We start from the raw sequence: 115,343 nt of genomic DNA, 5'->3' as shown, positions 1-115,343 counted from the left end.
CTCCAGCGCGGGTGGTGCGCTGAAGCTCAAGGCCTCGAAAACCACCCTCGCCTTCGGTGAAATGACCGTGGAAACGCCGGTGTTCGACACCTCGGACAAACGCCTGCAACCGGAGTACGCCACAGGGTTTCTGCTCGACAGCCATGAGTTCGATAATGCGCGCGTTGTGGCCGGGCGTTTCACGGCGTTCAAGAATCAGGACAGCTCTTCCGGCAGAGGCGATTTTCAGGGCTATGGCGCCAGCACCCGGGGCGAAAGCATCAGTTTTGTCGGCACCGACCTGTTCAGCGACAGCCCGGTGGGCGGCGCGCTGTATGCGTCCGACCTGAGCGACACCTGGCGCCAGTACTACGCCAACCTGCATTTCAAACGGTCCGGTGTGCTGCTCGACGCCAACGTCTACCACACCCGCGACACCGGACAGGCACTGGTGGGAGAAATCGACAACACCGCGTTCAGCCTCTCGGGCAAATACACCTTCGGTGCCCACGCGGTCATGCTCGGCTGGCAACGCATCAATGGTGACACGCCGTTCGATTTCGTCGGCGGCGACTCGATCTACCTGGCCAACTCGATCAAATACGCCGACTTCAACGGCGCCAACGAACGTTCCTGGCAAGCACGTTACGACCTGGATCTCGGCGCCTTCGGCATTCCCGGGCTGAATTTCATGACCCGCTACGTCGCCGGCAGCCACATCGACGGCACCCACGCGCCCAAGGGCGGCGCCTATAACCCGTTCGACGCGGACAGCGGGCAATACCAGCCGCAGCAAGGGGACGGCGGCAAACACTGGGAACGCGACATCGATCTGCGCTACATCGTCCAGTCAGGTGCGGCCAAGGATCTGTCGGTGCAGCTGTCCCACGTTTCGCACCGGGCCAACAGCGCCCAGGCGGGCGATGACATCGACCGGATCTACGTGGTGATCCAGTACCCGTTGGGCTTTTGAGGGAAATTGGCGGAAGGCAGCCGGAGTCGAACCTGCCCGGGAACGGATGCCGTCCCCAACCGGGTTTGAAGCCCGGCCGCGCCACCGGGCGCGATTGCCTTCCTTGAACTCAGTCCGCGCCGGGGTTGGCCAGCGCACTGTCGGTGCGGATTTGCCGGCCTTCGCCGACGCGCCGGGTCAGGCCCAGCCGGTCGAAGTATTCGAGGATCTGAATACTGCGCTTGCGTCCCAAGCCTAGCGCATCGCGGAAGGCCGTGACTTCGATCTGCGGATTTTCTTCGGCCAGGCGCAGCAGCACCGCCGCCATTTGCCGCAGCGTGATGTCGGTGACAAACAGGTCGCGCACCACTTGATGCATCACGCCAAGGCGCGCCAGTTTGCGCAGCAGCAGACGCACGATCGCATCTTCCTGACCGACGACTTTCGCCACGTCGCGTACCCACGGCGGATCGAAATCGGCCTGTTCGAACAACGGTTGCAGCGCCTGCCACAGGGTTTCGTCGTCGGCGCTCAGGCGCACTTGATGGTCGGGCAAATGCAGCCACGGGCCGCTGGCGACCAGGGAGCCGGCGCCGAGCAGTTCTTCCAGCAGGCTGATAAAGGTCGCACGTTCGAGGCTCAAACCGCTGAAACGCCGCAGACGGTCGCGATCCGGGCCCATCTGATCGGGCTCCAGCTCATGAAAGCGCGCCAGTTGTTCCAGCAAGGTGAACTTGAGCATGCCCCAGCGCTGCGCATTGAACAGCACCGGGCCCTGACGGGTTTCGATCAGGCGGACGTTGTCCGGCAGCGTCCAGCCGTCACGCGGACGATTGAACTGACGTTCCAGACGCTGCGGATCGAGGCCGCTGTCGCTGTATTCCAGCAGCGTCGGCAAGGCCTGTTCCAGCTCGGAGCTGATCGCCAGCACACGCAGTTGCGCCAGCCGTTCCGGACTGCGGCGCTGACGGGCCGGGGCGAAGGGATCGAGCACACGCCCGCCGCCGAGCGTTCGCTGGGCGCTGGCATCACGCAGGATCAGCGGATCGCCGTGGACGCCATGCACCGGAGCGTTCGTCAGCAGTTGCGCAAACATGCGCTCGCCGGGCGCCAGGCTTGAACCCTCCAGCAAGGCGACCCGGGCGATCACGTCCTGCGTGCCGAGGTGCAGGTGCACTGGCTGGAAGTGCTGGAAAACCCGCTCGCCCGACAGCAGCCGGAATTCGATGTCCAGCCGCTGAGTCGGTGCGTGCAGCCATTCGGCGAGCAACCATTGGCCGCGATGGATCTGCCCGAGTTCCAAACGATCCGCGCTGATGTTCAGGGCCACGCGCTGGCCGGCGAAGGCTTGTTCGGCAGCCTGATTCTGCGCGTGCAGGCCCCTGACCCGCACGGTTTTACCCGCCGGGCCGAGGCTGAGTTTGTCACCCACGACGACCGAGCCCGAAAGCGCCGTCCCCGTTACCACGATCCCGGCGCCGGCGACACTGAACGCCCGGTCGATGGCCAGACGAAAACCGCCTTCGCGACTGCGTTCCTCTGCGTCTATCTCCAGCAATGTCTGGCGCAGCGCATCGACGCCTTCGCCCGTCACGCTGGAAACCGTCAACAGCGGCGCTCCCCCATAGGGTCCGGGCGCCAGCAGGCTTTCAATCTGTCGGCGAACCTCTTCCACCCTGCCCGCCTCGACCCGGTCGCACTTGGTGATCGCCACCAGCGCCCGTGGAATGCCCAGCAGCTCGACAATCGCCAGATGCTCGCGGGTCTGCGGCATCACGCCGTCATCCGCCGCCACCACCAGCAACACCAGATCGATGCCTTGCGCGCCTGCGAGCATGTTGTGGGTGAATTTCTCGTGGCCCGGCACGTCGATGAAACCGGTCAGCCCGGCGCCAGGCGCCAGTTCTGCGTACAGATAACCGAGGTCGATGGTCATCCCGCGTTCGCGTTCCTGCGGGCGGCGGTCGCCGGTTTGCCCGGTCAGCGCTTGCAGCAGTGACGTCTTGCCGTGGTCGATGTGCCCTGCCGTGCCGACGATCACGTTTGCAACTGCCCGAGTTGCGCCTGCCACGCCGGTTCATCGTCGAGTTGCCGCAGGTCCAGCCACAACGCGTCGTCATCAATGCGCCCGAGCACCGGGATCGGCAAGGCGCGCAATGCGGCTTCCAGATTCAACAGGCAACGTCCGCGCAGGCGTTTCGATACCTGCGGGCGCAGGCACAGCGCTGCGCTCTGTAGGCGCGCCACCGGTTGGCTGCCGCTGCCGATCATGCCAAATGCCGGCATCGCCGTGACGGTCCAGCCTTCGCCCAACAGTTCGGACAAGGCCGGTTGCAGGCGTTCGGCCTGGGCCAGAATCTCGGCTTGCGGTCGGGTCAGCAAGCGCAGGCTCGGCAAGCGTTCGGCCAGCCGATCCGGGTCGCGATAGAGTCCGAGCACTGCTTCCAGTGCGGCCAAGGTCAGTTTGTCGACCCGCAATGCGCGTTTCAGCGGGTTCTTCTTGATCTTCGCGATCAGGTCCTTGCGCCCGACAATCACTCCCGCCTGCGGCCCGCCGAGCAGTTTGTCGCCGCTGAAGGTGACGATGTCGGCGCCATCGAGCAGCGCCTGACGCACCGTCGGTTCCGCCGGCAGGCCCCAGCGGGTCAGGTCCAGCAGGCTGCCGCTGCCGAGGTCTTCGAGCAGAGGGAGGCCATGTCGGTGGGCCAACGCCGCCAGTTCGGCGGTCGGCACCCGGGCGGTGAAACCTTCGATGCTGTAGTTACTCGCGTGCACGCGCATGATCAGGCCGCTGCGCGGGCCGATCGCCGCTTCGTAGTCGCGGGCATGGGTACGATTGGTGGTGCCGACCTCGTGCAGGCGCACGCCAGCACGGCTCATGATGTCGGGGATACGGAACGCGCCGCCGATCTCGATCAGTTCGCCCCGGGAAATAATGCCTTCCTTGCGCGCGCCGAGGCTGTTGAGGGTCAGCAGCACGGCGGCGGCATTGTTGTTGACCACCGTCACGGCTTCGGCGCCGGTCAGCTCGCGGATCAGGCCTTCGATCAGGTCGTCGCGGTCACCGCGCTTGCCGCTGGCCAGGTCGAATTCCAGATTCAAGGGATAGCGCGCCGCCAGTTGCACGGCTTCGATGGCTTCTTCGGGCAGCAAGGCGCGGCCGAGGTTGGTGTGCAGCACGGTGCCGGTCAGGTTGAACACGCGGCGCACCTGGCTGCGCTGCTTCAGGGCCAGGCGTTCAGAAACCCTTCCGGTCAAGGCTTCAGGGCTGATTTCAACGGCGGTCAGTTGCCCCGCCACCACGGCTTCGCGCAAGTCATCCAGTAACTGGCGAAACCCCGTCAACAGGGCCTCGCGCCCGTAACGCTCGGCCAATGGCTGGCACGCCGGGTGGCGCAACAGGCTGTCAATCGACGGTAACCGCAGGGCAACACTTACGGACATCAGGCACTCCCGAAATCGAAATACGCCTGATGATGTTAGACCACCCTGCTTCTAGCGCAGCGCGGCCCGCTGAACCGGCACATAGGTTTGACTCAGGTCCGTCGCCCAGCCATCGAGTACGGCTTTCACGTTATCGGGCGTCATGACCTGTTTATCGTTCTCCAGCGGCACGCCCTTGCCCTTGCGCACCACCTCGGCCACGACCTCCCCGGTCGAACCGTCCTCGAAGGACACTTCGGTGGCGATCTCACTGTCCCGGTCACGAATGCCGGTGGCGCTGCTCACCCCGGCCGCGACCAGTGTCACCGGCAGCCATTCATAAAAGCGCAGGCCCTGAGTACTGGCGGCGACCTGGGTGATGGCCGGTTTGACGATCAGTGTGTTCGGGCCGGGTTTAGAAACCAGCGGCAGCACCTTGCCCAGCTCGAGCCTGAGGGCTGCGTCGTAGTAGTGGGTCACGCCCGACAAGGTACTTTGGGGAATGCGCTGCGACGGCTGGGGCCGGGGATAGAACTGGCTCGGCGCCAGGTAAACCTGGGTGTAACGCCCCCTCATCAGTGTCGGGCTGACCCAGCTCAGAATCTTGTGCCCCGAAGCGGTCTGCCCTTCCTTGAGCACGCTGTAATCCCGTAGAAACCCGGCCTGCGGCTCCGCCGGAAGCTTCTTGCTGCTGCACGCCGACAGGCTGAGGGTGGCGGCAAACAACACGGCCAGTGAGCGATGGCTAGTCATCGATGGTGTTTCCTTGTTCAAACGTGGACGTGGCTGTGCGGGGTGTTGTCGGAGCACTCGATGCGCAACTGGCCGTGAGTCATGATCCATTGAATGAATTCGGCGGTAGGAATCGTGTGCAGGTATTCGACCCAATGGGCCTCGGTCGGGCTGAACCGTTCGAAATAGCGGCGCAGGATCAACTGACTCTGATCGTTGGCCAGCCCCAGGCACGTCTCCTGGAACAGGATCGGCGTGTCGGGACCCGGTGCGGTGGTGCGCTGGGTCAGGATCAACGGGCGCACGGCGCCATGGTCCCGGGTGATGTAGCCGCTGTTCATGTCCTTCATGTTGAGCCCCCTTGGTTGGAAGGCGTGCAGAGTGCCTGCGGATGTTTGCCCGACGATGTCCGGCTGATGTCCGCGCTGAAGGAATGTTGCAGGATTGAAATATATGACCGGCGCATCGAAATGGTTTTAGATGCGCTTCTTTTGGGTTCATGGATTGCGCAAACGTGAGCAGATTGCTGATCGTCGATGACGACGGGGAAATTCTGTCCTTGCTGAAGAAGTTCTTCGTTCAGCACGGCTATCAGGTCGATGTCGCCGCCCATGGCGAGGCCATGTGGGCGGCCATTGCGCAGGCACGGCCGGACACGATCATCCTCGACCTGATGCTCCCCGGTGAGGGTGGCCTGAGCCTGTGCCAGAAAGTCCGGGCGCAGATGGGCATCCCGATCATCATGCTCACGGCCATGGCCGAGCTGAGCGACCGGATCGTCGGCCTGGAATTGGGCGCCGACGACTACCTGACCAAGCCCTTCGCCCCGCAGGAGTTGCTGGCCCGGGTGCGCGCGCTGCAACGCCGGGTCGGTGAGAACACGCCGTCCGGCGCCGAGCCTTCACGCCCGGTCATGGCCTTCGCCGGTTGGCATCTGGACATCACCTGCCGCGAACTGCGCTCGCCCGAAGGCGTGATGATTCCGATGTCCGCCGGCGAATTCGACCTGTTGCTGGTGTTGCTCGAACATCCGCAACGCATCCTGACCCGCGAACAACTGATCGACCTGACCCACGGCCAGGGCCACGACGCCTATGACCGCAGCATCGACGTGCAGATCAGTCGGCTGCGGCGCAAGATCGAACCGGACAGCAAACGCCCGGACCTGATTCGTACCGTGCGCAACGGCGGCTACATGTTCACCGCCAAGGTCAGCCGCTCATGATCGGCCGGATGCTGCGGCGCGACACCCTCAGCCGGCGGATTGCCCTGACAATCGTCGCGGCGATGCTCGCTTCGCTGCTGCTCAATGCGCTGTTCGTTCAGGTCGCCGGCATCTGGGCCCGCCCACCAATCGAGCGCACCGGGCTGCTGGAGCAGATCGCCGCCACCACCCGAGTGGTCGAGGCCGCGCCGGCAAACTTGCGCCCGCAACTGGCCAGTGCCGCCAGCAGCCCGATACTTGAGGTGTTGTGGAAACCCCGTCGAGCCGACTTCGGTCTGCCGGGGGACGGCGAACAGGTCGAAGCCGGAAAAGTGCCGGCGCTGCGGCAATTGCTTGGCGATAACCGACAGATCGATGTGTTCAACCCCGATGACTGGCCCGCCGGCAGCCCTCGCGCGCATTACATGGCGCTGGTGCGGCTGGCGGATGACAGCTGGCTGTCGTTCACGCCGCCGGAGCGCAGTTGGGGCTTGAGCCTGAACGTGCGGATTGCCGTGATCGTTGCCTTGGGGCTGGTCGCCACGCTGCTGGTCGCTTGGTTGGCCACGCGGCAACTGGCCCAGCCGTTACAGCGCTTTGCCCATGCGGCGCGGCGTTTTGGCGGGGATCTGAAAGCGCCGCCGATCCACCTCGAAGGCCCCCATGAAATCCGTCAGGCCATCGTCGCCTTCAACACGATGCAGGCGCAGATCCAGCATTTCATCGGCGAGCGCACCCACATGCTCGCCGCCATTTCCCACGATTTGCGCGCCCCGCTGACCCGGATGCGCCTGCGCAGCGAGTTCATGGAGGACCTCGATCATCAGGGCAAGCTGATCCGCGACATCGAAGAAATGCAATCGATGATCAACGCCGCCCTGGCGTTCTTCCGGGAAGACACCCACCTGGAACAATCCACCACGTTCGATCTGTCGGAGTTGCTGCAAACCATCGTCGATGACTACCGCGACCAGCACATCGACATCGACTTCAGCGGCCCGGCGCATGTGGTGTACGACGGCCGGCCGCTGGGCATCAAACGGGTCATCGTCAATCTGTTGGATAACGCGGTGAAATACGGAAAGCGCCCCAGCGTGGCGCTGAGCAGCGATGACACGTCGATCCGCATCGAGGTCATTGACGAAGGGCCGGGGATTCCCGAGGACGCGCTGGAGCGGGTTTTCGATCCTTTCTTCCGACTCGAGACCTCGCGCAACCGTGACACCGGTGGCGTCGGGCTCGGTCTCTCGGCGGCACGAGGAATCATTCGTGAACAGGGTGGCGAGCTGAGTCTGCGCAATCGCCGCAGCGGCGGCATACGCGCACGGGTTGAATTGCCGCATCGCTGAGGCTTATTCGTCGCCGGGCGCCAGCAACAAATTCGGCGCCAGCCGCTGATAACCGTCCTGAGCCAGGCGCATGTCGAGCAGCAGACTGCCCAGATCCGCCGACAGTGCCTCGCCCTCCCCGTCGTTTTCCAGATACAGCAACTTCAAATAGCTGTTGCAGCCCGGACAGACCTCGGCGCGCAACGGCGCCTGATTGGCGGCGTGGCGATCATCCTCGAGGCTCAGGTATTCAAGCCCTTTGCTCTGCTCGCAATACACGCACTTGACCCGCACCACATGCCATTCACAGGCGCACAGCGAACACACCAGATAACGCAGGCCGTTGTGCTTGCCGCGATGGCGGATCACCCCGGCCATGGCCGGCGAGCCGCAGGCCGGGCACTGGCTGAGGCTGTCGCCGGGCGTCAGTTGCAGGTTTGGCGCACTGAGCAGCCAGTGACTCCACGCCGCTTGCAGCGCCGCTCCGAGGAACGGCACCAGCGCCGCCGGCACCAGCGAATACTGGCCGCTGACCAGCGCCACGGCCCAGGCGCGCAACTGACCGGGGCTGGCGATGCGCAGTGTGGTAACGGCCTCGACCACCGCCGGTTGCTCGGGGGCGACATAGCGCTTGAGCAAGGCTTCGAGATAAAGCTGCCAGGTGTCCTCGCGAATCAGGGTGTCGGCGGCGAACGGCGGCATGCCGTGTTGCCGACAGACTTCCAGCCGCTGTTCATCGAGCGGCACGGTCGAGGGCGGGTCGTCGAAGATTTGCTGCTGGACACGGCACAAACCGGCGATCAAATGCAGGTAATCGGCCAGCGGATGACCTTCGGCCAAACGTTCCAGACGCTGAGCCCGCAACGTGAACAGGTTGTACGGCGGTAGGTGCAGAAACGGCGGCGAACTGGCCGCCGCTTCGATTTCTCCGGGTTCGAGGATGGTTGGCAACTGTCAGCCCTTTTTCGTGACCGGTCGCTCTGGCGGATCTTTGCTGTCCACCTCGCGATACCAGAGTGCATGGTGTTTCCTGGCCCAGGCGCGGCTGACCCAGCCGTGCATCATCGCGTCCACCGAACCCTTGATCCAGATCCCGGCGTAGATGTGCACGATGATGCTCAGGATCAGCACAAACCCCGCCAGAGCGTGCAGCAACATCGCCCATCGGATCGTGGTGATGCCGAAGTAATGACTGAAATACGCGCGCCAGATCACCAATCCCGTGAACAGCAATCCGAGCATGCACAGCAGTAAAGTCCAGAACAGCAGCTTTTGCCCGGCGTTGTATTTGCCCACCGCCGGCACGGTCTCCTCGTCGTTGACCAGCACCCGGTCGATGCGTCGCAGCCATTTCCAGTCGTTGTCGATAAAGAAGTTCGAGCGCCAGAAGCGAAATACCAGGCCGAGGAAGAACACGAACATCAGCACGCCCATGAACGGGTGCAGGATCCGCGTCCACGGCCCGCCGCCGAACAGATTGGTCAGCCAGAACATCGACGGATGAAACAGCGCCAGCCCCGACAGCCCGGCCATGAAGAACAGGATCGCCACCAGCCAATGGTTGGTGCGCTGGTTGGCGGTGTAGCGCAGGATCGTCTTGTTGCTCATGGCCGGCCCTCCCCGCGTGGGTCGAAGGTGTGCACCGCCGGGTCGACGACGTGCACCGAGGTGTCGGGCGGATCGGGATGTTCATCTTCCTCGACCCGGTTCGGGCCGATCCGCACGTAATGGAAGAACCCGGCCAGCACCGCCGCGCCCATGGCCAGCAGGCCCAGCGGTTTGCTGATGCCTTTCCACAAGCCCACCAGCGGGCTGATCTCGGGGTTGTCCGGCAGGCCGGCGTAGATTTTCGGGGTGTCGGCGTGGTGCAGCACGTACATGACGTGGGTGCCGCCGACGCCTTCCGGGTCATACAGGCCGGCGTTGTCGAAGCCACGGCTTTTCAGGTCGACGATGCGTTCGGCGGCATGGGTCTTCATGTCGTCCTTGGTGCCGAACACGATGGCCCCGGTCGGGCAGGTTTTTACGCAGGCCGGTTCCAGCCCCACCGCCACCCGGTCCGAACACAGCGTGCATTTGTAGGCCTTGTGATCCTTCTGCGAAATGCGCGGGATGTTGAACGGGCAGCCGGTGATGCAATAACCGCAGCCGATGCAGTGGTCCTGATCGAAATCGACGATGCCGTTGGCGTGCTTGATGATCGCCCCAGGGCTTGGGCACGCCGCCAGGCATCCGGGCTCGGCGCAGTGCATGCAGCCGTCCTTGCGGATCAGCCATTCGAGGTTGCCGGCGTCGGTTTCGTGCTCGGTGAAGCGCATCAGCGTCCATGAATCGGCGCTCAGATCCTGCGGATTGTCGTAGGTGCCGTGGTTGTGGCCGACCTCGTCGCGCAGTTCGTTCCATTCCGAGCACGCGACCTGACAGGCCTTGCAACCGATGCATTTGGTGGTGTCGATCAGCTTGGCCACCTGTTCCTGGCCGCGTATCGAAGGCGCCGGCGTGGTGGTGGCCGAGCGGGCGATGATGTCTTGGCTGGCCATCTAAAGATTCTCCATCAGAGCTTCTCCACGTTGACCAGGAATGACTTGGATTCCGGGGTCTGGGTATTGCCATCGCCGAGGAACGGCACCAGGGTGTTGGTCAGGTAACCGTGGCGCGTCAGGCCGGTGAAACCCCAGTGCAGCGGAATGCCGATCTGGTGCACCACCTGGTTGTTGACCTGCAACGGCCGGATCCTTTTCGTCACCACCGCCACCGCTTCAATGAACCCGCGTTTGCTGCTCACGCGCACCCGATCGCCGGCAGCGATGCCCTTCTCCTTGGCCAGCACTTCGCCGATTTCCACGAACTGCTCGGGTTGGGCAATCGCGTTCAACTTGCAGTGCTTGCTCCAGAAGTGGAAATGCTCGGTCAGCCGGTAGCTGGTCGCTGCATGCGGGTAATCCTTGGCTACGCCTAGGCTGTCCCACACCGAATCGAAGATCCGCGCCGCCGGGTTGCTGGTGGCTTTCTTGTTGTCCGGGTGCAGCGGGTTGATGCCGATCGGCGTTTCGAACGGCTCGTAGTGCTCGGGGAATGGCCCTTCGTTCATCTTGTCGACGGCGAAGAACCGCGCCACACCTTCGGGGTTCATGATGAACGGGTTCATCCCGGCTTCCGGCGGCACGTCGGCCTTGTAGTCCGGCACATCGGTGCCGCCCCAGGCCTTGCCGTTCCACCAGACCAGGCGTTTTTTCGGATCCCACGGCTTGCCGGCGACGTCCGCCGAAGCGCGGTTGTACAGAATCCGCCGGTTGGCCGGCCAGGCCCACGCCCAGCCCTGATGCTGGTGCATGCCGTAAGGGTCGTTGTTGTCGCGACGGGCCATCTGGTTGCCGGCTTCGGTCCAGCTGCCGCAGAAGATCCAGCAGCCGGACGCGGTGCTGCCGTCATCCTTGAGCTGGGCGAACCCGGCCAGTTGCGCATTGCCCTTGATCGCCGCGCCGGTGGCGTCGGTGAAATCGGTGGTGGCGTAGCCGTTGATCTCTTTGGCGATCTCTTCCGGTGAGGGCTCTTCGGCAATCTTGTACGGCCACGACAGCTTCAACAGCGGATCGGCGAATTTGCCGCCCTCGGCCTGATAACGCTCACGCAGGCGCAGGAACAACGCACTCATGATGTGCACGTCGGTGCGCGCCTCGCCGGGGCCATCGGCGCCTTTCCAGTGCCATTGCAGCCAGCGGCTGCTGTTGACCAGCGAACCGTCCTCTTCGGCAAAACAGGTGGTCGGCAGGCGAATGACTTCGGTCTGGATGTCGGCGCTCTTCACATCGTTGTACGGCCCGACGTTTTCCCAGAACTGCGAGGTTTCGGTGGCCAGCGGGTCCATTACCACCAGCCATTTCAGTTTGGCCAGTGCCGCCATCACCCGGTTCTTGTCCGGCAACGCGGCGATCGGGTTGAAGCCCTGGCACATGTAGCCGTTGACCTTGCCCTGCCCCATCAGGTCGAACACCTTGAGGATGTCGTAGTTGGGGATGTCGAGCTTCGGCAAGTAGCTGTAGGCCCACTGGTTTTCGGCAGTGGCATTGGCGCCGTACCAGGCTTTCATCAGGCTGACGTGGAACTTGCTGTAGTTCTGCCAGTAGGACAATTGCCCCGGCCGCAACGGAACCTGGGTGCGTTTATGGATGTAGGCCGCGTAATCCTGCTCGGCGTCGGTCGGCAGGGTCAGGTAACCCGGCAGCGCGTTGGACAGCAGGCCAAGGTCTGTCAGGCCCTGAATGTTCGAGTGCCCGCGCAAGGCGTTGACCCCGCCGCCCGGCATGCCGACGTTGCCCAGCAACAGTTGCACCATCGCTGCGCTGCGTATTATCTGCGAGCCGATCGAGTGCTGGGTCCAGCCCAGCGCGTAGAGAATGGTCATGGTCTTGCCCGGTGCCGAGCAAGTAGCGATTTCCTCCCAGATCTTTTTCATCGCATCGACCGGCATGCCGCAGATCTGGCTCGCCAGGTCGATGTTGTAGCGGCTGTAATGCTGCTTCATCAGTTGATAGACGCAGCGCGGGTCCTGCAGGCTCGGGTCGACTTTGACGAAGCCGTCCTCGCCCAGTTCGTAACCCCAGGTGGATTTGTCGGTGTAGCTGCGTTTGGCCGCGTCGTAACCGGTGAACAGCCCGTCCTCGAAGCCGAACCCGGCTTTGACGATGAACGAGACGTCGGTGTAGTTGCGCACGTATTCGTGCTGGATCTTGTCCTCGGTCAGCAGGTAATTGATCAGCCCGCCCATGAACGCGATGTCGCTGCCGGTGCGGATCGGCGCGTAGTAATCGGCCACGGACGCGGTCCGGGTAAACCTCGGATCGACCACAATCAGCCGCGCGGCGTTGTGCGCCTTGGCTTCGGTCACCCATTTGAAGCCGCAAGGGTGGGCTTCTGCTGCGTTGCCACCCATCACCAGGATCAGATTCGCGTTGGCGATATCGGTCCAGGTGTTGGTCATGGCTCCACGGCCGTACGTCGGGGCAAGACTTGCCACCGTCGGGCCGTGTCAGACACGCGCCTGGTTATCGAACCCCAGCATGCCGAGACTGCGAACCACCTTGTGGGTGATGTAGCCCGCTTCGTTGGACGCTGCCGACGCTGCGAGGAAACCGGTGGTCAGCCAGCGATTGACCGTCTGGCCCTGGGCGTTCTGTTCGACGAAATTGGCGTCGCGGTCGGCCTTCATCAGGTCGGCGACGCGGTCGAGGGCTTCGTCCCAGGTGATCCGGGTCCATTCGCTGCTGCCGGGCTTGCGCACCTGCGGGTACTGCAAGCGGCCGGGGCTGTGAATGAAGTCCAGCAGACCGGCGCCTTTCGGGCACAAAGTGCCGCGGTTGACCGGGTGGTCGGCGTCGCCCTCGATATGGATGATGTTTTGCGCAACGTTCTTCGCGGCATCGCCCTGGCTGTACATGATCAAGCCGCAACCGACCGAGCAATACGGGCAGGTGTTGCGGGTTTCATGGGTGTGGGCAAGCTTGAAGTGGCGCACCTGCTCGGCGAAGGCCTGCGTCGGGGCCATGCCCAACGCGCCCAGGCTAGAGCCTGCAAGGCCGATACCGGCGACCTTGAAGAACTGACGACGGCTGAGATCCATCGTGCACTCCTGATCAGGTGGAACCCGGTACTGGTGCCGGGTTTGTTCTGGACAATCACGGTTGCGGCAGACGAGTGCCGACTTTTTCACTGTAGACAAAGCTCCCGCCGCTTGTGTGAAAACCGACCGTCGGCCATTCATCGGTCACAAGTTCGCGCCCACAGGGGATGGGGGTTTATCATCGCCGGCACGACCCATCTCCGCCTCAGAGACCGCGCATGACTTTCGATTTTGATCAGGTATTCGACCGCCACGACACCGGCAGCACCAAGTGGAGCCGCTATCCGGCCGACGTGTTGCCGATGTGGGTCGCTGACATGGATTTCGCCGCGCCGCCGGTGGTTATCGAGGCCCTGCAACAACGCCTGCTGCACCCGTTGGTGGGCTACAGCGTGGCCCAGGACAACCTACGTGAGGCCATCGTCGCCGACCTCTGGAACAAGTTCGCCTGGCGGGTCAAAACCCAAGAACTGATTTTCCTGCCGGGCGTGGAGTCGGGTTTCAACATGGCGCTCAAGGCTCTGGTGCAACCGCAGCAGAACGTCGTGGTGCAAACCCCGAATTACCCGCCGCTGCGCCATGCACCTGGCCATTGGGGCCTGAACAAGGTCGAGCTGGAATTCAACGCCCAGGCCGACGGCACCTACGCCACCCCGCTGGACGCACTGCGTGAATCCCTGACCGGTGGCGGCGCCCTGCTGCTGAGCAACCCTCACAACCCGATCGGCAAAGTCTTCGGCCGTGAAGAACTGCAAGCGGTAGCGGACATCTGCGTGGCGCAGGACGCCTGGATCATCTCCGACGAGATCCACGCCGAGCTGTGCTACGACGGTCGCGTCCACATTCCGACTGCGTCCCTGAGCCCGGAAATATCCCGCCGCACCATCACTTTGATGTCGGCGAGCAAGGCCTACAACATCGCCGGTCTCAAGACTTCGTTCATGATCATCCAGGACGCCGCCCTGCGTGAACGCGTCAACCACGCCCGTTGCGGCATGGTCGACAGCGTCAACCCGCTGGGCATGGAAGCCACCCGCGTGGCCTACAGCGAAGCCGGTCCGTGGCTAGAGGCGCTGAAGCAGTATCTGCAAGCCAACCGTGACTGGCTGGTGGACGCCGTGCGCAGCCGTTTGCCCGGCGTGACCCTCAATGTGCCGCAAGGCACGTATCTGGCCTGGCTCGATTGCTCGGCGCTGGATCTGGACGATCCGCAGAAGTTCTTCCTGGACCACGCCCGGGTCGGCCTCAGCCCGGGCCTGGATTTTGGCGACCACAGCCAGCAGTTCGTGCGCCTGAACTTCGGTTGCCCGCGTTCGATGCTCGAAGAAGGCATTGCGCGGATGGAGCGAGCCCTCGAGTCCCGGTAATCAAGTCAGGGCAAACCCGAGCGTCAATCCGATCGAACTCACCGCAGACGGGCCGGGTCAACCGGCCTACCTGTCCTGAGACCCGGAGATTGACGATGACCGACTATCCAAAACCCCCGTTCCCGAAACAGGCGCAGCCGGTTCCCGGCTCCCAGCGCAAGATGGAGCCCTACCCCGATTGCGGCGAGCAAAGCTACACCGGCTCCGGCCGGTTGGCCGGCAAGATCGCCCTGATCACCGGTGCCGACAGTGGCATCGGCCGTGCGGTGGCCATTGCCTTCGCCCGCGAAGGTGCCGATGTGGCGGTCGCCTATTTGAATGAACATGAAGATGCCAAGGAAACCGCGCGCTGGGTCGAACAGGCCGGTCGCCAGTGCCTGTTGCTGCCCGGTGACATTGCGCAGAAAGCCCAGTGCCAAGCGTTGGTGGATCAAACCGTCGAGCGCTTCGGCCGCATCGACGTGCTGGTCAACAACGCGGCTTTCCAGATGACCCACGAAACCTTCGAGGAGATTCCCGACGACGAATGGGTGATGACCTTCGACGTCAACATCACCGCGATCTTCCGTCTGTGCCAGGCTGCCATCAAACACATGGGACCTGGCTCCTCCATCATCAACACCAGTTCGATCAACTCGGACATGCCCAAGCCCACCCTGCTCGCCTACGCCACCACCAAAGGCGCCATCGCCAATTTCACCGGTGGTCTGGCGCAAATGCTCGGCCCGAGGGAAATCCGCGTGAATTGCGTGGCACCGGGGCCGATCTGGACGCCGCTGATCGTCTCGACCATGCCGGATGAGGAAGTGCAGAACTTTGGCGGGCAAACGCCACTCGGCCGCCCCGGCCAGCCGGTGGAGGTCGCGCCGATCTATGTGCTGCTGGCGTCTGATGAAGCCAGCTACATCACGGGCCAGCGCTATGGCGTGACCGGCGGCAAACCGATGCTCTGAACCACTTGCCAGAAAAAGTGAACCGCTGGACAAGGCGACCTCTCCATACCTTCATGGCCCGTTCGGGTTGCAAGAGATCAGGAGGTCGTCATGTCTGCGCCTATTATCAAACTCTTCACCCAGCCGAACTTTGCCTGGACTGACATCCGCCGCGAAGAAGAGGCCCACCCGCGTCATTACCTTGCTCACCTGCTGTTGCTCGCCCTCGTCCCGGCGGTGTGCCTGTTCATTGGCACCACGTATGTCGGCTGGAGCCTGGCGGTGGGGGAAACCGTCAGGCTCAGCAGTGCCAGCGCCTTGCAGCTGAGTGTCCTGCTCTATATCACCATCGTGGTCGGCGTGGCGATCATTGGCGGATTCATTCGCTGGATGTCGCGCACCTTCGATGCGCGGCCGACGCTCAACCAGTGCATCGGTTTCGCGGCATACACCGTCACCCCGTTTTTCATCGCCGGGCTCGCCGGCCTGTATCCCAGCCGCTGGCTGGCGGTGCTGGTACTTGGCGCGGCGTCGATCTATTCGACGTTTCTGCTGTTCGTTGGCCTGCCGACTTTCATGCACGAGCGCAAGGAACAGGGTTTGCTGTATTCGGCCAGCGTCTGGGGTGTCGCGCTGCTGGTGCTGGTGACGTTGTTGGTGTCGATGATTCTGCTCTGGTTTAACGTGCTGACGCCGGAATACCTGCGCACGACTGCGGGTTAGGCCGGTTATGGGGCGGCATCGAACTGACCTTACGGGCCGCGCGTCATGAGCTTCATCATCTGGGTGGCGGTGCTCGGTGCCGTGCTGCTGACCCTGGCGCTGACATCGTCGTACCTGCGCTGGATGCCGGTAACGACCTCGGCTGTTTGCCTGCTGCTGGGTGTGGGCATCGGGCCGGCAGGGCTCGATCTGCTGAAACTGCCGCTGGACGAAGCCTCTTTGTGGATGGAGCACCTGACTGAAGTCGCGGTGCTGTTTTCCCTGTTCGTCTGCGGTTTGAAGTTGCGTTTGCCATTGCGCGACAGACGTTGGCGGATTGCATTCGGTCTGGCGGGTCCGGTGATGGTGCTGACGATCATCGGCGTCTGTCTGTTGCTGCATTTTGGCCTGGATCTGAATTGGGGCCCTTCGCTGTTGATCGGCGCGATTCTGGCTCCGACCGACCCGGTGCTCGCAGCGCTGGTACAGGTCAACGATGCGCGGGACGTCGACAGCGTGCGCTTCGGCCTGTCCGGCGAGGCCGGGCTCAACGACGGCGTTGCATTCCCCTTCGTGATCCTCGGGCTGTTGCTGCTGAACGGTGAAGGGTTTGCCGCCGAGTGGCCCGACTGGGTACTGCGCAGCCTTGTGTGGGCGGTTCCGGCCGGGTTGCTTTGTGGCTACTGGATGGGCCGTGGCATCGGTCGTCTGACCCTCTCGCTGCGCATCCGCAACGATGACAGCACTCTGAGCCCGAATGACTATCTGGCCCTGGCGTTGATTGCGCTGGCCTACGTGGTGGCTGAATCCATCGGTGGCTACGGTTTTCTGTCGGTATTCGCCGCCGGCCTCGGCTTGCGACAGGAGGAAGTCAAATCCACCGGCGCCCATCAACCACCCGCCGAACACATGGTGCAACCGGTTGTCGGTCATCAGAATGTCGAGCCGCAGCAGGCGGTGCACGGCGATACCGAGCGGCTGGAAGACAGCCAGGTGGCCGCCGGCATCATGATGGGCGACATGCTCGCCTTCGGCGGTCTGGTCGAGCGGGCGATGGAAGTGTTTCTGGTTACCCTGCTGGGCGTGGTGCTGGTCAGTCACTGGGACTGGCGGGCGCTGCTGGTCGGCGGCGTGCTGTTCTGTTTCATTCGCCCTGCCTGCGTGGCTTTGATGCCGTGGGGATCGTTATTGGCTGGGCGCCAACGGTTATTGATCGGCTGGTTCGGCATTCGTGGCATCGGCAGTCTGTTCTACCTCTTCTATGCGCTGAACCATGGGCTGGGCGACAGCGTGGGCACGCTGTGTACCGACCTGACCCTGTCGGTGGTGGCGCTGAGCATTCTGCTGCACGGCATCAGCACCCAGCCGATTCTTGCCCGCTACGAGCGGCGTAAAAAACCGGTCAATCCTAAACGAGATGGCCGTTGAACGCGGTGGTGTTTCAGCCTCCCGGGTTGGTCACCTGAATGTAGAAGGCATAAGTGCCGAGCAACATCCAGAATGTTGCAAAGATCCACGGCGTACGAATGGAAAACAGCAGTGACTTGCGATACCCCTTGTGGCTCGACTCCATTTCGCTGAACAGCGGCGATTCGTCATAAGCCAGACCCATCAGGGGTTCGCTGCGCAGCAATTCACTCTGCTTGAAATGCCAATGATCGATGATGTCGTAGGCGGCACGAATCCCCGGCCAGGCATTGAGCGAACTGAGCAGGCCGAGCAAGGCCAGGAACGGTGGCACCACCAGGGTGAACAACTTGCCCCACTCGGGGTTGAGGTTGGCCATGCAGGACGCGAAGGCAATCACCAGAAACGATTGCGCGGCCAGGTACGCATCGGTGCGGTTGGCCAGGATGCTGGTTTCGTACTGGATTTCCCGTCGGTAGAAATCCAGCCGTTCCTTGGGTGAACCGAACATTTTGGCGTTATGTTCGTTGAGGGTCTCTTCGGCGGTCGGTTGGGTCAATATGCGTGGCACGATGGAACGCTCCGAAACAAAGCGTTTTGAGGCGCCACGTCTCGGACAAGTTCAGCCCGATTGTGCCTCCGGTTCACTTTATCGACTGGGCAATGATCTCCACCAGATTCAGTTGATTGAACGGTTTCGACAGCCGCGGCAGCCCTGCTGCAAAACCTTCGAGGCGCTCGGCATAACCGGTCGCGAGGATGATCGGCAGATCCGGCTTGAGCAGGCGCACGGCGTGAGCCAGTTGCGCGCCGCTCATCTGCGGCATGGCCATGTCGGTGATCATCAGGTCGATGACCTCGCCCTGATCGAACAGCTCAAGCGCCTGTGCACCGGAGGCGGCGCTGACCACCCGGTGGCCGAGGTCTTCCAGCAGCAGGACCGTGCTGGTGCGCACCAGACTGTCGTCGTCCACCACCAGCACGCTGAGGCGCGGCACCGTATCGGTGGACACCATCGGACCAAGCGGTTTGGCGACAACACCGTCGACGGCCACCGGCAACCACAGTTCAGCGGTGGTGCCCTGCCCCTTTGTACTTTTCAGAATGAAGCGGCCACCCAGTTGTTCGATGAAACCCTGGACCATCGACAATCCCAGACCGGTGCCCTTGCCCAAGCCCTTGGTGGTGAAAAACGGATCGCTCGCCGACGCCAAGGTGGCGGCGTCCATGCCTTCACCGGTATCGGTGACCCTCAGGCACACGTAGCGCCCAGCTGCCAGGCTTGTGTCGTTCTGTTCGAGCACCACTTCGGGCTCGGCACTGATCGTGACGTTGCCTCCTTCGGGCATGGCATCACGGGCATTGGTCGCCAGATTGAGCACCGCCAGTTCGAGTTGGTTGCTGTCGGCCAGCACCGCTTGCAGGTCTTCGGGAAACTGCGTTTCGATGCGGATCCCCGGCCCCAGTGAACTGCGCAACAGCCCGGTGATGCCCTGCACCAGTTTCGGGATTTCGATCGGTTCGGTCTTGAGCTCCTGACGCCGGGCAAAAGCCAGCATGCGCTGGGTCAGCGACACGCCGCGCAAGGCGCCCTGGGTGGCGTTCTCCAGCAGACGGCTGACTTTCGGGTCATCGCCCAGGCGTTTGCGCACGATTTCCAGGTTGCCGAGGATCACCGTCAGCAGATTGTTGAAGTCGTGGGCGATACCGCCGCTGAGTTGGCCGATAGCCTGCACTTTCTGCGCCTGGAACAGCGCTTCACGGGTTTTTTCCAGGGCCTGTTGCGCCTGGGTAGCCTCGGTGACGTCGCGGGTAATCTTGGCAAAACCGAGCAAAGTGCCGGTGTCGCCGCGAATCGCATCGACCACCACATGGGCCAGAAACCGCGTGCCGTCCTTGCGCAGGCGCCAGCTCTTGTTCTCGAAACGGCCCTCGCGCACCGCAGTTTCCAGGGCGCGCTGGGGTTCACCGGCGTCACGGTCTTCCGGGGTGTAGAACATCGAGAAATGCTTGCCGATGACCTCATCCGGCTTGTAACCCTTGATCCGCTGCGCGCCGGGATTCCAGTTGGTCACCCGGCCTTCGGGGCTGAGCATGTAGATCGCATAGTCGGTGACGCCCTGCACCAGCAGGCGAAACTGCTGTTCGCTCTGCTTGAGGGTTTCTTCGGCCATTTTGCGGTCGGTCAGGTCGCGGGTGATCTTGGCAAACCCGAGCAGTTGCCCGCCCGGGCTGAAAATCGGATCGATCACCACGTGGCACCAGAAATGCGTGCCGTCCTTGCGTACCCGCCAGCCTTCACCCTCGAACCGGCCTTCGCGGATCGCCGTGTCGAGTGCCCGCTGCGGCAAACCGTTGGCACGGTCTTCATCGGTGTAGAACCGGGAAAAGTGTTCGCCGAGGATCTCCGCCTCTTCATATCCCTTGAAGCGCTTGGCGCCGGAGTTCCAGCTGGTAATGATCCCCTCGGGGTCGATCATGTAGATCGCATAATCGACGACCGCATCGATCAGCAAACGAAAGCGCATGTCTTCGATTGCAGCGGACTTCTTGTTCTCGCTCATCAGGCTTGGCTCAAAGCAGGTTTTCAATGACTGGAGTATGCGTCAAACCGGCGGTTTGGAAAGCCGCAAAAGCATACCGGGCCAGGCAAGGGGCAGCAGCTCATCGCTGGACATATCTGATGATCCTTGCGTAAAGCGCATTGAAGAGGAAATCCGGTACCTGCGTCGCGTATTGCGTTGCCTTGGACAAGGCCAGGTGGCACTCCCTGACCATTTCATTACGCTCGTTTTCGCCATTGACCGATTTGCTGAAAATGCGCTCATAGGCCTCGTAACTGTAAGGCGTGGATGTCGAGGTAATGGAAAGCTTGTGCTGGGTGTCCAGGGTGTATGTGCTGTGCGCGCGCAGGATCCGATCCTGCAAGGCACCCAGCCCGCGCTCGTACAGGAAAATCTGCGAGCCGCTGATTTTTCTGGCCACCGACTCCAGTGTGTACAGCACCGCATGAGCATTACCCAGGCTGGATTTCAGCGCCGACGGTTTGACGAAACGCTCAAGCTCGCCCTTTTCGAGGCTTTTGAACCCACGTTGGACACCTGAAATAAAGGCAAAGGGATAGTTGCAGGCGACCACGTGCACTTCCAGCTGATAGCCGGCGCTGGCGGCGTATTCAGGCAAGGCGGCAAATTGAATGGTGTCGAATGCGCACTCCAGAATGATGTTGAGTTTTTCCCTGAAGGCTCTTTCGAAAATCTTCTGGCACAGATCGCGGACGAAAGTCTCTGTGTGTTCGTAGGCATGCAATACGCCGATTTTGATCATTTCCTCATATTGCGGATGCCTCTCCCGATACTGGGGAAGGTAGAGGCGAACATGGTTTTGATAGCGACCGGAAGGCAGCAGGCTTTTTTCCAGCAGGTAGGTTTTGCCCGAACTTTGCACGCCGGCAGTGACCAGCATCCGGGGTGTGGTCTCGGCTGTTACTGCGGAAAACAGCGTTGGGCTGAGGGTGTCGAAAGCGGCAGTGACCTGCTCTGGCGTGTAGGTGTAGTGGTAGGCAGCGGCGACAGACATGCAGTGATTTCCTTATCTCGTCTTGAGGGATACCGGTGGCCGGTCCTTTGACTAAAGACCGGTTTTCGGACTTCATCAAAGACAAGATATTTACAACATATATCACTGTTTTGTATGGGAATTAATCCTACAGTTAACGATGGAAATCACCCTGTTCAAATTCCCGGAAACGTACGTCAACCCGACAGGTTTCCTGCGCATTCACTCCCCTCCAGCGACCACCAGCGCGGCAGCAATTGGCGGATCCGGCTTTCGGCAAAGCGGTCATCGATCAGCATCACCACGCCGCGATCCTGCTGGGTGCGGATCACCCGTCCGGCGGCCTGTACCACTTTCTGCACGCCGGGGAACAGATAGGTGTAGTCGTAACCGGCGCCGAAGATCGCGGCCATGCGCCGCTTCATCTGTTCATTGACCGGGTTGAGCTGGGCCAGCCCGAGGGTGGCGATGAATGCACCGATCAGCCGTGCGCCGGGCAGATCGATGCCTTCACCGAACGCGCCGCCGAGCACGGCAAAACCGACGCCCTGGCTGTGGGCGGTGAATTGATCGAGAAAGTCCTGCCGCGCGCCTTCGGTCATGCCCCGGGATTGCTGCCAGCGGGTGATGTGCGGGTGCCGCTCGGCCAGCAGCTGCGCGACCTGTTGCAGGTAATCGAAACTGCTGAAGAACGCCAGATAGTTGCCCGGGCGTTCGCTGAACTGGCGGGCGATCAGCTCGACAATCGGTTCCAGCGACGCTTGCCGGTGCGTGAAACGCGTGGAAATCCGGCTGACGATCTGCACCTGCAATTGTTCGGCGCTGAACGGTGACTCGACATCGATCCAGACCGTGTCGACAGGGGTGCCAAGCAAATCCGCGTAATAGTGGCGCGGGCTGAGGGTTGCGGAAAACAGCACGCTGCTGCGCGCCGCCGTCAGGCGCGGGCCGATGAACGCCGCCGGCACCACGTTGCGCAGACACAGTTGCGATAGCGGGCGTTTGCGCTCGAGGTCGCGCTTGCTGATGTCGAACAGGTAATGCGCGTCGAACAATTCTGCTACCCGGCCGAATTGCAGCATTTCGAAATAGAAATTCTGCAAGGCGCTGTCGAGCCCTTGCGGGTGATCGTTGAGGTAGTCGCCGATGCTCGCCGTGCAGGATGAGAGCGCCTGCAACAGTTTTTCCGGCGCCCTGTCGTAGGCCTGATACGGCGCCAACTGGTCATTGTGCAGGGCGTTCCATTCGCGGTTGACCCGCTGCAACGATTTTTTCAAGGCCTCGGGGGCGGTTTTGCGCACGCTGCCCAGCGTCGCCTGATCGAGAGTGGAGCTGTACATCTGCCGCCCGCGCTCGACCAGGTTATGCGACTCGTCCACCAGCACCGCAACGTTCCATTGATTGAACTGGGCCAGACCGAACAGCAGCGCGCTGAAATCGAAGTAATAGTTGTAGTCCGCCACCACCACGTCGGCCCAGCGGGCCATTTCCTGGCTCAGATAATACGGGCACACCGCGTGCTGCGCCGCGACGTCTCGCAGCGCGGCCTGATCCAGCAGACGTAGTTGGCTGGCGGCTTCGCGGGCAGCGGGCAAGCGGTCGTAAAAGCCCTGGGCCAACGGGCAGGATTCGCCGTGGCAAGCCTTGTCCGGGTGTTCGCAGGCCTTGTCCCGGGCGACCATTTCCAACACCCGCAGCGGCAAGGTTTCGCTGTGATCGAACAGCACTTGCGCCGCGTCCAGCGCCAGTTTGCGGCCGGGTGTCTTGGCGGTGAGGAAGTACACCTTGTCCAGTTGCTGCGGCGCCAACGCCTTGAGCATCGGAAACAGGGTGCCGAGGGTCTTGCCGATCCCGGTCGGGGCCTGGGCCATCAGGCAGCGGCCGGTGCTGACGGCCTTGAACACCGATTCGGCGAGGTGACGCTGGCCGGGGCGAAACGCGGCATGGGGGAAACCCAGCTGCTGCGCCGCCCGGTTGCGCGCGTCGCGGTGGGCCATTTCCTGTTCGGCCCACGCCAGGAACAGACCGCATTGTTGTTCGAAGAACTGCCGCAGCGCATCGGCGCTGAACGCTTCGACCAGACAGGTTTCCTTTTCCGTGACGATGTCGAAGTACACCAGCGCCAGATTGATCTGCTCAAGTTGCAATCGACAGCACATCAACCAGCCGTAGATTTTCGCCTGGGCCCAATGCAGCGAACGGTGATTGGCCGGTTGCTTGCTCAAATCGCCGCGGTAGGTTTTGACTTCTTCCAGGCAGTTCTGCGTCGGGTCGTAGCCGTCCGCCCGGCCCTTGACTTTCAATGGCCCGAATGCGCCCTCCAGCGCCACTTCGCTCTGGTAGGCGTCGTTGCGCCGGGACGCCACGGTGCGATGCCCGGCAATCCCCTCCAGCGCGGTCGGTGACGGGGTGAAGCGCAGGTCGAGGTCACCGGTTTTCGCGGTGAATTCGCATAACGCCCGCACCGCGATGCTGTAGCTCAAGCGCCCTGCTCCGCCCATTGCACGTAACACACGGCGACCGGCATCCGGTGCGTGTTGCAGAACTCCAGCCAGCGCAATTGGTTGTCCTGCAAGCGATCGCCCGGGCCTTTGACTTCGATCATCCGGTAGGTCTTGTGCTGTGGCCAGAACTGGATCAGATCGGGCATGCCGGCGCGATTGGCCTTGATGTCCAGCAGCAGACGGCTGAACCAGTGCTTGAGGTGTTCGGCCGGCAGACAGGCCAGCGCCTGCTCCAGCAAATCTTCATTGAGCGCGCCCCAGAACACGAACGGCGACTGCACGCCCCATTTGGCGGCGAACCGCGCGCGGATGGTGTCGGCATAGCGGCCATCGTCGAGTTGGGCCAGACAGGCCTGAAACAGCTCGGCGCGTCGGGGCTGGAAGTCTTCATTGAGGAGATCCACCGGCCCGCGCTGGAACGGGTGAAAGAACGCGCCCGGCAGCGGCGCGAAGATCGCCGGCCAGCACAGCAGGCCGAACAATGAATTGATCAGGCTGTTTTCCACGTAATGCACCGGGCCCGTTTCTTCGTGCAGGTGCGCCTGAACGTGATATTCCACCGACAATGCCGGATCGATACGCGGCAGGTGCAGATCGAGCCGCTCCACTAGGCCGGGCGCCGTGCGTTTGATCGGTGGCCCGCCGAGCTTGCGCCGCAGGCGCGGCAATATCCGTTGCAAGCCCTGCTGTTCGGTGGCGGTTTCCGGCGCCTGCTCGGCAATGACCGCCAGTTCCAGAGCCAACGCATACTCGGCGCTGCGCTCCAGCACGCGGATCATCCGCAATCGTGCGCCGGGATAGGCGCAGTCGCGATAGATCTTAAGGGCCAGGGCGAATTCGCCGAGGCGCTCGCAGTATTGGCCGATCTGGAACAACAGCTTGCCGCGCCGGCGTTGCAGCCACGGGTTGTCGAAATGCAGCGCCGCGACCTGTTCGACGATCGGCTCCAACGGCTCGCCGGCTTCGAAATACAGCTGGCAGTCGTGCAGAAACAGGCAGGCATCGACGTCGGCACGGCTGCGCAAACCCCGGGAATCGGCGCTGAACTCAACTTTTTCGTAGGTGAAGATGCCGAGGTCGGCGAGCACGAACTCCGACCAGTCCTGATAGAGGTTGCCGAAGAACATCAGGCGAAAACGGTCGCACAGGTCCATCAGCGTCAGGCTGAACAGCCGATCCGCCAGCGTTGGGCACCATTGCCGGAAAATGCGGGGCTCGGGGAATTGTTCGTGCAGCAGCGGCAGCCAGTCGACTTTCTTGCCCCGGGGCTGATCGATGGCCGGGCCAAAGGCTTGCAGGATCTCGGCCTTGAGCAGCACCTCGAACAGATCCGCCATCGACAGCGGCGCCTGTTCATCGAGCCAGCCCTGCTCCAGCAGTGGTTGCGCCGCCTCGGCGATGTCGCCGATTTCCGGATAATTCAGCTTGCCGGCGCGAAAATGCACGCCCTTGCGCATCACCATCCGCACCAGCAACCCCTGGGATCCGCGCGGCAGTGCCTTGAAGTCGCGGATGAAGCCGTGCTCCGCTTCGCTCATGACATCGGCGTAACGAAGCTCAAGCCAATCAAGCACCTGGCGGAAGTTGTTGAGGTAATAGAACGGATCTTCGAGGGGATTGGCAGTCACGGTGATTTCGGGGCCATGGCAAGCGAGTACTGGTTATGCGTACAGATACCAGCCTGCCCCGGCGGGCGCAAACGGAAAAAGATCAGTGGCACCTTCATTGCGGAATTTTTTCAGGTGGCCATCGAACTTTCTCCGGCGTAATGGCACCAACCGCGTTAGAGGCCGACAATGGTCGAAATGAACAGGAATGCTGCTTATGAAAATCAAGACTCTCGGGATCCCGTTGGCTGTTGCGGCCCTGCTGACGCTGGCCGGTTGCTCGACCCCGACGGTGGTTACCCTGCAGAACGGCACTCAGTACCTGACCGAGGACATGCCCGATACCAAAAACGAGGACGGCTTCTACGAGTTCAAGGATATTTCCGGCGCCAAGATCCGCGTGCGTGCCGACGAAGTAGCCACGGTGCGCAAGGAAGACTGACGGTTACCCCATCAAAAAAGGCTGCGTTCCTGGTGGAGCGCAGCCTTTTTTGCATTTATCAACGGGGTAATGCCATGCCCGGGAGGGAACCGTCGCAGTTCAACGCGCGCTCGCCGCGCCGGACCATTTCTTCCTGCAAGCGCTGGCAGCGCTGACGCTCCTGTTGCGCCATGCGGTCGATGCTCAGGTTGCCGGTCATCTCCGGCTCATTGTTTTCGCCGATGCGAACGGTCACGAACGGTTGTTCGGGCTGGATATGAAAGCGGCTTTTCTCTTCGACGGGTTTGACGTCATCACTGTCGGCCGGTTTAGGCAGTTGATCGGTGGTGACGCCATAGCGGCTCAGAATCGAGCTGTGAGGCAGATCGGCCCAGGCATTGGCCGACAGCAGCGCCAGTCCCGCGATACCGATAAACCTCTTGAAACCTTTCACGTGTGAATCTCCTGTACTCGTTGGCGACCCTTACATGACGAACGTTGCCGTCATGGCTTTAGGCCGCATTTCCTGTTGGTGCAGGGATTGGAGTCAGGGAGTGGCTGGTGAGTCACTTTCAATACCGCGTTATCGTTCAATCGCGAGCAGGCTCGCTCCCACAAAAGGCCAAAGGTGGGATTGAGCCAGCTCGCGACGGCGCCCTTTCGGGCGCCACTAACGTCAGGCAATCACGATCCCGTCGCCACTCAGACTGTTCAACGCAACCCCGACCAGCGTGACCGAATCCGCGCCGAACTTCAGCACCGTATCCTGCCCCACCGCCGTGGCATGGGCGCGGAAGTCGTCGCCCGGCAACACGCCCTGCACGCCGAGGAACACCAGTTTGTCGTTGGCGGTGTAACCCACCACGCGATCCTGGCCGAACGCGCCGCTGAACAGGAAGGTATCCGCCCCGCCGCCCGACTCCATCAGATCATTGCCGGCGCCGCCGACGAATACGTCGTTGCCCGTCCCGCCGATCAGATGGTCGTTGCCGTCCAGGCCGAACAGCCAGTCACCGCTGGCCTTGGCCTTGAGGGTGTCGGCGGCGCCGGTGCCCTTCACGCTTGATTCGTATTGAGTGACGTTGTTGCCGACCTTCAGTCCGGTCGCCGTGACGGTGTGGGTGACGTCGTCCTTGAACAGGCCCCAGAGGAAACCCGGCTCCTTGGTGACGATGCTGCCGATGTCGCGGGTGATGCTGATTCCGCCGTTGGCATCGCGGATGTACAGGTTGCCGGCGCCGTCGTTGGCGAAGTCGAAGGTATTGACCGACTTCTGCAACTCAAGGGTGTTGTTGCCCGAGCCGCCGAGCAGGATGTTGTAGCCCCCGCCGTCGCGGAACGTGTCGTTGCCGGCGCGGCCTTCCAGATAATCGTTGCCGCTGCCGCCCTGGATCAGGTCGTTGGCGTCGCTGCCGATGATGAAGGTGCTGCCCTTGTGGGTTTCGGCGTTGCGGTTCAGGTCCTGCACCCAGGTGTTGGCCCGCGCCGGATCCGACAGGTTGGCGACGATGATCGTCGAGTCCTTGCTGGTCAGGTCGTAGAACTTCGATTCGATCACCCGGTTCATGCCATCGCCATAAGCGGTCGGCAGGTGCGAGATCCAGGTCGGAATGTTGACGATCGAGAACGGCAGCACGTTCCACGCCGCCGAAGCGTAGTGGTCGTTGAAGCTGACGATGTTGTCGGTCGCCGACTCCTTGGGCGCGTCGTGCACGCCGAGCGAGGCGCCGGTGAAGGTCGAGCCGTCGAGCGCGCGGAACACCGGATCGTTTTCGTAGCCGACGTTGAGCACCTTGTCGTTGCTGCTCTGGGTCGGCGAGGCGTAGGCGATGTAGTTGGAGTCCTGGAAGAACCCGCCCCATTTGCTGGTGCTCAGGTCCGCCATGCTGTTGACCGCCAGCCCGCCGAGGCTGTGGCCGCTGACCAGCACGTCCTTGCCGGTCAGGCCGTTGGCCTTGGCGAACGCCACCACATCGTTCATCAGGTTGCCGAAGGCTTCGCCGACATAGTTCTTGGCGTAATCCTTGGGCCCGAATGCAGCGAGCAAGTCGTTGATCACGTCACCGATGGAATCGCCGATGAGGATTTCCCGTGGGCCGCTGGTGCCGCGAAAGGCGATGCCGATTTCCGTCAGATGGCCCTGAGCGTCGTATTTGCCGAGGATTTCCACCTGAGCGCTGGTGTAGCCGGCTTTTTCGCCGAAGAAGGTGCCGCGCGCATCGGTCTTGCCTTCGTAACCCAGTTGCGAGGCGGTGATCGGGGTCCAGCCGGCTTTTTTCACCGCGTCGAGTGCGGCTTTTTCCGAATCGGGGTTCCACGGAATGCCGGGGATCACGCCTTGGGAATCCGTGCCGCCGATCAGCGCGGTCACCAGCGTGGCCGGCAAGCCGAGGCCGAAGCCGTTGTGCTGATAACCGACGGCAAAGCCGTTATCGAGGTTGTGGTAGGAATACAGCGTAATGGCCATGGCGTCGCTGAACAGCGCCTTGGATTCCGCCGTACCGAAGTTCTTGTAGTCATACACACCCATTGCTGTTGCCTCTCTTTTTGTTGGAATTGTTCAGAGATAGCTCACAACCAGAACGCCCCTCCCGAGGCGCCCCGGAGCATTTCAGTACAACGTTCGTTTGTCAGGCGAAGACGAAACTCGAATCCGACAGGTTAGCCACACCGACCCCGACCAGCGTCACGGCAAAGTCGCCAATCTTCAGCACGGTATCGCTTCCGGACTGCGACGCGTGTTGCTTGTAGTCGTAGCCCTGCCCCGCGCCTTCGACGCCCATGAACACCAGTTTGTCGCTGCCCTGGTAGCCATTGATCGCGTCAAAACCGAAGGCGCCGCTGAACAGGAAGGTGTTGTTGCCACCCACCGCGCTCATCACGTCGTTGCCGGCGCCGCCGACGAAGGTCACGTGGGCCTTGTCGCTTTGCAGGTGATCGTTGCCGCCCAGGCCGAACAGCCAGTCGCCGTCGGCGGTGGCCTTGAGGGTGTCGCCCATGGCGCCGCCGCTGAGCGAATGGTTGTACTGGGTCAGTTCGGCACCGTTGGCCAGGCCTTTGGCGGTGACGGTCCAGGTGATTTCCTTGCTGCCCCACCACGAACCCGACTCTTTGCTTACCAGCGCGCCGATGTCACGGGTCATGCTGATGCCGCCGTAGGCGTCACGCACGTACAGGGTGCCGTCGCCGTCGTTGGCGAAGCTGAAGTTCTGCAACGGTTTTTGCAGTTCGAAAGTGTTGTGGCCCTGGCCACCAAGCAGGATGTTGAAGCCGCCGTCGTCACGGAAACGGTCATCGCCGCCCAGACCTTCGAGGAAGTCGTTGCCCGCCCCGCCCTTGAGCCAGTCACCGCTGTCGGTGCCGATGATGAAGGTGCTGCCGATGTGCGGCTCGCCGCTGCGGCCCAGATCCTCGACCCAGGTCTTGCCCCGCGACGCTTGCTCAAGGTTGGAGACGATGATCGTCGAGTCCTTGTGAGTCAGGCCGTAGAACTTCGACGCGATCACCCGATTCAGGCCGTCGGCATACCCCAGCGAGCTGTGGGCCGACCAGTTCAGCGGATTGGCGATGCTGAACGGCACCAGGTTCTGCGCGGTGGACGCGTAGTTGTCGTTGAAGTTGACGATGTTGTCGGTGGTCGAATCGTGCGGCTTGTCGTGCTTGCCCATCGACGCGGTACTGAACGTGGTGCCGTCGAGCACGCGGAACACCGGGTCGTTCTCGTAACCGATGTTCAGCACGTTGGTGCCGGTGCTGCTCTGGGTCGGCGAGGCGAACGAAATGTAGTTGGCGTCCTTGAAGAATCCGCCCCAATTGCTCGCGCTCAACTCCGCCACGCTGTTGACCCCGAGACCGCCGAGGCTGTGGCCGCTGATCAACACGTCCTTGGCCGCGATGCCGTGGGCGACCGCGAAAGCCGCCACCGATTTGAGCAGGTTGTCGAAGGCGTTTTTCGCGTACTGGGTGGCGTAATCCGTCGGGCCGATGGCGGCCAGCAGGTTGTTTTTCATGTCGCCGAAGGTGTCGCTGTAACCCAGCCCGCCGGTGCCCCGGAAGGCCACGCCGATGCCGATCAGCTTGCCTGCGGCGTCGTATTTGCCGAGCACTTCGGCTTCGGCGCTGGTGAAGCCGTCCTTCTCGCCGAAGAACGTGCCCTGCGCCCCGACTTTGCCCTGATAGCCCAGCGCCGTGGCGCCGATCGGTTTCCAGCCGGTGCCGGGCAAAGCCTGCCCGGTCGGCGTGTAGGCATACAGCGTCAGAGCGATGGCATCGCTGTACAGCGCTTTGCCGTCGGCATTTTTGTAATCGAACAATCCCATGTTGTGCTCTCTCTTCCTTTTAAAAACGGCAGTTCTCGAAAGAACTGCCGCTACCCCTTAGAACTGCCAGTCCAGCGTCAGGCCCACACCGTGGTCCTTTTCGTTGGAGCCGATCATCCCGTTATAGTCCAGGTTGACCCGGACATCGCGATTGAGCGCCAGCCCGGCGCGCACGCCGACTACCGCTGCATCTCGATCCATCGACACACTTTGCACGGTGAACGCACTGTTGCCATTGACGAAGGCCAAGTGACTGTCGGAATCCACGCTGCTCAAGTTGTGCTGCCAGCCCAGGCTTGCGCCCAGTTCCAGCTGGTGTTTCTCGGACAGGGCAAACGTGCGTTTGGCCCGCACACCGAGGGTCGACAACACCACATCGCGGTTGTCTTCACCGCCCTTCAGCGCGGCGGCATCACCCTTCTCGGTGAAGCTGTCGCTGTTGAGGTGCACGTAGGCCAGATTGGCGAACGGCTCCAGATTCATCGGTTGCAGGCCCAGGTCGTAGGCCGCTTCGGTGAACAATTGCGCGGTGGTCGCATCGCGCTTGGTTTTCTGTTTGCCGCTGACGCCAGCGAACTGCAGGTCGCGTTTGACGTCGATGCGATGCCAGCTGTAAGCCGCACCGGCGGTCAGACGCAACGCATCAATCTGATGCCCCAGGTACGCGCCCAGGTGATAGCTATCGACCGAGGCGGACGAATGCGTACCCTCGCCCATGCTCAACGAGCTGTCGCTATAACCAGTAACGAAACCGAGACGAGTATCTTCAGCGATCAAACCGTCGACACCGGCCAGCAGGCCGCCGATGGAACTGGTGGAATCGGCGTATTTCGACCCGCCATCGCTCTTGCCCCAGGCGCCCAGCACTTTGAGCCAGGCGTTGCTGCGGTCATCGGTCGGCGCACCGGCATCGAACAGATCGCGCTCACGCAAACGCTCGCCCACGGCATCGCGCAGGTAGCGACTGTCGTTGATCAGCAGCGTGCCGATGGCCGGGTGAATCTCGCCGGACAGCTGCTGGAAGGCATCCTGCGCAGCGGCCGCCGATGGCGACAGCAACAGGGTTTCGAACAACGCATTGCCGGCGCCGAGGCGCTCGGCGGCAGCACCGACTGCGCGCTGGTTCGGGGTCAGGCCGACACTGGCGAACGAGGCGCCGTTACGTCCAACCTCCAGTTGCACGCCACCTGATGAGTAATCGAGGGTGCCGCCGAGGAACGCATAGTTAGGCAGCACCTGACCAAAGCGCCCCTGAATCCCGCCTGCTGCCTGCAGGATGTTGAACTGACTGCCGAGCAGCGATTTCACGTCTTCGGTGGTCAACAGCGTCGGGCTGTTTTCCAGGGACAGACTGACGGTGGCGCCCTCAATTATGGCGGTGCCACCGGCGACGATCCGGTCGCTGCTGGTCGGCGACACTTCCACCGCATAGGTCGAACCCGGTGCGAAGGTCACGTCACCCGCCACGTTCAAGGTGCCGATGGAATTGCCCGGCGCCACGGTGCCGCCGCTGTTGGCGGTCAGCGCGGCGATCCGGCCGTTACCACCGAGGATGCCGCCGTCATTGACCGTCACCGCCGATTGCAGCGAGCCATTGATTGCCAGTCGGCCCTGATTGACCAGGGTCGGGCCGCTGTAGGTGTTGTTGCCGGTCAGCACCAGAGTGCCGATGCCTTGTTTGGTCAGACCACCATGGCCGGAGATGTTGTTGCGCCAGGTGTCGAGCCCGCAGGTGATGTCGTTGCATACGCGTTCGGTGGGTTTGCCCGCATCGATGATTGCGCCGATGCCCGGCAGATCGGCCACGAACTGGCCGGAACCGTAGGCGCCCTGGATGCGGAATTCTTCGTGGATGTCCTGCTCGGTGACGAACATCGCCGGGCCGTCGATGCCCTTGCGCAGGTTGATCATGCCCCAGCCATACAGGGCGTCGATGCCCGGTGCGCCGAGGTCGGTGGCCGTGGTGCGCAACACGCTGGCGACCTGATCGCCGGACATGTACGGGAAGCGCTCCATCAGCACCGCCATGGAGCCGGCCACGTGGGGCGCGGCCATCGAGGTGCCGTTGTAGTTCTTGTAGCCGGTGGTCAGGTTGTCGGCGTTGGTGCCTTCGATGATCGAGCTGTAGATCTGCGTGCCCGGTGCCGAGACGCAGAAACTGGCGGTGTAGCCGCAGCGCGAAGAGAACGTACTCATGATGTACGGATTGGCGCTGGCCTGATCCGGGTTCCTTTGCAATGCGGCGACGGTGATCCAGTTCGGCGCGATGTCCGGCACGAAGTAACCGAGGCCGGCGATGGCGTCCGGGTTGTTCAGGTTGTAGTCGTTGCCCGCCGCGAAGATCGTCACGATCCCGCTGCGTGCGGCGGCGATTGCACCGTCGTAGGCGCCGCCGGGTTTGGTGCCCAGCAGTGTGCGGATCTCGTTGAACTGCAGTTGCGCGTCGTTGACGGTGAAGTGCGGGTACGCCGGGTCACGGCCGCCGAGGTCGAAACGGTCGGTGATGCCGATGCCCCAGCTGTTGTTGATGATCCGCGCGCCGCTGGCGATCAGCGCATCCCAGCCGGCCTTGTACACCGCGCCGTCGTTGCCGCGCACGATGCCGTCTTCCGGGCCCGGGTCGCCGTTGTCGGCGCTGATGATCTGCGCGCCGAACGCCACGCCGTGCATCGGCCCGCCGTCACGGCTGCCGGCAGCGATACCGCCAACGTGGGTGCCGTGGGCGCCGAGTTTGCCGTCGGAACCGACCGAGGGCGAACCGTCATAGCGGAACGCGTCCCCCGCTTTGACCGGGATGTACGGGTCGGTGTATTCGCGGATCCCCGAGGTCACCAGGGTGATGACCTTGTTGCTGCCGGAAAACTCCGGGTGCGCGGCGTAGACCGGTTGGTCGAAAATTCCCAGTTTCACGCCTTTACCGGTGTAACCGGCGGCGTAGGCGTAATCCGCGCCGATGGCGCCCAGGCCCCAGTCGGCCTTGAACTCGGCACTGCGCCAACTGCCCGGATCCCCTGCCCGGCCGCTTTCCACGTAGGGCGCCGCGTGTGCGCTACCCCAGGTGGCCAGCGCGCAGAGCAAGGCGAGGTTGAGAGTTTTCAGGCGAAAGCATCCACCCGATTGCGCGGGGGTGTTGTTGTTTTTCATCCAGCGACCTTCCTTAGTGATGTTGCGAAAAATCCGTGTGTTCAGCCCCGTGATCGTTCCCACGCTCCCGCGTGGTAACGCAGCCCGTGACGCTCCGCGTCACTGGACGCGGAGCGTCCCTAGAGGCATTCCCACGCAGAGCGTGGGAACGATCATCCGTGTGTCTAGAACTGCCAGTTCAGGCTCAGGCCCACGCCATGCTGCTTCTCGCGGCTGGCCAGTTGTCCGGTGTAATCGAGGTTCACCCGCACGTCGCGGGTCAGCGCCAGGCTGGCCTGCACGCCGATCAGCGCAGCGTCGCGCACCAGTGGCGAGCTTTCGACCGTGTACGGCGCGCTGCCGCTGGCAAAACGCAAATGCTGTTCGGAGTCGATGTCGGTCAGGCTGTGCTGCCAGCCCAGATGACCGCTCACTTGCAGTTTCTGTGCGGACGGCAGGTCGAAGGTCTTGATCGCCCGCACGCCGAGGGTGCTCAGCACCGCGTCACGCTGGTCGTCGCCGCTTTTCAGCGCGGCGGCGTCGCCCTTCTCGGTGTAACCGTCGGTGTCGAGGTGCGCGTAGGCCAGATTGGCGAACGGCTCCAGGGCCAGCGGTTGCAGGTTCAGTCGATAAGCCGCTTCGCCGAATACCTGAGTGGTGGCGGCATCGACCTTGGCTTTTTGCCTGGCGCTGACGTTGCCGTACTGCAAGTCGCGTTTCACATCGGCGCGATGCCAGCTGTAGGCCGCGCCGGTGCTCAGGCGCCAGGCGCCGATGTCGTGACCGGCGTAGGCGCCGAGGTGATAGCTGTCGACTTTGGCTGAGGAATGCGTGCCCGAACCCATGCTCAGCGAGCTGTCGCTGTAACCAGTGACCAGACCGATGCGGGTCTGCTCGTCGACCGCTCCGTCGACACCGGCCAGCAGGCCGCCAATCGACGTGCTGTATCCAGCGGTGTCGTGCTGCGAATCGGTTGTACCCCAGGCGCCGAGGGCCTTGATCCAGCCGTTGTTTTGCGCGGCATTCGAGTCATGTAGGCGTTCGCCAATGGCGTCGCGCAGTTGCCGGCTGTCGTTGATCAGCACCAACCCGAGGGCCGGATAGATTTCGCCACTCAACTGTTGAAAGGCTTGTTGCGCGTCACCGGCGGTGGCCGACAACAACAGGCTTTCGTAAACCGAACTGCCCGCGCCCATGCCTTCCACGGCGGCAGCCACAGCACGTTGATTCGGTGTCTGGCCGACGCTGGCGAACGATGTTGCGTTGCGCTCGACATTCAAGCCGATGCCGTTGTCGCTGTAGGCCAGGCTGCCACCGATGAACATGTAATCCGGCAGCACCGCACCGAACCGACCCTGAATGCCACCCGCCGCTTGCAGAATGTCGTACTGCCGGCCGAGCAGGCTTCTGGCCTCGGTGGTGCTGAGCAGCGTCGGACTGTTTTCCAGCGACAGGCTCACGGTGGCGCCGTTGATGGACGCAGTACCGCCGGCAACGATGCGGTCGCTGCTGGTGGGAGACAGTTCCACCGCGTAGGTCGAGCCTGGCGCGAAGGTCACGTCACCGGCGACGTTCAACGTACCGATCGAATTGCCCGGTGCTACCCGGCCGCCGCTGTTGGCGGTCAACGCGCCGATCCGCCCGGAGCCGCCGAGGGTGCCGCCGTCGTTGACGGTCACGGCCGAAGTCAGCGAACCGTTCACCGTCAGCAAGCCGCCATTGACCGTGGTCGGCCCGCGATAAGTGTTTTCACCGGTCAGAATCAGTCGCCCGTCGCCGGACTTGATCAGACTGCCCTGATACACCCGACTGGCCGCCGCTGCATCGCGAGCCATGCCCACGGCGTAATCGGTCTGATCCAGTTGACTGGCGCCGGCCGGCACGCCGTTCTGCCAGCCTTTGTTTTGCAGGGTTTGCTGCCAGGCGCTGTGTTCGGCGAGGTCTTCGCTCTGGCGCTGGATCAGCGCTTTGTCGCTGATGTCATTGCTCCAGATATCGCTCTGCCCGGCTGCCAGGTTGGCGTCGAACGCCCCGAGCAATTGCCCCGGCCCGCGCATCGCCCGGTACAGGTTGGCCACGCCCCAGCCGACTCGCTCGGTGGGCGCGTCGGTCACTGAACCGTCGAGCTGGGTAGCGGTGGTCAGCAGCACTTCGAGAGCCTGCTGATTGTTCATGTACGGATAGCGCTCCATCACCAGCGCCAGTGCGCCGGTGGCGTGTGGCGCGGCCATCGAGGTGCCGGACTTGATCGCATAACCGCCGTCGGGAATGGTGCTGTCGATCTTCGCCCCCGGCGTGGTGATGCACCAGTACTTGGCGATTCCGCACTGGTTGTACTTTTGCTGATTGCTTTGATCGAGTCCGGAGACTGCCAGCCAGTGGCCTTCCAGATCCGGCTGAAAGTACGGCAGCGCCGAGCGCACGCTGGCATTCGGGTAGCCGCTATTGCCAGCGCTGAACACGTTGATCACGCCTCGACGGGAAACATCCGCTGCCGCATCCAGCCAGGTGCCTTTGTTCCAGTGCTGGGCGTAAGCGGCGTGCAAGTCCGCGAGGGTTCGGTAGCTGACATCCGGTGGCTGGCTGCCCCAGCTGTTGTTGATCGCCCGCACACCGGCATCGGCCAGAGCGTCGTACACCGCTTTGAAGTAGCGCGGATCAGGATTGGGGCCGAACAGGAAACTGTCGTTCTTGTTGGTGTTGCCGACGTAGATTTGCGCGTTGTACGCCACGCCATGCATGCCGCTGCCGTCACGGGATGCGCCCATGGTGCCGACCACGTGGGTGCCGTGGGAGTCGTTGTTCGGGTTGAGGGTGCCGTTGACGTTGAACAGCGAGCCGTCGATATAGCTGCCGCTGGCCAGTACCGGGTGATAGCGGTCACGGGCGAACTCGGGATGGGCGGCGTCGAAACCGGAGTCCAGCGCGCCGATTTTCACGCCCTTGCCAGTGATGCCGGTGGCGTAGGCCTGATCGGCCTGCATCCGGTCCAGGCCCCAGTCACGCAGGAACTCGGCGCTGCGCCAACTGGCCGGATCGCCAGGTTGTCCGGATTCCAGGTACTGCGCCTGAGCCTGGGTCGAAGAAATCACAAGCAGCAGGGTGCCGACCGAAACCGGCTTGATGCGTACGTCCATGTTCACCACTCACTTTTATTGTTTTATGCAGGTTGATTCTGCGGTGTTGCCCATTCCCCTCACCCCAGCCCTCTCCCCAAGGAGAGGGAGCTGATCGAGGTGTCTTGCGTCATACATCGACCTGAAAAACCGGGTCGATGCTGGATTCGGTGACGCCCGATCAGGTCGGTGTACCTCCAAAATATCCCCCGATCAGTCCCCTCTCCCTCCGGGAGAGGGTTAGGGTGAGGGCCGGTCTGAAGCCATGCACATCAACGTCGAGCCACCCTAAACGCCTCATCCACCCGCGCCAGATCCTGTTCGCTCAAGGTGCCCGCGTAGTAATGCAATTTGGTCCAGGCCATAAGGTAGTCATAGCGTGCCTGGGCCAGGTCGCGGCGGGTGGTAAATAGTTGTTGTTCGGCGTTCAGTGCGTCGAGGTTGGTTCGCTCGCCACCGAGAATGCTTTGCTTGGTCGACACGACCAGCGCTTCGGCCGAGGCCAGGGCCTTTTGATAGGCGCGCAGCTTGTTGACCCCGGACAGGCACGCACTGAACTGGCGACGCAATTCGATCAGCGTCTCACGGGTCTTGCCGTCCAGTTCGTATTCGGCCTGTTCCATGGTGCGGCTGGCCTGGCGGGTCGAGGCCGACACGCCGCCGCCGGCATACAACGGCACGCTGACTTCGAAACCGATGGTGTTGGTTTCGTAACGCTGGTTGTAGGTGTTGCCGCTTTCCGATTCGTTTTGGCGCATCGTGGCGTAAGCGCTGACTTTCGGCAGGTGCCCGGCGCGGTTGCGCTCGACTTCGTACCGCGCCACTTCCACCGCCTGACGCTGGGACGCGAGGTTCGGGTTGTTGCTGACTGCCAGTTCGTGCCAGGTGTCGTAGTTGGCCGGCATCAAGGCGAATGTCTGGAAATTCTGATCCAGCGGTGCCAGATCACTGATGTCCATCGCCGGCACGCCTACCAATGCGCCCAACTCCCGTAGCGCGGCGTCCTGCTCGTCGCGGGCCTCGATTTCCTCGGCGGTCGCCAGTTCGTAACGCGACTCGGCTTCGAGGATGTCGGTGCGAGTGCCCTCGCCCTGCTTGAACATGTGCTCGTTCTGCTGGAACTGTTGCTCGTACGCCTTCTTCTTGGCCTGCGCGATGTCGATCTGATCCTGGGCAAACAAAGCCTTGGTGTAGTTGTCCAGTACGCGAACCAGCAGTTCCTGGCTCTTGCCGCGAAAGTTTTCGTCGGCAAACAGCGACTGGGCCACGCCTTTGCGATACGCCGCGTAGGCTTCGTAGTCGAGCAGCGGTTGTTGCAGGGTCAGGCTCGAGCCGTAGCTGCTGTAGTTGCGGTCATCGGTGCGATTGCGTGCGCGTTCGTCGAGGGACGTGGCTTTCGACGAGTTGCGGCCCTTGTTGTAGTTGTAACCCAGTTTCGGCAACAGGCCGGCGCGGCCGATGGCGCGGTTTTCAAGGCCGGCGTCGCGTTCCTTGATCGCGCCGAGGAACACCGGGTCATTGCGCAACGCCTGTTCGTAGATCTCGAACGGCCCCATGGCCGCCATTGCACTGTTGCCCGCGAGCAGCGCGAACGCTGCCGCCAGCATGGAAAGCTTATTCATACAGCCGAACATCCTTATTCTTCGGTCAACGCGGAACCGGCGCGGTCGAGCAGCGGCTTGAACAGGTAGTTGAGGAGTGAACGTTCGCCAGTGCGCACGAACATTTCCGCCGGCATGCCGGGCTTGATCACCAGACCGTTGAGTTTCTCCATGGCCTGATCGCTGACGCTGCTGCGCAACACGTAGTACGGCACGCCGGTTTTCTCGTCGACCATCTGGTCGGCGGAAATCAGGCTGACTTCGCCGGGCACTCGTGGCGTCTTGCTCTGGTTGAACGCGGTGAACAGGATGTCGACCGGCAGGTGCGTGCCGACCTTGTCGATCAGGTTGATCGGCAGGTGTCCTTCGACTTCCAGGCGCGTGCCTTGCGGGACGATTTCCAGCAGGGTTTCGCCCTGACGCACCACGGCGCCTTCGGTGTGCACGCCGAGGTTGACCGCCACGCCGTCGGCGGTAGCAAGGATTTCGCTGTGTTGCAGGTCGAAACCGGCGGAAGTCAGTTGCTCCGACAGCGTGACGCTTTTCAGTTGCGCGTCGGCCAGTTGGGTGCGGACTTCCTTCTGGTATTCCTCACCGTGCTGTTGCAGCTTCAGGCGGGACTCAAGAATGCCCTGCTCGACCCGGCCACTTTCGCCGGTGTTTTCGGCCAGTTGTTGCTGGACCTGCGACAACTGGCGCTGGTATTCCATCAAGCGGTTGCGCGGGATGTAGCCGTTGTCAGCCAGCGGTTGCAGGTTGCTCAACTGTTGTTGCAGCGAGTCAGCCTGCGCGTTGAGGTCAGTACGGGCGCGGCGCATGCCGGCCAGTTGCGCGGTGGCGCCTTCGATGCTGGCGCGCAGGGCGGCTTGCTCGCGGGAGAACGCTTCGCGGCGGCTGCTGAACAATTGCCGCTGGCCTTCCAGCACCAGTGCCAGGCGCGGATCGGCGTTGTCGCTCAGCTCGGCCGGAAACGTCACTTGCTTGAGGTTGTCACGCTCGGCCTGCCAGCGCGCCAGGCTGGCCCAGGCCATGCGGTACTGCGCCTGCAGCGATTGCACGTCGGCGGCGACCTGGGTCTGGTCGAGGCGGAACAGCGGCTGGCCCTGCTTAACAATTTCGCCCTCGCGCACCAGAATCCGGCTGACCACACCGCTGCTCATCGACTGTACGGCCTTGCGCTTGCCCGACACCACCACGGTGCCTTGCACCGGAATGCCTTGATCCAGCGGCGCCAATGCCGCCCAGGTGAAGAAACTGCCGGCACCGACCAGCGCCAGAATCCAGCCCATGCGGGCGAAGAATTTTGCATCGCGCTCCGGGCGTTCGGTGATGTACGCGTGTTCCATCGTCGCTTCGTTTTGCGTGTTCATGCTCGCGCTGCTCATACACCCGAATTCCTTGTCGTCGGCTGATACTGTCGGCTCATGCTGAGCCCGGCCGGTGCTTGCGCAGGTTTTTCATTGTGTTGTGATGGGTTGCCGGGCTGATTGCCGGGCTGGTTTGCGGACAGCGCCTTGAGCACGTCGTGGCTCGGGCCGAAGGCCTGCAGGCGACCGTCGTTGAGCACCAGCAGCTTGTCGGCCTGGGCCAGCACCGAAGAACGGTGCGTCACCAGCACTACGGTGGTGCCTTGGGCCTTGAGCTGCACGATCGCGCTGGACAACGCGGCTTCGCCGACGGTGTCGAGGTTGGAATTCGGCTCGTCCAGCACCACCAGGCTCGGGTTGCCGTACAGCGCACGGGCCAGGGCTACGCGCTGTTTCTGGCCGCCGGACAGACCGCTGCCATCCTCGCCCAGTTGGGTGTCGTAGCCTTGCGGCATACGCAGGATCAGTTCGTGCACGCCGGCCTGTTGCGCGGCGGCCACAACCTTTTGCGGATCGGCTTCACTGAAGCGGGCGATGTTCTCGGCGATGCTGCCGCTGAACAGTTCAATGTCCTGCGGCAGATAGCCGATGTAAGGGCCGAGCTGATCGCGGTTCCAGCGGTGAATATCGGCGCCGTCCAGACGTACCGTGCCGCCAAGCGCCGGCCATACGCCGACCAACACCCGCGCCAGGGTCGACTTGCCGGAGCCGGAAGCACCGAGCACGCCGAGCACTTCACCGGCCGCCAGGTTGAAGTTGACCATGTGCAGGGTCGCGGCACGCTGGCCCGGAGGACCGGCGCTGACTTGTTCGAAGGTGATCTGGCCTTTCGGCGCCGGCAGCGCCATGGCGTCATCGCTCGGCGGGAAGGCCTGCAGCAACGCATCGAGGCGACGGTAGGCCAGCTTCGCCCCGCTCCACTGCTTCCACACGGCGATCAACTGGTCGATCGGGCTCAGTACCCGACCCATCAGGATCGAGCCGGCGATCATCATCCCGGCGGTCATATCACCCTTGATCACCAACAGTGCGCCAAGGCCCAGCACCAGCGATTGCAGGCACAGACGCAAGGTTTTGCTCAGCGAGCTGATGACTGCGCCAGTGTCGCTGGCCTGATTCTGCAGACCGAGAAAGCGCGAATGCACCTGGAACCAACGCTTGCGCAAGGCACCGAGCATGCCCATGGCTTGAATGGTTTCGGCGTTGTGCAGGTGGCTGGTGGCCAACTGGCTGGATTTCTGCGAGTAGCCGGCAGCTTCGCCCAGCGGCTTTTTGGTCATGTATTCGTTCAGGCACGCCAGCGCGATCAGTAGCAGTGCACCCGCCGTGGCCAGCACGCCGAGCCAGACGTTGAACAGGTAAATCACGAACAGGTAGACCGGGAACCACGGCGCATCAAAGAATGCGAACAGCGCAGGCCCGGTGACGAACTGGCGAATGTGGGTCAGGTCGCCGAGAGACTGCCCGGCATTGCCCTCGCCCTTGAACAGATTGCGTTCGAACGCCGCCTGATAGACCCGCAGATTGAAACGGCGCTCGAGCTGGCTGCCGATGCGGATCACGATAAAGCTGCGCACCACTTCCAGCAGACCGATGAAGGCGAAGAAACCGACGACCATCAGCGACAGCATCGCCAGGGTGGTTTCGTTCTGCGAAGACAGCACCCGGTCATAGACCTGGAGCATATATATGGAGGGCACCAGCATCAGCACGTTTATCAATGCGGTAAAACATCCGACGCTGATCAGAATGCTTTTATAGTCACCCAAGGCCTTGAATAAGGGAGCAGTGGCTGGGGCCTTCGCCATCTTCATTGATTCTTCCTGAAATGATTGAACCCGCCCAAAAGTGACGAGCGCTCAATTGTTATTTCGCTTACCTGCGAGAGATGACTTGCAAGTACCCGCTTACATTTTCACAACAACTTTTTCGAAGTCTTATAACAGTCGGGTACTTCTTTATATTCGCTGCGTTATTGCTCGACACGCTTGAGCGTCACGATCAGACCCGACTTCAAAGTACTGGAATAAAGTCCGTCATGTTGTCGGCCGAAAAAAAGAATTCTGGAGCCTTCCTTGCCAGTGATCGAAAGACCGTCCGGATCGGGAAACCAGCCGATGGCGTTTTCCTGTAGCCAGGCGCTCAGACAGTCGGCGCCGTGGCCCAGTGTCTGGTTCGGCTCAAGGTCGATCTGGCAGGTGTTGGAAGGTTTGTCTTGCAGTGCCTGCGCTTCGGGAGCGTCATGGGCGGCGGTCAGCGTCGCCTGCCAGTGCCCGGCGAATACCGATGGATCTTCGAGTCTGAGGCTGCTTGCCATGGTTGTTTCTCCAGAAATCATCAGCATCGGCATGAAACAGGTGACTGCCATGCGGGAAAAAGGGTTTCGAATCATAGGAAATTTCACTCCGGCGTGTAGCCTTGCGCACGTAGCGAGACGAAGCAAGCGAAGAAAGCGGCGCATCAAGCGCCGCTTTCCCTTGTTACATCACGCCACGATGTCGCTGGCGGCCGCCTGGCCAACGGTGCTGACCTGGAAATCAGCCACGCCGTGCCCGGAGAAGTCCACCGACAACAGGCTGTTGCCGCCCGAGGACGTCAGAACCGCATCACCCGCCGCGCCGGTGAAAGCGCTGACGAAGTGCAGGCCTGCGCCCTTGGTGATACCGGTCAGGTCGATTTTGTCCAGACCGCTGACGAAATCGAGGATCTGATCGATCGCACCCGGCTTGGAGTCGGAGCTGGCCGCGAACACAAAGGTGTCCGAACCCGCGCCGCCCCACAGCTTGTCGGCGCCACCGCCACCCCAGATGATGTCGTTGCCGGCACCGCCCTTGAGCTCGTTGGCCGCGCTGTTGCCGATCAGCAGGTCGTTGCCCGAGCCGCCGATCGCGTTCTCGATGGTGACGCCCTTGGCGATGGACACATTACCCACCAGGCCGCCAACGTCGGAGAACGAGGCTTCATTGAGGTTGATCTTCTGGTTCTGGGTGAAACCCGAGAAGTCGAAGGTGTCCTTGCCGCCCGCATCCCACACCGAGAACACCAGCTTGTCGGCCGACGACGAGGCGCTGAGGAAATCGCGACCGGCGTTGGAGTTGAAGCCGTAGGTGGTGTCACCGGTACGGGTGGTCAGGTTGGCGCCGTAGAGCTTCTGGATCGCTGCGATGTCATCCATCAGCGGACCGGAGGAATAAGCTTCCACGCCGCCCTTGCTGAAATTCTGGCTGGTGTTGCTTTCGCTCCAGTAGCTCATGACGCTGTAGCCGCGGGTGTCTTGCCCGTAGGTCGCGTCATTGTAGGTCGGGTTGCCGTTGCCGGCGTTGTAGTCGCCCGGGTGCGCCAGGCCAAGGGTGTGGCCGATTTCGTGGGTCAGGGTCTGACGACCGTAGTTGTTCAGATCCGGATTTTTGTTTTGCGTGTAGCCACTGTTGATCAGGTACCACGACGTGCCGTCGTAACCGGCGCCAGTGCCTGGCAGATAAGCGAACGCTGCAGCGCCATCCTGGCCACCGCTATAGTTACCGAAGGTCATGTGGCCGTCACCGCCCGAGGCTTTCTCGGTGAAGGTGACGTTGGCCACATCGGCCCAGGATTGCATGGCGAGCACGGCCTGGGCTTTCTGTTGAGCACTGAACTGACTGAACCCGGTGATCCCGTGCTTGTTCATCGTGCTGGACGATGCCGAAGTCAGGAACGTGTAGGTGAGTTCGATCTTGCCGCTGCCATCCTTGTCCTGGTAGGCAGCGCCGTCGCGCAGCAACTGGGTTGCGGCCTGGTCGACGGAAAAAGAGGGTTTGCCATTGACCGTGAGGTTGCCGCCACGATCGTACTGATGGCTGAAGCTATTGATCTGGTTATACGCCGTGCTGGTTGCCGCCAGTGGTTCCGGCGCCGCGCCCAGCTGGAAAGCCTGTTCGGCGGTATCAATAGCGTTAGCTTTTACTTTCGACATAAACACACTTCCTTGTTTAGCAATGGAACAGTTTTTGTCCGATAGCGACAACCTCTGGCGAGATTGTCCTATCACTCGCCCAATGAAGGCGTAAGAAACCTGACACAATTTGAAATCTAACGTCTAGCGTTTTTTTGAGATCAAATTGAACTGTTCCGGGAAACTCCCGTAAACAAAGCGCGTGCTGCCGAAAGAAGTTTGTAAGTGTGGTGAGCTTGCCTAATTGTCTGACGATTTCTTATTTAAATATTAAATATCGGTAAGTTGTTTTTTGTTAGCAACGTCTCACTTTGCTGCACTTTATCGGTGCAATGCCAGTGGTTTGATATCAAGTTGATCCAACAGAACATACTCAGGCGAGGGCTGTACCGCCCTCGCCTGTTTTCTTCAGCTGCCAGTACGAATCTTGTTCCACACCCGCGTGCGAATCCGGTCGATGTTCAGTGGCATCGCTTCCAGTGCGAACAGCTTGCCCATCATTTCCGGGCTCGGATAAACCTTGGTGTCGTTCTTGATCGCCGGGTCGATCAGGCTGTCGGCCTGTTCGTTGCCATTGGCGTAGTGCACGTAGTTGCTGATGCCGGCCATTACGTCGGGCTGCAGCAGGTAGTTCATGAACGCGTAGCCGGCCTTCTCGTCCGGTGCGTCGGCGGGCATGGCGACCATGTCGAACCAGATCGCGGCGCCTTCCTTGGGAATCTCGTAGCCGATTTCGATGCCGTTCTTCGCTTCCTTGGCGCGGTTTTCCGCCTGCAGGATGTCGCCGGAGAAACCGACCGCCACGCAAATATCGCCATTGGCCAGATCGCTGGTGTACTTCGAGGAATGGAAATAGCTGACATAAGGCCGCACTTTCATCAGCAGCGCTTCAGCTTTCTTGTAGTCTTCGGGGTTCTTGCTGTGATGCGGCAAACCCAGGTAGTTGAGCGCCGCCGGCAGCAGTTCCGGGCCGTTGTCGAGGATCGCCACGCCGCATTTCTGCAGTTTTTCCATGTATTCGGGTTTGAAGATCAGATCCCAGGAATCGACCGGCGCGTTGTCACCCAGCACGGCTTTGACCTTGGCGATGTTATAGCCGATGCCGGTGCTGCCCCACAGGTATGGAAAGCCGTGTTCGTTACCCGGATCGTTGGTCTGCAAGGCCTTGAGCAATACCGGGTTGAGGTTCTTCCAGTTCGGCAACTGGCTCTTGTCGAGCTTCTTCAGCGCCCCGCCTTCGATTTGCCGCGCCATGAAGTGGTTGGACGGAAACACCACGTCGTAACCGGATTTACCGGTCATCAACTTGCCGTCGAGAGTTTCGTTGCTGTCGTAGACGTCATAGGTGACGCCAATGCCGCTGGCCTTTTCGAAGTTCTTGGCGGTGTCCGGTGCTATGTAGTCGGACCAGTTGTAAACCTTGACCGTATCCGCCGCCTGAGCGAGGGAGACGGCGAGCATCAAGGGTGCGAGTGCGAGGGTCTTTCGGATCATGGATCGATTCCTGTATTGGCTATTGTTGTTGGCAGGCAATCAAAAGGATCAAAACGTCAGAAAATCAGGACATAGGTCTTGCGCACGGTTTCTTCGATGTCCCAGATCCCGAGCGTGTTGGCCGGCAACATCAGTGCGTCGCCACCTTGTATGTGCAGGGTTTCGCCGCCGTCGTCCGGGGTGAACGTGCAGCGACCGGAAATGAAATGGCAGAACTCCTGAGCGGTGATCTGACGGCGCCAGCGACCGGGGGTGCATTCCCAGACGCCGGTCTCGACGCCGTCGTCGCGCTCGACGCTGGTGGTCGAGGCAATCGCCACCGGCGTGCCGAGCGGCACGGCCACCGGGTTGGATTCTTCCAGCTGCAACGTGGCGGTGTTCTTGAATTGGGTGATGCTCATGGCGTTACCTGTCTGCTAGTAAACAACGATTAGTGCATGAAACCTTCCATGAACCCGGCCACCTGGCTGGCAAGCTTGCGCCGCCAGGGCGCAGTCGCCGGGTTGGCCAGGGTCTGGTCTTCGTGGACGAAGCTTTTGATGATCGCGTTGTAGCCGAGCCAGCGGCACGGTTCCGGCTCCCATGCCCGCAGCGCGTGGATCCCGCCGTCGGGCAGCACCCACGGCTGATGCGTCAGCTCGGTGTCGCGCTCGAGAATCAGATCCGCAAGCGTGCGCCCACCCAGATTGGAAGCGCCGACACCCTCCCCGCCATAGCCGCCGGACAGCGCGATGCCGTTGGCCCGATCACAGAGCATGTGCGGTTTGAAATGCCGGGACATGCCGAGGTTGCCGCCCCAGGCGTGGGTGATCTGGACGTTTTTCAGTTGCGGGAACAGCTCGCCGAACAGGTAGCGACGCAGGTCGACTTCATCACGGGTCAGGTCGAAGTTGTGGCGCAACTTGCCGGCGAACTGATAACCGCCACGGGCGCCGAAAATCAGCCGGTTATCGGCACTACGCTGGCCGTAAGTGACCTGACGACTGAATTCGCTGAACGCCTGGCCCCGACTGAGGCCGATTGCATCCCAGGTTGCGGCGGACAACGGCTCGGTGGCGACGATCAGGCTCTGCACCGGTAATTGATAACGGCCCAGCGGTGGCAGCGTGACGGAATAACCTTCGATGGCCGGGACGATCCAGCGGCTGCGCACGCTGGCGTTGTCGGTGCGCAGGCTGCCGGCCTGCCAATGGGTCACCGGGCTGTTTTCGTAGATCTTTACCCCCATGCCTTCGACGGCTCGCGCCAGGCCGCGCACCAGTTTCGCTGGGTGAATGGTCGCCACATGGGGCGCGAAGATGCCGCCGTAAGGTTTGGCGATGCGGATCTGCTGCGCCAATTGTTCGGGGCTTAGCCAGCGGTAATCGTCGTCGGTCAGGCCCTGAGCGTGGAGCTTTTTCAGGTAGTCGCGAAGACTGGTTTCCTGCTCGGGATAGCGCGCGGCGCAGCACAACACCCCGCCTTTGCGGTAATCGCAGTCGATGCCTTCGCGTTCGAGGACGACTTCGACTTCATCAGGGATGCTGTGCAACAGATCGAACGAAGCGCGGCGTTGTTGTGGCGAGAGGCCCGCCAGCAGGCGATCCTCACCCAGCAGATTGCCCATCAACCAGCCGCCATTGCGACCGGACGCGCCAAACCCGGCGGTTTGCGCTTCGATGATGACGATGTTCAGGTTTGGCGCCTGTTGTTTCAGGTAGTACGCCGTCCACAGCCCGGTGTAACCGGCACCGATGATCGCCACGTCGACGTCCAGATCCTGCGCAAGCGACGGGCGCGCGATCAGCGGCTCGTCGAGTTGGTCCATCCACAAACTGATAGTGCGCCACGCCGGCATGCAAGACTCCGCCAATCCAGGTTTCGATGGCGTCGATCCTAGAGGCAGAACTCAGGGATTGTCTTGCGCGCGTGTCCGCAAAGAAATTTGCTTCGCGTAGGCCTTGGGCGACTGGCCGGTGTGCTGGCGAAAGCAGCTATAGAAAGCCGACAGCGAATTGAAACCGGCGGCGAAGGCCAGTTCATCGATGCGCAGCGGCGGCGTGGCGTTGTCCAGCGACTGCAATAGATGTTGCAGACGCGCCTGATTGACGTACCGGTAGAAGCTTTGCCCCAGCACCTGATTGAGCAAATAGGAAATCTGATTGCGGCTGTACCCGCACTCCTTCGCCACCCGCTGCAGGTCGAGCTCGGGGTCGAGATACGGTTGCTGACGCTGGAAATACTGCTGCAGGTCATCGGCCATGAAGCTCAACTGACGCGGCGACAGGCCCAGTCGACTCACCGCCGGACGCTGGCTGCTTGTCGTCGGGCTATCGGCCTGTTCGCGCACCAGCGAAGCATATTCGTTGACCCGCCAGATCTGCCCGTCCTTGACCGTGATCGCTTCGCTGGAGCGAAACGACACCAGCCCGTTGCCGCCGCGCAGCGTCACTTCGTATTGAATGAAGGCGGTGTTGCCGTCGATGCGGATGCGGTCGCAATGCTCCAGCGCTTCGTCGGATTCGCGCGGCATGCTGACCCGCACGTACTCGCGCAGTTCTTCGAGGCCGAGCACGCGATTCTGGAAAAAATCGTTGTACTGGATGTCCGGGTGGTACAGCGCCATCACGCCATCCAGGTCCCGGTGTTTCCAGCACAGGTGATAGCGCATGACCGTTTCGGCCGTGGCCCGCGTCTGTTCCGGGCCGTCATCATCGGCGTACATAAGGGACTCTTGGAAAAAGAACCGAGCTTGCCCAACTTCTGGCGTTGCATCAACAACCCGACCGTAATGGCACTTTGGCGACGATTGGTTGGATCGTGACTTACATCAAAAGAATCCTCGCAATCGCTAAATGAACTGAAAATTCTCACAGGAATTTCACATTCAGATGCTACTTTTAAAGGCAGTCACCGGTTGAGCCAATGAAGGCTCTTCCCACCTAACATGAGCAAACGGAAGCGCTCGATGAAGAAGGCGGGCAACACATGAATAAAGGGTCAAGCAAAGTCACGTTTCCCAATGCCTGCCAGCTCATGCGCTGGCATTTTCATCCCATGGGTTTCGAGGCGACCATGGATGCGCCGGGCAGTCTGGTCGCGCGCCTGTTCGATCGGGCCAGCGGCGAGACCCTGATCGCGATCGCCGGCATTCCCTGTGCCACGGTCATGAACGCGGCGGATGTGGAGCGAATAATCGAAGCCGTCGAGGACGAACTGGAGGCTTTCATTCCTCCGGAATCTCTCAAGAGCTACGCGTAACTAGCTGATTTAAAATAAAAAGCCCGCTTTGTGCGGGCTTTTTCATGGGCGTTGGATTCAGGCCGTTTTCTTTTCCGGACGATGATCGACGAAGAACGGTTTGCCTTTGGCGACCCGGTCCGAAGCCCGAGGCATGTTGACTGCCTGCGTGTCTTGCGGCTCGACGTACCAGTAGCAATGGCTGACTGCGCGGGTGATGCCGACATAAGCAAGGCGCAGGATTTCGTCCTTTTGCGCACTGTCATAAGGCTCGCTGTCACCAGCCTTGCCCAGTCCGGCCATGCGATATACCTGATTCTTGTACGGCGAACTGGTCAGGTGCTGGCAATCGCCCAGCAGGAAGACCGCGTCGGCCTGCAGACCTTTGGCGCTGTGATAGGTCAGTTGTTTCAGGCGTCGGGACTCGTATGGCAAGCTCGAATCCACATTAACTACAGACTGAATATGCTGCTCTATCAACAACATATCGCTGCTTTTTCGATAGAGCATCAGGATTGAATCGCCCTTTCGATAGTGTTCTGCAAGGCGCTGGCCGAGTGCCTGATCGTCGCGCTCCAGCACGTTGACCGGATGCAACAGCTTCTCTTCGCCGCTGGCCTTGGCCTTCTTGCCGGGAATCGCCGGTGCCGCACGAACGATGTGCTCCGCCGCGTTGATAATGTGCTGATGGCTGCGATAGTTTTCGCTGAGCATCACCCTCGTCGTACTCGGCGAAAGGAATTCCTTGTTGAATTCCATGAAGTAACTCGGAGAACTGCCGCGCCAGCCGTAGATCGATTGCCAGTCATCGCCTACGCAAAGCAGCGAGGATCGCTGTGCACCTCGCCCGACGTGCATGGCCGGCCCGCGACTGCGGATTTCCGAGAGGCTGGCGCGAATCCACGAGACGATTTGCGGTGAAACGTCCTGAAACTCATCGATCATCAGGTGCGACATCGGCCGCAGTAACTCATCGCTGAGCAGTTTGAAGTTTTCCGGTGAGTGCTCGCTGAACAGCGCGAACATGCGGTTGTAGGTCATGACCGGCGGTTTTTGATCCAGCAAATGGTCTTCCAACGCTCGCCAGAACAGGCTCAAGGCTTCGAAGAAAAACCGGTCCGGATCGTCCTTGGCGAAACTCATACGGCCAACGGCGTCCGGCACATCCAGGCCCAGGTTCTCGATGAAACCTGCGGCGGCGACAAAACAGTCGAGCAACGGCGCGGAAGCGAGCTCGCCCTTGACCTTGTAATCGAAGCCGGGACCGGCGCTGACATCGCCTGCCAGCGTGGCCAATAAACGCCTTGATGACTCGTAACTATCAAGCCAGATCAATGGTTTACGACAGAAAGCTTGAAACAGGGTGCGTTTGACTGCCCACTCCGCGCGTACCGTCAGCTTGGCGATCGGACGGCAGACCTGCGGGTTTTCCCGAGGGTCGAAACCCAGAAGGACCCAGGCGTCCAGGCTTGGAATGTAGCCGTGGCAATGGAACAAAGCACCGTTGATTTCGAAAGTCTCGCGGCTTGGTTCGATACCCTTGATCGGCCAGGCGCCGGCGCGGAGCCACATGTCCTCGATCATGTCGCACAGCTCTTCATCGCGCCGGGCCGCCAGCTCTGTCACTGCCACGCGCTTTTGCACGTCCGGGTGATCGCGTTCCAGCTCCTTGAGCTGCAAGGCGTGCCGGGACAATGGCTGGATCAGTTGCGCAAAGCGCGGGTCTTCCTTGTAGAGCCGGTGGTAGCAGGCGTTGAGCTGCTGGCGCTGTGCGTCGTTGATGCGCAGATCGAACGGATTGCTGTCGACGTCTTCATCCGCACCCGGCGCGCGCTGGCTGAGGTTTTCGAATGCCTGCAAGCGCTCGAACCCCGGCAGACTGCGAACCATCGGCAAAATGCGCGAGTGAAACGTACGCACCAGATCCCGCGCGTCTTTCTGACTGAGTGCCCGGCCCCACAATGCGAACAGTTCGATCAGTTTGTTGATGAAGTCCTTGCGCGACTCGCGGGTGAAGGTCACCACGGTCATCGAATCGAGCTCAAAACCCAGGTAGTGAGTCAGCAGCAGGATCCGCAGCACCAGCGTGGTGGACTTGCCGGCTCCGGCGCCGGCAATCACCGAGGTTGACGGGGTATCGCTGAAAATCATTTTCCATTGCGCCACGCTTGGCTGGGCGTGGGCTGGCAGCAGGCGCGCGACATCGGCTTTCATGCGCTTCTTCAGTTCTGCGCTGAGCGGCAGACGCCAATCGTCGAACAAGTGATTGTCGATACCCGGCGGGCGATGCTCGGTATTGCGACTGTCGCGGATCAACAAGACCTGGCGGCCCTCTTCCAGCCCATCAGCCTTGCCTTCCTTGTACCCGTAATCCACGCCGGCGGTATGCCCGCTGCGAAAGCCGTCGGCCTGGCCGTGCAACCACGAAGCCCGGTGCTGGGCGCGCAGTTGCGTCAGACCGTGGCCAAGAAAACGCGCCGCCAGGCGTTTGAACCATGGCATCTCGGCCAAGGGACGAAGTTCGGGAGGAAGATCGGGGGTGTGTTGCGCCACGCTGACGGACTCCGGATTGAGGCTGTTGAGGGCTATGGTGTCTGCATTTGCTTCTTTGTTCTAGCGAAATGCTTACAGGTCATTGGTTTAGGCGATGAATTGAAGGTGGGATGAGACGGTTTCGAGCCTTTTTCATATCAACCGATTCGATTGGAATGCCGCAGTTTTTACGCTTTTTCTCGATGGTTGACTGATAGATGATGGCTGCCATCAATCACCGGTCTCGCTTCGTGGCTCAGGCATCGCGCCCCATGACGAACCTTTTGAGGAGACGATCATGCTTGAACTCAGACCCTTCAGCTCGCTGGGCGGCGCACATCACGGCTGGTTGGATGCCCATCACCATTTTTCGTTCGCCGAGTACTACGATCCGCAACGCATGAGCTGGGGCAACCTGCGCGTGTGGAACGACGACATCATTGCCGCCGGCACGGGCTTCCCTACTCACCCGCACCGCGACATGGAAATCATCACGTACGTGCGTGAAGGTGCGATCAGCCACCAGGACAACCTGGGCAACAAGGGCCGCACCGAGGCTGGCGACGTGCAGGTCATGAGCGCCGGCACCGGAATCGCCCACAGCGAATACAACCTGGAAGCCACGGACACCAAGATCTTCCAGATCTGGATTCTGCCGACCGAAACCGGCGCACCGCCGTCCTGGGGCGCCAAACCGTTCCCCAAAGGCGACCGTGAAGGTTTCGTAACGCTCGCCAGCGGCAAGACTGGTGACGACCAGAGCCTGCGCATCCGCGCCGACGCGCGTTTGGTGGCGGCCAATATCAAGGCCGGGGAAACCGCTGAATATCGTCTTGATGCCGGACGCCGTGCCTATCTGGTGCCGGCTACGGGTGTCATTGAAGTCAACGGTTTGCGCGCACAAGCTCGAGACGGCGTGGCGGTGGCTGATGAACAGGTGTTGACCGTCACGGCGCTGGAGGACAGCGAGATCGTGCTGGTGGATCTGGCCTGATCGGCGAATCGCGGGCACAAAAAAGGGCGACCTCAGGGTCGCCCTTTTCCGTTATCTGGATTTATTGGGTGCTGATCGCACCGTCTACCAGGGTCTGTGCTTCAGCCACCAGTTGCTTGAGGTGGCCGTCGCCGATGAAGCTTTCAGCGTAGATCTTGTAGATGTCTTCAGTGCCCGACGGACGCGCAGCGAACCAGCCGTTTTCAGTCATCACTTTCAGACCGCCAATGGCCTGATCGTTGCCTGGAGCCTTGCTCAGAATGCTCTGGATCTTCTCGCCCGCCAGCTCGGTCGAGGTGACCTGCTCCGGCGACAGTTTGCTCAGCAGCGCTTTCTGTTCCGGATTAGCCTTGGCGTCGACACGCACCGAGAACGGCTCGCCCAGTTCATCGGTCAGCGCACGGTAGGCCTGGCTTGGGTCGCGTCCGGTACGGGCAGTCATTTCAGCGGCCAACAGGGCTGGAATCAGACCGTCCTTGTCAGTGCTCCAGACACCGCCGTCCTTGCGCAGGAACGAGGCGCCGGCGCTTTCTTCGCCGCCAAAACCCAGCGAGCCGTCGAATAGACCATCGGCAAACCATTTGAAGCCGACCGGTACTTCGTACAGGCGACGGCCCAGACGCTTGGCCACGCGATCGATCAGACCGCTGCTGACCACGGTTTTACCCACGGCAGCATCGGCGCGCCATTGCGGACGGTTCTGGAACAGGTAGTCGATCGACACCGCCAGGTAGTTATTCGGTGCCAGCAGGCCGCCGGACGGTGTGACGATACCGTGGCGGTCGTGATCCGGATCGCAGGCGAAGGCCACGTCAAAGCGTTCCTTCAGACCGATCAGGCCTTGCATGGCATGGCTGGACGATGGGTCCATGCGGATCTGCCCGTCCCAGTCGACGGTCATGAAGCGGAACGTCGAATCGACTTCCTTGTTCACCACATCCAGGTCCAGACGATAGTGCTCGGCAATCGCCGACCAGTAGCGCACCCCTGCTCCGCCCAACGGATCGACGCCCAGGCGCAGTTTGGCCCCGCGAATGGCATCGAAGTCGATGACGTTGATCAGGTCGGCGACGTAGGTGTTGACGTAGTCGTGACGGTGGGTGGTTTCGGCCTTGAGCGCTTGCTCGTAGCTGATGCGTTTGACGCCGGCCAGTTTGTTGGCCAGCAGTTCGTTGGCCTTGGCTTCGATCCACTTGGTGATATGGGTGTCGGCCGGGCCGCCGTTGGTTGGGTTGTATTTGTAGCCGCCGCTTTGAGGCGGGTTGTGCGACGGCGTAATGACGATGCCGTCGGCAAGGCCCGTGGTGCGACCACGGTTGTAGCAAAGAATGGCGTGGGAGACTGCCGGGGTGGGCGTGTATTCATCGCCTTCGGCGATCATTACGGTCACGCCGTTGGCCGCCAGCACTTCCAGGGCGCTGGCCCCGGCCGGGGTCGACAACGCATGGGTGTCGATACCGACGAACAGCGGCCCGGTGATGCCCTGGGCTTCGCGATACAGGCAGATCGCCTGGCTGATGGCCAGAACGTGCCACTCGTTGAAACTCAAATCAAAGGAACTGCCCCGGTGCCCGGAGGTGCCGAACGCCACGCGCTGGGTGGAAACCGAGGCGTCGGGTTGACCGGTGTAATACGCCGTAACCAGTCGCGGGATGTCGACCAACAGTTCTGCCGGTGCCGGTTTGCCCGCAAAAGGACTGAGTGTCATGCAAAACCTCTGAAATAGAGTGGTTCAGGAAATTACACCGGAGTTTACTGGCAGTTTGTCCGGAGTGCGATGGGGTCTATTGCGTACAAGCCGAGTGTTTGCGCGCATCTGTCCGCGGAGCCAGTCGCAACGCATCCCCAAGCAGTCCGACAAGTCTTAACAACTCGTGTTCCGTGCCACCAATCGCGCTCAAACGCATGTGCTGCGCGTGCAACCCTCTGAGGCTGAACAACTCCCCCGGAGCAATCAGCACGTGCTGCTTGAGCAACCGTTGAAACACGGCATCCATCACGACCGGGCGCGCAGAATGCAGCCAGATTGTTGCGCCGCCATCAGGTTCCACGATTTGCAGAAAGTCGCCCAGACGCTCACGTATCAAATCGATCCATTGCGTTCGGCGCTCTCTGAGCAAGTGCTTGAGCACTGGCAGATGCTGGTCGACCCGCCCGCTCGCATAGAGCCGGGCAATGGCTTTCTGGCGGATCGGTGACAGGCGGAACGAACGCAGCAGGAAGTGACGCTGCAGGTCCGCACGCCATTGCCGCGACAGGACAAAACCGTAAGGTGCTTCGACCCCGATGATTTTTTCGAACATGGAAAACACCAACAGACGGTCGGGATCCACCAACTCGCGCAGCGGCTCCCCTTCGGCGTCGTCCAGCAAGTCGCCGTGGCAATCATTTTCCAGCAACCAGGTGCCATGACTCAGCAGCAAATGCGCAATGGCTTCACGGCTGGCCGGCGGGATACGACTACCGTGGGGCATGTTCAATCTGGAGGACAGCAGGATCAATCGCACCCGCTCGCTTTCAAGCAGTCTCTGGAGTTTCTGCGGATCGAATGCCCCGTCCGGCTGTAGCGGCAACTCGATCACCTGAACCTCGGCGGACTGGAAAAGGCGCAGGATCATCCAGTCACACGGCGATTCGATCACCACGGTTGCGTGGCGCAGCTCAAGGACGGCGATCAGGATTTCCAGCACTCCTCGCAGATCGGCACCGATGTAGACGTCTTCAGCGTGCCAGCAATGAGCGGCCGATGACGTGTAGCGCGCCGCCAGCAGCGTGCGCAACTCAAGCTCGCCGCAAGGCTGGACCGGCGTTTGCAGGTGCCGGGGATACTGGCGCAACAGCTCTCGTTCAAGCATCAGCAACGGACGATCGAGGGGCTGGATCGACGCCGGCTCATCGGCGCTCAATACCTGCATGCCAGTGCATCTGGCGTTGACGTACACCGTTTCCAGCAAATCACCGCCGCGTCCGGGCGGCATGACCGACGATGCAGGCTGCGCGAAGTATCCGGATTTGGCGACGGAATAGACCCGGCCTTCTTTCTCCAGTAGCGCGTAAGCATATTGAATAGTCGATATCGAAACGTTCAACCGCTCGGCCAGCTGCCTTAACGATGGCAGTCGAATCGCCCCTTGGTTGCCCGGCTCGCTGATCAGTTGCGTCAGGTAGCGATAGACCGCCTGGTAGGCAAAATCAGATTCTCTCGGCTCACTCATGAGCGTACGTCCGCAGAGGTGTCCGTGTGATCGGGCGACAAAATCCCATTCAACCTTCCGCCGAGCGGTCGCCCAGAGTGACCTCGTGCTCGGGTAACTCCTGAGCTTGTGCGACGTGTTCGCCCATCCGGACAGCCCCCATTGCATATAACCGGCAGATCAGTCGCAGGGGCAAACCGCTGACATCAGTCATCCATTGCAAGACCTGCTCCGGCGCGTGCAAACCCTGCATGGCGCGGTGCAGGTCCGGCATGGCGACCAGCATGCCGGGGTGACAAGTGCGCAGGAATCGCTCGAGACCGGCACCGGAATTGTTGAAGGGAGCGAACAACAGACAAACCAGTTGCGACTCATTGATACTGAAATTCTTTTGCAGGGACGACGCTGCCAGCGACCGATGCTCGGCGAGATTTTTGTCGAACGTGGCAACGACGCGTTCGCAAATCTGCTCGGGCGTGTTCCTGCGGCGCATCGTGGCCAGGCATTGCTGCAGATAGTCCGATACGCCGGCCTCGTAGGTACTCCCTTCGATGTAACTGGCTTGCAGTCCCTTCAAATAGCCGCCGATCAAGGGATCAGCGCACTCGCCGGGGCGGGCTTCAAGCATCATCTCGTCAGCCTGAAACCCCAGAAAATCGCTGAGCAAGGGCCAGCGCTCCTCCATTTTGCCGACGACCATATCGTCGATCCCGATATAGCTGGTGCGACGACAGGCTTCGAACTCGCCGAGCGGACGCCACGGCACCCGATCGTCTTGCGAGTAGAGTTCGCGATAACAATCGCCGCCGATGTTGTCGAGCAGACTGAACAGTTCATCGAACCCGCCGCCCTTTCGCGACAGATCGCCCATGCCGACCTTGCGCACTGCGCGGTCCAGCCCATCGAGAAACTGCTCCTGACGGTGTGCGCTGTCGCTACTGATCAATGCATCGACACCGTTGTTCCATCGGGCGACCTGACCGTAGAACTCGGCGGTGGTCAAGTACTCGTCATCCCACAACGTCAGCTCCTCATTCCATCCACGACGATGCCCGACCATCAACAGGTCGATTCTGCCGGCTTCACGACCTTCATCGCAAACAGGTGTCAGATGGTTGAAAGGCAGAATCTCGCGATGATCGACCATCAACAGTTCGACCCTCGGATCGTCATGCAGAAACAGGGCGCTGAAACTGCGATGCAGATTGTGCAATGCCGAAGCCGGTAAGCCATTGCTCCGCAAGGTTGCGACCCGTAACTGGAACGTGGCCGGTGCACGCCCGGCAATGCTCAGCTGGGCAGCACGCAACAGGGCCAGGCTGTAGCTGCAATCTCGTGTGCCGGACTGAATCGTCATCACCTTGAATTCACCGATGCGATCCATACCTCCGGCAGCGACCGCCAGCCGCTGGATCAACAACTGCAATGCCGTGCGCTCGGCACGGGAAAAGAAACTCAGCAGTCGTTGCAATACTTGCTGGTAGACATAATTCATTGCCTGATCATGGATCGTGCTCATCAGTACTTCACCCGGTATCAAAGGTTTTATATCGCACGGACGCAAATGGCGGACGCACAATCATTCTTCATTAATTAATAGACGCTGAAATGCTAACACTTAAGCTTTTGTAGTTATTTGAAACAGTTGAGCGCGCGGCATTTTGGAATCACAAAGGGCGTGACCGAAAGCCCCGTCGTTGCTGGGCTCCTTGCAAGGTCGAGCTTTCCTAGGAAACTTCTTACAAGCCCCTGCACATGATGAGCACAAGAAAAAAAGAAGGGATTACATGACGCGCCTACAAACTTTAAACAAAAGTTTGAGATGCGCTGATAAACAGCAGATTGATACTGCACAGAACAAATAGAATGCACAGACATAGCTCATTCCTTGAGATGAAAGTAGTCATTCAATTATCAGGGTCTGGAGGGCAATTAGAAGATACAGATCGAGAGCAAAAACCAGTTCAGTTGCTGAACGTCCCCAGGCGTATGGCCCAGGGGCTTCTCGATATCTGAAGGATTAAACGCACAAGAGTCCGTGCGACCACGGACTCTGATTGGAAGGGTCAGGCAGTTTCGATTTGCAGGGCAACCCGCTCGCGGCATGGGCATTCGTCCATGTAGCGGTGAGCTTCGACAAACTCGTTGAACGGAAACACACGAGTCTTGAGCGGCACCAGCACACGGTCGGCAGTGAGCTGGTTGATATCACGCAAGGCACGCTGCAAGGCGACGTGATCCTGAATGATGCCGAGCTCCGGTTTGCCGGTGAAGTTGCCGATGCAATGCACGAAGAACTGAATGTTCTTCTGGAATGCTGCGCAGGCCGGGAACGGCGTCTGGTTGCCGCCCTGCAGGCCGTACAGCACCAGACTGCCACGGGGTGCCAGCACATCGCCGAGCAGCGACATCTGAGGCCCGCCGAGACCGTCGAACACCACGTCGACGCCGCGGTTGTCGGTGATCTTGTTGATCCGCATCAACAAGTCTTCTTCTTCAGTGACGATCACTTTCTCGGCACCGAGCGACAGCAGATACTCACGTTCCTCCGCCGTTTTGGTGGCAGCAATCACCCGCACACCCAGCGCCTTGCCCAACTGGACGAAGGACGGACCGGCACAGTGGCTGGCGTCGGTCACCAGGGCGAACTGCCCGGGTTTGACCCGTGCCAGATCAACGTAACCGAAATAGGCGATCAACAGCGGCGTGTAATGCACGCTGGCTTCAATCGGGCTGAGCACGTCCGGATAACGGGTCAGCGCGGTGCGCGGCAGAACGATCAGTTCGCCGTAGACCGGGTAATCGTTGGGGCTCTCGGCCGGGAAGCTGGCCACTTTGTCACCCACGGCGAGATCTTCGACGCCGTCGCCGATCGCCGTGACCACGCCGGCCATTTCATGACCGAGGCCGGAAGGCAGACGCGCCTGGGACGACGCCAGATTCTGGCGCCAGAGCGTGTCATACCAGCTGATGCCGATCGCCTCGACACGCACCTGCACTTCGCCAGGACCTGGCTGAGCAGCCGCATGCTCTTCGCATTTGAGCACCTCGGCTGGACCAAACTTGTGAAAACGGATCGTGCGGGACATCGCAAACCTCGTCAAAGTAACCTCTAATGCCATGAACTCTATCTGGGCTTTCCAGCCAAGACTATCAGTGGCTATTAATAGTCGACATGCCTGTCATTGATTCCGCAGCATGGTCAGCATTGAAAAAATCCATGAAAAAACTGCTGCCGCCTTCTCAGTAAAGCTGAATTACCCGGTGCAGACTACCAGCCTTTCCCCGTAAGATTCATGCCGGCCATTGTTCTCATATGGTCGCTCTCGTCAAGCTTGATGACTCTGCCAGGACTCCAGATGAATCGTAATGACCTGCGTCGTGTCGACCTCAACCTGTTGATCGTGTTCGAAACGCTGATGCATGAGCGCAGCGTGACCCGTGCGGCGGAAAAGCTGTTTCTCGGCCAGCCGGCGATCAGCGCGGCGCTTTCGCGCCTGCGTGGCCTGTTCGACGATCCTTTGTTTGTGCGCACCGGGCGCAGCATGGAGCCTTCCGCCCGCGCGGTGGAAATCTTCGCCCTGCTCTCCCCGGCCCTGGACTCGATTTCGACAGCCGTCAGCCGCGCAGCGGAATTCGACCCCGCCACCAGCACTTCAGTATTTCGCATCGGCCTGTCGGACGACGTCGAATTCGCGTTGCTGCCAATGTTGCTCAAGCGCCTGCGCGCCGAGGCACCCGGGATCGTGCTGGTAGTACGCCGCGTCAACTACATCCTGATGCCCGGCCTGCTCGCCTCCGGCGAAATCTCCATCGGCGTCAGCTACACCACCGACCTGCCGGCCAACGCCAAACGCAAGGTCCTGCGCCGCAGCGCACCCAAATTGCTGCGCGCCGATACTGTGCCGGGACCGTTGAGTCTCGACGATTACTGCGCCCGACCGCATGCGCTGGTGTCGTTCGCCGGCGACCTCAGTGGTTTCGTCGATGAAGAGCTGGAAAAACTCGAACGTAAACGGCATGTGGTACTGGCGGTGCCGCAGTTCAACGGACTGGGTACGCTGCTGGCGGGCACCGACATCGTCGCGACCGTGCCTGATTACACGGCGGAAGCGCTGACGGCGGCTGGTGGTCTTCGCGCGGAAGATCCACCGTTGCCGACACGCACTTTCGAGCTGCACATGGCGTGGCGTGGGTCGCAGGACAACGATCCGGGTGAGCGGTGGTTGCGGTCGCGGATTCAGATGTTTTTTGGGGATCCTGACAGTCTCTAGGCTTCTATTGGAATATCTCCTGATTACGGACGGACTTGAAGCGTTTTGGCAAACCGCATCAAAGGTGCAACGCAGGCTTGGCCTGGCGAACGCCATCTACAGAAGGGACGCGGACCCGCAGGGCAATCAGCAGCGCGGCCAGCAGCATCAGCACGGCCGCCGCTACGAATACGGCGGCACTTCCTCCAAGGTTGAACATCGCACCGCCAGCGGCCGCGCCCGTTGCTATGGCGGACTGCACAGAGGCCACCACCATGCCCCCGGCGCTTTCCGCCTGATCAGGTACCGCGTTGGCGACCCAGTTCGACCACGCCACCGGCACACCACCAAAGGCCAGGCCCCAGATCGCCAGCAGTACCGCCTGCCCCGGCACCGACGCTGGCAACAGCACCAACGCCAGTGCTGTGACGCCGACCAGCGCGGGCATCAACACCAGAGTGGCCAGCGGGTGGCGCTCCAGCAGCCTGCCGGCCAACAGCGTGCCGACGAAGTTCGCCGCACCGAACCCCAGCAGCATCAGTGACAACCCTTGCGTGCCGATGCCGGTAGTCCCTTCAAGGAATGGCCGAACATAGGTGAACATCGCGAAGTGCCCGCTGTGCACCAGTACACAGCCGAACATGCCGATGGCGATGCCCGGACGCTGCAACACCTCGAAAACGGTGCGCAGTCTTGCCGGCCGGCGCGGCGCGAGGCGCGGCAGAGTGAGCGACTGGAAAGCCAGGGTCACCAGGCCTACCGCCGCCGCTGCAAAGAACGCGCTGCGCCAGCCATATAACCCGCCCAGATAACTGCCCAGCGGCACTGCCACCACCGTCCCAATGGCTATGCCGCTGAAAATGATCGACAACGCCCGAGGCAACAAGGCACTCGGCACCAAACGCATCGCTACCGCTGCCGCCATGCTCCAGAACCCGCCAAGGGCAATACCCAGCAAGATGCGCATCAACAACAGCACCGCGAAGCTGGAGGAAACGGCCACCAACAGATTCGAGGCGACCATCAACGTGGAAAAACCCAGCAAAACCCAACGTCGGTCGATGCCGCGGGTCAGACCTGGCACCAACAAGCCCGCGAACAGCGCCACCACGGCTGTCACCGTTACCGCCTGGCCAGCCAGCGCTTCGGACACTCCAAGGTCAGTAGCCATCAGCGTCAACAAACTCGCCGGAAGGTACTCAGCGGTGAGTAACCCGAACACACCCATTGCCAACGAGAAGACGGCCATCCACGCGGGCGTCGCAGGTTCCAAGTCCGCGCCGACGCCTGAATGGCGGTCGGATACGGCGTTACATACACAGTCAGTCATTGCACAGATCTCCCAATGTTCATTGCGAGCCGAGTCTAGGCGCTGAAAACTGGATGATCTATGATCCAAGGTCTCGACTTTTTGACCAAAACACCTGAATGATGCCGGTAGATCAGTTTGCTCTTTCCTCGGACCTCATCAACGAGCTGTTGCGCGGCATGCGCCTGCGTGGCGTTGAATACCGGCGTATCCAGGCGGGTCCCACGTTCGGATTGGGCTTCGCGCAAAAGCCTGGGCACGCCTGGTTCCACTTCATGGCCGTGGGCAATGCGGAACTGCGAATGGAGGACGGCAACTCCTACGCGCTGTCTGCCGGCAACGCCGTGTTCATCTCCCATGGTGCGGCCCATCAACTGTTTTCCCATCCGGACGCGCCTGTTCAAGACATCGACGGTCTAGACGGCGAAACCTTGGGTGACACCATCAGTGCGGTGGATACCGGAACCGATGCCAGCCCCACACCGAGCACTCTCTTGTTCAGTGGTTGCATGGAGTTTGAACTGGGCAGTATCCATGGGCTCGGTCGGCTGATGCCGGGCCTGATGCTGATTGATGCCGGCGGCCAGCGTTACCCCGGGCTGGTACCGATCCTGACTGCCATGGAACGGGAGGTCAGCGCCGCCCGCGTGGGCTTTGCCGGCATCCTCGCGCGGTTGGCCGACGTGGTGGCCGCCATGGTCGTTCGCGGCTGGGTGGAATGCGCCTGCGGCAATGCTTCTGGTCTGATCGCCGCCTTGCGCGATCCACGCTTGGCCGGTGCACTGCTTGCGCTCCATCAACAACCGGGCCGCGACTGGACCGTTGCGCAGTTGGCAGAGCACTGCAATACCTCACGTTCGGTATTCGCGGAGCGCTTCCAGGTCACGATTGGCATGACTCCACTGCGCTACGTGACCGAACTGCGAATGCGGCTTGCAAGCCAGTGGCTGACGCTCGAAAGGCTGCCGATTGAAGAGGTGGCGCAGCGTTTGGGTTATACCTCCCAGGCTGCGTTCAGTCGTGCATTCAAGCGTATTACGGGCAGGACACCGGGCTTGAGTCGCAAGGCGAGGCAGCCCGCGATTACTTGAAGTCGAGCGCAAGGAATCGATGATCCTTGCCCCTGTCTCACTTACCGCCCGTTACGTCGAGGAATGTACCGGTCACAAATGATGCCTCTGCGCTGGCCAGCCACAAAATGGCCCGCGCCACTTCCTCTGGCTGCCCGCCCCGGCCCATCGGGATTGAGTCCTTGACCCGATCGACCCGCCCCGGTTCGCCGCCGCTGGCGTGCATATCGGTATAGATATGTCCGGGTCGAATACAGTTGACGCGTATTCCTTCCCGGGCGACCTCTTTGGCGAATCCGATGGTGAACGTTTCCAGCGCACCCTTTGATGCTGCGTAGTCGACATATTCATTCGGACTGCCCAGACGGGCCGAGGCCGACGACACATTGATCACCACGCCGCCCGCACCGCCGTGCCGCAGAGACATGCGCTTAACGGCCTGTTGGGCGCACAGAATCGGCCCGAGCGCATTGACCGCAAAGATGCGTTGCATGCGTTCGAAGCCGAGGTTCTCCAGACGTGACTGTTGCGCCAGCACCCCAGCGTTATTGACCAGGACATCGATTCGCCCGAACGTGTGGTCGATCTCGGTAAAAAGACTCGCGACCTGCTCGGGATCGGCACTGTCGGCGCGCATCGCCAACGCCTTGCGCCCCATCGCTTCGATATCCGTCGCCACCGCCAGCGCGGCGGACTCATTGGCAACGTAACTGATCGCGACATCGTAGCCTTGGGCAGCAGCGAGTCGGGCGGTGGCGGCGCCTACTCCACGACTGCCACCCGTGATCAGAATCAGCGGAGCCTGCGAGACGTTGACCATGAAAACTACTCCTGAGCAAATAAAGCCGAATCAGCCGATGATGATCGCGCCGCTGGCGATCACCACACAGACCAGCACCCGGCGGACGGTAAGTGTTTCGCCGAGGAACAGGTAGCCAAGCAGCGCCGCAAACAGCACGCTGGTTTCGCGCAAGGCTGACACCGCGCCCAGCGGGGCTTCGTTCATCGCGTAGATAACGATTGCATAGGCAAGCAGAGAGACCAGCCCGCCCATTGCCGCAGCGAACATTCCGGGCCGGATCGAAAACAGGCTGCGGGCATCGCGCAAACCGATGTAGACCACCGGCATCAGCACGCCCCACAAGGCGCTCATCCACACCGTGTAGGCCAGCGGTGCACCGGAAAGCCGCGCGCCAATGCCATCGACCACGCTATAAGCCGCGATAAAGCAGCCGGTTCCCAATGCGTAAGGCAGGCTGGGCACCGACAGCCTGCGTTCCCGAAAAGCCAGCGAAATGATTCCGCCTGACACCAGCGCAATGCCGAGCAATTCGCCGGGGGTGATGGTTTCGCCGGCAAACAGCGCGGCGCCCAGCGTAATCAACGCGGGTGATGAACCGCGCGAGATCGGATAAATCTGCCCAAGATCGCCGACCCGGTAACTGCGCACCAGAAACAGGTTGTAGCCAACGTGCAGCAATGCCGACAGCAGTGCATATCCCCAGCTACGAGGTGCAGGCGCCACCATGAACATCGCGGCGACTGCACAGACTATGGCGATGGCAACGCACATCACCGTCATCGACCAGAGCCGATCGGCACCGCCGCGCAGCAGCGCGTTCCAGCTGGCGTGCAGCAGCGCGGCGAACAGGACAAGGAGGACGAGATGAGTAGGCATTGGCCATTTTAGGCAGCCCGAACGGCCGGATTACAGAGAAGACTCCTCATTGCTCCATGAGCGATTCTTCATGCCTCAAACCTGCCCGCCTTGCACTTTGAGCGCCTCACCGAGCAACCACTCGCGAAAACTCTCAATGTGCGGCTGCGTCTCAACGCCCTTGGGGCAAACGAAGTAATAGGCGAGCGGTGACTGAAACGGCACATCGAACAGCCGCACCAGACGGCCATCGTCGATTTCCTTCTCGACATGCCCGCTGCGCACCAGAGCAATGCCATGGCCGAGCAAAGCCGCCTCGACCGTCATATTGGTATCGCCAAACCTGACGCTTTCCCGCAGCGGCAAAAACGCCAGCCCGACGGACTGGAACCACGCTTCCCATTTCGGCGCCAGTTCGGCACCGTTGCGAGCCAGCAGCGGCAACTGCAACAAATCGGCGGGACTGCCGGGCATTCCGACGCGTTGCAGCAGTTCGGGACTGGCCACCGGGAAAACCTGCTCACCGAACAAAAACTGTGAATACAGACCGGGATAGTCGCCCTTGCCCAAGCGAATCGCGACATCGGCTTCGCTGCTGGCGAAGTGGATGATCTTGTCCGTGGTGTCCAATGACACCAACAGTTCCGGGTGCTGGCGGGCCAGGCTCGGCAAGCGTGGCAGCAACCATTTCAACGCAAAGGAATAGGTCGTGCTGACGCTGAGCCGCACCCTGCCCTTTTGCTCGCGCAGATCGGCCAGCGTCGCCTCAAGGCTCATAAAGAACTCGCGCACAATCGGCGCCAGGGTAGCGCCCGCAGGCGTAAGGCGTAACGACTTGCCCCGTTCAAACAGCTGCAGGCCCCAAAGTTCTTCCAGATGCCGCAGCTGATGGCTGACCGCGCTCTGGGTCACATGCAATTCCTGCGCGGCGGCGGTGAAAGTCGGGTGCCGGGTGGATACTTCGAAAGCCCGCAAGGTTGCGGTCGGGGGCAGATCTCTCATAAACAAAGGGTCCGGGATTGGCAAAACATCGAGGCATGAGTATCAGGTCATGTTAGAGCGAAATGTTGTGGGTTGCCTGTTCCAGGTAACAAGACTCTTGATGTTGGCGTATTGCTCCAGCAGCCAGGCGAGGTCTTTGTAAACAAGCGCCATATGCTCCGCAAGGATGTCGAGGCTCGGTAACTTCAGCGGAATATTTAATCGCCGCATAATCCTCACCGCGCAATTTCGCCTGCGACAGTTGCCGATCACGCAACACAGAATTGTCATCGAATCGATTGATAGCCTCCTAACGAAAGGTGCATGCTAGAGGGCTTTCCTCGGGCTTATATCATTCCGAATGATAGTTACCTTCGTGTCATTCGATTCGTTTGCCATCTACCCGCCGAGCATCATCCGCCCATCTTCAATACATTGGCGGATGCATCCATGGAACAATCACTCAAACATTTGCGCTTCCCGTTGGCTCTGTTGGCCGTGCTGGTGATGAGCGCGTGCGGCAAGACTCCGGAAACCGCCGCCACCATGCCCGCTGCCAAGGTCAGCGTGGCCAAGGTGCTGGAACAACCGGTCAACGAGTGGGACGAATTCACCGGGCGTCTCGAGGCGCCGGAAACCGTTGAAATCCGTCCGCGGGTCTCCGGCCAGATCGACGAAGTCGCCTTCACCGAAGGTGCACTGGTCAAGAAAGGCGACCTGCTGTTCCAGATCGACCCGCGTCCGTTCCAGGCTGAGGTCCGCCGCCTCGAAGCTCTGGTTGCCCAGGCCCGCGCCAACGCCACCCGCAGTGAAAACGAAGCCGGCCGAGGCGAACGCCTGCGTGCCAGCAACGCCATCTCCGCTGAACTGGCCGACTCGCGCACCAGCGCTGCACAGGAAGCACGCGCCGCTGTCGGCGCCCTGCAAGCGCAACTGGATCTGGCCAAACTCAACCTGAGCTTCACCCGCGTCACCGCGCCCATTAGTGGCCGCGTCAGCCGTGCCGAGATCACCGCGGGCAACCTGGTGACTGCGGACACCACCCCGCTGACCAGCGTGGTGTCCACCGACAAGGTTTACGCGTACTTCGACGCCGATGAGCGTGTGTTCCTCAAATACACTCAACTCGCCCGTCAAGGTCAGCGCGGCGCGACCACCCCGGTGTACATGGGCCTGTCCAATGAAGACGGCAACCCGCACCTGGGCCAGATGAACTTTATCGACAACCAGGTCAACCCGAAGACCGGCACCATCCGTGGTCGCGCGGTGTTCGACAACAGCGACGGCAGCTACACCCCGGGTCTGTACGCACGCCTGAAACTGGTCGGCAGCGGCACCTACAACGCCATGCTGATCAACGACGAAGCAGTCGGTACCGACCTCGGCAAGAAGTTCGTGCTGGTGATGGATGGCGACAACAAGACCGCCTACCGCGCCGTCGAACTCGGTCCGAAGATCGAAGGCCTGCGTATCGTGCGCAGCGGCCTGAACAAGGACGACACGATCGTCGTCAAGGGTCTGCAACGGGTTCGTCCTGGCTCCCCGGTTTCGCCTGAAGTGATCCCGATGGCCAGCGAGCAAACCATTGCCGCTCTCGCTCAACAACGACAAGCGCTGGAAGCCAGCAACCTGCCCAAAGTCGCACCTGCCAAAGGCGCGCCGGGTTCGGTTGTGAAACTGGCTGCTGCGACCCCACGCGGTTAAGGGACGACAACTCCGATGAATTTTTCCCAATTCTTCATTTCACGGCCGATCTTCGCAGCGGTGCTGTCGCTGCTGATCCTGATCGCCGGTGCGATTTCGCTGTTCCAGTTGCCGATCAGCGAATACCCGGAAGTCGTGCCACCGACCGTGGTGGTGCGTGCCAACTTCCCGGGCGCCAACCCAAAAGTCATCGGTGAAACCGTGGCGGCTCCGCTGGAGCAAGCCATCACCGGCGTCGAGAACATGCTGTACATGTCCTCGCAGTCCACCGCTGACGGCAAGATCACCCTGACCATTACCTTCGCTCTGGGCACTGACCTGGACAACGCGCAGGTGCAGGTGCAGAACCGCGTGACCCGGACCGAGCCGAAACTTCCAGAAGAAGTGACGCGCATCGGTATCACCGTCGACAAGGCTTCGCCCGACCTGACCATGGTTGTGCACTTGACCTCGCCGGACAAACGCTACGACATGCTGTACCTGTCCAACTACGCGATCCTCAACATCAAGGATGAGCTCGCTCGCCTCGGTGGTGTCGGTGACGTGCAGCTGTTCGGTATGGGCGACTACTCGCTACGTGTATGGCTCGATCCGAACAAGACCGCTTCGCGTAATCTGACCGCGACCGATGTGGTGACCGCGATTCGCGAACAGAACCGTCAGGTTGCCGCCGGTCAACTGGGTGCTCCTCCTGCCCCGACTGCGCAAAGCTTCCAGCTGTCGATCAACACTCAAGGCCGCCTGGTCACCGAGGAAGAGTTCGAGAACATCGTCATTCGTGCAGGCGAGGATGGTGAAATCACTCGCCTGAAGGACATCGCTCGCGTTGAACTCGGTTCCAGCCAGTACGCCCTGCGTTCGTTGCTGAACAACCAGCCGGCCGTAGCGATCCCGATCTTCCAGCGTCCGGGCTCCAACGCCATCGAAATCTCGAACGAAGTTCGCGGCAAGATGGAAGAACTGAAGAAAAGCTTCCCGCAAGGCATGGACTACAGCATCGTCTATGACCCGACGATCTTCGTGCGCGGCTCCATCGAGGCGGTGGTTCACACCCTCTTCGAAGCACTGATTCTCGTGGTTCTGGTGGTAATCCTGTTTCTGCAGACCTGGCGCGCCTCGATCATTCCGTTGGTGGCGGTGCCGGTATCGTTGATCGGTACGTTTGCGGTGATGCACCTGTTCGGCTTCTCGCTCAACGCCCTGTCGCTGTTCGGCCTGGTACTGGCGATCGGTATCGTGGTGGACGACGCCATCGTGGTGGTGGAGAACGTCGAGCGGAACATTGAACTGGGGCTCAACCCCTTCGATGCGACCAAAAAGGCCATGGGCGAAGTGACCGGCCCGATCATTGCCACGGCGCTGGTGCTGTGTGCGGTGTTCGTACCGGCGGCATTCATCTCGGGCCTCACCGGTCAGTTCTACAAGCAGTTCGCTCTGACCATCGCCATTTCGACCGTGATCTCGGCTTTCAACTCGCTGACCCTGTCGCCAGCGCTGGCCGCTGTGTTGCTTAAAGGTCACGACGCACCGAAAGACCGCTTCTCGCGAGTGCTGGACAAGATCTTCGGTGGCTGGCTGTTCCGTCCGTTCAACCGTTTCTTCGACCGCGCCAGCCATGGCTACGTCGGCACCGTGCGCCGGGTCATCCGTGGCAGCGGCATCGCCCTCTTCCTGTACGCAGGCCTGATGGTGCTGACCTTCTTCGGTTTCTCCAGCACGCCGACCGGTTTCGTACCCGGCCAGGACAAGCAATACCTGGTGGCCTTCGCGCAACTGCCGGACGCCGCGAGCCTCGACCGCACCGAAGATGTGATCAAGCGCATGTCCGACCTGGCACTGAAACAGCCGGGCGTGGAAAGCGCCGTAGCGTTCCCGGGCCTGTCGATCAACGGCTTCACCAACAGCCCGAACGCCGGCATCGTGTTCGTGACCCTGAAACCGTTCGACGAGCGTAAAGACCCGAGCATGTCTGCCGGTGCGATTGCCGGTGCCTTGAACGGCCAGTACGCCGGGATTCAGGAAGCCTACATGGCGATCTTCCCGCCACCACCGGTACAAGGTCTGGGCACCATTGGTGGTTTCCGCCTGCAAATCGAAGACCGGGGCAACCTGGGCTACGAAGAGCTGTACAAGGAGACCATGAACATTATTGCCAAGAGCCATAACGTTCCGGAACTGGCCAACCTGTTCACCAGCTACACCGTGAACGTGCCGCAGGTCGATGCCGCCATCGACCGGGAAAAAGCCAAGACCCACGGCGTGGCCGTCAGCGACATCTTCGACACCCTGCAGATCTACCTGGGTTCGCTGTATGCCAACGACTTCAACCGCTTCGGTCGTACCTATCAGGTCAACGTTCAGGCCGAGCAGCAGTTCCGCCTCGAATCCGACCAGATCGGCCAGCTGAAAGTACGCAACAACAAAGGCGAAATGATCCCGCTGGCGACCTTCATCAAGGTCAGCGACACCTCGGGCCCGGATCGCGTGATGCACTACAACGGCTTCATCACCGCTGAAATCAACGGTGCGGCAGCTCCGGGCTACAGCTCCGGCCAGGCCGAAAAAGCCATCGAGAAACTGCTCAAGGATGAACTTCCGAACGGCATGACCTACGAGTGGACCGACCTGACCTACCAGCAGATTCTGTCCGGCAACACTGCGCTGTTCGTGTTCCCGCTCTGCGTATTGCTGGCGTTCCTGGTACTCGCGGCTCAATACGAAAGCTGGAGCCTGCCACTGGCGGTAATCCTGATCGTACCGATGACCCTGCTGTCGGCCATCACCGGTGTGATCATTTCTGGTGGCGACAACAACATCTTCACCCAGATCGGCTTGATCGTACTGGTTGGTCTGGCGTGTAAGAACGCGATTCTGATCGTCGAGTTCGCCAAGGATAAGCAGGAAGAAGGCCTCGATCCGCTGGCCGCTGTACTGGAAGCCTGCCGTCTGCGTCTGCGGCCGATCCTGATGACCTCGTTCGCATTCATCATGGGTGTGGTGCCACTGGTGTTCTCCAGCGGTGCCGGTGCCGAGATGCGTCATGCCATGGGTGTGGCGGTGTTCTCCGGGATGCTCGGTGTGACCTTCTTCGGTCTGCTGCTGACCCCCGTGTTCTACGTGCTGATCCGCAACTTCGTGGAGCGCAGCGAAGCGCGCAAAGCGGCGAAGGCGAACAATCTTCAAAAGCCACTGGAGGCGCACCCATGAGTCTGAAAGTCTTCCTGCCGAGCCTGCTGGTGCTGGCCCTGAGTGCCTGCGCCGTCGGCCCTGACTACAAGACCCCGACGACGGAGGCGGCGAACATCACGTCCGCCACCGATGGCGCCGCCGGCCAGAAGAACTTCGACCGTTCGAAATTCGAAGGCATCTGGTGGCAGCAGTTCGACGATCCGACTCTCAACCAGTTGGTGACCCAATCGCTGCAAGGCAACCGTGAACTGCGCGTGGCATTCGCCCGCTGGAAAGCCGCCCGGGCAATCCGCGACGACGTCAGCAACGACGCAATGCCGACCATCACCAGCCGCGCCAGCAGCGACCTGGCCAAAGGTCAGATTCCGGGCCAGACCACCAAACGGGTCAACAGCGAACGCTACGACCTGGGTCTGGACATGGCGTGGGAGCTGGACCTGTTTGGACGCATCCAGCGCAATCTGGAAGCCAGCGACGCCGACCAGCAAGCGGCCGAAGCCGATCTGTACCAACTGCAAGTCACCATGATTGCCGAACTGGTGGACGCTTACGGTCAACTGCGCGGTGCCCAGCTTCGGGAAAAGATCGCCCTGGCCAACCTGAACAACCAGCAGGAGTCGCGCAAGATCACCATCAGCCTGCGTGACGCCGGCGTTGGCGATCAGCTCGATGTTGAACGGGCCGATGCCCGTCTGGCGTCGGTCGAAGCCAGCGTGCCGCAGTTGCAGGCGGAACAGGCCCGGCAGAAAAACCGCATCGCCACCCTGCTGGGTGAACGTCCGGACAAGCTGACCGTCGACCTGAGCCCGAAAGACCTGCCGGCGATTGCCAAGGCCTTGCCGATCGGTGATCCGGGCGAACTGCTGCAGCGTCGTCCGGACATCCTCAGCGCCGAACGCAAACTGGCTTCGGCCACGGCGCGTATCGGTGTGGCCAAGGCCGATCTGTTCCCTCGGGTCAGCCTTAGCGGTTTCCTCGGCTGGACGGCCGGGCGTGGTTCGCAGATCGGTTCCTCGGCGGCCAACGCCTGGGCACTGGGCCCAAGCATCACCTGGGCAGCGTTCGACCTCGGTAGCGTGCGGGCCCGTCTGCGCGGCGCCGATGCCGATGCCGAAGGCGCACTGGCGACCTACGAGCAGCAAGTATTGCTCGCGCTGGAAGAGTCGGAAAACGCCTTCAGCGATTACGGCAAACGTCAGCAACGGCTGATCTCGCTGATCCGCCAGAGCGAATCAAGCCGCAAGGCTGCCGATCTGGCTGAAATCCGCTATCGCGAAGGCACCACCGACTTCCTGGTGTTGCTCGACGCCCAGCGTGAACGTTTGAACGCCGAGGACAGTCAGGCCCAGGCCGAAGTGGATCTGTATCGCGGCATAGTCGCGATCTACAAGGCCCTCGGTGGCGGTTGGCAGCCAGAGGCGGTCGCCAGCAAGTAACAGGTTTTTAAAGAGCTCCTTTGGTTGGCCGCAACCAACCAAATTTTTTGCCCCGCGTATCATTCGGTCGCGGGGCTTTTTTGTACCTGTCTTTCTCGGTTTTCCAGCACGGTGACCGTGGCGGTAGTGCCGGCTCTCAGTCGGTCCTTGCCCGCGTAATCGGGATCGATGCCGATCCGCACCGGTACCCGCTGCGCCAGTTTCACCCAGGTGTAGCTGGGGTTGATGTTGGCCAGCAATCGACTGCCCGGCGCATTTTCCCGGTCAGCAATGGCGAAGGCGATGCTTTGCACGGTGCCGCCGAACTTTTCCCCGCTCATCAATTCGATCCGCACCCGATCACCCTCCTCGATCCTTGGCAGTTTGGTTTCCTCGAAATAGCCGCTGACATAAAAGGAGCCGCTGTCCACCAGTGCCAGCAGGGCGCTACCGGCCACCGCGTAATCCCCCTGACGGGTCAGCAGATTAGTGACATAACCGCTGACCGGCGCTTCGACACGGGTACGTTGCAGATCCAGTTCGGCCTGGGTCAATGCAGCTATCGCCAGTTGCACGTTGGCTTCAGCCAGACCGAGATTGGCCTGATTGCGCAACAGATCGGCCTGGGCCACGGCCACGTCGGTACTGGACTTCTCCCACTCCTCCCCGGAAATCGCGAACCCTTGCTTGAGCGTGCGTCGCCGGCGTTCTTCGCTCTGGCGCTGTTTGAGCAACGCTTCGCTGGCGACAATCGCCGCTTGCGACTGCCCGAGCGTGGCCTTTGAGACCTCCACCGAGCGTTTCGCATGCTCGACCGCGAGGCTGTAACGAGCCGGGTCGATCTCCAGCAACAACTGGCCCTTGTCGACATGCTGATTGTCCTGCACCGCCAGTGTGACGATGCGGCCCGAAACATCCGCCGACAGCGTCACCACATCCGCCCTCACCCGCGCATCCCGCGTCCACGGAGCTCGGGTGTAATGTTCCCAGGCAAACCAGCCAAGCACGATTGCCAGCAGCACCACTGCCAAGGTCGTCAATCGAGTGAGCAACGTCTTCAAGGTTTCAGGCTCCCATCAGCAAAATCAGTGTGGCGCACACGCAGGCGTACAAGGCGCCCTCGAACAGCGCCTCATGCCAGACAAAACGCAGGACGCCAAGCCGGCGCAAACCCCAGTCGAGCAGCAGAAAAACCGGTATGGCCAGCAACAAGGCCTGGGCGATAGGAGGCAAGTAAACGCCGCCGATCTCGAAATCAATGGGCAAGGACGGACTCTCCTTCAGAACGGTCGGGCTGCAAATGTTCGCCATGCCGCTCCAGAAACGACACCACGATCAACAGGGCCACTCGCATGCGAAACACCGACCATAGGTGTTCATGGGTGGCGACATGCAAGGCATCCAGCTCATCGCCGAGCGAATGCAGCGTAGTCAGCAACGGTGTCAGGCGCACATCCGGTCGGCCGGCGACGAAACGACCGGTCTGACGCAGCGCCGTCGACAGCTGCCGACCGAAAGCGTCCGTGAGCAAGGCGTTGTTCTGTGCCTGTTGCCTCAGTTGGTGCATGGCCACGCCCAGCGCCACGCAGGCGAGACTGATTTCATACAGGCGCTGCATGTCCCGATCGTTGGCGGCGGGTAACACGCCCAGCATTGAAGTCAGGCGATCGACCATTCGACTTTCGAAGGCGAATTGCTCTTCGTCGGTAGCCGGGCTTTTTGTCAGTTGATAGACCTGCTCCCGCGCCTCGTTATAAAAGCGCCTGATTCGAAAGGCCGGGCGAAAAGGGAAGATCCAGGCGTAGACAATCAAAGCCAGCATCGCCGCACTGACATAGGCCCCGGCGAATTCGAACCATTGAATGGCGGTGTTCTGCCCGGTGCCGACGTTCTGCGGACCGAGCATCAGGAAACTCGACAGCCCCAGCCCCATTCCGATACCGGCGGTGGCCGGGCTGGACAGTCCGACCGCGATCACATACAGCAAAGGCGCGAGCAACAAGGCCAACATTTCGAAATCACTGATCGCCGGGACCAGCATGAACTGATAAAACGCCGAAACCACCAGGGCCAGTCCCAACCCTCGCGCGTAACTCTGCGCAGCAACCAACGGGCGCGGAAACGTCGCCATCAGCGAACACAGAATCCCCACCAGAATCATCCCGCCCCGCGCGCCGTCCCAGGCGGTTTCGATCCAGATCAGTCCGGCCACCAGTAACGCGCTGAATGCGCGGATGGCGTTCATCGTCGCGAGCGTGAAATCCAGGTGCAAGGGGCTGGACTGGCCACGGAACATGCAGCTGGCCTCCCGGCCTTCCTGTATCGCATCGCTCAGTTCGAGAATCTGCTCCAGTTGCTGCAACAGCCGCGCCTGTTCCCAGCGCAATGCCCAGGCCAGCGAGCGCAGGGTTGCACTCATGTCTTCCGTCAGTTGTTCGGCCTTGTAGGCCAGCGCTTCGAATTGCTGTTGCAGCGCGACGAACTGGTGCCGCACCTCGGCTGGCAGTGAGCGTCCTTGCTGTGCGAGCTGATCAAGCAGTGCCAGCTCCTCGGCACGCAATTGCTGGATGTCCAGCGGCAGATCGCCCTCCCAGCGTTCGGTGAGCAGTTCCCGCTGGTGACGCAACGCGGTGAGGCGCGAGGTCAGCAGCATCAGCTGATTGCCCAGCAACAGCACCAGATTGTTGGCACTGCGCAGGCGTGGAGCATCGAAATACAAGTGCCGGCGCAGGCCTTCGAGGGCGCTGATCTCCCCCAGCAGCTGCATTTGCCGACGCTGAAAGTCCGCTTCGCTTTCTTCGGTGCGAAGCACAGCGGCGGCATGGGTGGCGGCGAGCTTGATCACCTGATCGACCTTCGCGAAATAGTTGCGTGATACCGCCTCGGGCCGCGCCGTCAGCAGGCTGACCACGCATACGCACGCCACCGCCAGCAAGGTTTCGGTAACCCGGGTCACCGCCAGCAGAAAGGTGCCGTCCTGATCCGGAATCGCCAGCAGCGCCACCACCACGGCGGTATACCCGCTCAACACGAACGCCTGGGAACTGGTGTAGCGCAGCAACGTGCCGCCCGCCGTGCACAGGGCCAGCCACAGCGCCAGGGTCGTGATGAACGGCAACGGCGCCTGGGGAAAGATCGCCATCAGCACCACCGCCACCACCGCGCCAAGGGTTGTCCCGATGATTTGCCCGAAGCTGCGTGCCAGCGCCATCCCGGCCAGTGGCTGGCTGATGATCACCACGGCCATGATCGACCACTTCGGCTGATCCAGGTCGAACAGGAACGCCAGGTACAAGGTCAGCAATCCGGCGGCAATGGTGCGTAAACCAAACAGCAGCACGGCCTGGCTGGGGTGGATCACCGCCTTGAAATAAACAAGCAGGGATTGCATGGGTAGCCTCTTCGAAACAACTTCTGCAAGCGTAGACACTGCATGGAGGGCATGACGGCAAACAGAGTCGACACGAGCTGTAGGTCGATTCAACGCCTGTAGTAGGCCATATCGGGCAGAGGGTTTGACTCACGGCGCGAGCTGACAGAAGCTTGCGACCTCCGCTATAAAACGAAAGTTTCGGAAATTCGCATGCCTCAGTCTCGCCGCTATTTGCTCATCAGCCTCGGCCTTGTGTTGGTCCTGCTCGTTGGGTGGCTGTCTTTTCGCAGCACAGTGCCGGTTGTGCCAGAAGCGATCAGGCATGGTTACAGTGAAGCGCTGGACGCCGCTCGTGCCGGTCAGCCGGGGGCCGCGCGGGTTCTGTATCAACAGCTGGGACGTCCGGATTTGTCCGCCAAGCGGCGGGTCTGGCTGCATGCCGAACTGCCCAACTACCCGAGTCCGCAAGCCTTGAAACTGGCGGATGCCGATCTGCAGCATGAATCTCCCGACGTGCGAATGGCAGCCATCAGGAGCGTGACCGGTCTGGTGCCCGGTGGCCAGCGCAGCCTGCTGCTCGGCCCGTTGCTCGAGGATGAAGATCAGAACGTTCGTTTTGCGGCAATCAACGCCCTGCTCGGCTTGTCGCCGGATCAACTGGGCCTGTATTTCGCCCCGCTCCAGCAAGGCATCGATGTGTGGGAGCAGGCGCTCAAGAGTCAGCCGGAAAGCGCCGCCAACTACGTGCAACTGGCGCGCCTGTATCTGCACAACGCCGAGTTGAAACAGGCACAGGAAGCGCTGGAACAGACCTTGCGTCTCGACCCCGGCAACCTGCCGGCGCTGGTGATGCAGATCGAAGTGCTCGATCGTCAGGGTCAGAGCGACGCCGCGCGACAATTGCTCGCCCGACAATTGAAGGCCCAGCCTGACTCGGCTTATCTGCAACATGCGCTGGGACTCTGGCTGCTGCACCACGATCAACGCGAGTACGCCCTGCTCGGTTTGTCCAAAGCCGTGGAGCTCGAGCCCGATAACAAGGACTATCGCTACGACCTCGCCACGACCCTGCACAGCGCCGAAGAACTGGAAGCGGCGCAAAAGCAGTTGCAGGAAATCGTCCAGCGTCATCCTGCCGATCGTAAGGCGCGGGTGTTGCTGATCAACTACTGGAAAGAAAGCGGTCAGTTGCAGAACGTGCAGATTCTGCTGGCCCAGCTCGAACAGATGAACCCGGACGATCCCTCTTTGCAGCAAGGCCTCTAGCGGCCTTCTCGACATCCCGCAAGAAAATCGGAACCGTCGTCACGGCAAAAGGTCAAGTAAACAGGCAGTGCCAAACGGCGTACGGCGCCCGCTGCCGCGTTTCCCCTAGTCATGAGAGGGCATTTTTTGTCTACATCGAACGCGTTGATCAGTGCAAAAGCCGCCACCGGCATCGAGGGTCTCGACGATATCCTGGCTGGTGGTTTGTCCCGCAGTCATGTTTTCTTGCTGGAGGGCGAGCCTGGAACCGGTAAAACCACAGTCGCGTTGCATTTTTTGCTGGCCGGCGCCCGTGCCGGCGAACGTTCGTTGTACATCACGCTGTCCGAAACCGAGCGCGAATTGCGCCAGGGCGCGGCGTCCCACGGTTGGGAACTGAACGAAAACATCGAAATTTTCGAGCTGACGCCGCCCGAAAGCCTGCTCAACGCCGAGCATCATCAGAGCCTTCTGTACTCCTCGGATCTTGAACTGGGCGAAGCGACCAAGCAGATTTTCGAAGTGGTCGAGCGGTTCAAACCCACGCGGGTTGTGCTCGACAGCCTCTCGGAAATCCGCCTGCTGGCGCAAAGCTCCCTGCGCTACCGTCGACAGATCCTGGCGATCAAGCATTATTTCGTGCGCTACGACGCCACGGTTTTGCTACTGGATGACCTGACCACCGAATCCCTCGACAAAACCGTGCACAGTGTCGCTCACGGCGTGATCCGCCTCGAAGAACTGACCCCCAACTATGGCGCCGAACGACGTCGCGTGCGGGTGATCAAGTATCGTGGCCAGAAATACCGTGGCGGCTTCCATGACTTCACCATCATGGGCGATGGCGTGCACGTCTTCCCGCGCCTGGTGGCGGCGGAGCACCGGGGCGATTACCCGCGGTTGCAACTGTCCAGCGGCATCAAGGAAATGGACGCCCTGCTCGGTGGCGGTATCGAGACTGGCTCCAGCACGCTGATTCTGGGTCCGGCGGGGACCGGCAAATCCTTGATCACCATGATTTTCGCGGCAGCCGCCGTGGCGCGTGGTGAAAAGGCCGCGCTGTTCATTTTCGACGAAGAACTGGGCCTGCTGTTCGAGCGCATGAATAACATTGGCATCGACCTCAAGGCCCTGCAGGCCACCGGCAATCTGCTGATCGAACAGGTGGATGCTGCCGAGCTTTCTCCTGGCGAGTTTTCCCACCGGGTGCGACGCTGCGTCGATGAAGGTGACATCAAGACCGTTGTGATCGACAGCATCAACGGCTATCAGGCCGCGATGCCGGAAGAGAACGCGCTGGTATTGCACATGCACGAACTGTTGCTGTACCTGAACCGCAAGGGCGCCGCGACGTTCATGACCGTCGCCCAGCATGGACTGGTCGGCGACATGCAGGCCCCGGTAGACATTACCTACCTCGCCGACACAGTGATTCTGCTGCGTTATTTCGAAGCCCTCGGCAAGGTACGCCGGGCGATTTCGATCATCAAGAAACGTACCGGCAGCCATGAATCGACCATTCGTGAATACCGCATTTCCAAGCAAGGCATGACCATCGGTGAACCGCTGGAAGCCTTCCAGGGTGTGCTGCGCGGAGTCCCCACCTACCTCGGCGCGAGTAACCCGCTGCTCAAGGATGACAACTTGTGACCCTCACCGTACCGCTGTCGGAACGGGCGTTGATTCTTGCGCCCCAGGGTCGCGACAGCCAAGTGGCGCTGATGATCCTCAACGAGGCCGGATACGGTGGCCTGATCACGCCCGATCTGGCCACCCTGTGCACCGAACTCGAGCCTGGCGCCGGGCTGCTGCTGATCGCGGCCGAGGCCCTGAATGGTCCGGAACTCGAAGGCCTGCTGCTGTACCTGGAGCAACAACCGGCGTGGTCTGACTTGCCAATTGTCTTGCTCACCCATCACGGAGGATCCGAACAAGGGCCCTCGTCGCAGCTCAGCAAATTACTGGGCAACGTGACGTTCCTTGAACGCCCTTTTCATCCGGCAACGTTGGTCAGCCTCATTTCCACCGCCCTGCGCGGGCGACGACGACAATACGAAGCCCGCGATCGCCTGATCGATCTGAGCAATAGCGAACGGCGCCTGCAATCGACCCTCGAAACCCTCGAGCAACAAGTCGAAGAGCGCACCGCACAGCTGCGGCACAACGAGGAAGCCCTTCGACAGTCGCAGAAGATGGAAGCGGTCGGCCAGCTCACCGGCGGTATCGCCCACGACTTCAACAACATGCTGACCGGCATCATCGGCAGTCTTGAATTGCTACGCCGTCGGTTGGCCCGTGGCCGCCTGGATGATCTCGACAGCCTGATCGACCTCGGTGTGACTTCGGCCAACCGCGCCGCCGGCCTGACCCATCGGCTGCTGGCGTTTTCCCGTCGCCAGTCGCTGGACTCCAAAGCCGTGCATATGAACGATCTGGTGCAGTCGATGGGCGAGCTGCTGCAACGCAGCCTCAACGAAAGCATTCAGCTGGACATGCGTCTGCACGAAAAATTGTGGGTGGCCGAGGCCGACCCCAATCAATTGGAAAGCGCCCTGCTCAACCTTGTCATCAACGCGCGCGACGCAATGCCCGACGGCGGCAATCTGGTGGTCGAGACGAAGAATCAGGTGCTGGATCGCGACTACACCGCGACCTATAGCAATCTGGAGCCCGGTGATTACGTCGTATTGAGCGTGACTGACAATGGCTGCGGCATGCCGGAAAGTGTCATCAATCGCGCGTTCGACCCGTTTTTCACCACCAAGCCAATCGGCCAGGGCACGGGGCTGGGTCTGTCGATGATTTATGGCTTCAGCAAGCAATCCGGTGGTCATGTGTCGATCGACAGCAAAATCGATGAGGGCACCACAGTCAAACTCTATCTGCCGCGCTTCCAGGGTGAATCACTGCCTCACGCACCGGTTGACATGGAGCAGGCGCCGGACGCCGTGGAAGGCGAAACCGTATTGATTGTCGAGGACGACCCGGCCGTGCGCGTGCTGGTCAGTGCGGTATTGAGTGAATTGGGTTACAGGTTTGTCGAGGCCGGCGACGCTGACGGTGCCATGCCGATTCTGGATTCGGAGCAACGCATCGATCTGCTGATCAGTGACGTCGGCCTGCCGGGCATGAACGGTCGGCAGCTGGCGGAAATCGGCCGGCAATACCGGCCAGACTTGAAGGTCCTGTTCATCACCGGTTATGCCGAGCACGCGGCGGTGCGCGGCGGCTTCCTCGACTCTGGCATGCAGATGATCACCAAGCCGTTCACCTTCGATCTGTTGACGGCGAAGGTGCGGGAAATGATCAAGAGCTGAGGCGGTTGACGCCTCAGGCCAGCAGTTCCTGAATCTTCTCCTGCAACACATCCAGATCGAACGGTTTTTCCAGGATCGGTGCCCGACGAGTGATCGGGCTGCCGGTCTCGCGGATTTCCTGCGGATAGCCGCTGATGAAAATCACCTTCAGATCCGGACGCAATTTGACGGCAGGCTCGGCGATCTGCACGCCGGAGATCCCGCCAGGCAGGCGGAAATCAGTAATCAACATGTCCAGATGCGGCTTGCTCGCCAGAATCTCGAACGCCTGCTCGCCGTTTTCGGCCTGCAATACGCGATAGCCCTGGCCTGACAAATAATCGGTCAGGACCATCAGGATCACCGGTTCGTCCTCGACGACGAGTACTACATCTTGTGCATCTACGCTCATGGGAAGCCTTTGTTCGGTCAATAGCTGCTGATACGACCGTGTGGTCACTCAGAGGTTGCGTTTGTTTTGCCGTTTTCCTGGAGCGGCAGACAAACGCGAAACAGGGCGCCCTCGTTGATCTTGCTTTCGACGACGATGGAGCCGCCATGGGCGGCGACGATCTGCTCGGAAATGAACAGACCCAGCCCGAGGCCGGCCACCACCGTCTTGGCGGAGACCCGTTCGAACTGTTGAAAAATGCGTTTCTGGTTCTCCTCGCTGATGCCGATGCCCTGATCCTGAACTTCGACCCGAGCCTCATTGCCTTCGCGATAAACCCGAACCTGGATCGGACTTTTGCCGCCATAACGCAACGCGTTGGTCAACAGGTTCGACACCACCTGCTCGATACGGAATTCATCCCACTGCCCTTCCACCGGCTCGGTCGCGGTGAAGCTGACTTCGGTCTCGGCAGCTTCGATCTGCTGGGCGAAATTCTCCAGCAGAGTGCCCACCAGTTGCGCGAGATCGAAGCGACTCGGTCGGATCGACAGCTTGCCGGTGCGGATCCGCGACACGTCGAGCATGTCCTCGATCAGCCGGATCAGGCTTTTGATCTGGCGCTCGTCGCGGTCGACCATGGCGTGCATCTTGTCGAGGGTGAACGCGGCGGCGTTGTCCCGGGCCAGGTGCATCTTGCGCAGTTGGGTCTCGAGGATCAGGCCGTTGAGCGGCGTGCGCACTTCGTGGGCGACGATCGACATGAAATCGTCACGCATGCGCACCGCCTGCTCCAGTTCGCCCTGGGTGCTTTGCAGTTGCTGCAGCAGCGCTTCCTGTTCGCGACGACTCTGCTCCAGGGCTTCGACCTGTTGCTTCATCGCCTTGCTCTGGCGGTACAGGTCGACGAAGACGTTGACCTTGCTCTTCACCGCATGGATATCCAGCGGCTTGTGCAGGAAGTCCACAGCACCGCTTTCATAGCCTTTGAACGCGTAATTGAGTTCACGGCCGGCGGCGCTGACGAAGATGATCGGGATGTTTTTGGTTTTCTCGGTACCACGCATCAGCTCGGCCAGCTCGAAGCCGTTCATGCCGGGCATCTGCACGTCGAGGATGGCCATGGCGAATTCGTGTTGCAGCAGCAGCGACAGTGCTTCGTCCGCCGACAATGCTTTGTAGACGGTGCGATCCTCACGTTTGATCAGCGCTTCGAGGGCCAGCAGGTTCTCGGGCAGATCGTCGACGATCAGCAGTTTTGCCTGGATATTACTCAGCATGCGATTCGTTCCAGCTCGACAAGCAGACGGCCGATGCCGTGGATGGGAAGAATGTAATCCGGTTGATGCGTTTTCAGTGCCGCGCGAGGCATGGTGGCGACCTGCGCCTCGTCGGGGTCCTGCACGATGGTCAGGCCGCCCAGGCGTTTGACTTGCGCCAGGCCCCGTGCGCCATCGTGGTTGGCGCCGGTCAGCAACACGGCGGCCAGCGCCGGCCCGTAGGCATCGGCGGCGGATTCGAACAGAAAGTCGATCGAAGGCCGCGAATGATGCAGGCGGTCTTCAAGGCTCAGCGACAGGCTGAAATCCTGTTCTACCGACAAGTGATAACCCGGCGTCGCGAAATACACGGTGCCGGGGGTGATGTCCTGCTTGTCGATGGCCTCAGCGACCGGCAGCGCCACTCGCCGGGCAAACACCTCGGCGAGCTGGCTGCGGCGCTCTTCCGGCAAATGCAGGACGATGATGATCGGCAGTCCGAACCCGGCACGCAGTGAACCAAGCAAGGTCAGCAAAGCCTCAACGCCACCGGCGGAAGCTCCGACCACAATCGCCCCGACACGAGGCAAATCCGCTGCACTGTTCATGATTTACGGTAGATCCGTTCTTGTTTCACCAGCGGTTCGAACTGGTTGGAGTAGCCGGAAAAATCCAAAGTTTCCTTGCTGCCCAAGACCAGGAATCCACGGTGGCACAATGACTCATGGAACAACCCGAACGCTCGATCCTGAAGTTTTTTGTTGAAGTAAATCAACACGTTACGACACGAAATTAATTGAGTTTCGGAGAATACACTATCGGTGGCCAGGCTGTGATCGGCGAAGGTCACGTTCTCGCACAGGCTCTTGTCGAAAATCGCGTAGCCATAGGCTGCAGTGTAGTAGTCGGCGAACGAGCGCTGACCGCCGGCCTGCTGATAGTTGGCGGTGTATGCGCGCACGTTTTCCATCGAAAAGATCCCCTGCTTGGCCTTGTCCAGCGAGCGCGGGTTGATGTCGGTGGCGTAGATGATCGTGCGGTCGAGCAGGCCTTCTTCGCGCAGCAGGATCGCCATCGAGTAGACCTCCTCGCCGGTGCTGCAGCCGGCGATCCAGATCTTGATCGACGGATAGGTCTTGAGCAGCGGCACTACTTCCTGACGGATCGCCAGGAAGTGCGACGGATCGCGGAACATCTCGCTGACCGGGATCGTCAGCAACTGCAGCAACTGCATGAACGCCGTCGGGTCGTGCAGGACTTTCTCCTGCAAGGCCGAGATGGTCGCGCACTCGAACTGGCTCAGCGCGTGTTGCACCCGGCGCTTGATCGAGGCGCCGGAGTAATCGCGAAAGTCATAGCTGTACTTGAGATAAATCGCCTCAATCAACAGCCGCAGTTCGATTTCACTGTTTCGTTCAACGGGATTACTACGTTCCACTAAATGCGTTCCATCTTCGGCAACCACACGCGAATCAGCGAGAACAGGCGATCCAGGTCAATGGGCTTGGCCAGGTAATCATTGGCGCCCGCCTGCAGGCAGCGCTCCTGATCGTCCTTCATGGCCTTGGCCGTCACCGCGATGATCGGCAGCTTGCGCCAGCGCGGATCCTTGCGGATTTCCATGGTGGCTTCGAAACCATCCATTTCCGGCATCATCACGTCCATCAGCACCAGGTCGATGTCCTCGACTTCATTCAGTTTTTCAATCGCTTCACGGCCGTTACGGCCGATCACCACGACTGCACCCTTGGTTTCCAGCGCACTGGTCAGGGCGAAGATGTTGCGCACATCGTCGTCCACCAGCAGCACTTTGCGACCCTCGAAGACCTTGTCGCGGCTGCGGGCGGTCTTGAGCATCTTCTGCCGTTCATGGGACAACTGCGATTCGACTTTGTGCAGAAAGAGTGTGACCTCGTCCAGCAGGCGTTCCGGCGAGCGGGCGCCTTTGATGATGATCGAGCGCGAATACTTGCGCAGTTCGGCTTCTTCGTCGCGGGTCAGGTTGCGTCCTGTGTAGACAATGACCGGCGGGAACGAGCAGATATCCTCGGTCGACATGCGCTTGAGCAGGTCGTTGCCGAGCATGTCCGGCAGCTTCAGGTCGATGACCATGCAATCGAAGATCGTTGTGCGCAGCAGTTCCAGTGCGTCTTGCGCCAGGCCGACAGCAGTGATTTCGATGTCGTCATCACCGATCAGACGGGCGATGCTTTCGCGTTGCAGATCGTCGTCCTCCACCAGCAGCACGCGTTTGACCTTTTGGGTCAGCTTGGCCTCGAGACGGGCGAACACGTCCTTGAGCTCTTCGCGGGTAGTCGGCTTGACCGCATAACCGATGGCGCCCATGTGCATCGCCGCTTCGACGCGGTCTTCAACGGAAATCACGTGCACCGGGATGTGGCGGGTTTCGGCGTGTTCTTTCAGGCGTTGCAGAACGGTCAGGCCCGAATGATCCGGCAGGCGCATGTCCAGCAGGATCGCGTCCGGCACGAATTCTTTCGCCAGGTCGTAACCTTCATCGGCGCCGTGGGCGACCAGGCACTGATAGCCCAGTTCATGGGCCAGGTCGTAGAGGATGTGAGCGAAATTCGGCTCGTCTTCCACCACCAGAATGCAGCGGGTAGTGAACGGTGCCTTGTTGCGGTCGTCGTTGAAGCGCGGGATGTCTACGGGCGCCAAAGGCGAAACCGCTGCGACAGGCGCGATGACCGGCGCAGAGGCCGGCGGGCTGAAGGTCAGCGGTGCAACCGGCGTATCACCCGGTTCGTTGTATTGCTGCGGCAATACCAGCGTAAAGGCGCTGCCCTGCCCCGGCGCGCTGCTGACGCTGATCGCGCCACCCAGCAAGGTCGCCAGATCCCGGGAAATCGACAGGCCCAGGCCAGTGCCACCGTATTTGCGGTTGGTGGTGCCGTCGGCCTGGCGGAAGGCTTCGAAAATGCTTTCCTGCTGATCCTGCGCAATCCCGATCCCCGAGTCGCGCACAATGAAAGCGATGCGATCGTCCGCCTGACCGGCGATGGTCAGGCTGACCGTGCCCTGCTCGGTGAATTTTACGGCGTTGGACAACAGGTTCTTGATTATCTGTTCCAGACGCTGGCGGTCGGTGAACAGAGTGATGGGCGCATCGGGCTGCAATTCGACGGTGAACGTCAGTTTCTTGTCCGCCGCCAACGGTTCGAACACGCTGCGCAGGCCATCGGCCAGGCGCGCGACACTGGTGTTTTCCGGCATCACTTCGAGTTTGCCGGCTTCCACCTTGGAAATATCGAGAATGTCGTTGATCAGGTTGAGCAGATCGTTGCCGGCGGAATAGATCGATTCGGCAAATTTGACCTGCTCGGCACTGAGGTTGTCCTGCGGGTTTTCTGCCAGCAGCTTGGCCAGGATCAGCGAACTGTTGAGCGGCGTGCGCAGCTCGTGGGACATGTTGGCGAGGAATTCGGATTTGTACTTGCTCGAACGCTGCAGCTCTTCGGCGCGTTCTTCGAGTTGTGCCTGGGCCTGATTGAGCTCGGTGTTCTTCTGATCCATGGCGTCGCGCTGCTCGGCCAGGGTCTGGGCCTGTTCGGCCAGTTGCTCGTTGGTCTGTTCCAGCTCGATTTGCTGGGTTTCCAGATGCGCTTGGGATTCCTTGAGGATCCGCGACTGCTCTTCCAGTTCTTCGTTGGCGGTTTTCAGCTCTTCCTGCTGCACCTGCAACTCTTCGTTGAGCTGCTGGGTTTCGGCCAATACTTCCTGCAAACGTTGGCGATAACGCGCCGCTTCGATGGAGGTGCCGATGTTGCCGGCGATCAGTTCCAGCAGTGCAACATCGCGGTCGGTAAGCGGCCGCAGGAAACCCAGTTCGATCACGCCGTTGACCCGATCGTCATCGCTGGTCGGCACCACCAGCACGCTGTGCGGCAGACCTTCACCCAGACCGGAGCTGACCTTGAAATAGTCGGACGGCACCGAATCGAGACGAATCAGTCGCGCTTGTTGGGCAGACTGGCCGACAAGGCCTTCATCGCTGTAGATCGAATGATCCTGTTGCTCCTGCTCGCGGGAGAAACCATAAGTCGCCACGCGTTTCAGGCCGCCGTGTTCTTCGCGCACATACAGCGCGGCCACAGCGGTGCCAAGGTACTGGGCGCAGAACTGCAGAATGTTGCGTCCCAGCAGGTTGAGCGTCAGTTGCCCCAGCACTTGCTCGGCAAGCTGGGTCTGACCGTTGCGCAGCCAGGCTTGCTGCTCCAGACGATGGGCGCTGGCTTCCTGTGCGGCCAGGGTCGCGCCATAACTTTGGGACAGGGTGAGCAGATCGCGCCGGCCTACATAGGCCAGCAGACCGCTGATGCCGGCCACGAACAGCAGATAAAGGCTGATGCTCCAGATCGTGGTGCGGCGCACGTCTTCGTTGCGTGAAGCACGCAGCAACTGTTCGGTTTCAATTACATCTTCGAACTGTTTACGTATTTCGTCGGTCAGGCGCTTGCCCTTCCCCGCTTTGACCGCGGACTTGTAATCACCGCTCGCGCGTTGCAGATCGATCATCGACTGCGCATACGTCGCCCACTCGGTTTGCAGCGCCTGAAGACGACGCAGGCGGTCGGTTTGAGCCGGATTGTCGGCAGTCAGTTCAAGCAAGGTATTCAGTGCCACGGCGATGCGGGGCTTGGCCGTCTCGTACGGGTCGAGGAAGTGCTCGTCGCCGCTGAGCAGATACCCGCGCATGCCGGTTTCCAGATCCACGGTGAGTTTCACCGCTTCGTTGGCGTTATTGATCACCCGGTCGGTGTGCTCCACCCACTGAATCACGGACAACAAATAGGTGATCAATGAGATGAAAAACACCGCACTGATCACGCCGACGCCCAACGGCAAACTGACGTTGCGGCTCAAGAGTTTGCGAAACCGTTGCTCATCAACCGAAGACGGAGAGGACATGTGGCAGCCTTGTCGAACTGGTGAAAACCAGGGAGTTTGCCCCAAAACGGCACCATGGATCCATTTTTCTCACAGCTTTAGTACTGTTTTCCTACAATTGCCTGCGCCTAATCCAAGGCCAACGGTTATCCTTGCCCCCCCGTTTGCGCCTATTCTTTTTTGTATCCATTCGGGAACTTGTGGCTATGCGCCACTTACTCATGCAAGAGCCCGGCATTTTTGATCGACCGGTGCCCCGTCCCCCATTCTTGAGAGCCGCCATTATGTCCAGCCCTGTGTCCACCATCCTTGTAGTAGAAGACGATGCCATCGTGCGCATGCTGATCGTCGACGTGCTGGAGGAATTGGAGTTCAAGGTCCTGGAAGCGGACGGCAGCGAACAGGCGCTGGAAATCCTCAAGGACGTGAACCAGCACATCGACCTGATGATGACCGACGTCGGCCTGCCGATCATGGATGGCCGTAAACTGGCCACCGAAGCCCGCAACATTCGCCCCGCCCTGCCGATTCTGTTTGCCAGCGGTTATGCAGAAACGATTGAAGTACCGAAGGACATGCACGTAATCGGCAAGCCTTTTTCCATTGATCAACTGCGTGACAAGGTCAAATCCGTACTCGGGCAATCCTGAACGCGAGACTTCAATACCTGAATGACGCTGTCACGCGCCCTGCCGGTGGTCTTCTTGCTCGGTCTTGCCCGATGCATACCCAACAAAAACGGATCACCCGACACGTGGATTATGGTCTAATCCGCGCGCCTTTTTTCCGTCTCTTCGTTTCAGGAACCGTTTCTCATGAGTCAGCCCGCAACCAAAGTCCTCGTCATTGGTTACGTCTGGCCGGAACCTCGCTCCTCCGCTGCGAGCGGGCATGTGATGCAGATTCTCGAGACGTTCCTGCAACAGGGCTGGCAAATCACTTTTGCCAGCCCGGCCGGCACTGGCGAACACCGCGCCGACCTGACCGCGCTGGGCATCCGCGAAGTCCCGATCGAACTGAACAACAGCAGTTTCGACACATTCATCAGCGAACTGATGCCGGATATCGTGTTGTTCGACCAGTTCATGATCGAAGAGCAATTCGGCTGGCGCGTGGAGAAACATTGCCCCGATGCCCTGCGGGTACTGGAAACCTCGGACCTGCAAAGCTTGCGGCATGCACGGCATCAGCGGTTGAAGGACCGGCTGAAGCTCAGCGATGACGCCAACGACTTCGCTGAGCTATTTGCCCCGGCGCTGGCTGAAGAGTTCGAGCTGATGGCGGACACCGATCTGGCCAAACGCGAGATCGCCGCCCTGTATCGCTGCGACCTGAACCTGATGATCTCGCAGTTGGAAATCGAGTTGCTGGTGCAGCAGTTCAAGCTGCCGCCCGAGCTGTTGCACTGGTGTCCCTTGATGGTCGAGCCACCGAGTACGCCAGCGAAACCCTTCGAGGAGCGCGCGCATTTCCTCAGTATCGGCAACTTCCGTCACGCGCCGAACTGGGACGCCGTGTTGTGGATGAAATCCACCGTCTGGCCGCTGATCCGCGAGCAACTGCCAAAAGCCCAATTGCATCTGTACGGCGCCTACACGCCGCCCAAGGCAGCAGCACTGCACAATGCCGCGCAGGGTTTTCACATCATGAACTGGGCCGAGGATGCGTTGCAGGTCATGTCCGATGCGCGCATCTGCCTGGCGCCCTTGCGTTTTGGCGCCGGAATCAAGGGCAAATTGATTGATGCCATGCTCTGCGGCACACCGAGTGTCACCACGCCGATCGGGGCTGAAGGCATGCATACCGATCAGCCATGGCCGGGGGCGATCTGCCGCACCGCGCAGGATCTGGCCAATGCCGCAGTGAAGCTTTATAGCGATGACATTGCCTGGCAAGCGGCCCGGTCCCATGGGCAAACGCTACTCGAGGACGTGTATCAGCAAGAGATACATGGTCCGGCATTAATCAATAAACTGTTGGACTGCCGTAAAAATCTTGCCCAACTAAGAAGGAGCAATTTCACCGGCAGCATGCTGCGACATCATTCACATAAAAGTACGCAATACATGGCGCAGTGGATTGAAGCCAAAAACCTGAACAAGTAATTCACTCTCGAAATGTATAAACACAAGAGCCAATAAATTGCATCAATCCATCGTTGGCAAATAAACAAATTAAACACTATAAACATCCTGCCTTCACCACTCTCATCATTTGAAAGTGGTGCAATCAATCAACTAGTGCAGGATGCATACATGACCGACAACAACAACTTCGCCACCCATGACTGGATGGCGGCGACACCTTCCATCGATTCTCTTTCCATTTCTGAGTTGACGCTGCCAGGAACCCACAACGCCGGCAGCGACTGGCGCGCCGATTATCCAGTTTTCGGCCCACCCCGCCACTGGCTCGCCTGCCAGCATGATTCGTTCCACGCTCAGCTACACCATGGCGCAAGGGTGCTGGACATTCGCCTGATCTACGACTCCAAGGCAGAAGGCGTCGGCAAGTTTCGTGCTCACCATGGCGGGCACCGCAACTCCCGAACCCTGGGTAACCTGATCACCGACCTGGAAAGTTTCCTGAAACAAAACCCGGATGAGTTCATTGTTCTTGACTTCCATAGTCTGGATGGCAACGACTTCGATTATGTCTATTTCAATAACATGATGATTCACTTTCTCGGCCACCGTTTGATTCCGAGTCGAAATCTGAGTGCCAGCCTCGGCCAGCTTAAACAAATCAACAATGAGCAACGTATATTCGTTGCCGCCCGTTCGCACTGGCAACTGGATCGCAGCGTGTTCATCGATTACATCAACCATCAATGGTCGGGTAACGACCTGACCGGAATGGCGGAACTGAAGCAATTCATCGGCAATGTCCTGAAGTCCCCACCGGGCTCCTGGAAACCCTGGTCGTTGTCCGCCACCAGTTACACGGCGCTGGGCGGGCCGGTCGATATTCATAAGGAGTTGAACGAGTGGTTCGACCCGAACAACAGTGACTGGGCAATGAAGTGCAACGTGATCAACGTCGACTTCATCGAAGAGACCAACATCGTGTCGTTCTGCCGGGCAGTGAATCAGACGAAGGCGCACCTGCGCCCTGCTGATCGCCTACTGGCGTAACGGCCGCGCAAAGAGGCATGATCGCCGGGCGATAACAAAAAAAGCGTCCGACCATGACCCGAACAGCCCGCGTCACCGACCCTTCCTATGAACTGATGGATGACCACAACGGGTTATCCATCATCTATCGCCAGCATGGTTTCCCCTGCCCGCTGGTGCGCTGGCACTTTCACAAGGAATACGAGCTGCACCTGATCGTCGCCAGTTCGGGCAAGGTGTTCATCGGCGATTACATCGGCAACTTCTACCCGCAGACGCTGTTCCTGACCGGGCCCAATCTGCCGCACAACTGGATCAGCCAGGTGGCCGAAGACGAGGTGGTCGAGAAACGCGACATGCTGGTCAACTTCACCGATGAGTTGTTCGAAAGCGGTCATCAGGTGTTCGCCGAACTCAAGACCCTGGCGCCACTGCTTGAGCGTGCGCAGTACGGCATCGAATTCCGCTCCCCGCAGACAATCCGTCAGGCCATGACCCTGATGCAACGCATCGCCGATTCAACCGGCATCACCCGTCTCGGGCATTTTTTCATCCTGATGGAATTGCTGGCGGCCTGCGACGACTACCAACTGCTGTCCGGCGCAACCACCCCGCAACTGGCCGACGAGCACAACATCGACCGCACCAACCGCGCGGTGGATTACATCTTCGCCCACTACGCCCGCGAACTACCCCTTGAGGAGGTCGCCGAGCACCTGGGCATGAAACCCACCTATTTCAGCCGCGTGTTCAAGCAGGCGACCGGGCGCAACTTCATCGAATTCGTCAATCGCCTGCGCATCAGTAAATCCTGCGAGTTGCTGGCTGATGGCGACAAGCCGGTGACCGAAGTGTGCTTTGAGTCGGGCTTCAATAATATTTCCAATTTCAATCGGCGCTTTCAGCAGCTCAAAGGCATGACGCCTTCGCATTACCGGCGGCTGGTGGTGCAGCGCCTGACCGAGCAAAACCACGGCTGAGCAGGAAAATCTGTACGGTTTCGCGCCTCTCGCCCTGCTGAAACGCCCTTCCCTGCGTTTATCGCGCCAATCCAGAGTGCAAAAAAGTATCGATTCGAGTGCTAGGGATGATTTGTCAGCCCTGCGCCAGAAGGCTGTAATCAGTGCACATTCTTCCCCCGCCGGAAGAACACAAAAACAATAACTGTCCTTCTGCCCCCGCCGGGTGCAGAAAAGGAGTGCACGATGCAACCCACTGCAAAAGCTCTGCTGGCCCTCACCTGCATGACCCTCAGCAGCGTCAGCCTTGGCGCCCAGACCCTGACCATCGCCACCGTCAACAACAGCGACATGATCCGCATGCAAAAGCTCTCGAAAACCTTCGAGACCGAGCACCCGGACATCAAGCTCAATTGGGTGGTGCTGGAAGAAAACGTTCTGCGTCAGCGCCTGACCACCGACATCGCCACTCAGGGCGGTCAGTTCGACGTGTTGACCATCGGCATGTACGAAGCCGCACTCTGGGGTGCCAAGGGTTGGCTGGAGCCGATGAAGGATCTGCCGGCCAGCTACGCCCTCGATGACGTGTTCCCGTCCGTACGCGAAGGCCTGTCAGTCAAGGGTTCGCTGTACGCCCTGCCGTTTTACGCTGAAAGCTCGATCACCTACTACCGCACCGACCTGTTCAAGGACGCCGGCCTGACCATGCCGGAGCGTCCGACCTGGGAGCAGATCGCCGGCTTCGCCGAAAAGCTCACCCACAAGGACAAGGAGCAGTACGGCATCTGCCTGCGCGGCAAGGCCGGCTGGGGCGAGAACATGGCGCTGATCACCACCGTGGCCAACGCTTACGGCGCGCGCTGGTTCGATGAGCAGTGGAAACCCGAATTCAGCGGTCCGGAATGGAAAAACGCGCTGAATTTCTACGTCGACACCATGAAGAAATCCGGCCCGCCGGGTGCCTCCAGCAACGGTTTCAACGAAAACCTCGCCCTGTTCAACAGCGGCAAATGCGCAATGTGGGTCGACGCCAGCGTCGCCGGCTCGTTCGTCACCGACAAGACTCAAAGCAAGGTCGCCGATCATGTCGGCTTCACCTACGCGCCGCATCAGGTCACCGACAAAGGCTCGGCGTGGCTGTACTCGTGGGCACTGGCGATTCCGACCAGCTCCAAGGCCAAAGACGCTGCGAAGACCTTCAGCGCCTGGGCCACGTCCAAGGAATACGGCGAACTGGTCGCCAAGACCGACGGCATCGCCAACGTACCGCCGGGCACTCGCGCCTCGACCTACAGCGACGAGTACATGAGCGCCGCGCCGTTTGCCAAGGTCACGCTGGAATCGCTGAAAGCGGCCGACCCGAGCAAACCGACCCTCAAACCCGTGCCTTACATCGGCATTCAACTGGTGACCATTCCCGAGTTTCAGGGGATCGGCACTCAAGTCGGCAAGCTGTTCTCCGCCGCACTGATCGGCCAGACCACGGTCGACCAGGCGTTGACCGCTGCCCAGCAAACCACCGAACGCGAGATGAAGCGCGCGGGTTATCCGAAGTAACTCGCAAAGCTTGCTCCTGCCTCCTGTGGGAGCGGGCTTGCTCGCGAAAGCGGTGTATCAGTGAAACATTTTGTTGTCTGACACGACGCCTTCGCGAGCAAGTCGAATCGTCGCACCGTCGCTCCCACATGGGATCTCCATAGGTCTGTATGACTCGGTTGTAAACGCCATGAATACTTCAACTGCCAAAGCCCACATCGACCTATCGCAGCCCCGGCGCAAAAGCCGTGTGGCCAATCCCGGCTGGTTTCTGGTCAGCCCTTCGGTGGCCCTGTTGCTGCTGTGGATGATCGTGCCGCTGGGCATGACCGTCTATTTCTCGATGATCCGCTACAACCTGCTCGACCCGGGCACCAACGAATTTGTCGGGCTGGAAAACTTCACCTACTTCCTGACCGACTCCGGCTTCATGCCCGGCGCTACCAATACCTTGCTGCTGGTAGGCAGCGTGCTGCTGATCAGCGTGGTGTTCGGCGTATTGATCAGTGCGCTGCTGGAGGCCAGCGAGTTCTTCGGTCGCGGCATCGTGCGGGTGATGCTGATTTCGCCGTTCTTCATCATGCCCACGGTCGGTGCGCTGATCTGGAAGAACCTGATTTTCCACCCGGTGTCCGGGATCCTCGCCTACATCTGGAAACTGTTCGGCGCGCAACCGGTGGACTGGCTCGCTCACTACCCGCTGCTGTCGATCATCATCATTGTCTCGTGGCAATGGCTGCCCTTCGCGATCCTGATCCTGATGACCGCCATGCAGTCCCTCGACCAGGAACAGAAGGAAGCCGCCCGCCTCGACGGCGCCGGCCCGATCGCGATTTTCTGGCACCTGACTTTGCCGCACCTGGCACGGCCGATTGCCGTGGTCGTGATGATTGAAACCATCTTTCTGCTGTCAGTGTTCGCCGAAATCTTCACCACCACCAATGGCGGCCCCGGCTACGCGTCGACCAACCTCGCCTACCTGATCTACAACCAGGCGCTGGTGCAGTTCGACGTCGGAATGGCCTCGGCCGGCGGCCTGATCGCCGTGGTCATCGCCAACATCGCCGCGATCATTCTGGTGCGGATGATCGGCAAAAACCTGACTGACAAAGCCTGAGGCCTGCCATGACTCTTCAACAATCCCGCCGACTGCAAAGCCTGCTGCTCGGCACGCTGGCCTGGGCCATCGCGATCATCATTTTCTTCCCGATCTTCTGGATGGTGCTGACCAGTTTCAAGACCGAAATCGACGCCTTCGCCACGCCGCCGCAGTTCATCTTCACGCCGACGCTGGAGAATTACCTGCACATCAATGAGCGCAGCGACTACTTCAGTTTCGCCTGGAACTCGGTGGTGATTTCCTTCAGCGCCACGGCTCTGTGCCTGCTGATTGCGGTGCCGGCGGCCTACTCGATGGCGTTCTACGAAACCCAGCGCACCAAAGGCACGCTGCTGTGGATGCTTTCCACCAAGATGCTGCCGCCGGTGGGCGTGCTGATGCCGATCTACCTGCTGGCCAAGAGTTTCGGCCTGCTCGACACGCGCATTGCGCTGATCGTGATCTACACGCTGATCAACCTGCCGATCGTGGTCTGGATGGTTTACACCTACTTCAAGGACATCCCCAAGGACATCCTCGAAGCCGCCCGCCTCGACGGTGCCACCCTCGCCCAGGAAATGCTCCGCGTGCTGCTGCCGATCGCCAAGGGCGGCCTCGCCTCGACCGTGCTGCTGTCGCTGATCCTGTGCTGGAACGAGGCGTTCTGGTCGCTGAACCTGACCTCGTCCAAAGCCGCGCCGCTGACCGCGCTGATCGCCTCCTACTCAAGCCCTGAAGGATTGTTCTGGGCCAAGTTGTCGGCCGTCTCGACCCTGGCCTGCGCACCGATCCTGATCTTCGGCTGGATCAGCCAGAAACAACTGGTGCGCGGCCTGTCGTTCGGCGCCGTCAAATAAGAATTCGCAAAAGGAGCGCCATCATGGCCAACCTGAAAATCAAGAATCTGCAAAAAGGCTTCGAAGGTTTTTCCATCATCAAGGGCATCGACCTTGAGGTGAACGACAAGGAATTCGTGGTGTTCGTCGGCCCGTCGGGCTGCGGCAAATCCACCCTGCTGCGACTGATCGCCGGTCTTGAAGAAGTCAGCGGCGGCACCATCGAACTGGACGGACGAGACATCACCGAAGTCAGCCCGGCCAAACGTGATCTGGCGATGGTGTTCCAGACCTATGCGCTGTACCCGCACATGACCGTGAAGAAAAACATGTCGTTCGCCCTCGATCTGGCCGGCGTACCGAAGGCTGAAGTCGAGAAGAAAGTCGGCGAAGCTGCGCGCATTCTGGAACTGGGCCCGATGCTCGAACGCAAGCCGAAACAACTGTCCGGCGGCCAGCGTCAGCGTGTGGCCATCGGCCGGGCGATCGTGCGCAACCCGAAAATCTTCCTGTTCGACGAGCCACTGTCCAACCTCGACGCCGCCCTGCGGGTACAGATGCGTCTGGAACTGCTGCGCCTGCACAAAGATTTGAAAGCCACGATGATCTACGTGACCCACGATCAGGTCGAAGCCATGACCATGGCCGACAAGGTCGTGGTGCTCAATGGCGGCAAGATCGAGCAGGTCGGCTCGCCGCTGGAGCTGTATCACAACCCCGCCAACCTGTTCGTCGCCGGTTTCCTCGGCACGCCGAAAATGGGCTTCCTCAAAGGCCAGATCGTGCGGATCGATGGCGCGAGCTGCGAAGTCTCGCTGGAGGCCGGCACCCGCATCACCCTGCCGTTCAACGCGTCGAACCTGAGCGTCGGCAGCGCCGTGACCCTGGGCATTCGCCCGGAACATCTGGAGCTGGCACAAGCAGGCGACTGCACCCTGCAAGTCACCGCCGACGTCAGCGAGCGGCTGGGCAGCGACACTTTCTGCCACGTCAAGACCAACGCCGGCGAAGCCCTGACCATGCGCGTGCGCGGTGATCTGGCGAGCCGTTACGGCGAACAACTGAACCTGCACCTGGACGCTGCCCACTGCCATCTGTTCGATGCCGACGGCGTGGCGCTGACCCGCCCGCTGCGCGCGGCCGCCTGATTTCGAGACTGACCCGATGAAACTGAACAAGCAAAACCTCAACCGCCTGGCCGCCGAAGTGAAGCTTCCGGCCTACAGCCTCAGCGACACCCGCCAGGGCATTGCACACATTGGCGTCGGTGGTTTCCATCGCGCGCATCAGGCGTATTACACCGATGCGCTGATGAACACCGGTGAAGCGCTGGACTGGGCCATTTGCGGCGTCGGCCTGCGCGCCGAAGACCGCCGCGCCCGCGACGACCTCAATGAGCAGGATTACCTGTTCACCCTGTTCGAACTGGGCGACAGCGACGACACCGAAGTCCGCGTCATCGGCGCGATCCGCGACATGCTGCTGGCCGAGGACAGCGCCCAGGTGCTGATCGACAAGCTTGCGGATCCGCAGATCCGCATCGTCTCGCTGACCATCACTGAGGGCGGTTACTGCATCGACGACAGCAACGGCGAGTTCATGGCGCACCTGCCGCAGATTCAGCACGACCTGACCTACCCGCAACAGCCGAAAACCGTGTTCGGTTTCCTCTGTGCCGCACTGGCCCGACGGCGTGCGGCGGGCATTCCGGCATTCACCGTGATGTCCTGCGATAACCTGCCGCACAACGGCGCCGTCACCCGCAAGGCACTGCTGGCGTTCACCGCGCTGCTGGATCCGGACTTGCGCGAGTGGATCGACGCCAACGTCAGCTTCCCCAACGCCATGGTCGACCGCATCACGCCGATGACCAGCACCGCGCATCGCCTGCAACTGGCGGACAAACACGCCGTCGACGACGCCTGGCCTGTTGTGTGCGAACCGTTCGTGCAATGGGTGCTGGAGGACAAGTTCGTCAACGGCCGCCCGGCCTGGGAAAAGGTCGGCGTGCAGTTCACCGATGATGTTTCGCCCTACGAAGAGATGAAGATCAAACTGCTCAACGGCAGTCACCTGGCCCTGACTTATCTGGGCTTTTTGAAGGGTTACCGCTTCGTTCACGAGACCATGAACGACCCGCTGTTCGTGCGCTACATGCGCGCCTATATGGACCTGGACGTGACCCCGCAACTGGCGCCGGTGCCGGGGATCGACCTGACCGAGTACAAGGACACGCTGGTGGCGCGGTTTTCCAATCAGGCGATTGCCGATCAGCTTGAGCGGGTTTGTTCGGATGGGTCGTCGAAGTTTCCCAAGTTCACTATTCCGACGATCAATCGGTTGATTGCCGATGGGCAGGAGACCAAACGGGCAGCGTTGGTGGTGGCGGCCTGGGCGCTTTACTTGAAGGGTGTGGATGAGAATGGTGACACTTATTCGATTCCGGATCCTCGGGCGGCGTTTTGTCAGGGGTTGGTGGCAGAGGATGCCTTGATCACTGAGCGGTTGTTGGGGGTTGAAGAAATCTTCGGTACGGCGATACCGCGTTCGCCAGAGTTTGTTGCGGCGTTTGAGTGGTGCCTGAATAGCTTGCGTGAAGAAGGCGTCACTCGGACTCTCGAGCGTATTCTGGCCTGAAAAGCCCCTCACCCCAGCCCTCTCCCGGAGGGAGAGGGAGCCGACTGAGGTGTTTATTCGAGCTACATCGACCTGAAAGTCCGGAGCCGAACTCAGGAATTGAAACCTACACAAATCTGCTCCCTTTCCCCCTCTCCCCTCTGGGGAGAGGGTTGGGGTGAGGGGTGGCTTTAGAAGTCGCCAAAAAACCAACAGGTTCACACCATGCACAAACAACAACTATTCCTCGGCATCGACTGCGGCACCCAAGGCACCAAAGCCATCATCCTCGACGCTGTCAGCGGTCAGGTTCTCGGCCAGGGCGCCGCCGCCCACACGATGATCAGCGGCGCCAACGGCCGTCGCGAGCAAGACACCGCGCAATGGCTGGAAGCCTTCGCCCTCGCTACCCGCCGCGCTTTATTGGCGGCAAATGTCGACGGCCAGTCGATCCAGGGCATTGGCGTTTCCGGCCAGCAACACGGCCTGGTGCTGCTCGACGATCAAGGCCAGGTCCTGCGCCCGGCCAAGCTTTGGTGCGACACCGAAACCACACCTGAAAACGATCGCCTGCTGACTCACCTGGGCGGTGAACAAGGCTCGCTGGAACGCCTTGGCGTGGTCATCGCGCCGGGCTACACCGTCTCCAAACTGCTGTGGACCAAGGAACAACATCCGGACGCGTTCTCGCGCATCGCGCGAGTTCTGCTGCCCCACGACTACCTGAATTTCTGGCTCACCGGTCGTGCATGCAGCGAATACGGCGATGCGTCCGGCACCGGCTATTTCAACGTGCGCACCCGTCAATGGGATCTGCAGCTGCTGCGCGACATCGACGCCAGCGGTCGTCTGCAATCCGCGCTGCCAGAGCTGATCGATGCCCATCAAACGGTCGGCACAATTCTGCCGGCGGTCGCCGAACAACTGGGCATCAACCCCAACGCACTGGTGTCCAGCGGTGGCGGCGACAACATGATGGGCGCCATCGGCACCGGCAATATTCAGCCGGGGGCGATCACCATGAGCCTCGGTTCTTCCGGCACGGTGTACGCCTACGCCGAGGCACCGAAGGTCAGCCTGGACGCGTCGGTCGCGACCTTCTGTTCGTCAAGCGGCGGCTGGCTGCCGTTGATCTGCACCATGAACCTGACCAACGCCACCGGCGCGATCCGCGAACTGTTCAACCTCGATCTCGACGCCTTCAATGCCTTGGTGGACCAGGCCCCGATCGGCGCAGAAGGCGTAAGCATGTTGCCGTTCCTCAACGGCGAACGCGTGCCGCCCCTGCCCCACGCCACCGGCAGCCTGCACGGCCTGACGATCGATAACCTGACCCAGGCCAATCTGTGCCGCGCCGCCGTCGAGGGCACCACCTTCGGCCTGCGTTATGGACTGGATCTGCTACGCCAGAATGGTTTACAAAGCCGCAGCATTTGCCTGATCGGCGGCGGTTCGAAAAGCGCGGTGTGGCGGCAGATCGTCGCCGACATCATGAACACCCCGGTGATCTGCACCGAGCAGAGCGAAGCCGCCGCCCTTGGCGCGGCGATTCAGGCGGCGTGGTGCAAGTCGTGGTCGAACGGCCACGAAGACACCCTGGCCGATCTGTGCCAGCGCTGCGTGAAGCTCGACCTGAACAGTGAAACCCTGCCGGTTGCCGCGAATGTTGCGGCGTTCCAGCAGGCCTATGAACGCTATCGACTGCATGTCGCAACCTTATAAAGAGCAAACAACTATGTACCTGGTGTGTGGCGAAGCGCTGTTCGATTTCTTCAGCGAAGACGATGCCGGCGGGCAGGCATCGAAAGTCAATTTCAAGGCGATTGCCGGTGGTTCACCGTTCAACGTGGCGGTGGGTTTGCGCCGACTGGGCGTGGATTCGGCGCTGTTTGGCGGGTTGTCCACCGACTACCTCGGCCGGCGCTTGCAGCAAGTGCTGCAGGATGAATGCGTACGCCCGGATTACCTGGTGGATTTCGCCGCGCCGACCACCCTGGCGATGGTCGCGGTGGGCGCCAATGGCTCGCCGCATTACAGCTTCCGTGGCGAGGGTTGCGCCGACCGCCAGTTGAGCCTGGCGCACCTGCCGACGCTGGACCCTGAAGTGCGCGGCTTGCACCTCGGTTCCTTCTCACTGGTGGTGCAGCCGATTGCCGATACCTTGCTTGCGCTGGTGCAGCGTGAAAGCGGCAAACGCCTGATCAGCCTCGACCCGAACGTGCGCCTCAATCCCGAGCCGAACATCGACCTGTGGCGCGAACGAATCGCTACGCTGGTGCCGTTGGCGGACTTGATCAAAGTCAGCGACGAAGACTTGAGCCTGCTGTACCCCGAACAAGATCCGGCGCGCGTCATCGAAGGCTGGTTGCAGCATCGCTGCCAGGTCGTTTTCCTGACCCGTGGCGGTGAAGGCGCGACCGTGTTCAGTCGCGCTCACGGTTCATGGTCGGTACCGGCAACCTCGGTGAAGATTGCCGATACCGTCGGCGCCGGCGATACCTTCCAGGCCGCGCTGATCACCTGGCTGACCGAGCATGAGCTGGATTCGGTGGAAGGCGTTCAGCACCTCAGCCGCGAGCAGATCGACGGCATGCTCAGGTTTGCCGTACAGGCCGCCGCCCTTACATGCAGTAAAACAGGTCCGGATTTGCCTTATCGCCACCAGTTGACCTGACCGCGTAGACTGGCGCCCTTTTTTGCACGACGGGATGACGGCTTTTGAATTCGCGGCGCACGGTTGGACTGTTGGTATTGGCGGCACTGTTGAGCGGTTGCGGAACATCGCCGCCGCGTTCGCCGGAAAACCTCTGCGAGATTTTCCGCGAAAAGAGTGATTGGTACGACGCGGCGCAAGTCACGCAAAAGCGCTGGGGCGTACCGATCCAGGTGCCGTTCGCGATCATGTATCAGGAGTCCGGCTACCGCTACGACGCCAAGACGCCGCGCAAATACCTGTTGTGGGTGATCCCATGGGGTCGCGTCACGACAGCCTCGGGTTATGCGCAGGCCAAGGATGAAGTCTGGTCCGACTACCAGAAAAGCACCGGCCGATATGGCGCCGACCGCGAGGACTTCGACGACGCCATCGACTTCGTCGGCTGGTACATGGACAAGACCACCTCGATCAACGGCGTGTACAAGTACGACGCCTACAACCAATACCTCAATTACCACGAAGGCTGGGGCGGTTTCCGCCAGAAGACTTATGCCAGCAAGGCGTGGCTGATGCCGGTGGCGCGCAAGGTGCAGAACCGCTCGGACATGTACGGTCAGCAATACGCGGCGTGCAAGGATGATCTGAATCGCGGGTTCTGGAGCCGGTTCTGGCATTGGCTCTGACTCTCGGTGCTCTTTAGGACGCCTTCGCTGGCAAGCCAGCTCCCACAGGGATCTACGGTAACCACAACTTTAGAGAACGACGTAGATCCTGTGGGAGCGGGCTTGCCCGCGAAGGCGTCAGTTCAGACACCGCCGGCCTATGGGTTACAACACCGAAAAGTTATAACTCACAATCAAACGGGTCTCATCCACATCCCGGGCAAACTTCTCGTAGTTGGTGCGGTAAGTCGCATTACGCAACCGCAGGCTGACATCCTTGAACGTCCCGGTCTGGATCACGTACTTCAGCTCGCTGTCACGTTCCCACTCTTTGCCTTCCTGATCGCTCCCCGGAACCTTGATATGGTCGCCGTTCACATAACGGGTCAGGAAGCTCAGGCCGTTGATGCCGATCGCCTTGAAGTCATAGTCATAACGCAGCTGCCAGGAACGCTCCTGGGCAGCGGCGAAGTCGTTGACCTGCACGTAGTTCACCAGATACGGGTTGCTGCCATCCAGATACGGCATCGAGTTGTCACCGTTCATGCGTTGCCAACCGGCACTGAAGGTATGACCGCTGAAGCCGTAAGACAGCATGCCGCTCAACGCGCGGTTGTCGATTGAGCCCGCTTTCGCATCGCCGCTGTCGGCGCTTTTCAGCAAACGCAGATCGGCTTTCAACACACCGTCACCCAGCGGCTGATTGGCCAACAGACCCACGAAGTGCTGGCGATAGATGTCTTCCAGTTCGGCGTAGTGATACTGCGCGGTCAGGCGATCGTTGATCTTGTAGTCGAAGCCGTACATGTCGAAATGATCGGCGGTGGTGTTGCACGCATAACGCTTGTTCTTGCAGTGCACGCGTATTTCTTGCGAATCGGTCGAGTCCCGGGCGGTGTAGTTGTCCAGACGCGCGGCCATGAAGGTCAGGTTCTTCACCTCTTTGGAGGTCAGCATCGCACCGTTGAACATGGTCGGCAGCAGGCGGCCGTCGTTGTACTTGAGCAGCGGCAGATCCGGCAGCAGCGCGCCGTACTTCAGCACCGTATCCGAGACTTTGACCTTGGCGGTCAGGCCCATTTTTGCGTACTGACCTTTCGAACCGCGCGGGTTGTCGCCGCTGGACGGCAGCAGGCCGCTGTTGCTGCGATCCGGGCTGGAATCGAGCTGGAAACCCGCCATGCCCAGCGCATCGATCCCGAAACCCACGGTGCCTTCGGTGTAGCCCGATTGCAGATTGAGAATGAAACCCTGCGCCGACTCTTCGCGCTTGGACGCGCCCTGATCACTGGAGGTGTGCCCGTCACGGAAATCGCGGTTGAAGTACACCGTGCGCGATTCGATCTTCGCCGTGGTGTCTTCGAAAAAACCGCTGGCCTGGACCTGTGCGGTAAAACCGGCGCACAGCACAAAGGCTCCGAAGCCAAGCGACTGGCGCGGGGTGATGAGGGAAAATGGGGGACGCATTGAAAACTCCAACAGAACAACGATTGCGCAGAGGCGCAAACAACCAGAAATAGCTCCCGTCCCAGGTCGATAAAGAACCGGGAGGCAGTGAACACGCGGGGTGAGCGGCAATGATGGCAGATGGCTTTGACGTGCTACAGGCGACTTTAGTCTGAAACTGACTGGTTGTTCCAGGACGCGGTATTCGGCGTTCGCGACAGATTGGTTCGTCCGCAAGTGCCTGTTTTACTGGGCCAAACCGTGGGCCTAAGGGTTTTCCCTATGGGTTCTGACCACTGCCTCTACGGCATTTGCGCCTTGAACGAGGCGATTTAATCCTGCACCATCCGCCCACGCTAATCCAAAGGACGGAAATCAAGGCATGCTGGACGCCAACGCTACCCACATTACCCTCACGCTCGAAGGCGCTTCCGCCGACCTGCAAGTCCTCAGCTTCACCGGTCGCGAAGCCCTCAACGAGCCGTTCCGTTTCGACATCGAACTGGTCAGCGCCCGCCCCGACCTCAAACTTGAAGAACTCCTGCACAAGCCCGGCTGCCTGACCTTCGGCGCCACCGGCGAGGGCAAGATTCATGGTCTGGTGTATCGCATCGAGCAAGGCGATTCCGGCAAGACCCTGACCCGTTACAGCATCAGTCTGGTACCGCAACTGGCCTACCTGCGGCACAACCATGACCAGCAGATCTTCCAGCAACTGACGGTGCCGAAGATCATTGCCCAGGTTCTGGAAGATCGCGGCATTCTGGCCGACGCCTACAGCTTCCAGCTCGGCGCCGAATACCCGGAACGCGACTACTGCGTGCAGTACGACGAGTCCGACCTGCATTTCATCCAGCGCTTGTGCGAAGAGGAAGGCATCCACTTCCACTTCCAGCACAGCAGCAGCGGCCACAAACTGGTGTTCGGCGACGACCAAACCGTGTTCCGCAAACTGAAACCGGTCAACTACCAGCAAGACTCCGGCATGACCGCCGACAAACCGGTGATCAAGCGCTTCAACCTGCGTCTGGAAACCCGCACCAGCCGCGTCAGCCGCCGCGATTACGATTTCGAGAAACCAAAGATCCTGCCCGAAGGCGCGGCCAAATCCGCGTTCATGCCGGACCTGGAAGACTACGACTACCCCGGCCGTTTCACCACGCGCGAGCGCGGCAAGTTCCTCTCGACCCGAGCGCTGGAGCGCCACCGCAGCGACTACAAACTCGCCGAAGGCAAGGGTGACGAACCGACCCTGACGACCGGCCATTTCATGACCCTGGCCGAACACCCGCGCGCCGAATGGAACGATATGTGGCTGCTGCTGGAAATCTTCCACGAAGGCAAACAGCCGCAAGTGCTGGGCGAAAACGTCACCAGCGACGTCACCGACAACAAGAGCGATTTCCACCAGGGCTACCGCAACAGCTTCGTGGCCACCCCGTGGGACGCCCACTACCGCCCTGCCCTCGAACACCCGAAACCGAAAGTCCTCGGCAGCCAGACCGCCATCGTCACCGGCCCTGGCGGTGAAGAAATCCACTGCGACCAGTACGGCCGCGTGAAGGTGCAATTCCACTGGGACCGCGACGGCCAGGCCGACGACAAGACCACCTGCTGGCTGCGCGTCGCCAGCGGCTGGGCCGGCGCAGCCTATGGCGGCATCGCCATTCCACGGATTGGCATGGAAGTATTGGTGACATTCCTCGAAGGCGACCCCGACCAACCGCTGGTCACCGGCTGCCTGTACCACAAGGAAAACGTCGTCCCTTACGACTTGCCGGCGAACAAGACCCGCAGCACCTTCAAGACCCTGAGTTCACCGGGCGGCAAGGGCTACAACGAGTTCCGCATCGAAGACAAGAAAGGCGTGGAACAGATCTACATCCACGCCCAGCGCGACTGGGACGAAAACATCGAGCACGACCAGAAGATCCGCGTCGGCAACGAACGGCATGACACCGTCGAGGCCAATGTTTTAAGTGAATTCAAGGTCGAGGAACACCGCATCACCCACCTAGACCGCAAGAGCGAAATGCGCGCCAACGACCACCTGACCGTGGGCGTGACACAGCATGTGAAGGTCGGCACCGGTCAGTTCGTGGAAGCGGGCACGGAGATTCACTACCACGCCGGCGACAAGGTCGTGATCGAGGGTGGCATGGAACTCACGGCCAAGGCTGGCGGCAGTTTCGTCAAGGTTGATGCCGGTGGTGTGACCATCAGCGGTGCCGAGGTGAAGGCCAACACCGGCGGTGCTCCAGGGGTAGGTACTGGGATCAATATCTTGGCCCCCGTCATTCCCATTGCTGCCGCCATCGGAAGTGTTGGGCAGCTTTTAGAGCGAAAAATCGTTCCAGAGAAAACCGAACACGACCTGGACTTCCTTGTAACCAGCCAAGAGACAGGGTTACCACTGAAGAACTTCCCCTACGTGATTAAGACCTCCTCCGGCAAAAGCATTGTCGGTCGAACGAACGATGAGGGAAGAACAGCAAAAATCTCTAGCACGGAAGCGGAAACGGCCGTCATTGAAGTCTATGACGATATTCCGCCTATTAACCCTGGATGGGACGATTGAAATGGCCAAGAACAAGCCACTGACTACCGCTCAGAAACCACTCACGCCAAAAGCTGATACGGCGTCAGCGAAGGTTGCTGTGGATGACAGCCGACGCCTGAAAGAAATCCGGAAACTGGTGGAAGCCAATAATCAATCCAAGATCGACACCAACACGGTGATCTGCCAGATATACATGGAATCGCATTTCGACCCCGAAGCCGGTCGTGGTAAGCACTCAGCCAGAGGCCTCATGCAAATGCAGGAGCCTGCGGTCAAGCAGGTCTATAAATACCGAAAGAAAAAAGAGCTCGGTCGGATGCCCAACCAAGCCCAGACAGACGAGGCCTTCAGTGCAGGGGCTGCTTTTTACGCATCGCCTTCTATTTGGGACGAGGCCGAGAACATCAAGATCGGCACGGAGTACATGCAATATTGGCTCGACATCTCAAGTTCCACTGAGGAGGCTTACAAGAAGTATCGAGGGAAATCGAATGGCGTTTACTACCGCAAAATCAGTGACTGTGCCAAAAAACTGGACGCCAATCCCAACTCGATGGATGTTCTGAGGAATACATTGAAATGATAAAAGCCGGATTCGCTTTTGTCCTCGCTCTAGTGTGCCTTCCTGCTTTCGCCGAAACGAAGAAAACGCTACTGGATTGCCCGCTTTCAGATGGAACCACTGCCTCACTGCTGTCCACTTCAAGTGAGGACGGGCAGCGACTCTTCGTAAAACTCAATAACCAGACAGAAACTGCCTTCACTGACATGCCCGACTCGGACTTCGTCGGTGAAATTGCATTGGCAAAATGCACGGGCTCCGTTTTGATCTACGCCATGAACTATGGCTCTCCCTATTTGAAGGGCGCCGTTTTACGCAAGAATCCAGACAGCGGAACGCTGGAACGCATCGATTTTGCCGAAAAGGCCCTGCCGGTTTCTTTGTACCTGAATGCTCGGGAGATGCGCCTGGTCATTCCCAACGATGGCTATGAAATCCCCGAAAAATTTGTCGTTTACGACTACATCACCCCAAAAGGCCAGCCGGAAGAACCCAAGGGAGTGAATACGGTACCCGATAAAAAAGGTTTCAAAGTCATCGATCTCAAATAATGACTCTGCGTTGGGCTTCGCGTTCTGTCGACCAGAAGGTCACTCCCCGTGAGAGTCCAAATTACTCTGCTAGCTACTTTGAACCGGCATAGGCACGGGCAGATAATTCAAGTTTTCTGCCCGTGAATGCTAGGCCGTCGCTCTAAAAATCAAACCGGCGCCTGCCAGTTCAACATTTTCTGCTGCGCAACCTGAAGCAAATCACTGCCATCCTGCGTCAGCAGGTACAGCGCATGGGTGATGTGGGGGATGTCCTGGACGTCGGCGTGTTTGAAGCACAGGCAGTGCAGGGTTTCGAGCAGGTCGGCTGCGGCGCGGATGCGTTGCACGGCGGCTTCGAAGAGGTCTTTCGGGTTGGCTTGGGTGTCGATGACCAGCGGTGCGCTGTCGGTGACGCCGCTGTTGAGCGGGAGATAGCGGGCGGAGCTTAATTTCAGGATTGGCATTGGAATTACTCAAGGCAGCTTGAAAGTAACCGCCAGCACCGTGACCAAACGATGGGGAGGCGGACTGTGTACAGGCTTGGTCAACCGAGAACCACCTGACTCGGCTCGCCCGAAGGCGACCCTGCACACAGCCGCCACAGCAATGCACTCCACGGACACGAATGTTCGTCGGGGCGAATAATGGCACACATGCACAGGTGATTACGTTAGGTGACCAAACCTAAGCCGCTGATTTTGCAGCGACGCCAAACCATAACCGCCCCGCTCCAGCCCCCGAAAGCAGACAAGGCATCCACCCTTGTAGGAATCCGCCGAGACTCCCCCGCGAAACAATCCCCGCCCAGACAGCCGGCGTTCAGCCCGGTTAACCATCGCTTAACACCGTGGTCAAAAACTCTACTGAACCGCACACCCTCAGCCCCTGGCTGACGCCCAGTGCGGCAGGTTTGGCTTGCAACATGCCGAACTCCATTTCCGTCGCACCGGAGTCCATCATGAACATTCGTCCGTTCCTGCTCACCACCGCCCTCGCCTGCACCGCGTTTGCCGGGCTGGCCCAGGCCAATGACACTTCCAAGGCTGTTCCCTATGAATACGGAATGCCGCTGCATGTCGCCAAAGTGGTTTCCCTGACGGAGCCGCAGACGCAGGAGTGCAAGGTCATCACCGCCGACATGAAGTACCTCGACAACACCGGTAAACCGGAAGAAATCAGTTACCGGAAATTATCTGACGCCTGCAGCTTCCAGAACTGACAGAAAGCTCTGATTTGCGGCTTTGCGGTAGGCGAGCACAGGTCTCGAAGAGTATGCTCGGGGCCCTCCTCACTGCCGCAAGGATTCGCCATGCAGTTGTCGTTTCGCACGCTCTCGACCCTCACCTTCTCCCTGTGTTTTCTGCTTTCCTTGGCGTGGGGTCTGGCGCCACAGATGTTGCTGGCGATCTGGAGCATCGAGTATTCGGAGGCAGCCGGATTCGTCGCAAGGCGCAGCGCAGTGCTGTTTGCAGCGTTAGGAGTGATGTTTTATCTGGTACGCAACGCGCCGGTGTCGATCGCGCGCAATGCGCTGAGCAACGGCTTTATCGTCGGCTGTTTTGGCCTGGCGGTGCTGGGGTTTGCTGAATGGCTCAACGGCCACGCCGGCCCCGGGATTCTGCTCGCGGTGCTGGTCGAGTTCGCGCTGGGCCTTGGCTTCTTGCAGGCCCGGCGCGTGACGGTCGAACTGGGTGAAACAGTCGGTTAGACGACTCGGGATCGCGGCACTGAATGATGGATTGCCGTTTGTTGCGCAAGATCCGAGCGCAACCCGGCGATCAGGCCGTTGATTTCGCGACAGCTGTTCAAATGACTGGCATCGATGCCACTCACCTGCAGCTCAACCTGATCGGTCTGGTGATCGCCATACACTTTGACGGTCATCGACAGATCCGGGGACAGCGTGCATTGGCAGCGTTTCGGTAGAAAACTGCTTTCAATGATGTTGCGGAGTTCCAAGGCAGACAGAAACATGGCGAAACCTCTCCTTACTGTGAGACTGCCAATCAAGTATTCACGTTGACCGTTGCCACGGCTTCCCACGGGTGTATCCCCGCTGAATCCCTGGGTGTGACAAGCGGCTGTACTGCGAAATGCCCATTGGAGTGTAGGCGCCCAGACTCGGTGCACTGCACCAAATCAACGCATAAAACGTGCCTTTCATCGGGTCTTTTCCACCTCCTTGTAAATCAATGACTTGTGGAAAAGGCAGGCCACTGGCCAGTTGCAAAATGCAAGATTCGATCGTGCAGGCACTGCAATTTGCATGCGGCTGGCGGTTTGCATTCATCGCCCTTGGCAGTGAGAATGTCCGTCAACCAACGTACACCCGCCAGGAGGCTTCAATGGGAAATTTCACTGTTTACGCGACCGCCGGCCTGATGCTCGCCAGCCTGTCCACCCTCACCCACGCCGCCAAACTTGAAGACACCGCGCCTTATCCGAAGGCCGAAGCGGGCTTCACTCGCCAAGTCATCCACCTGCCGCAGCAGGCCCAGGAAGAAAACTTCAAAGTAGAAATCCTCGCTGGCAAGACCCTCGAAGTCGACTGCAACCGCCAACGCCTGGGCGGCACCCTCGAAGAGAAAAACCTCGAAGGCTGGGGCTATCCGTTCTACCGCCTGGAAAAAGTCAGCGGCCCGATGAGCACGCTGATGGCCTGCCCGCCCGGCGCCCAGAAAAAACGCGCATTCGTGCCGGTGATCGGTGACGGTTTCACGGTGCGCTACAACAGCAAGCTGCCGATCGTGATCTACGCACCGCAGGACGTCGAAGTGCGCTTCCGCATCTGGTCGGCCTCGGACAAGGTTGGCGTGGCCATTCCCGAGTAACTGACCAAGGAGCATCGGCATTGATTACTTGCCACGTCAGATACGTGATTGATCCCTACCAGCTGGACGCATTCGAAGCCTACGCCAAGACCTGGCTAGGCATTGTCGAGCGGCTGGGCGGAACCCATCACGGCTACTTCCTGCCCTCTGAAGGCGCGAGCAACATCGCGTATTGCCTGTTCAGTTTCCCGTCGCTGGCGGATTACGAAAGCTATCGCCACATCGCACTGACAGACCCGGAAAGCACGGCACTGGTGGCGGACTTGCTGGAAAAGAAATTCATCGTCAGCTACGAGCGCAGTTTTCTGCGTCCGCTGCTGCCCTGAACACTTCAAGGCCGTTGGCAACTGCCAACGGCTGACAGCTACGCGGCTGGAAATTCCGATTCATCTGACCAAGGAAGGATTTAATGATGTCCATCGCCCTGCCCCTCACCGCGTTGATCGCCTTCAGCGGCTATACCGTTTCCGTGATGCTGCAAGCCGAGCAGTCGCTGATCGACTTCGGCATCAGCCTGATGTCTCGGCCCGACACTGCGCAGGTGGTGATCGATCTCTATCTGCTGGCAACCCTGGCGGGCGTCTGGATGTACAAGGACGCGCGCAAGCGTGGGCAGTCGGGCTGGTCGGTGGTGCCGTATCTGTTGCTGACGGCGGTGTTTGTATCAGTCGGGCCGTTGTTGTACCTGGTTGTTCGGGGCCTGCAGGATCGCAAACGCCCGGCCCCGGTCATTTCGCCAGACGCCTGAGCCCGAACAGCATCCCGCCCGCCCCCAGCAGCATCGCCGCCAGGAACAACGGGTACGACACCCACCACGGCGTGCCGGCGGTCATCATGCTGAATTCCGACATGCCGCCGATGCTCGCAATCAGGTTGAGCGGCAGGAACACCACGTTGATCAGCGTCAGTTTGCGCAGCAGGTTGTTCATGCTGTTGTTCATCAGGTTGCCCCGGGCGTCGATCAGCCCGGAGAACACCGTCGAATAGATTTCCGCCTGCTTGTAGCACTGGTTGTTTTCGATGATCAGGTCGTCGATCAGGCCGATGGCTTCGCTGCCGAAATGCTGCTTTTCCGCGTGATTGCGCAACCGCGTCAGCACCGCGCCGTTGCTGTGCAGGGCGTTGATGTAATAGATCAGGCTTTCGCTGAGGTTGAACATCTGCACCAGATGCTGGTTTTGCATCGAGGCGTTGAATTTCTGCTGCAACTCCCGGGCGACCAATTTGATCACCTTCAGATGCCCGAGGTAGTGATGGATGTTGTTGAACAGCAGATCCAGCAACACGTCCAGCGGCGTGTTCAGTGGCTGACGTGTGCCGACACCGTGCAGCGGCGTGTCGTCCGTGGCGATTACCAGCAACTGGCCCGGTGAGAACAGCAAACCGCAGGACGACACCTCGAACGCCAGGCTGCCGCCGCCGGAATAGTTTTCCGGGCGTTTCCAGATCAGAAACAAGTGATCGGGGTGAAACTCGATCCGCGACACCTCGTCCGGATCCAGCGCCGAGGCCAGCGCGTGTTCATCGAGTTTGAAGTGACTGTGCAGCAAGTCGCGCTCGGCGGCGTCGGGGTCGCTGAACAGCATCACCTCGGCGTCCAGTCGCTCGACCCGCTGCAAACCGCCGTGATTCAGTGCAAAGCTGTTGATCATCGGCCGGTCACCAGGCCTGCCCGCGGCGTTTGAGTTCGAGACGCCGCACGAATTCTTCCAGTACCAGTGAATACAAATCGTCCTGCAGGTAGGCGTCTTCGATGCCTGCGTCGAGGTTCGGGTTATCGTTGACCTCGATTACCACCACCTTGTCGCCGGCCTGCTTGAGGTCAACCCCGTACAAGCCGTCGCCGATCAGGTTGGCGGTCTTCACCGCCAGTTCCACCACCGCGCGCGGCGCTTCGTGAATCGCCAGCGTGCGGCATTCGCCGTTGACGTCCTGGCCCTTGGCCTTGTGGTTGTAGATCTGCCAATGGCCCTTGGACATGAAGTACTGGCAGGCGAAGATCGGTTTGCGGTTGAGCACGCCGATGCGCCAGTCGTACTCGGTGTAGAAAAACTCCTGGGCCAGCAACAGCACCGAATGTTCGAACAGCTCGGCGGTGGCCTCCAGCAAAGCCTCTTGGCTCTCAACCTTGATCACGCCACGGGAGAAACATCCGTCGGGGATCTTCAGCACCAGCGGAAAACCGAGGCGTTCGCCGACCCGCTCGAAGTCCTCGGGTCGCTCCTTGTAGAGAATTTCCGTGGCCGGCATGCCCAGTTGATGGCTGTTGAGCAGGTCGGTCAGGTAGACCTTGTTGGTGCAGCGCAGGATCGACGTCGGGTCGTCCATCACCACCAGACCTTCGCTTTCGGCCTTCTTGGCGAAGCGATAAGTGTGGTTGTCGACGCTGGTGGTCTCGCGGATCAGCAGGCCGTCGTACTCGGCCAGCCTTGCGTAGTCCTTGCGTTCGATCAGCTCGACATCGATGCCCATGCCCTTGCCGACCCGCACAAAGTTTTCCAGTGCGCGGGCGTTGGACGGCGGCAACGCCTCCTGCGGATCGTGCAGGATCGCCAGATCATAACGCGCCACTTGCGGCGAACGCGGTACGCGCCAGATCTTGCGGCTGAAACCGTCCAGCGCATTGGCGAACTGATCTTCCTGATCGTCACGCAACTTGTGCAAGGCACCGGACTTTATGCCTTCGATATGCCATCCGTTAGTTCTGCGAAACTCAACTAACAGAATCGGGCACGGAAATACTTCAAACAATTGCCGGGCCAGATCCTGCAACGGCTCGATATGGGTTTTGCCGAAATAAAGTGTCAGCGTAAAACCTTCGGTATCGCTGTAAAGATGATGACTGAGGGCTTTTTCCAGGGTTTTATCCAGGTCATCCAGCGCCAGACCGTAAAGGGATTTTCGCGTCAGTTCGCTGATGGTGCGCACCGAAGGAATCACCTTGTGCCCGCGCGCTTCAGCCAGCAGCGAGCAGTAATAACCGTGCCCCAGATACTTGTAGCTGCGGCACAGGTTGATCACCTGCACCCGTTTTCCCGGCTCGCTGTCGGGTGGTTGTTCAAGGTATTCCTGGGCCGTCAGGATGTCTTCGCTGGGGAAATACGAGGCCCAGTCTTCCTTGCGTTCGACGATGATCAACACTTGACTGGAAGTTCTGATCTGCGGTTTTAAATAAGTTGCCGGTGGCAAACTTTGACTGGATACTTCGCGCCAATGACCCTGTACCGCTGACATAGAAATTGATCCGTTGGAGAACAAGACCTTTTCTATTAAGCACGAAGTTTTTCGAAAGTCCCGTTTCGTTACGCAACTTTTACGGTGGTCATATGAATGCTGTTTTTCGCCTGGCGGTCGTTGATGATTTGCCAGCGTTGCTCACGCTGGAGATGCACTGTTTCACCACGGACCGGCTCACCCGCCGCAGTTTCCAATGGATGATCACCCGGGCCCACGGGCAATTGTGGGTGGCCGAACGTGAGGGCCAACTCGCCGGTTATGCGCTGGTGCTGTTTCATCGCGGCACCTCGCTGGCCCGGCTGTATTCGATTGCGATTGCTCCCGAGGCGCGCGGCGGTGGTCTGGGCAAGCAATTGCTGCAACGGATCGAGGCCTGCGCGCTTGAGTACGACTGCGCCTACCTGCGGCTGGAAGTGCGCACCGACAATCCGTCCGCCATCGCTCTGTACGAGCGCAACGGTTACCGACGTTTTGCCCTGATCCATGACTACTACGAGGATCACACCGACGCACTGCGTCTGGAGAAACGCATTCTCCAGCACCGCGACTCACGCAACATCAAGGTCCCCTTTTACCGACAAACCACCGACTTCACCTGCGGCCCGGCCTGCCTGCTGATGGCCATGGGTGCGTTGCAGGCCGATCGTTTGCTGGAGCGGCGCGAGGAATTGCAGTTGTGGCGCGAGGCAACCACGGTGTTCATGACGGCTGGCCATGGCGGTTGCAGCCCGCAAGGTCTGGCACTGGCAGCCTGGCGCCGGGGCTTCAAAGTACGTTTGCAACTGAGCATAACCGGACCGCTTTTTCTCGACGGAGTACGTGACGCGCATAAAAAAGACGTCATGCGCCTGGTCCATGACGAGTTCATGACGCAACTGAACGACACAGACGTCGATCAGGTCATTGGCGTAATGCTGGACTTGCCCGCATTGCTGACCAACGGCGGTCAACCCCTGGTGCTGATCAGCAGCTATCGCCTGACCCGGTCCAAATCGCCGCACTGGGTGATCGTCACAGACTGCGATGAAGACTTCGTCTACCTGCACGACCCGGATGTCGATCACAGCCAGCATCGTCAGCCCATGGACTGCCAGCACGTGCCGGTCAGCCATGGGGAGTTCGAGAAGATGTGCCGCTTCGGTCGCGGCAAGTTGCGGGCAGCGGTGGTGCTTTACGCTCGCTCACCCGCGTAAAAGGTTCATTTGAGTCCGATTTTGTACAGCGAACCATCGGACTCATCGGTCAGCACATACAGGTAACCGTCCGGCCCTTGGCGCACATCACGGATCCGCTGCTTCAGTTCGCCCAGCAAGCGTTCCTCATGCACCACCTTGTCGCCGTCGAACTGCAAACGGATCAGCTCCTGCGTCACCAGCGCACCGATGAACACGTTGTGCTGCCAGGGTTTGAAGCGATCGGCATCGTAGAAGGCCATGCCGGTGACGCCCGGGGATTTTTCCCAGACATGGTGCGGCCCTACCGTGCCTTCTGCGGTTTTGCCCTTGGCTTCCGGGATCGGTTGCATGGAATAGTTGATGCCGTGGGTCGCCAGCGGCCAGCCGTAATTCTTGCCGCGCTCGATGATGTTCACCTCGTCGCCGCCGCGCGGGCCGTGCTCGTTTTCCCACAGGGTTCCGGTCCACGGATTGAGCGCGGCGCCCTGGGGATTGCGGTGGCCGTAAGACCAGATCTCCGTGCGCACGCCGGACTGGCCGACAAAGGGGTTGTCATCCGGCACCTTGCCGTCGGGGTAGATCCGCACAACCTTGCCTTGCAGCTTGTCCAGGTCCTGCGCGGTCGGACGGTCGTTGTTTTCGCCCAGGGTAATGAACAGGTAACCGTCGCGGTCGAACACCAGTCGCGAGCCGAAGTGGTTGCCGACCGACAGTTTCGGTTCCTGACGGAAAATCACGTTGAAGTCCTTCAGGGTTTTCAGGTCGTCCGACAGACGCCCGCGCCCGACCGCCGTTCCGGCTTTGTCACCCGCTCCGCCGCCCTCGGCATAGGACAGGTACACGAGGCGATCCTGTTTAAAGTCCGGTGACAGCACCACATCGAGCAATCCGCCCTGCCCTTTGGCCCAGACGTCCGGCACACCGGTGATCGGCGCGGACAGTTTGCCGTCAGCGCCTACCACACGCAGGTTACCGGGGCGCTCAGTCACCAGCATGCCCTGGCGATCCGGCAGGAACGCCAAGGCCCATGGGTGCTTGAGCCCTTGGGTAATCGTTGTGACCTCGAGGGTGCCCTGCTCGCTTTGCAGCTCTTTGGGAGCGGCAGCGAACGCCGGGCTAGTGATCAGTGCACTGGCACACAGGCCGGCCAGAAGGGTTTTACGCAACATGCACGATTCCTTTTGTTCGTGTGAAGGGCTGACAGAAGCGGTTCTGCCATTCAACGGTTGCTCCCGCTGTCACGGGCTGGAGGATTGGGGATGAAGGTGGGTGGCGTGCTCGGGACGGAGCGCAGCGGCTGGCCATTGCCGATGCCGCGGTTTTCCAGGGTCGGCGGGCGTGGTACGGGCACCGTGTTCGGCCCGCGAACAGGCGGAGCGCTGGGCTGGGTGCCCTGCATGCTGTTGGGGTTGGCCCGGCGGATCGGGCTGTTGTAGGGGTTGTTGCTGTTGCCGGTCGGACTTTGCGCCAGCAACAACGGTGAATGCGTGATTGCGCCCTCTGCGTGAACCAGACCACCAGTGAGGGCGAGCAATGCAATGCCAAGCAGGAAACGGTTCATGAACGGCCTCTTTCGATGCACGTGGATTAGAGCCTTCGAGTCCACGCTACGCCCAGGGTTCGGATTTGTTAACCCGTCACCGCTAAACAAGATGTAACACGGCTTGACCTGCCGTTTACCGCCGCACCCTGCAAACAACGGAAACTTTTACGCAGGGCCACGGGTCACCCGAACATCACTCGGAGAACAGCACCATGGCTCGGGCAATCTGGAAAGGCGCAATCAGTTTCGGTCTGGTGCACATCCCCGTGGCGCTGGTTTCGGCGACCTCGTCCCAAGGCGTCGATTTCGACTGGCTCGACAGCCGCAGCATGGACCCGGTCGGCTATAAACGGGTCAACAAGGTCACCGGCAAGGAAGTCACCAAGGAGCACATCGTCAAAGGCGTGCAGTTCGAAAAAGGCCGCTATGTGGTGCTCAGCGAGGAAGAGATCCGTTCGGCACACCCGGTTTCGACCCAGACCATCGACATCTTCGCTTTCGTCGACAGCGAGCAAATTCCGTTGCAGAACATCGACACGCCCTATTACCTGGCCCCGGACAAGCGCGGTGGCAAGGTCTACGCCCTTCTGCGTGAAACCCTGAGCAAAACCCAAAAGGTCGCCCTCGCCCGTGTGGTTTTACACACGCGTCAGTATCTGGCCGCGTTGATGCCCCTGGAGTCGGCATTGGTGCTGGTGAAACTGCGCTGGCCTCAGGAAGTGCGCAGCCTTGATGAACTGGCACTGGGCAGCGAAGTGACCAAACCGCAGTTGGCCAAGGGTGAACTGGACATGGCCAAGCGGCTGGTGGAAGACATGACGGCAGACTGGACGCCCGAGGACTACAACGACGAGTTCGAAAACAAGATCATGGCGCTGGTGGACAAAAAGGCCCATGAAGGCAAGATCGAAGACGTTGAAACCGTTTCCGGTGAGGAAGAGCGCAAATCGGCCGATGTTATCGACCTGACCGAACTGCTCAAGCGCAGCCTCGGCGGGAAAGCCCCGGCCAAACCGGCGAAGAAGACAGCCAGCAAGGCAACACCAGCGAAGAAGACCAAAAGAGCGTCGTGAAAATGAAATCGGGCGACTGCCTTTCAACAGTCGCCCGATGCGTCAGATCAGAATAAAGATCGCCAGCAGTCCGCCGAAGATCGCCCACTTTTCCATGTAATAGAGCTTGCGATTGCGCTTCTTCAGCTCTTTGCCGCGCAGTCGAATCTTGTAGATTTTGGTAAACAATCGGTTGATGCCACCGGTGCGGTCACCCGCGTCGTTCGGTGCACCGGCCGCCGACATCACGGTACGGCTGAACCAGCCGTTGAACGCCGCTGCCCAGCGATACTTCATCGGACGTTCGACGTCACAAAACAGAATGATGCGATTCTGGTTGGTGGTGTTTTCTGCGTAATGAATGAAGGTCTCATCGAACATCACCGCTTCGCCATCACGCCAGTGATAGTTCTCGCCATCGACATTGATGTAGCAACCGGCGTCGTTCGGCGTTTCCAGACCCAGGTGATAACGGTAGGAACCGGCGTAAGGATCGCGGTGACGCACCAGTTTCGAGCCCGGCGGCAATTCTGCAAACATCGCAGCCTTGATCGAGCCGATGCTCTGCACCAGTTCGGTAGTACGTGGGCACAGTTGCAGTGCCGACGGGTGGCTGTCGCCGTACCATTTCAGGTAGAAACGCTTCCAGCCGGTCTTGAAGAACGAGTTGAAACCGACGTCGTCGTACTGATTCGAGCGCTTGATCTCGCCGGCGCGCAGCAGATTGCGGCCTTCCTCGCGGATTTCTTCCCAGTGGGTCTGTAACGGAGTCAGGTCGGGAAAATCCTTCGGATCGAGATACGGCGTGTTGGGCTTTTTCGAGAACAGATAAAGGAAGCAGTTGATCGGTGCCAGAAACGAAGAGTGATCGCTAAGTTGTCGACCGAGCTTGTGGCGCACGCGACCACGCAGATGAACGTATGCAATGGAAATGACATATACAGCGGCAATGATGAGTTTCACGGAAATCGTCACACGTCAGAAGTGAGCAAACTGCGCGCCTTCAGGGCTGTGGCCCAAGGTCTGTGGCAGTGGTCTGAAATCAAAAAAAACGTCCCGGTGGCGCATCCTTGAGCCCATGCCGGACAAGGCATTGGGTGAATGGATGGCATTTTAGCCACAGTTTGTAACCAATAGTGAACACTCGTCTGTGAAAAACTGTCCCGCGATCGCGCCAAACGGCAATCGGGATGTCACCGCCCTATCGTTTAAAGAGCCAGACCAGTACAATCGCCGCCAAACTTTACGCGCCCCCCTTGGTTGATGACGGGATTGTCCCGCCTCAGCGCACTTCGACTCGGGCCAAGCGCTCCGGCTGCACCCTCGCTACTCAGCACGCTTCGCAGGAAAAACCTTTGATTTCTACAGCTAACATCACCATGCAGTTCGGCGCCAAGCCGCTGTTTGAAAACGTTTCGGTCAAATTCAACGGCGGCAACCGCTACGGCCTGATCGGCGCCAACGGTTGCGGCAAGTCGACCTTCATGAAAATCCTCGGCGGCGACCTCGAGCCGTCCGGTGGCCAGGTCATGCTGGAGCCGAACATTCGCCTGGGTAAATTGCGCCAGGATCAGTTCGCCTACGAAGAATTCACCGTGATCGACACCGTGATCATGGGTCACGAGGAGCTGTGGAAGGTCAAGGCCGAGCGTGACCGCATCTACTCGCTGCCGGAAATGAGCGAAGAAGACGGCATGGCCGTGGCCGAGCTGGAAACCGAGTTCGCCGAGATGGACGGCTACACCGCCGAATCCCGCGCCGGTGAACTGCTGCTGGGTCTGGGTATTCCGCTGGAACAGCATTTCGGCCCGATGACCGAAGTGGCTCCGGGCTGGAAGCTGCGTGTTCTGTTGGCCCAGGCACTGTTCTCCGATCCGGAAGTGCTGCTGCTCGACGAACCGACCAACCACCTGGACATCAACACCATCCGCTGGCTGGAAACGATTTTGACGGCGCGTAACAGCACCATGATCATCATTTCCCACGACCGTCACTTCCTGAACAGCGTCTGCACCCACATGGCCGACCTGGACTACGGCGAGCTGCGTCTGTTCCCGGGCAACTACGACGAGTACATGACCGCGGCGACCCAGTCCCGCGAGCAACTGCTGTCGGACAACGCCAAGAAGAAAGCCCAGATCGCCGAACTGCAAACGTTCGTCAGCCGCTTCTCGGCCAACGCCTCGAAAGCCAAGCAGGCCACTTCCCGTGCCAAGCAGATCGACAAGATCCAGCTGGCCGAAGTCAAGCC

At 60.4% G+C, this 115,343-nt stretch carries 94 protein-coding genes and 1 tRNA gene (2 of these 95 running past the window's edge); 41 read left to right on the top strand and 54 right to left on the bottom strand.

What is annotated here, in order from left to right; translation table 11 throughout:
* Positions 1–952 carry the 3' portion of an OprD family porin gene (locus AC07XZ_RS06085; RefSeq protein WP_256590504.1) on the top strand. 332 nt of this gene lie to the left of the window's left edge, so only the last 952 of its 1,284 coding nucleotides appear in the window; its start codon lies off the left edge, out of view; the stop codon is at positions 950–952.
* A 7-nt stretch (positions 953–959) separates the two neighbouring features.
* On the opposite strand, the gene AC07XZ_RS06080 is transcribed toward AC07XZ_RS06085, so the two are convergent.
* The 5 genes from AC07XZ_RS06080 to AC07XZ_RS06060 form a co-directional block, all read right to left on the bottom strand.
* Positions 960–1,055, bottom strand: a tRNA-Sec gene (locus AC07XZ_RS06080).
* Positions 1,056–1,061: 6 nt separating this feature from the next.
* Positions 1,062–2,972, bottom strand: a complete 1,911-nt coding sequence (gene selB, locus AC07XZ_RS06075; RefSeq protein WP_102686168.1) for a selenocysteine-specific translation elongation factor — start codon at positions 2,970–2,972, stop codon at positions 1,062–1,064.
* On the bottom strand, positions 2,969–4,375 hold the full coding sequence (gene selA, locus AC07XZ_RS06070; RefSeq protein ID WP_102686169.1) for an L-seryl-tRNA(Sec) selenium transferase: 1,407 nt from the start codon (positions 4,373–4,375) through the stop codon (positions 2,969–2,971). The genes selB and selA overlap by 4 nt, the downstream gene beginning before the upstream one ends.
* 51 nt (positions 4,376–4,426) lie before the next feature.
* On the bottom strand, positions 4,427–5,107 hold the full coding sequence (locus tag AC07XZ_RS06065; protein ID WP_102686170.1) for a DUF3313 domain-containing protein: 681 nt from the start codon (positions 5,105–5,107) through the stop codon (positions 4,427–4,429).
* Between the two features lie 17 nt (positions 5,108–5,124).
* Positions 5,125–5,436: a hypothetical protein gene (locus tag AC07XZ_RS06060; protein WP_102686171.1), complete on the bottom strand. Its 312-nt coding sequence runs from the start codon at positions 5,434–5,436 to the stop codon at positions 5,125–5,127.
* A 149-nt stretch (positions 5,437–5,585) separates the two neighbouring features.
* Here AC07XZ_RS06060 and AC07XZ_RS06055 point away from each other — a divergent pair, with 149 nt between their 5' ends.
* Positions 5,586–6,311, top strand: a complete 726-nt coding sequence (locus AC07XZ_RS06055) for a response regulator (protein WP_102686172.1) — start codon at positions 5,586–5,588, stop codon at positions 6,309–6,311.
* On the top strand, positions 6,308–7,639 hold the full coding sequence (locus AC07XZ_RS06050) for an ATP-binding protein (protein WP_102686173.1): 1,332 nt from the start codon (positions 6,308–6,310) through the stop codon (positions 7,637–7,639). The genes AC07XZ_RS06055 and AC07XZ_RS06050 overlap by 4 nt, the downstream gene beginning before the upstream one ends.
* Positions 7,640–7,642: 3 nt before the next feature.
* On the opposite strand, the gene fdhE is transcribed toward AC07XZ_RS06050, so the two are convergent.
* From fdhE to fdnG, 4 genes are read right to left on the bottom strand one after another with little or no spacing between them, the layout of a single operon-like run.
* A complete protein-coding gene (gene fdhE, locus AC07XZ_RS06045) occupies positions 7,643–8,569 on the bottom strand; it encodes a formate dehydrogenase accessory protein FdhE (RefSeq protein ID WP_102686174.1) in 927 nt (308 codons plus the stop codon).
* A 3-nt stretch (positions 8,570–8,572) separates the two neighbouring features.
* Positions 8,573–9,226 carry a formate dehydrogenase subunit gamma gene (locus tag AC07XZ_RS06040; RefSeq protein ID WP_102686175.1) on the bottom strand — a complete coding sequence of 218 codons (654 nt, stop codon included), beginning with the start codon at positions 9,224–9,226 and terminating at the stop codon, positions 8,573–8,575.
* Positions 9,223–10,158 carry a formate dehydrogenase subunit beta gene (gene fdxH / locus AC07XZ_RS06035; protein WP_102686176.1) on the bottom strand — a complete coding sequence of 312 codons (936 nt, stop codon included), beginning with the start codon at positions 10,156–10,158 and terminating at the stop codon, positions 9,223–9,225. Before fdxH ends, AC07XZ_RS06040 begins: the two co-directional genes overlap by 4 nt.
* Before the next feature lie 14 nt (positions 10,159–10,172).
* Positions 10,173–13,238 (bottom strand): formate dehydrogenase-N subunit alpha, encoded by a 3,066-nt coding sequence (fdnG, locus tag AC07XZ_RS06030; RefSeq protein ID WP_146024010.1) that lies wholly within the window; start codon positions 13,236–13,238, stop codon positions 10,173–10,175.
* A 218-nt stretch (positions 13,239–13,456) separates the two neighbouring features.
* Here fdnG and AC07XZ_RS06025 point away from each other — a divergent pair, with 218 nt between their 5' ends.
* The 4 genes from AC07XZ_RS06025 (at position 13,457) to AC07XZ_RS06010 (ending at position 17,667) form a co-directional block, all read left to right on the top strand.
* Positions 13,457–14,605 (top strand): MalY/PatB family protein, encoded by a 1,149-nt coding sequence (locus AC07XZ_RS06025; protein WP_102686178.1) that lies wholly within the window; start codon positions 13,457–13,459, stop codon positions 14,603–14,605.
* A gap of 95 nt (positions 14,606–14,700) precedes the next feature.
* Positions 14,701–15,558, top strand: coding sequence for a glucose 1-dehydrogenase (locus tag AC07XZ_RS06020; protein WP_102686179.1), 858 nt, complete (start codon positions 14,701–14,703; stop codon positions 15,556–15,558).
* Positions 15,559–15,648: 90 nt separating this feature from the next.
* Positions 15,649–16,260: a Yip1 family protein gene (locus AC07XZ_RS06015; RefSeq protein WP_085610274.1), complete on the top strand. Its 612-nt coding sequence runs from the start codon at positions 15,649–15,651 to the stop codon at positions 16,258–16,260.
* 45 nt (positions 16,261–16,305) lie between these two features.
* Positions 16,306–17,667: a cation:proton antiporter gene (locus AC07XZ_RS06010; RefSeq protein ID WP_102686180.1), complete on the top strand. Its 1,362-nt coding sequence runs from the start codon at positions 16,306–16,308 to the stop codon at positions 17,665–17,667.
* Positions 17,668–17,680: 13 nt separating this feature from the next.
* On the opposite strand, the gene AC07XZ_RS06005 is transcribed toward AC07XZ_RS06010, so the two are convergent.
* The 5 genes from AC07XZ_RS06005 to AC07XZ_RS05985 form a co-directional block, all read right to left on the bottom strand.
* Positions 17,681–18,217, bottom strand: a complete 537-nt coding sequence (locus tag AC07XZ_RS06005; protein ID WP_102686181.1) for a hypothetical protein — start codon at positions 18,215–18,217, stop codon at positions 17,681–17,683.
* A 73-nt stretch (positions 18,218–18,290) separates the two neighbouring features.
* Entirely contained in the window at positions 18,291–20,210 is a 1,920-nt protein-coding gene (locus AC07XZ_RS06000; RefSeq protein WP_085745711.1) for a hybrid sensor histidine kinase/response regulator, read from the bottom strand.
* Positions 20,211–20,310: 100 nt separating this feature from the next.
* Positions 20,311–21,225, bottom strand: a complete 915-nt coding sequence (locus AC07XZ_RS05995; protein WP_085745712.1) for a zeta toxin family protein — start codon at positions 21,223–21,225, stop codon at positions 20,311–20,313.
* Between the two features lie 176 nt (positions 21,226–21,401).
* Positions 21,402–23,687: an ATP-dependent DNA helicase gene (locus tag AC07XZ_RS05990; RefSeq protein WP_102686182.1), complete on the bottom strand. Its 2,286-nt coding sequence runs from the start codon at positions 23,685–23,687 to the stop codon at positions 21,402–21,404.
* The gene (locus AC07XZ_RS05985) at positions 23,684–25,336 is read right to left on the bottom strand and encodes a VRR-NUC domain-containing protein (protein ID WP_102686183.1); all 1,653 of its coding nucleotides are present in this window, start codon (positions 25,334–25,336) and stop codon (positions 23,684–23,686) included. Before AC07XZ_RS05985 ends, AC07XZ_RS05990 begins: the two co-directional genes overlap by 4 nt.
* Before the next feature lie 196 nt (positions 25,337–25,532).
* Here AC07XZ_RS05985 and AC07XZ_RS05980 point away from each other — a divergent pair, with 196 nt between their 5' ends.
* Positions 25,533–25,757 carry a YgdI/YgdR family lipoprotein gene (locus AC07XZ_RS05980; RefSeq protein ID WP_007951417.1) on the top strand — a complete coding sequence of 75 codons (225 nt, stop codon included), beginning with the start codon at positions 25,533–25,535 and terminating at the stop codon, positions 25,755–25,757.
* 58 nt (positions 25,758–25,815) lie between these two features.
* Here AC07XZ_RS05980 and AC07XZ_RS05975 read toward each other — a convergent pair whose 3' ends face one another.
* The 14 genes from AC07XZ_RS05975 to AC07XZ_RS05910 form a co-directional block, all read right to left on the bottom strand.
* Entirely contained in the window at positions 25,816–26,190 is a 375-nt protein-coding gene (locus AC07XZ_RS05975; protein WP_102686184.1) for a hypothetical protein, read from the bottom strand.
* Positions 26,191–26,412: 222 nt separating this feature from the next.
* Positions 26,413–28,266, bottom strand: coding sequence for a polyurethane esterase (locus tag AC07XZ_RS05970; RefSeq protein ID WP_102686185.1), 1,854 nt, complete (start codon positions 28,264–28,266; stop codon positions 26,413–26,415).
* A 100-nt stretch (positions 28,267–28,366) separates the two neighbouring features.
* Positions 28,367–30,055 carry a polyurethane esterase gene (locus AC07XZ_RS05965; protein ID WP_102686186.1) on the bottom strand — a complete coding sequence of 563 codons (1,689 nt, stop codon included), beginning with the start codon at positions 30,053–30,055 and terminating at the stop codon, positions 28,367–28,369.
* A 57-nt stretch (positions 30,056–30,112) separates the two neighbouring features.
* Positions 30,113–33,199 (bottom strand): autotransporter serine protease, encoded by a 3,087-nt coding sequence (locus tag AC07XZ_RS05960; protein WP_102686187.1) that lies wholly within the window; start codon positions 33,197–33,199, stop codon positions 30,113–30,115.
* 164 nt (positions 33,200–33,363) lie between these two features.
* On the bottom strand, positions 33,364–36,315 hold the full coding sequence (eprS, locus tag AC07XZ_RS05955) for an autotransporter serine peptidase EprS (RefSeq protein ID WP_102686188.1): 2,952 nt from the start codon (positions 36,313–36,315) through the stop codon (positions 33,364–33,366).
* A gap of 251 nt (positions 36,316–36,566) precedes the next feature.
* Positions 36,567–37,928, bottom strand: a complete 1,362-nt coding sequence (locus tag AC07XZ_RS05950) for a TolC family outer membrane protein (RefSeq protein ID WP_102686189.1) — start codon at positions 37,926–37,928, stop codon at positions 36,567–36,569.
* Between the two features lie 2 nt (positions 37,929–37,930).
* Positions 37,931–39,280 (bottom strand): HlyD family type I secretion periplasmic adaptor subunit, encoded by a 1,350-nt coding sequence (locus tag AC07XZ_RS05945; protein WP_085603749.1) that lies wholly within the window; start codon positions 39,278–39,280, stop codon positions 37,931–37,933.
* Positions 39,277–41,076, bottom strand: coding sequence for a type I secretion system permease/ATPase (locus AC07XZ_RS05940; RefSeq protein ID WP_102686190.1), 1,800 nt, complete (start codon positions 41,074–41,076; stop codon positions 39,277–39,279). The genes AC07XZ_RS05945 and AC07XZ_RS05940 overlap by 4 nt, the downstream gene beginning before the upstream one ends.
* 158 nt (positions 41,077–41,234) lie before the next feature.
* Positions 41,235–41,654, bottom strand: a complete 420-nt coding sequence (locus AC07XZ_RS05935) for an AprI/Inh family metalloprotease inhibitor (RefSeq protein WP_158247722.1) — start codon at positions 41,652–41,654, stop codon at positions 41,235–41,237.
* A gap of 93 nt (positions 41,655–41,747) precedes the next feature.
* The gene (locus AC07XZ_RS05930; RefSeq protein WP_102686192.1) at positions 41,748–43,214 is read right to left on the bottom strand and encodes a serralysin family metalloprotease; all 1,467 of its coding nucleotides are present in this window, start codon (positions 43,212–43,214) and stop codon (positions 41,748–41,750) included.
* A 387-nt stretch (positions 43,215–43,601) separates the two neighbouring features.
* Entirely contained in the window at positions 43,602–44,687 is a 1,086-nt protein-coding gene (locus tag AC07XZ_RS05925; protein ID WP_007954580.1) for a polyamine ABC transporter substrate-binding protein, read from the bottom strand.
* Positions 44,688–44,743: 56 nt separating this feature from the next.
* Complete coding sequence (locus AC07XZ_RS05920; RefSeq protein ID WP_102686193.1) at positions 44,744–45,088, bottom strand: cupin domain-containing protein; 345 nt, start codon at positions 45,086–45,088, stop codon at positions 44,744–44,746.
* A 29-nt stretch (positions 45,089–45,117) separates the two neighbouring features.
* The gene (locus tag AC07XZ_RS05915; protein WP_102686194.1) at positions 45,118–46,524 is read right to left on the bottom strand and encodes an NAD(P)/FAD-dependent oxidoreductase; all 1,407 of its coding nucleotides are present in this window, start codon (positions 46,522–46,524) and stop codon (positions 45,118–45,120) included.
* Positions 46,525–46,575: 51 nt separating this feature from the next.
* The gene (locus AC07XZ_RS05910) at positions 46,576–47,391 is read right to left on the bottom strand and encodes a helix-turn-helix domain-containing protein (protein WP_102686195.1); all 816 of its coding nucleotides are present in this window, start codon (positions 47,389–47,391) and stop codon (positions 46,576–46,578) included.
* Between the two features lie 263 nt (positions 47,392–47,654).
* Here AC07XZ_RS05910 and AC07XZ_RS05905 point away from each other — a divergent pair, with 263 nt between their 5' ends.
* The gene (locus AC07XZ_RS05905; protein WP_011334086.1) at positions 47,655–47,927 is read left to right on the top strand and encodes a DUF1652 domain-containing protein; all 273 of its coding nucleotides are present in this window, start codon (positions 47,655–47,657) and stop codon (positions 47,925–47,927) included.
* A gap of 57 nt (positions 47,928–47,984) precedes the next feature.
* Here AC07XZ_RS05905 and AC07XZ_RS05900 read toward each other — a convergent pair whose 3' ends face one another.
* Positions 47,985–50,459 (bottom strand): UvrD-helicase domain-containing protein, encoded by a 2,475-nt coding sequence (locus AC07XZ_RS05900; protein WP_102686196.1) that lies wholly within the window; start codon positions 50,457–50,459, stop codon positions 47,985–47,987.
* Between the two features lie 277 nt (positions 50,460–50,736).
* Between AC07XZ_RS05900 and AC07XZ_RS05895 the strand changes: the two genes are divergently transcribed.
* Complete coding sequence (locus AC07XZ_RS05895) at positions 50,737–51,432, top strand: pirin family protein (protein ID WP_085610260.1); 696 nt, start codon at positions 50,737–50,739, stop codon at positions 51,430–51,432.
* Between the two features lie 61 nt (positions 51,433–51,493).
* Here the strand turns inward: AC07XZ_RS05895 and pgm are convergent, their stop codons facing one another.
* The 4 genes from pgm to AC07XZ_RS05875 form a co-directional block, all read right to left on the bottom strand.
* A complete protein-coding gene (gene pgm / locus AC07XZ_RS05890; protein ID WP_102686197.1) occupies positions 51,494–53,140 on the bottom strand; it encodes a phosphoglucomutase (alpha-D-glucose-1,6-bisphosphate-dependent) in 1,647 nt (548 codons plus the stop codon).
* Positions 53,141–53,216: 76 nt separating this feature from the next.
* Positions 53,217–54,647, bottom strand: coding sequence for an aminotransferase-like domain-containing protein (locus tag AC07XZ_RS05885; RefSeq protein WP_102686198.1), 1,431 nt, complete (start codon positions 54,645–54,647; stop codon positions 53,217–53,219).
* A gap of 49 nt (positions 54,648–54,696) precedes the next feature.
* The gene (locus AC07XZ_RS05880) at positions 54,697–56,145 is read right to left on the bottom strand and encodes a hypothetical protein (protein WP_102686199.1); all 1,449 of its coding nucleotides are present in this window, start codon (positions 56,143–56,145) and stop codon (positions 54,697–54,699) included.
* Between the two features lie 547 nt (positions 56,146–56,692).
* A complete protein-coding gene (locus AC07XZ_RS05875) occupies positions 56,693–57,715 on the bottom strand; it encodes a zinc-dependent alcohol dehydrogenase family protein (RefSeq protein WP_102686200.1) in 1,023 nt (340 codons plus the stop codon).
* Between the two features lie 270 nt (positions 57,716–57,985).
* Between AC07XZ_RS05875 and AC07XZ_RS05870 the strand changes: the two genes are divergently transcribed.
* Positions 57,986–58,900 carry a LysR family transcriptional regulator gene (locus AC07XZ_RS05870; RefSeq protein WP_074690647.1) on the top strand — a complete coding sequence of 305 codons (915 nt, stop codon included), beginning with the start codon at positions 57,986–57,988 and terminating at the stop codon, positions 58,898–58,900.
* A 58-nt stretch (positions 58,901–58,958) separates the two neighbouring features.
* On the opposite strand, the gene AC07XZ_RS05865 is transcribed toward AC07XZ_RS05870, so the two are convergent.
* The gene (locus tag AC07XZ_RS05865) at positions 58,959–60,209 is read right to left on the bottom strand and encodes an MFS transporter (protein WP_102686201.1); all 1,251 of its coding nucleotides are present in this window, start codon (positions 60,207–60,209) and stop codon (positions 58,959–58,961) included.
* A gap of 101 nt (positions 60,210–60,310) precedes the next feature.
* Here AC07XZ_RS05865 and AC07XZ_RS05860 point away from each other — a divergent pair, with 101 nt between their 5' ends.
* Positions 60,311–61,279 carry an AraC family transcriptional regulator gene (locus AC07XZ_RS05860; RefSeq protein WP_102686285.1) on the top strand — a complete coding sequence of 323 codons (969 nt, stop codon included), beginning with the start codon at positions 60,311–60,313 and terminating at the stop codon, positions 61,277–61,279.
* A gap of 37 nt (positions 61,280–61,316) precedes the next feature.
* Here AC07XZ_RS05860 and AC07XZ_RS05855 read toward each other — a convergent pair whose 3' ends face one another.
* From AC07XZ_RS05855 to gcvA, 3 genes are all read right to left on the bottom strand, one after another.
* Positions 61,317–62,078 carry an SDR family oxidoreductase gene (locus AC07XZ_RS05855; RefSeq protein WP_102686202.1) on the bottom strand — a complete coding sequence of 254 codons (762 nt, stop codon included), beginning with the start codon at positions 62,076–62,078 and terminating at the stop codon, positions 61,317–61,319.
* A 30-nt stretch (positions 62,079–62,108) separates the two neighbouring features.
* The gene (locus AC07XZ_RS05850; protein WP_102686203.1) at positions 62,109–62,936 is read right to left on the bottom strand and encodes an EamA family transporter; all 828 of its coding nucleotides are present in this window, start codon (positions 62,934–62,936) and stop codon (positions 62,109–62,111) included.
* Positions 62,937–63,011: 75 nt separating this feature from the next.
* Positions 63,012–63,917 (bottom strand): transcriptional regulator GcvA, encoded by a 906-nt coding sequence (gene gcvA, locus AC07XZ_RS05845; RefSeq protein WP_102686204.1) that lies wholly within the window; start codon positions 63,915–63,917, stop codon positions 63,012–63,014.
* Positions 63,918–64,346: 429 nt separating this feature from the next.
* Here gcvA and mexE point away from each other — a divergent pair, with 429 nt between their 5' ends.
* From mexE to AC07XZ_RS05830, 3 genes are read left to right on the top strand one after another with little or no spacing between them, the layout of a single operon-like run.
* Complete coding sequence (mexE, locus tag AC07XZ_RS05840) at positions 64,347–65,600, top strand: multidrug efflux RND transporter periplasmic adaptor subunit MexE (protein ID WP_011334072.1); 1,254 nt, start codon at positions 64,347–64,349, stop codon at positions 65,598–65,600.
* A 15-nt stretch (positions 65,601–65,615) separates the two neighbouring features.
* Complete coding sequence (locus tag AC07XZ_RS05835; protein WP_102686205.1) at positions 65,616–68,807, top strand: efflux RND transporter permease subunit; 3,192 nt, start codon at positions 65,616–65,618, stop codon at positions 68,805–68,807.
* Positions 68,804–70,225, top strand: a complete 1,422-nt coding sequence (locus tag AC07XZ_RS05830; protein WP_102686206.1) for an efflux transporter outer membrane subunit — start codon at positions 68,804–68,806, stop codon at positions 70,223–70,225. The genes AC07XZ_RS05835 and AC07XZ_RS05830 overlap by 4 nt, the downstream gene beginning before the upstream one ends.
* A gap of 59 nt (positions 70,226–70,284) precedes the next feature.
* Here AC07XZ_RS05830 and AC07XZ_RS05825 read toward each other — a convergent pair whose 3' ends face one another.
* From AC07XZ_RS05825 to AC07XZ_RS05815, 3 genes are read right to left on the bottom strand one after another with little or no spacing between them, the layout of a single operon-like run.
* A complete protein-coding gene (locus tag AC07XZ_RS05825) occupies positions 70,285–71,265 on the bottom strand; it encodes an HlyD family secretion protein (protein ID WP_085745739.1) in 981 nt (326 codons plus the stop codon).
* 4 nt (positions 71,266–71,269) lie between these two features.
* Positions 71,270–71,470 carry a DUF1656 domain-containing protein gene (locus AC07XZ_RS05820; protein WP_085745740.1) on the bottom strand — a complete coding sequence of 67 codons (201 nt, stop codon included), beginning with the start codon at positions 71,468–71,470 and terminating at the stop codon, positions 71,270–71,272.
* Positions 71,460–73,595, bottom strand: coding sequence for an FUSC family protein (locus tag AC07XZ_RS05815; RefSeq protein WP_102686207.1), 2,136 nt, complete (start codon positions 73,593–73,595; stop codon positions 71,460–71,462). The genes AC07XZ_RS05820 and AC07XZ_RS05815 overlap by 11 nt, the downstream gene beginning before the upstream one ends.
* 192 nt (positions 73,596–73,787) lie before the next feature.
* Here AC07XZ_RS05815 and AC07XZ_RS05810 point away from each other — a divergent pair, with 192 nt between their 5' ends.
* The 3 genes from AC07XZ_RS05810 to AC07XZ_RS05800 all read left to right on the top strand — a co-directional run bounded on the left by AC07XZ_RS05810 (position 73,788) and on the right by AC07XZ_RS05800 (position 78,139).
* A complete protein-coding gene (locus tag AC07XZ_RS05810) occupies positions 73,788–74,843 on the top strand; it encodes a tetratricopeptide repeat protein (protein ID WP_085745742.1) in 1,056 nt (351 codons plus the stop codon).
* A gap of 126 nt (positions 74,844–74,969) precedes the next feature.
* On the top strand, positions 74,970–76,472 hold the full coding sequence (locus tag AC07XZ_RS05805) for an ATPase domain-containing protein (RefSeq protein WP_085603805.1): 1,503 nt from the start codon (positions 74,970–74,972) through the stop codon (positions 76,470–76,472).
* Positions 76,469–78,139 carry an ATP-binding protein gene (locus AC07XZ_RS05800; protein ID WP_085745743.1) on the top strand — a complete coding sequence of 557 codons (1,671 nt, stop codon included), beginning with the start codon at positions 76,469–76,471 and terminating at the stop codon, positions 78,137–78,139. The genes AC07XZ_RS05805 and AC07XZ_RS05800 overlap by 4 nt, the downstream gene beginning before the upstream one ends.
* Before the next feature lie 13 nt (positions 78,140–78,152).
* Here AC07XZ_RS05800 and AC07XZ_RS05795 read toward each other — a convergent pair whose 3' ends face one another.
* Genes AC07XZ_RS05795 through AC07XZ_RS05775 form a run of 5 tightly spaced genes read right to left on the bottom strand, consistent with a single transcriptional unit; the run spans position 78,153 to position 84,697 of the window.
* Positions 78,153–78,530 (bottom strand): response regulator, encoded by a 378-nt coding sequence (locus tag AC07XZ_RS05795; RefSeq protein WP_007954537.1) that lies wholly within the window; start codon positions 78,528–78,530, stop codon positions 78,153–78,155.
* Positions 78,531–78,574: 44 nt separating this feature from the next.
* Positions 78,575–79,789, bottom strand: coding sequence for a hybrid sensor histidine kinase/response regulator (locus AC07XZ_RS05790; RefSeq protein ID WP_085603811.1), 1,215 nt, complete (start codon positions 79,787–79,789; stop codon positions 78,575–78,577).
* Positions 79,783–80,376 (bottom strand): chemotaxis protein CheB, encoded by a 594-nt coding sequence (locus tag AC07XZ_RS05785; protein WP_102686208.1) that lies wholly within the window; start codon positions 80,374–80,376, stop codon positions 79,783–79,785. The genes AC07XZ_RS05790 and AC07XZ_RS05785 overlap by 7 nt, the downstream gene beginning before the upstream one ends.
* Positions 80,373–81,206 (bottom strand): CheR family methyltransferase, encoded by an 834-nt coding sequence (locus AC07XZ_RS05780; protein ID WP_085603817.1) that lies wholly within the window; start codon positions 81,204–81,206, stop codon positions 80,373–80,375. Before AC07XZ_RS05780 ends, AC07XZ_RS05785 begins: the two co-directional genes overlap by 4 nt.
* On the bottom strand, positions 81,206–84,697 hold the full coding sequence (locus AC07XZ_RS05775; RefSeq protein WP_102686209.1) for a response regulator: 3,492 nt from the start codon (positions 84,695–84,697) through the stop codon (positions 81,206–81,208). The genes AC07XZ_RS05780 and AC07XZ_RS05775 overlap by 1 nt, the downstream gene beginning before the upstream one ends.
* Positions 84,698–84,960: 263 nt before the next feature.
* Here AC07XZ_RS05775 and AC07XZ_RS05770 point away from each other — a divergent pair, with 263 nt between their 5' ends.
* From AC07XZ_RS05770 to AC07XZ_RS05715, 12 genes are all read left to right on the top strand, one after another.
* The gene (locus AC07XZ_RS05770; RefSeq protein WP_102686210.1) at positions 84,961–85,326 is read left to right on the top strand and encodes a response regulator; all 366 of its coding nucleotides are present in this window, start codon (positions 84,961–84,963) and stop codon (positions 85,324–85,326) included.
* Positions 85,327–85,491: 165 nt separating this feature from the next.
* A complete protein-coding gene (locus AC07XZ_RS05765) occupies positions 85,492–86,781 on the top strand; it encodes a glycosyltransferase (RefSeq protein WP_102686211.1) in 1,290 nt (429 codons plus the stop codon).
* 150 nt (positions 86,782–86,931) lie between these two features.
* Positions 86,932–87,810, top strand: coding sequence for a PI-PLC domain-containing protein (locus tag AC07XZ_RS05760; protein WP_102686212.1), 879 nt, complete (start codon positions 86,932–86,934; stop codon positions 87,808–87,810).
* 53 nt (positions 87,811–87,863) lie between these two features.
* A complete protein-coding gene (locus tag AC07XZ_RS05755; protein WP_011334055.1) occupies positions 87,864–88,769 on the top strand; it encodes an AraC family transcriptional regulator in 906 nt (301 codons plus the stop codon).
* A 225-nt stretch (positions 88,770–88,994) separates the two neighbouring features.
* Positions 88,995–90,305: an ABC transporter substrate-binding protein gene (locus AC07XZ_RS05750; protein ID WP_102686213.1), complete on the top strand. Its 1,311-nt coding sequence runs from the start codon at positions 88,995–88,997 to the stop codon at positions 90,303–90,305.
* Between the two features lie 169 nt (positions 90,306–90,474).
* Positions 90,475–91,401: a carbohydrate ABC transporter permease gene (locus AC07XZ_RS05745; protein ID WP_039768250.1), complete on the top strand. Its 927-nt coding sequence runs from the start codon at positions 90,475–90,477 to the stop codon at positions 91,399–91,401.
* An 8-nt stretch (positions 91,402–91,409) separates the two neighbouring features.
* Entirely contained in the window at positions 91,410–92,240 is an 831-nt protein-coding gene (locus AC07XZ_RS05740; RefSeq protein ID WP_007957423.1) for a carbohydrate ABC transporter permease, read from the top strand.
* A gap of 23 nt (positions 92,241–92,263) precedes the next feature.
* Positions 92,264–93,367 carry an ABC transporter ATP-binding protein gene (locus AC07XZ_RS05735; RefSeq protein WP_102686214.1) on the top strand — a complete coding sequence of 368 codons (1,104 nt, stop codon included), beginning with the start codon at positions 92,264–92,266 and terminating at the stop codon, positions 93,365–93,367.
* A gap of 16 nt (positions 93,368–93,383) precedes the next feature.
* The gene (locus AC07XZ_RS05730) at positions 93,384–94,856 is read left to right on the top strand and encodes a mannitol dehydrogenase family protein (protein ID WP_102686215.1); all 1,473 of its coding nucleotides are present in this window, start codon (positions 93,384–93,386) and stop codon (positions 94,854–94,856) included.
* A gap of 204 nt (positions 94,857–95,060) precedes the next feature.
* Positions 95,061–96,557 carry a xylulokinase gene (xylB, locus tag AC07XZ_RS05725; RefSeq protein WP_102686216.1) on the top strand — a complete coding sequence of 499 codons (1,497 nt, stop codon included), beginning with the start codon at positions 95,061–95,063 and terminating at the stop codon, positions 96,555–96,557.
* Positions 96,558–96,570: 13 nt separating this feature from the next.
* Positions 96,571–97,509: a carbohydrate kinase family protein gene (locus AC07XZ_RS05720; protein ID WP_102686217.1), complete on the top strand. Its 939-nt coding sequence runs from the start codon at positions 96,571–96,573 to the stop codon at positions 97,507–97,509.
* A gap of 44 nt (positions 97,510–97,553) precedes the next feature.
* Positions 97,554–98,174 carry a transglycosylase SLT domain-containing protein gene (locus AC07XZ_RS05715; protein WP_102686218.1) on the top strand — a complete coding sequence of 207 codons (621 nt, stop codon included), beginning with the start codon at positions 97,554–97,556 and terminating at the stop codon, positions 98,172–98,174.
* A 144-nt stretch (positions 98,175–98,318) separates the two neighbouring features.
* On the opposite strand, the gene AC07XZ_RS05710 is transcribed toward AC07XZ_RS05715, so the two are convergent.
* The gene (locus tag AC07XZ_RS05710) at positions 98,319–99,620 is read right to left on the bottom strand and encodes an OprD family porin (protein WP_102686219.1); all 1,302 of its coding nucleotides are present in this window, start codon (positions 99,618–99,620) and stop codon (positions 98,319–98,321) included.
* Positions 99,621–99,981: 361 nt separating this feature from the next.
* On the opposite strand from AC07XZ_RS05710, the gene AC07XZ_RS05705 reads away from it, so the two are divergent.
* From AC07XZ_RS05705 to AC07XZ_RS05695, 3 genes are read left to right on the top strand one after another with little or no spacing between them, the layout of a single operon-like run.
* Positions 99,982–102,177, top strand: coding sequence for a type VI secretion system Vgr family protein (locus AC07XZ_RS05705; protein ID WP_102686220.1), 2,196 nt, complete (start codon positions 99,982–99,984; stop codon positions 102,175–102,177).
* Between the two features lies 1 nt (position 102,178).
* On the top strand, positions 102,179–102,742 hold the full coding sequence (locus AC07XZ_RS05700; RefSeq protein WP_102686221.1) for a transglycosylase SLT domain-containing protein: 564 nt from the start codon (positions 102,179–102,181) through the stop codon (positions 102,740–102,742).
* Positions 102,739–103,272 carry a hypothetical protein gene (locus tag AC07XZ_RS05695; RefSeq protein ID WP_219733540.1) on the top strand — a complete coding sequence of 178 codons (534 nt, stop codon included), beginning with the start codon at positions 102,739–102,741 and terminating at the stop codon, positions 103,270–103,272. The genes AC07XZ_RS05700 and AC07XZ_RS05695 overlap by 4 nt, the downstream gene beginning before the upstream one ends.
* Before the next feature lie 149 nt (positions 103,273–103,421).
* Here the strand turns inward: AC07XZ_RS05695 and AC07XZ_RS05690 are convergent, their stop codons facing one another.
* Both AC07XZ_RS05690 and AC07XZ_RS05685 read right to left on the bottom strand, forming a co-directional pair.
* Positions 103,422–103,718 (bottom strand): hypothetical protein, encoded by a 297-nt coding sequence (locus tag AC07XZ_RS05690; RefSeq protein ID WP_025109577.1) that lies wholly within the window; start codon positions 103,716–103,718, stop codon positions 103,422–103,424.
* Positions 103,719–104,082: 364 nt separating this feature from the next.
* Positions 104,083–104,220: a hypothetical protein gene (locus tag AC07XZ_RS05685; protein ID WP_158247721.1), complete on the bottom strand. Its 138-nt coding sequence runs from the start codon at positions 104,218–104,220 to the stop codon at positions 104,083–104,085.
* On the opposite strand from AC07XZ_RS05685, the gene AC07XZ_RS05680 reads away from it, so the two are divergent.
* Positions 104,213–104,473 carry a DUF2790 domain-containing protein gene (locus AC07XZ_RS05680; RefSeq protein WP_011334038.1) on the top strand — a complete coding sequence of 87 codons (261 nt, stop codon included), beginning with the start codon at positions 104,213–104,215 and terminating at the stop codon, positions 104,471–104,473. The genes AC07XZ_RS05685 and AC07XZ_RS05680 overlap by 8 nt on opposite strands.
* 90 nt (positions 104,474–104,563) lie before the next feature.
* Complete coding sequence (locus tag AC07XZ_RS05675; RefSeq protein ID WP_011334037.1) at positions 104,564–104,962, top strand: hypothetical protein; 399 nt, start codon at positions 104,564–104,566, stop codon at positions 104,960–104,962.
* Here the strand turns inward: AC07XZ_RS05675 and AC07XZ_RS05670 are convergent.
* Positions 104,959–105,228: a DUF1652 domain-containing protein gene (locus tag AC07XZ_RS05670; protein ID WP_085745760.1), complete on the bottom strand. Its 270-nt coding sequence runs from the start codon at positions 105,226–105,228 to the stop codon at positions 104,959–104,961. The genes AC07XZ_RS05675 and AC07XZ_RS05670 overlap by 4 nt on opposite strands.
* Positions 105,229–105,599: 371 nt before the next feature.
* Here AC07XZ_RS05670 and eco point away from each other — a divergent pair, with 371 nt between their 5' ends.
* The 3 genes from eco to AC07XZ_RS05655 all read left to right on the top strand — a co-directional run bounded on the left by eco (position 105,600) and on the right by AC07XZ_RS05655 (position 106,833).
* On the top strand, positions 105,600–106,085 hold the full coding sequence (gene eco / locus AC07XZ_RS05665) for a serine protease inhibitor ecotin (RefSeq protein WP_102686222.1): 486 nt from the start codon (positions 105,600–105,602) through the stop codon (positions 106,083–106,085).
* Between the two features lie 20 nt (positions 106,086–106,105).
* Positions 106,106–106,411 carry an NIPSNAP family protein gene (locus AC07XZ_RS05660; protein WP_102686223.1) on the top strand — a complete coding sequence of 102 codons (306 nt, stop codon included), beginning with the start codon at positions 106,106–106,108 and terminating at the stop codon, positions 106,409–106,411.
* 83 nt (positions 106,412–106,494) lie between these two features.
* Positions 106,495–106,833 carry a DUF2834 domain-containing protein gene (locus tag AC07XZ_RS05655; RefSeq protein WP_102686224.1) on the top strand — a complete coding sequence of 113 codons (339 nt, stop codon included), beginning with the start codon at positions 106,495–106,497 and terminating at the stop codon, positions 106,831–106,833.
* Here AC07XZ_RS05655 and AC07XZ_RS05650 read toward each other — a convergent pair.
* Positions 106,814–107,737, bottom strand: coding sequence for a magnesium transporter CorA family protein (locus AC07XZ_RS05650; RefSeq protein ID WP_085683743.1), 924 nt, complete (start codon positions 107,735–107,737; stop codon positions 106,814–106,816). The two genes, AC07XZ_RS05655 and AC07XZ_RS05650, sit on opposite strands and share 20 nt — an antisense overlap.
* Positions 107,738–107,744: 7 nt before the next feature.
* Entirely contained in the window at positions 107,745–109,319 is a 1,575-nt protein-coding gene (locus AC07XZ_RS05645; RefSeq protein ID WP_102686225.1) for a RimK family ATP-grasp domain-containing protein, read from the bottom strand.
* A gap of 92 nt (positions 109,320–109,411) precedes the next feature.
* On the opposite strand from AC07XZ_RS05645, the gene AC07XZ_RS05640 reads away from it, so the two are divergent.
* The gene (locus tag AC07XZ_RS05640; RefSeq protein WP_102686226.1) at positions 109,412–110,515 is read left to right on the top strand and encodes a GNAT family N-acetyltransferase/peptidase C39 family protein; all 1,104 of its coding nucleotides are present in this window, start codon (positions 109,412–109,414) and stop codon (positions 110,513–110,515) included.
* A 5-nt stretch (positions 110,516–110,520) separates the two neighbouring features.
* On the opposite strand, the gene AC07XZ_RS05635 is transcribed toward AC07XZ_RS05640, so the two are convergent.
* Both AC07XZ_RS05635 and AC07XZ_RS05630 read right to left on the bottom strand, forming a co-directional pair.
* Entirely contained in the window at positions 110,521–111,666 is a 1,146-nt protein-coding gene (locus tag AC07XZ_RS05635; RefSeq protein ID WP_102686227.1) for a PQQ-dependent sugar dehydrogenase, read from the bottom strand.
* A 50-nt stretch (positions 111,667–111,716) separates the two neighbouring features.
* Complete coding sequence (locus tag AC07XZ_RS05630) at positions 111,717–112,058, bottom strand: hypothetical protein (protein WP_102686228.1); 342 nt, start codon at positions 112,056–112,058, stop codon at positions 111,717–111,719.
* 194 nt (positions 112,059–112,252) lie between these two features.
* On the opposite strand from AC07XZ_RS05630, the gene ku reads away from it, so the two are divergent.
* Positions 112,253–113,113, top strand: a complete 861-nt coding sequence (gene ku, locus AC07XZ_RS05625; protein ID WP_102686229.1) for a non-homologous end joining protein Ku — start codon at positions 112,253–112,255, stop codon at positions 113,111–113,113.
* A 42-nt stretch (positions 113,114–113,155) separates the two neighbouring features.
* Here ku and lpxO read toward each other — a convergent pair whose 3' ends face one another.
* Positions 113,156–114,055, bottom strand: a complete 900-nt coding sequence (gene lpxO, locus AC07XZ_RS05620) for a lipid A hydroxylase LpxO (protein WP_102686287.1) — start codon at positions 114,053–114,055, stop codon at positions 113,156–113,158.
* A 392-nt stretch (positions 114,056–114,447) separates the two neighbouring features.
* On the opposite strand from lpxO, the gene AC07XZ_RS05615 reads away from it, so the two are divergent.
* Positions 114,448–115,343, top strand: partial view of an ABC-F family ATPase gene (locus AC07XZ_RS05615; RefSeq protein WP_045121838.1) — the 5' portion only. 691 nt of this gene lie beyond the right edge of the window; only the first 896 of its 1,587 coding nucleotides appear in the window; the start codon lies at positions 114,448–114,450; the stop codon falls past the right edge of the window.

The organism is Pseudomonas sp. GW458-11-26-14-LB4 (genome assembly GCF_059423925.1).
Note: the sequence above shows the minus strand (reverse complement) of the source record. Positions and strands in the feature narration are given on the sequence as shown.

What these genes read in the sequence shown, in the direction of transcription:
- AC07XZ_RS05775 (WP_102686209.1), bottom strand. Translation starts at nt 84,697, where the DNA reads ATGTCCTCTCCGTCTTCGGTTGATGAGCAACGGTTTCGCAAACTCTTG.
- AC07XZ_RS05925 (WP_007954580.1), bottom strand. Translation starts at nt 44,687, where the DNA reads ATGATCCGAAAGACCCTCGCACTCGCACCCTTGATGCTCGCCGTCTCC.
- AC07XZ_RS06020 (WP_102686179.1), top strand. Translation starts at nt 14,701, where the DNA reads ATGACCGACTATCCAAAACCCCCGTTCCCGAAACAGGCGCAGCCGGTT.
- AC07XZ_RS06050 (WP_102686173.1), top strand. Translation starts at nt 6,308, where the DNA reads ATGATCGGCCGGATGCTGCGGCGCGACACCCTCAGCCGGCGGATTGCC.
- eprS (WP_102686188.1), bottom strand. Translation starts at nt 36,315, where the DNA reads ATGGACGTACGCATCAAGCCGGTTTCGGTCGGCACCCTGCTGCTTGTG.
- AC07XZ_RS05850 (WP_102686203.1), bottom strand. Translation starts at nt 62,936, where the DNA reads ATGCCTACTCATCTCGTCCTCCTTGTCCTGTTCGCCGCGCTGCTGCAC.
- AC07XZ_RS05795 (WP_007954537.1), bottom strand. Translation starts at nt 78,530, where the DNA reads ATGAGCGTAGATGCACAAGATGTAGTACTCGTCGTCGAGGACGAACCG.
- AC07XZ_RS05760 (WP_102686212.1), top strand. Translation starts at nt 86,932, where the DNA reads ATGACCGACAACAACAACTTCGCCACCCATGACTGGATGGCGGCGACA.
- AC07XZ_RS05965 (WP_102686186.1), bottom strand. Translation starts at nt 30,055, where the DNA reads ATGGGATTGTTCGATTACAAAAATGCCGACGGCAAAGCGCTGTACAGC.
- AC07XZ_RS05645 (WP_102686225.1), bottom strand. Translation starts at nt 109,319, where the DNA reads ATGTCAGCGGTACAGGGTCATTGGCGCGAAGTATCCAGTCAAAGTTTG.
- AC07XZ_RS05710 (WP_102686219.1), bottom strand. Translation starts at nt 99,620, where the DNA reads ATGCGTCCCCCATTTTCCCTCATCACCCCGCGCCAGTCGCTTGGCTTC.
- AC07XZ_RS05785 (WP_102686208.1), bottom strand. Translation starts at nt 80,376, where the DNA reads ATGAACAGTGCAGCGGATTTGCCTCGTGTCGGGGCGATTGTGGTCGGA.
- AC07XZ_RS05885 (WP_102686198.1), bottom strand. Translation starts at nt 54,647, where the DNA reads ATGAGTGAGCCGAGAGAATCTGATTTTGCCTACCAGGCGGTCTATCGC.
- AC07XZ_RS05770 (WP_102686210.1), top strand. Translation starts at nt 84,961, where the DNA reads ATGTCCAGCCCTGTGTCCACCATCCTTGTAGTAGAAGACGATGCCATC.
- AC07XZ_RS06010 (WP_102686180.1), top strand. Translation starts at nt 16,306, where the DNA reads ATGAGCTTCATCATCTGGGTGGCGGTGCTCGGTGCCGTGCTGCTGACC.
- AC07XZ_RS05790 (WP_085603811.1), bottom strand. Translation starts at nt 79,789, where the DNA reads ATGCTGAGTAATATCCAGGCAAAACTGCTGATCGTCGACGATCTGCCC.
- AC07XZ_RS05920 (WP_102686193.1), bottom strand. Translation starts at nt 45,088, where the DNA reads ATGAGCATCACCCAATTCAAGAACACCGCCACGTTGCAGCTGGAAGAA.
- AC07XZ_RS05915 (WP_102686194.1), bottom strand. Translation starts at nt 46,524, where the DNA reads ATGCCGGCGTGGCGCACTATCAGTTTGTGGATGGACCAACTCGACGAG.
- AC07XZ_RS06060 (WP_102686171.1), bottom strand. Translation starts at nt 5,436, where the DNA reads ATGAAGGACATGAACAGCGGCTACATCACCCGGGACCATGGCGCCGTG.
- AC07XZ_RS05930 (WP_102686192.1), bottom strand. Translation starts at nt 43,214, where the DNA reads ATGTCGAAAGTAAAAGCTAACGCTATTGATACCGCCGAACAGGCTTTC.
- AC07XZ_RS05945 (WP_085603749.1), bottom strand. Translation starts at nt 39,280, where the DNA reads ATGAGCAGCGCGAGCATGAACACGCAAAACGAAGCGACGATGGAACAC.
- AC07XZ_RS05855 (WP_102686202.1), bottom strand. Translation starts at nt 62,078, where the DNA reads ATGGTCAACGTCTCGCAGGCTCCGCTGATTCTGATCACGGGTGGCAGT.
- fdxH (WP_102686176.1), bottom strand. Translation starts at nt 10,158, where the DNA reads ATGGCCAGCCAAGACATCATCGCCCGCTCGGCCACCACCACGCCGGCG.
- AC07XZ_RS05755 (WP_011334055.1), top strand. Translation starts at nt 87,864, where the DNA reads ATGACCCGAACAGCCCGCGTCACCGACCCTTCCTATGAACTGATGGAT.
- AC07XZ_RS05720 (WP_102686217.1), top strand. Translation starts at nt 96,571, where the DNA reads ATGTACCTGGTGTGTGGCGAAGCGCTGTTCGATTTCTTCAGCGAAGAC.
- AC07XZ_RS05980 (WP_007951417.1), top strand. Translation starts at nt 25,533, where the DNA reads ATGAAAATCAAGACTCTCGGGATCCCGTTGGCTGTTGCGGCCCTGCTG.
- gcvA (WP_102686204.1), bottom strand. Translation starts at nt 63,917, where the DNA reads ATGAGAGATCTGCCCCCGACCGCAACCTTGCGGGCTTTCGAAGTATCC.
- ku (WP_102686229.1), top strand. Translation starts at nt 112,253, where the DNA reads ATGGCTCGGGCAATCTGGAAAGGCGCAATCAGTTTCGGTCTGGTGCAC.
- AC07XZ_RS05835 (WP_102686205.1), top strand. Translation starts at nt 65,616, where the DNA reads ATGAATTTTTCCCAATTCTTCATTTCACGGCCGATCTTCGCAGCGGTG.
- AC07XZ_RS05960 (WP_102686187.1), bottom strand. Translation starts at nt 33,199, where the DNA reads ATGAAAAACAACAACACCCCCGCGCAATCGGGTGGATGCTTTCGCCTG.
- AC07XZ_RS05815 (WP_102686207.1), bottom strand. Translation starts at nt 73,595, where the DNA reads ATGCAATCCCTGCTTGTTTATTTCAAGGCGGTGATCCACCCCAGCCAG.
- AC07XZ_RS05700 (WP_102686221.1), top strand. Translation starts at nt 102,179, where the DNA reads ATGGCCAAGAACAAGCCACTGACTACCGCTCAGAAACCACTCACGCCA.
- AC07XZ_RS05745 (WP_039768250.1), top strand. Translation starts at nt 90,475, where the DNA reads ATGAATACTTCAACTGCCAAAGCCCACATCGACCTATCGCAGCCCCGG.
- AC07XZ_RS05630 (WP_102686228.1), bottom strand. Translation starts at nt 112,058, where the DNA reads ATGAACCGTTTCCTGCTTGGCATTGCATTGCTCGCCCTCACTGGTGGT.
- AC07XZ_RS05675 (WP_011334037.1), top strand. Translation starts at nt 104,564, where the DNA reads ATGCAGTTGTCGTTTCGCACGCTCTCGACCCTCACCTTCTCCCTGTGT.
- AC07XZ_RS05730 (WP_102686215.1), top strand. Translation starts at nt 93,384, where the DNA reads ATGAAACTGAACAAGCAAAACCTCAACCGCCTGGCCGCCGAAGTGAAG.
- eco (WP_102686222.1), top strand. Translation starts at nt 105,600, where the DNA reads ATGGGAAATTTCACTGTTTACGCGACCGCCGGCCTGATGCTCGCCAGC.
- AC07XZ_RS05880 (WP_102686199.1), bottom strand. Translation starts at nt 56,145, where the DNA reads ATGAGCACGATCCATGATCAGGCAATGAATTATGTCTACCAGCAAGTA.
- xylB (WP_102686216.1), top strand. Translation starts at nt 95,061, where the DNA reads ATGCACAAACAACAACTATTCCTCGGCATCGACTGCGGCACCCAAGGC.
- mexE (WP_011334072.1), top strand. Translation starts at nt 64,347, where the DNA reads ATGGAACAATCACTCAAACATTTGCGCTTCCCGTTGGCTCTGTTGGCC.
- AC07XZ_RS05995 (WP_085745712.1), bottom strand. Translation starts at nt 21,225, where the DNA reads ATGTCTGTCGCCGCTGCCTACCACTACACCTACACGCCAGAGCAGGTC.
- AC07XZ_RS06000 (WP_085745711.1), bottom strand. Translation starts at nt 20,210, where the DNA reads ATGAGCGAGAACAAGAAGTCCGCTGCAATCGAAGACATGCGCTTTCGT.
- AC07XZ_RS05640 (WP_102686226.1), top strand. Translation starts at nt 109,412, where the DNA reads ATGAATGCTGTTTTTCGCCTGGCGGTCGTTGATGATTTGCCAGCGTTG.
- selA (WP_102686169.1), bottom strand. Translation starts at nt 4,375, where the DNA reads ATGTCCGTAAGTGTTGCCCTGCGGTTACCGTCGATTGACAGCCTGTTG.
- AC07XZ_RS05635 (WP_102686227.1), bottom strand. Translation starts at nt 111,666, where the DNA reads ATGTTGCGTAAAACCCTTCTGGCCGGCCTGTGTGCCAGTGCACTGATC.
- AC07XZ_RS05970 (WP_102686185.1), bottom strand. Translation starts at nt 28,266, where the DNA reads ATGGGTGTGTATGACTACAAGAACTTCGGTACGGCGGAATCCAAGGCG.
- AC07XZ_RS05935 (WP_158247722.1), bottom strand. Translation starts at nt 41,654, where the DNA reads ATGATTCGAAACCCTTTTTCCCGCATGGCAGTCACCTGTTTCATGCCG.
- AC07XZ_RS05740 (WP_007957423.1), top strand. Translation starts at nt 91,410, where the DNA reads ATGACTCTTCAACAATCCCGCCGACTGCAAAGCCTGCTGCTCGGCACG.
- AC07XZ_RS05765 (WP_102686211.1), top strand. Translation starts at nt 85,492, where the DNA reads ATGAGTCAGCCCGCAACCAAAGTCCTCGTCATTGGTTACGTCTGGCCG.
- AC07XZ_RS05950 (WP_102686189.1), bottom strand. Translation starts at nt 37,928, where the DNA reads ATGTTCGGCTGTATGAATAAGCTTTCCATGCTGGCGGCAGCGTTCGCG.
- AC07XZ_RS05895 (WP_085610260.1), top strand. Translation starts at nt 50,737, where the DNA reads ATGCTTGAACTCAGACCCTTCAGCTCGCTGGGCGGCGCACATCACGGC.
- AC07XZ_RS06015 (WP_085610274.1), top strand. Translation starts at nt 15,649, where the DNA reads ATGTCTGCGCCTATTATCAAACTCTTCACCCAGCCGAACTTTGCCTGG.
- pgm (WP_102686197.1), bottom strand. Translation starts at nt 53,140, where the DNA reads ATGACACTCAGTCCTTTTGCGGGCAAACCGGCACCGGCAGAACTGTTG.
- AC07XZ_RS06065 (WP_102686170.1), bottom strand. Translation starts at nt 5,107, where the DNA reads ATGACTAGCCATCGCTCACTGGCCGTGTTGTTTGCCGCCACCCTCAGC.
- AC07XZ_RS05685 (WP_158247721.1), bottom strand. Translation starts at nt 104,220, where the DNA reads ATGTTCATGATGGACTCCGGTGCGACGGAAATGGAGTTCGGCATGTTG.
- AC07XZ_RS05860 (WP_102686285.1), top strand. Translation starts at nt 60,311, where the DNA reads ATGCCGGTAGATCAGTTTGCTCTTTCCTCGGACCTCATCAACGAGCTG.
- AC07XZ_RS05865 (WP_102686201.1), bottom strand. Translation starts at nt 60,209, where the DNA reads ATGACTGACTGTGTATGTAACGCCGTATCCGACCGCCATTCAGGCGTC.
- AC07XZ_RS05905 (WP_011334086.1), top strand. Translation starts at nt 47,655, where the DNA reads ATGAATAAAGGGTCAAGCAAAGTCACGTTTCCCAATGCCTGCCAGCTC.
- AC07XZ_RS05830 (WP_102686206.1), top strand. Translation starts at nt 68,804, where the DNA reads ATGAGTCTGAAAGTCTTCCTGCCGAGCCTGCTGGTGCTGGCCCTGAGT.
- AC07XZ_RS05690 (WP_025109577.1), bottom strand. Translation starts at nt 103,718, where the DNA reads ATGCCAATCCTGAAATTAAGCTCCGCCCGCTATCTCCCGCTCAACAGC.
- AC07XZ_RS05870 (WP_074690647.1), top strand. Translation starts at nt 57,986, where the DNA reads ATGAATCGTAATGACCTGCGTCGTGTCGACCTCAACCTGTTGATCGTG.
- AC07XZ_RS05670 (WP_085745760.1), bottom strand. Translation starts at nt 105,228, where the DNA reads ATGTTTCTGTCTGCCTTGGAACTCCGCAACATCATTGAAAGCAGTTTT.
- AC07XZ_RS05810 (WP_085745742.1), top strand. Translation starts at nt 73,788, where the DNA reads ATGCCTCAGTCTCGCCGCTATTTGCTCATCAGCCTCGGCCTTGTGTTG.
- AC07XZ_RS06040 (WP_102686175.1), bottom strand. Translation starts at nt 9,226, where the DNA reads ATGAGCAACAAGACGATCCTGCGCTACACCGCCAACCAGCGCACCAAC.
- AC07XZ_RS05705 (WP_102686220.1), top strand. Translation starts at nt 99,982, where the DNA reads ATGCTGGACGCCAACGCTACCCACATTACCCTCACGCTCGAAGGCGCT.
- AC07XZ_RS05680 (WP_011334038.1), top strand. Translation starts at nt 104,213, where the DNA reads ATGAACATTCGTCCGTTCCTGCTCACCACCGCCCTCGCCTGCACCGCG.
- AC07XZ_RS05650 (WP_085683743.1), bottom strand. Translation starts at nt 107,737, where the DNA reads ATGATCAACAGCTTTGCACTGAATCACGGCGGTTTGCAGCGGGTCGAG.
- AC07XZ_RS05750 (WP_102686213.1), top strand. Translation starts at nt 88,995, where the DNA reads ATGCAACCCACTGCAAAAGCTCTGCTGGCCCTCACCTGCATGACCCTC.
- AC07XZ_RS05695 (WP_219733540.1), top strand. Translation starts at nt 102,739, where the DNA reads ATGATAAAAGCCGGATTCGCTTTTGTCCTCGCTCTAGTGTGCCTTCCT.
- AC07XZ_RS06025 (WP_102686178.1), top strand. Translation starts at nt 13,457, where the DNA reads ATGACTTTCGATTTTGATCAGGTATTCGACCGCCACGACACCGGCAGC.
- AC07XZ_RS05910 (WP_102686195.1), bottom strand. Translation starts at nt 47,391, where the DNA reads ATGTACGCCGATGATGACGGCCCGGAACAGACGCGGGCCACGGCCGAA.
- AC07XZ_RS06055 (WP_102686172.1), top strand. Translation starts at nt 5,586, where the DNA reads ATGGATTGCGCAAACGTGAGCAGATTGCTGATCGTCGATGACGACGGG.
- AC07XZ_RS05940 (WP_102686190.1), bottom strand. Translation starts at nt 41,076, where the DNA reads ATGAAGATGGCGAAGGCCCCAGCCACTGCTCCCTTATTCAAGGCCTTG.
- AC07XZ_RS05875 (WP_102686200.1), bottom strand. Translation starts at nt 57,715, where the DNA reads ATGTCCCGCACGATCCGTTTTCACAAGTTTGGTCCAGCCGAGGTGCTC.
- AC07XZ_RS05735 (WP_102686214.1), top strand. Translation starts at nt 92,264, where the DNA reads ATGGCCAACCTGAAAATCAAGAATCTGCAAAAAGGCTTCGAAGGTTTT.
- AC07XZ_RS05655 (WP_102686224.1), top strand. Translation starts at nt 106,495, where the DNA reads ATGATGTCCATCGCCCTGCCCCTCACCGCGTTGATCGCCTTCAGCGGC.